Here is a 113,691-nt window from a genome sequence, read left to right as displayed (position 1 = left end):
CGGCCCTCGATACGGTGACGCAGAACGTCTACGAGGAGATGTCGGCGATCACCCTGCTGTCGATCCCGCTCTTCATCCTCAAGGGCGCCGCGATCGGCCGTTCGCCGGCGGGACGCGATCTCTATTCGGCCCTGCATGTCTGGATGAGCCGCATCCCCGGCGGTCTCGGCATCGCCAACATCTTCGCCTGCGCGCTGTTTGCTGCCATGGCGGGCTCCAGCCCCGCCACCTGCTCGGCGATCGGCTCGGCCGGCATTCCCGAGATGCGCAAGCGCGGCTATCCGGGCGGCTTCGCGGCCGGCCTGATCGCCGCCGGCGGCACCCTCGGCATCCTGCTGCCGCCCTCGATCACCATGATCCTGTACGCGGTGGCGTCGGAGCAATCGCTGGGCAAGCTGTTCCTGGCCGGCATCGGCCCGGCACTGCTACTGGTCGTGCTGTTCGCGCTCTACGCCGCCTGGCGCTATTCCAGCGAGGCGCGCAAGGCCCATGCCACCCATGCGAAAGGCGGCGCACACTCGGTTCTGTTGGACAAGGAGCGCTATACACTCAGCCAGAAGTTCGGCGCCCTGCCCCGCGTCCTGCCGTTCGTGATCCTGCTGACCGGCGTGATGATCGCGCTCTATGGCGGCTTCGCCACGCCGTCGGAAACGGCCGGCCTCGGCGCCATCCTGGCGCTGCTGCTGATCGCCGCGATCTACAACACCTGGCGTCCGCGGCAGCTCGAGCCGATCTTCGTCAACACGATCCGCGAATCGACCATGCTGATGATGATCATCGGCATGTCGCTCTTCTATTCCTACGTGATGAGCTACCTGCACATCAGCCAGTCGGTGGCCGAGTGGATCGTCGCCCAGCACCTGTCGCGCTGGGTGCTGCTGGCGGCCATCCTGGTGCTGGTCGTGGTGCTGGGCTTCTTCCTGCCGCCGGTATCGATCATCCTGATGACGGCGCCGATCATCCTGCCGCCGCTGCGCGCCGCGGGCTTCGATCTGGTGTGGTTCGGCGTCGTCATGACCATCGTCATGGAGATGGGGCTGATCCATCCGCCGGTCGGGCTCAACATCTTCGTCATCAAGAACATCGCCCCCGACATCCCGCTCGGGGACGTGATCTGGGGCGTGATGCCGTTCGTCGTGCTGATGGCGCTGGCGATCGTGGTGCTGTGCTTCGCCCCCGGCATCGCCCTGTGGCTGCCGGATGCGGTGATTACGACGACGCGCTGACCGTGCGGCGGTAGCGGACGCGCTCGCGGTAGCCGATATAGAGGCCGGAGCCGATGATCACGGCCGCTCCGACCCAGGTCCAGAGGTCCGGGCTCTCGTGGAAGACCAGGAAGCCCAGGATCGCCGCGCCGATCAGCTGTGTGTAGTTGAAGGGCGAGACCACGGCGGCCGGTGCCTGGCTGTAGGCGATGGTCAGGAAATAGTGGCCGGTCCCGGCCATGATGCCCCATGCCGATGAACAGGCCGAGATCCCACAGCGAGGTCGGCGCCACCCAGTCGAACGGCACGAACGGCGTGGCCGCGACCGTGCCGACGATGGTCGCCACCGTCGCCGAGGCGTCCGGTCGCTCGGTCTGGCCATAGCGGCGCGAAAAGATCTGGTAGAAGGCGCTGCAACCCGTGCTGGCCACGATCCACAGCACATGCCAGTCGAAGTCGGCGTGGCCCGGCCGCACGACGATGAGGGCGCCGACGAAGCCCACGCACACCGCTGCCCAGCGCCGCCCGCCCACCGGCTCGCCCAGCAGCCGGGACGACAGGGCGGTGACGATGATCGGGCTGGAGAGCGAGATCGAGGCGGCCGTGGCCAGCGGCAGATAGACCACGCCGTGGAAATAGAAGTACGAGGAGAAGAACAGCAGCAGGCCGCGCACGATCTGCGTCTCCAGACGCCGGATGGTGAACAGCCCCATGCCGTTGCGCGGCAGGAACATCGCCAGCATGAAGACGAAGGCGAACAGGTAACGCGCCCAGATCACCTCGATCACCGGATAGCCGGAGGTCGACAGCGTCTTGGACATGGAATTCAGGATCGCGAAGCAGGTCATCGCCACGATCGTGGAGAGGATCGCCCGCAGGATGCGATCCGTCGGTGGCGGCGAGGCAGTCATCGCCTGCAAATTAGCTTGCGGTGGCGTCAGGGCAAGCGCGATACCGCCGCAATTCCGCTCAGAAGCCCATGCTCCTGATCTTGGCCGCCAAGGCGGCGACGGAGAATGGCTTGCCGATGAAATTGACGCCGGCATCGAGCACGCCGTGATGCACGATAGCATTGGCGGTGTATCCGGTCGTGTACAGCACCTTGAGCGTCGGCCGGCGCTCGATCGCATGCTCCGCCATCTGGCGCCCGTTCATCTCGCCCGGCAGGCCGATGTCGGTGAACAGCAGGTCGATCTCCTGGCGCACTGCCAGAACCGCCAGCGCTTCCTCGCCATTCGCGGCCTGGTAGACCGTGCAACCCACCTCGCGGCAGGCGGCGACCGCGAAATCGCGCACCGCCGGATCGTCCTCGACCACCAGAACGACAGGGCCGCCGCCGACAGCGGTGGCCGGTTGGGCAACCGGCTCGATCGCGGCCTGCATCTCGGCCATGGCGCGCGGCAGGTAGAGCTTCACCGTCGTGCCGTGTCCGATCTCGCTGTAGATCTTGAGATGGCCGCCCACCTGCTTGATGTAACCGAAGGTCATGCTGAGCCCCAGGCCCGTGCCCTGCCCACGCTGCTTGGTGGTGAAGAACGGCTCGAAGGCCCGCGTGATGGTGTCGCCGTCCATGCCGCTGCCGGTGTCGGACACGGCGATCAGCACATACTGGCCAGGTGACACTTCGACATTGGCGGCGGCATAGCCGTCGTCGAGATGCGCATTGGCGGTCTCGATGGTCAGGGTCCCACCATCGGGCATCGCATCGCGGCCATTGATGGCCAGGTTCAGGATCGCCGCCTCGAGCTGCGCCGCGTCGGCCTTCGCCCGCCATAGCCCGCCGGCCAGGATGGTCTCGATGCTGATTTTCTCGCCCAGTGTCCGGCGCAGCAGCTCCGACATGCCGGACACCACGCGGTTGGCGTCGATGGCCTCGATCTGCAGCGGCTGCTGGCGGGAAAAGGCGAGAAGCCGCTGCGTCAATGTCGCGGCCCGCATCACGCCGCTGCGCGCCAACTCGAGGAAGCGCGCGATCTCCGGCGCCGGATCGGGCAGGCGACGGCCGATCATTTCCAGGGCACCGCCGATGCCGGTGAGGAGATTGTTGAAATCGTGAGCGATACCCGCCGTGAGCTGTCCGACGGCGTTCATCTTCTGAGACTGGCGCAGGCTTTCCTCGGCGAGCTGCCGGCGCGCCTGCTCCTCGTGCAACTGGTCGAGCGTCTGGCTTTGCTGCACGGCGCGGCGCGAAGCGAGCAGCGCCAGGAAGAAAAGAGCCAAGGTCGCCGGCACGCCGAAGATCAGATGCAGGCCCATGCGCCCGATCCAGGTCGCACGGATCGTCTCCAAGGCATAGCCGTGCAGGACATAGAGCGGCAGATCGGGCAAGCGCCGATAGACGAAAAACCGCGCGACGCTGTCCGAGCCGGAGCTCTGCGTCGTGTAGCGCCCCTGCTCCGGATGCCTCTGGATCTCCTGCATGAAACCGCTATCCGGCCCGAGCTGTCGTATCAGCGGGGGATCGGGATAGCGGGCCAGGAACGTGCCATCGTCACGCACCAGGGACGCCGTCGACAACGGGGAATCGGATGCGCGCTTGAACTGGTCCACGAAGTAGGACAGCCGGATCGACACGGCGATCACGCCATCGAAATGGCCGTCGGGACTCCGCCACCGCTGGGCCACATCGAAATAGTCGATGTCCTTCAGGCGGCCGCGCAGGACCTGGCTGATCGTGCGCGTCGAGGAGCCATCGCGCAGCGTCCTGAAGTACGCGCGGTCCGCGAAGTTGAGTCCCGCCGGCAGCGGATAGATCTTCGCGGATACCAGGGCGTTGCCGGCCGCATCCAGGACCCAGACATTCTCGACCTGAGGCAGGCTCTCGACCAGGCGGTTCATCCTTTCATGGATTTTTTCCGCATTGCTCCTGATGTCGGCCTCGGACGCGTAATCGTCGAGCTGGCCGATCACGTTGGCGATCACCAGCTGATTGCTGTCGAAGGTGGCGCGAACGTTGTTGTAGAGGAGATCGAGCGTGCGCGTCATGCGCTCGTCCGCTTCGCGCTGATTGTCGCCGTAGGCGATCCAGCTGGCGCCGACAAACAGGAGCAACGGCACCGCCAGCGCGGCCACGGCGACGATCATGGACGTCTCGGCGGCATTGTTGCCGCCGCGCCGCCAGGTGCTCCACTTCAAGAGCCGACGCATACGGTCAGCTGGTGCGGCCTGAGACGAGAGAAGCGACGAATCTCGACAGCTCGTCGACGCTGTAGGGTTTGGCGAAAACGTGGATGTTGCCGTTCGCCGCCGGCGCCGTGGCCGGCGCCCCCGAACAACGGATCACCGGAATCTGCGGACGATGCCGCATGGCAGCCTCGATCACCTTCTCGCCCGACATGTCCGGCAGGCCGATATCGACGATGATGGCCGACAGCGGCGCTTCCCCGCGCAGGATATCCAGCGCCGCCTGTCCGGTCGGCGCCTCGATGCAGGAAAGCCCCAAGGCCTCGAGCGCGTCGGCCAAGACCACGCGGATCAGGAATTCGTCCTCAGCCAACAACACGCACGACATGCACCGATCCTACTCGGCCACTCCGTTTATTCGGCCGCTCTGGCCAGATTGGGCTGAGGCTTGAACGGCAGGATAGTTGTCGCCCGGATGGCCGGCAGGGGCAAGGGCGGTGTTTCGACACCAAGCGCACGGGCGGCATTCCAGCCCCAGCGCGGGTCGAGCAGGAAAGCCCGAGCATGTGCCGTACAATCGGCTTCGCCGGAGGCGATGATGCGCTCGGCCTGCTCCGGCTCGGTGATCACGCCCACCGCCCACGTCTTGATCCCGACCTCGTGACGGATGCGCGCCGCAAACGGCACCTGGTAGCCCGGCGCCACCGAGATCTTCTGCGCATGCGAGTTGCCGCCGGAGCTGACATCGATGAAATCGCAGCCCAGGGCCTTGAGCTGATGCGCGGTCTCGACCGTGTCGTCGAGTGTCAGGCCGCCCTCCACCCAGTCCGTCGCCGACAGGCGGATGCCCAGCGCCTTGTCCGCCGGCACCAGCCGGCGGCAGGCCTCGAACACCTCGAGCGGAAAGTGGCGGCGCTTCTCCATCGTGCCGCCATAGGCATCGCTGCGCCGATTGCTGAGCGGCGACAGGAACTGGTGCAGGCAATAGCCGTGCGCACCGTGCAACTCGATCAGGTCGAAGCCCAAGCGCAGGCTGCGCTCGACCGCCGAGACGAAAGCCTGCTTCACCCGCTCGAGGCCGACCTCGTCCAGGGCGACGGGCGTGTGCCAGTTGGTGTCGTATGGAATCGCCGAGGCGGAGAACGTCGTCCAGGGCAGATCCGGCGCGTCGGCGCCGGTGAGCGGCCCGCCGCCCTTCCAAGGCCGCTGCGCCGACGCCTTGCGACCGGCATGCGCAAGCTGAACGCCGAGCTTCACGTGCGGCATCCATCCGCGGATCCATTCGACGACCGGCCTGAGCGCCGCTTCGTTGTCGTCGCTGTAGAGGCCGAGGCAGCCTTGGGTGATGCGGCCCGCGCGTTCGACATGCGTCGCTTCCAGGCACAGCAGCCCCGCGCCCGACATGGACAGCATGCCGTAATGCACCTGATGCCAGGGCTGCGCGCTGCCGTCGACGGCCGAATACTGGCACATCGGCGACACGACGATCCGGTTCGGCAGCGCGATGCCGCCAAGTTCGACAGGCGTGAAAAGCTTGGCGGTCATCGGATGCTTCCTTGGAAAACTGTCAGCCGGAAATCGACGGGCCTGCCTCGTGCCCCAGCCACTCCTCGATCAGACGTCGAGCGATCGAGTCGCGCCGCGGCATGAAGAACGAGCCGTCCGTGGGCAAGTTCTCCGGCCGCAACTCCTCGCGGCTCATCCACCGCGCCGAGGCAAGCTCTTCCTCGTTGACCTCGAAGTCCAGCGACTCCGCCTCGGCATGGAAGCCGATCATCACGGATGCCGGGAACGGCCAGGGTTGGGAGGAGCGGTAGACGACGTTCCTCACCCGTACCTTGACCTCTTCGTAGACCTCGCGCGCCACGGCGTCCTCGAAGCTCTCGCCCGGTTCGACGAAGCCGGCCAAGGTCGAATGCATGCCGCGCGGGAACTGCTTGCCGCGCCCCAGCAGGCACTTGTCGCCATGATGCACCAGCATGATGACGGCCGGATCGGTGCGCGGGAAATGCTCGGCGCGACAGCCGTCGTTGGTGCAGATGCGGACGTGGCCCGCGCGCGCCACACGGGTGCTCGCGCCGCAGACACCGCAATAGCGATGACGGCGATGCCAGTAGGTCATGCCGCGGGCATAGGCCAGGATCGACCCTTCGCGGGCGAACAGAAGCGCGCCGACCTGGCGCAGATCGACGAACTCGCCGAGCTCGTTGAGGGGCGCATCCTTGCCGGTCACGTCGACGGCGAAATAAGGCGTGCCTTCGACATACCCCAGGAAGATGTGATGGTCGGCGACCTGGGCGATCGCCCGTCCCATCATTCCGTGCAGGAACACGGCTTCGGGATTGCCGCCGGCCTTGCTGACCAGGTTCCTTTCGGTATCGATCGGCACGAACCGCGCCTCGCCGGACGAGACCAGTTCGATGATCCTCTCTTCGTTCTCACGTTCATGGCTGGCGCGGTCGATCTCCGCGCTGGAGTAGGGATTTCGCGGGTTCTGCATCGCGCCGGACCGTGCCATAGCGCTGACGGGGCTGCAATGCTTTCACCTCCCCTCCCCAGCAACGCCGGGGAGGTGCCCCGGAGGGGCGGAGGGGTCAGAGACTCCAATCGAAGCGACCATCCATTTTCGCATCCCGAAGCGCTTCGCGGATTGTCTCGAGGACGCTGCCGGTGCGAAAGATCACATCCGGATTCCAGAATCTAAAGACACGGAAGCCATTTGATCTCAGAAACGCGTCGCGCTTTTCGTCATACCGCATTTGATCGGCATGCTGGCTGCCATCGAGCTCGATAGCGACTCCGGCCTCGAGACAAACAAAGTCGCAGATGAACGGTTTGATCTGATGCTGGCGACGGAACTTGAAGCCAGCCAACTGGCGTTTGCGGAGATGACGCCAGAGAATTCGCTCGGCCTCCGTGGCGTTGCTTCGGAGATGACGTGCAAAGTGCAGCACGCGGACATGTTAGCCTATTTATGAGAGTCTGTTCTCACGTAACTTCTACTAAAAATTGTGCATGGCACTTCCGACCCCTCCGGCCCTTCGGGCCACCTCCCCGCGCTGTGCGCAGGGAGGTAATGCCAACGATCGCTCGGGATGACGGAAGAAGCTTTGTTGGATTTGTTGGCGAAATTTCGACTGAAATACTACCTATAGTTGTTTTTTGAGGAGCGTCTGACCCCTCCGGCCCTACGGGCCACCTCCCCGCGCTGCGCGCAGGGAGGTGAAGAACAGGACGTTAGGCCAGCGCCTTCTCCAGGACCTGGGCGACGTGCAGGGCGTGGCGGGTGGTGCCGTCGGCGATCTGGTGGCGGCAGGAGGTGCCGTCGGCGACGATCAGCGTGTCGGCACCAGCCTTGCGGATTGTCGGCAGCAGCGACAGTTCGGCCATCGCGATCGAGGTATCGTAGTGCTCGGCCTCGTAGCCGAAGCTGCCGGCCATGCCGCAGCAGCTCGACTCGATCGGTTTGACGGCGAGATCGGGCACCAGCGTCAGCACCTCCTGCACCGCGCTCAGGACGCCGAAGGCCTTCTGATGGCAGTGACCATGCAGCAGCGCGGTCTTTTCCGGCAGCGGCTTCAGAGCGAGCGACAGGCGCCCCGCTTTCTTCTCGCGAGCCAGGAATTCCTCGAACAGGAAGGCGTTTTCGGCCGCCCGGCGCGCCGCCTCGCCCAATCCCAGCCCCTGCATCTCGTCGCGCAGGGTGAAGAGACATGACGGCTCGAGCCCGATCACCGGCAAGCCGCGGGCCACGAACGGAGCCAGCGCTTCCAGGAGACGCTCGGCTTCGTCGCGGGCCTTGTCGACCTGCCCGGTGGCCAGATAGGTACGGCCGCAGCAGAGGGCGCGTGCGCCGAGTTCAGGCCAGGCCACGGCGACGCGATGCCCGGCCGCCTCCAGCACACGGCGCGCGGCATGCAGGATCTCAGGCTCGAAATTGTTCGAGAAAGTGTCGGCGAAGATCACGACCGTCGCGTTCTCGGCATCGACAGCGGTGGTCGACAGGAAGGTATCGCCGCGCCAGCGCGGCAAGCGGCGTTCTTTGGCAAAGCCGATCAACGGCTGGATCAGTGAAGCGAGATTGAACAGCCATGGCAGGCGCCGCGCCCACGGCGCGATCGCCGGGAGATCGCCAATCACGCGGTCGCGCAGCGAGAGCCCCTTGCTCATGCGGCGTGCCGACTTCACCTCGATCTTCATGCGCGCCATGTCGACGCCCGTCGGGCAATCGCGCTTGCAGCCCTTGCAGCTGACGCAGAGATCCATGGCGGCGGCAACGGCATCCGAAAGAAGCGCATCGGATCCGAGCTGTCCCGACAGCGCGAGGCGCAACGTGTTGGCGCGGCCGCGGGTCAGATGCACCTCGTCGCGGGTGACGCGGAAGGACGGGCACATCGTGCCGGCGTCGAATTTCCGGCAGTGGCCGTTGTTGTTGCACATCTCGACGGCCTTGGCGAAGCCTCCGCTCGCATCGCCGCCCGTCCCCGCTGCCGTGAGATTTTCGGTGCGCGCATCGTTCTGCACGTTCCACGCCGACCAATCGAGCGCAGGCTTGTAGTCGATGTTCTTGTAGTCCGGCTTGAAGCGGAACAAAGAGCGATCGTCCATGCGCGTCGGCCGCACGATCTTGCCGGGATTCAGCCGGTTGTCGGGATCGAACAGTTCCTTGATCGACTCGAATGCCTTGGTGAGGCGCGGGCCGAACTGCCACGCCACCCATTCGGACCGGACGAGGCCGTCGCCATGCTCGCCGGAATAGGCGCCCTTGTATTCGCGCACGAGGGCGGAGGCTTCCTCGGCGATCGCGCGCATCTTGGCCGCGCCGTCGCGCCGCATGTCGAGGATGGGCCGCACATGCAGCGTGCCAACGCTCGCATGCGCATACCACGTGCCGCGCGTGCCGTGCTTCTCGAACACCTCGGTCAGGCGCTGGGTGTAGTTCGCGAGATGCTCGAGCGGCACCGCGCAATCCTCGATGAAGGAGACGGGTTTGCCGTCGCCCTTCATCGACATCATGATGTTGAGGCCGGCCTTGCGGACTTCCCACAGCGCCGCCTGCGGCCCGGGATCGGGCATCTCGACCACGCTGCCGGGCAGGCCGAGATCGGCCATCAGCTCGACCAGCCGCTTGAGGTCGCGCACCTGCGCCTCGCGCTCCTCGCCGGCGAACTCGACCAGCAGGATCGCCTCGGGCTTGCCGATCAGGGCGCGGTCGATCACCGGCCGGAAGGCAGGATTGGCGCGCGCCAGATCGATCATGGTGCGATCGACCAGTTCCACGGCCGTCGGCTTCAGCTTGACGATGTGCTGGGCGCTATCCATCGCCTTGTAGAAGCTCGGGAAGTTCACGACGCCGAGCGTCTTGTGCCGGGGCAGCGGCGAGAGCTTCAGCGTCAGTCGCTCAGTGACGGCCAGCGTACCTTCGCTGCCGACCAGCAAATGCGCCAGATTGACCGAATTGTCGGTCGTGTAGGGCCGCTCCGACTGCGGGAAGAAGATATCGAGATTGTAGCCGCCGACGCGCCGCAGCACCTTCGGATACATCCGCGCGATCTCGTCCTGCTCGGCGACGGCGAGGGCCGCGACCCTGTCGGCGATCGCGCGCACCGCCGGCTGCATGTCCTCCGGTCGCCGCGCATCGAAGCGCGCCCGCTTTCCGTCGGCCAGGATGGCGTCGAGGGCAGCGACGTTGTGCACCATGTTGCCGTAGCGGATCGAGCGGCTGCCGCAGGAATTGTTGCCGGCCATGCCGCCCAGCGTGCACTGCGCCGAGGTCGAGACGTCGACCGGATACCAGAGTCCGTGCGGCTTCAGCCAGGCATTGAGCTGGTCGAGCACGACGCCCGGCTGCACCGTCACCTCGGCGCGGTCCTTGTCGAAGCCGACGACGTTGCGCAGATGCTTCGAGAAATCGATCACCAGCGCCTCGCCGACCGTTTGGCCGCACTGGGAGGTGCCGGCGCCGCGCGGCAGGATCGCCGCCTTGGCGTCGCGCGCCACGTCCAGCGCGAGCGCCAGATCGGTCTCGTCCGTGGGGATGACGATGCCCACCGGCTCGATCTGATAGATCGAGGCATCGGTGGCATAGCGGCCGCGCGATGCGCGGTCGAACAGGACCTCGCCTTTGACGGTCCGGCGCAGGGTTTGTTCGAGGGACATCAGGCACACTCTGAATGAACGACAAGGAGGATGCGTCGAGTTGGGAACTGGTGTCAGGCGTTCGGGACGGCAGCGTCGCCGGACCCGGCGATCATGCTTTCCAGTACCGCCTGCCGCTTCGCTTTCAGATGGCGGATGAGGATGTCGCGCAGCCCCGCCCCATCGCGGACGGCCAGCGCCTCGATCATCTGGCGATGCTCGGCCACGGCCTGGTCCCACTTGGCGCGCACCAGGTTCGAGCGGAAGCGCAAGGCATGCAGGCGCGTGTTCAAGGTCTTGAAGGTCTGGGTCAGGATCGGGTTGCCGGCAATGCCGTTGATCCGCTCGTGGATCGCGCGGTTGACGCGATAATAGGTCGGCAGGTCGTGACGCTCATGCGCCTGCTCCATCTCCGCCTGCAGGGTCTGCAGCTCTTCGACGTCCTGGCCCGTCACACGGGCGGCGGCCAGTTCGCCCGACAGGCCCTCCAGCGCTGCCATCACCTCGAAGGCGTGCCTGACATCGTCCCGCGACAGGGCCACGACCTGGGCGCCGCGATTGGGGAGCTGCACGAGCAGCCCGTCCGCTGCCAGCATCCGGAAAGCTTCGCGCAGCGGCGTCCGGGAGACGCCCAGCCGCTCGCTCAGCTCCCGCTCGTTCAGGCGTGCCCCCGGCGCCAGTTCCCCCTCGATGATCAGGGTGCGCAGACGCTCCGCCGCCGCCTCGGGCAGGGTCAGACGCGCGATGGCAAAGGTCGATCCGTCCATGACTGGACTCAGTTTGGCATGTTGTATACAAAATGCAACCCAGCTCGGACGGAGGCCAGACAGCATGCGGCTCAATTCACATCCCAGTGGACGGCATTTCCTGCAAATTCCCGGCCCCACCAATGTTCCGGACCGCATTCTTCGCGCGATGGATCATCCGACGATCGATCACCGTGGCCCCGAGTTCAATGCCTTGGCCAAGAAAATCCTCCGCAGCGTTCGCCAAATATTCCAGACAAAACAGCCGGTTATCGTATTTCCTGCATCTGGTACGGGAGCTTGGGAAGCGGCCCTGGTCAATACCCTGTCGCCGGGCGACACGGTGCTGATGTGGGAGACCGGCCACTTCGCGTCTCTCTGGAAGAAGATGGCCGACAAGATTGGAATAAAAGCAGAATTCATGGGCGGCGACTGGCGTAAGCCAGCCGACCCGGCAGCCATCGAGGCCCGGCTCAAGGAAGATACGGGCCATACCATCAAGGCTGTCTGCATCGTCCACAACGAGACTTCGACCGGCGTCGTGAGCGACGTCAATGCCATCCGCCGAGCCATCGATTCGGCCCGGCATCCGGCCCTGCTGCTGGTCGACACGATCTCGTCGCTCGGCTCGATCGACTATCGTCACGATGCCTGGGGCGTGGATGTCACCGTCGCTGGCTCGCAGAAGGGCCTGATGCTGCCGCCGGGCCTCTCCTTCAATGCCGTCAGCGAGAAGGCTGTCGCCGCCTCCAAGACATCGAAGATGACCCGGTCGTTCTGGAGCTGGGACGAGATGCTGGCGAGCAACGCCAACGGCTGGTTCCCCTACACGCCCGCCACCAACATGCTCTATGGCCTCAACGAGGCCTGCGACATGCTGCTGGAGGAAGGGCTCGATGCCGTGTTCGCACGCCACGCCCGGCATGCCGAAGCGACCCGAGCCGCGGTGAAGGCCTGGGATCTCGAGATCCTGTGCAGCGACCCCAAGGCCTATTCCGGCTCGCTGACCGCGATCGTCCTACCCGAAGGGCACGACGCCGATGCCCTCCGCAAGGTGGCGCTGGAGAACTTCAACCTGTCGCTCGGACAGGGCCTCAGCAAGGTCGCCGGCAAGGTCTTCCGCATCGGCCATCTCGGCGACTTCAACGACCTGATGCTGATGGGCACGCTCTCGGGCGTCGAGATGGCGCTCGGCCTCGCCAAGGTGCCGCACAAGTCCGGCGGCGCGCAGGCCGCCCTCACCTACCTGCGCGATACCGCGCCGGGCGCAGCGCATTAGCAAGACGGTCAGGATCCGCCAGACTTCGAGTTCCACAAGCGGCTCCGGACAGCCGAGCCCGCCGCGACGGGCAGATCGACGATCCTGCGCCACAACGCCTTGCGCCACGGCCTGGGCACATCGTTCGTCTTCGGAGTTGCCCCAATAGGGACCGCCCCCGCCGCCTGCCGATTCGTAGGCACTCCCAACGAGCGGGCGGGCCGCTGATGAGAAGCGGCTCGCGACGATCGAGATGTGTGTTCCGCGCCCAGCTCAACGTTGCCCAATTCACGCCACTCCGCGACGCCACGCCCGCCCGCCACGACGCAGACCCACCCCATCGGGTCCGCTCGGCCCATCCTTGGAAAGAAGAAGACGTCTCCGACCGAACCGGCCGCGGCTGGTTTACGATCTGCGGTTCCCCGGATATTCCAGAACGCCTCCACGGTAGACGCGGCGCCCTCCTCGACAACTGCCCCAAGACCAACTTCCATCTGGATGTGGTTGTCCAGGACCGTCCATTTTCCAGTTTGGATCCTTACAGGTTCCAGCTTACTTGCCATGAAGTTGCTCAGGATCGCGCCGCCCACAAGGGGGAAGCCGCAGTCATGAACAAACACGGCATGTCCGCCGGCCGCATCCAACCTGTTGCCGAATATCCGCACGCCCTGGGCATTCTTGACATAGAGAGCCGCCAGAGTAGTCGATGTATCTCGCCCGTATTGTCGTATTCGGTTCTGCGAGATGTCACACCCTCGGACATGCGCGTCGGATAGCGCTATACCGAGAGCCTCCGCCTGAATATCGTTGTTGATGACGGCTATGTCCTCGAGGTTTCCGGACATGCCGTACAAGCCCTGATGCACGGACCGCATGTGGTTGCCGGAAATCATGACGGATTTGAGCGTATCGTCCGACGCGCCGTATCCGTTCAGAGCGATGCCGGTGTGGGAACCCTCGATGAAGTTGTTCGAAAGAATCACATCGGACCATGCATTGACGAGGATGCCCGCTGCAAGGCCCTTGCCGTTGGTGTGCCGGATAATGTTTCCGGTGACGACCGTACGCCTCCCGCGCTTGTCGGAATTGGTCTTTCCGCCGGTCCAGTTGAAGACGATGCCAGAATGGTTGCCGTCGGTATTTATAACGACATTCGAAATGATCATGTCCTCGTAAGTCTCGTCGAGGTCCTGCTGAATGCCGCCAGTCTTCAGCTCTATGCCGCCATTTCCACATCTCGATATGACGCCATTTGAGACGATGAATTCGCGAGCCCAGCCGCAGATCAGATCTATTCCTTCCTGCCAGTTGAAGGGGTCTGGATGCAGGCTCGCGCAATCCTCAATGAGGAACTCCGTGATGATGAACTTCTCGGTGGGACGGGTCGCCTCGGAATACAGTGCCGTCTTCACGCCCCCATAGAGCCCGATCCCTTTGGCAATCAAGCCGCGGACAACGACTCTTTGCACTTCCTTATAGACGGCGAGCGCGTGGAACCGACACTTGTGGAAGCGCACCCGGTCAATAAAGACATCGGTGACCATGCCGATCACGCAACCGTGCTGGCCTCCGACAAAGTCCACGTCGGTAATGGTAAGCCGATCCACCAGCTCATCCGCGCTGCCACCAGCGCGAAGGAGGCATTCCGGGCCCACCGAGGTATGAAAATCCTGGTAGATTCGACCGCGAAACGTGATGTCGCGGATCTCGATCCTGGGCGCACTGGCAAAGAGCAAATCCTGCAGGATGTGCTCTCGGTCATATACAATCTCGGCATGATGCCCCCGCAACAGGCAAGACCGCCGCAGCCGCAGCCCGATCGCGCTGTAGGATCCCGGCGGAAAGATTACCTCGTCGGCAAAGGGAGCGTCGAAAGCCGCTTGGATTGCAGCGCTATCGTCAGTCAAGCCATCGCCGACGGCGCCGAACTGCTTCACGTTTACTGAGCGTGACGCGATCTCCCACCATGATCCATCGTGACTTCTAAAACTGCCGCCATGGTTCGGCTCATCCTTGCAACGTCGATAGGTGGCACCACCACCGTCGCCGGGCGAGCCAAAACCCTTGGTCTCGATACAAAGCAACTGATCCGGAAATGTCCGTCGCTGAGCGGCATTCAGTGTGGATACGAACTCAAAATCCTCCATGAAAGGCCCCCCTGTTCGCTAGGCGTGAGCTTTCAACAGGTTGTCCATCCGGCGCCGGCCGAGAAAGCTGGTATCATCAACATTGTCCTCGGGGGGGGGCCGAACGGACATCCGCAAGAATGCCCGCCTGACAGCGCTCGGTCGAGACCGCCCGATCGGCGCCGTTCTCGGTGAGCAAACGCCGAATGCCGTTGGTGATTCCATAGGCGTTTGCCCTCACCCCCTCCAAAAGGAAATAGGTCAAATGCCTTGAGTTGGAGGCTTGGCCGGCATGCAGGACCGCAGCCGCCATCGTCCCATGATGGGGTCCGGAACCTAAGGCACGATCCCTGCCGGCAACGCCTCGCAGTGGCGGGCGATGGCGCCCGGCGTGGTCAGCCAGATCGAGTCCTGGCGCGTCAGGATGTGCTGCAGGGCTCGCCGCAGATGCTTCAACCGATGCGGCTGGCCGACGATGTAGGCGTGGAGCGCCACGCCCATCACCAGCGGGCGCTCGCGGGACAGCTGCAGCATCTCGTCGAACTGGTCGACGATCGTGTCGGCGAAATCGGCGGCGCCCATCTTGCGGCCGACGATGGCCGGAATGTCGTTCAGTTCCTGCGGATAGGGCACCGCCATGATCCGCTTGCCACCGCGGCATCTGAACCAGATCGGCTGGTCATCCATGCACCAGTCGAGGAGATAGCGGTACCCGGCCTCGGCCAGCAGGTCCGGCGTGAGATGGCTGTGCGAGATCCACGGGCCGAGCCAGCCGTCGGGGCGTCGCCCCTCCTCCTTGGCCAGGCGCTCCGTCGCCTCGGCGATCAAGGCGCGTTCCTCGCCTTCCGTAAGCGTGCCCTGACGCTCCGCATTGGTGCGGCCATGGCCCACGATCTCGTCGCCACGGGCGCGATGGGCCGCCACGAGGGCCGGCGCATAATCGTACATCGCGCTGTTCACCAGCGCCGCCATCGGCAGCTTCAGGGCATCGAAGGCGTCGTGCAGATACCAGGCGCCGACCCGGTTGCCGTAATCCCGCCAGGCGAAGTTCAGGACGTCCGGCTGCGGCCCGCCCGGAGCCAACTCGGCCCCCAGCCCCTCGCCGAAGGAGAAGTGCTCCAGGTTGAGCGCGAAGTAGACGGCGAGTCGCTGTCCATTGGGCCAGGCGTAGGGTGTGCGGCCGCGCAGCGGGACATAGTCATAGCGATCGTGGTGTCGAAGTTTCATCACCGGAACGTAGCCTCGGCGATCATGATCGGCTACGGTGCAGTCCAAATGAACAAGCGCCGGCCCGGCAAAAAGAGGCTGGCCCGCATGGGAGGACTTCGTGACGGCGACGCAGGCGGCTGCCCTGCCCGACTCCGTGGAGACCGTGCGCCCGCCACGTAGGCTGGCGGCGCCGCTCTGGGTCGGTGCGCTTCTTCTGATCCTGACCTTCCTCGTTGCCTATCCGTTGCTGATGCTGATCTTCGGCGCGCTGAGCGATTCCAATCCGGTGGTCGACGGCTTCGGCGCCTTCCGGCCGTCGATCGCGCATTTCGTCGAGGTGCTGGAGAACGAGAACGTCCATCTCGCCTTCGTCAACGCCCTCGCCGCCTGCGGTGGCGGCACTGCCCTGGCGGTGGTGATCGGACTCTTCTTCTCCTGGATCGTCGTGCGCACCAACACGCCCTTCAAGGGCTTCATCGCCGGCGCCAGCATGATCCCGCTGTTCGTGCCGCCGCTTGTCGCGGGCGTCGCCTGGGGCATCCTGGGCTCGCCGAAGACCGGCCTGCTCAACACCGCGCTGAAGTGGCTGGGTATCGACTTCCGCTTCGACTTCTATTCCATGACCGGCCTGATCGCCGTGTTCGGGATGTATTATGCGCCGTACGTCTACATGTTCACGGCCTCGGCGCTGCGCAACATGGATCCGAGCCTCGAGGAGGCATCCGAGGTATCCGGCGCCTCGGCCTTCACGACGCTCTTCACCGTCACCTTCCCGCTGATCGCGCCTGCCATCCTGGCCGGCTCGCTGCTCTCCTTCGTCGTCATGCTGGGCATCTACGGCATTCCCGCCGCACTCGGCGCGCCAGCCAACATAAACGTGCTGACGACCTACATCTTCAAGCTCACGGCCTGGAGCCCGCCGCTCTACAACACCGCCGCGGCGGTCGCGATCCTGCTGATGATCGTCACGGCGATCCTGGTCTGGGCGCAGCAGCGCGTGCTGAGCGGACGCAGCTTCGCCACCGTGGCCGGCAAGGCATTCCGGCCGCGCAGCCTCAATCTCGGCAGCTGGCGTTGGTTCACCTTCGGGCTGGCGCTGGTCTATCTCGTCATCGTCGTCGTGCTGCCGACGCTCGCGCTGGTGATCGCTGCCTTCCGCAAGTTCCTGTTCATCAAGGACTTCGACGCGCTGTTCGATATGCGCGCCTACAGCCTCACCCATTTCAACGCCGTGTTCGACAATCCGCTGACGATGCTGTCGATCTGGAACACGCTCAAGGTCGGCGTCATCACCGCCGTGCTGGGCGGCGCGCTCGCCTTCGCCATCGGTTACACGGTGAACCGCACGCATGTGGCGGGGCGCCGCGTCATCGACCTGCTCGCCACCGTGCCCGTCGCCATTCCTGGCCTGGTCGTGGGCGTGGCCTATCTGTGGGCCTGGATCGGCCTGCCAGGAGGTCTCTACGGCACGATCTGGATCCTGGCGCTCGCCTTCATCGCCCGCTTCATGCCGGACACGGTCAAGGCGCTCTCGACGTCGTTCCTGCAGATCCACAAGGAGCTCGAGGAGGCGGCCTGGATCTGCGGCCGCGGCATCCTGAGCACCATTGCCACGATCGTGCTGCCGCTGGCACGACCCGGCGTGGTCGCGGCAATGACGCTGCTGTTCGTGCTGGCGATCCGCGAGCTCGGCTCGTCGCTGTTCCTCTACACCAGCGACACCACCGTGATGGCCGTGCTGCTGCTCGACTATTACGAGGGCGGCAATACCGGCAAGACCGCCGCCTTCAGCCTGGTGCAGACCCTGATTCTCGCGGTGCTGCTCGGCCTCACCCATTGGCTATCGCGCGGTGCCGCCCAGGGCGGCGGCCGCGTCGGCTGACCAAACAACAAATCGAAAGCAGGAGGGAACGGATCATGAAGCGCAGAACCCTGATGGCCGGCCTTGCCGGCGCGGCGGCAAGCTGGACCTTGCCGGCACGCGCCGCTGACGAGGATTTCGGCGGCAAGGAGTTGATCGCGGCGGCGGAGAAGGAAGGCGCGATCACCTACTACACGGCCAACTTCGCCGAGGTCGAGCAGGAGGTCATCAAGGCCTTCAACAAGCGCTTCCCCAAGATCAAGGTGGCGATGGTGCGGGCCCCGGGCGGTCAGCTCATCACGCGGATCAAGACCGAGGCGGCAGCCGGCAAGCTCGCCGCCGACGTCATCAACCATTCGGACCGCGGGCTGATGCTGGAGCTGGTCGATCTGTTCCAGGATTACGCGCCGCCCAATGCCGTCGATTACCGGCCCGACGCCATGGTCTCGCCCAAGCTATGGCCTGGCGCGACGCTCGGCTGGTGTATCGCCTACAACACGCAGCTTGTGAAGAACGCGCCCAAGACCTGGATGGATCTCACCAAGCCGGAATACAAGGGCAAGCAGATCGGCCAGGTGGTGGGGCCATCGGGCGGCACCACCTGGACCCGCGTCATGTTCGAGCGCCAGGTGCTGGGCGACGATTACTGGAAGAAGCAGGCCGAGCTCGGCATCGCGCTCTATCCGTCCGGCGCCCCGACCTCGGACGCGCTGGTGCGCGGCGAGATCTCGATCGCGCCGCTGCTCTACAACATCATCTACACCAAGATCGTCGAAGGCGCGCCGGCCGAGGCGATCTTCGCGCCCGAGGGTGTGCCGATCGTGCCCTATTCCGACGGCATTCCCAAGACCTCCAGGAGTCCCAACGCCGCCAAGCTGTTCATGAACTGGCGCCTGTCCCGGGAAGGCCAGAAGTTCCAGATCGAGAAACTCGGCAACATCACCTCCATGAAGGATCCGCCGGCGCTGCCCAAGGGCTGGGACCCCAAGGTCATCAAGGTGTGGGTGCCGAAGTTCGACGAGTTCGAGAAGCTGCGCGATGCGTGGCTGGACGAATGGAACAAGACCTACGGGTATCGCCAGTGAGTGCAGCGCTGCTCATCGAGGATCTGGTCAAGAAGTTCGGTACTGGCCGACCGGCCGTCGACGGCGTGAGCTTCGACGTGCCGGCCGGCGAGATCGTCGTGCTGCTGGGGCCGTCGGGCTGTGGCAAGACCACGACCCTGCGCTGCGTCGCGGGGCTCGAGCATCCGACCGGCGGGCGCATCTCGATCGCCGGCCGCGTGGTGTCGGAGCCGGAACGCGGGCTGCTGGTCAGTCCGCGCGAACGCGACATCGGCATGGTGTTCCAGTCCTACGCCGTGTGGCCGCACATGACGGTGCGGCAGAACGTGGCCTATCCGCTCAAGCACCGTCGCAAGGCGAACGGCGACATCAACGCCAAGGTCAGGGAGACGCTCGAGCTGGTCGGGCTCGGCGACTATGCCGAACGTCCCGTGACCTCCCTGTCCGGCGGGCAGATGCAGCGCGTGGCGCTGGCCCGCAGCCTGGTCTATCGCCCGCAACTGCTGCTGCTCGACGAGCCGCTGTCGAACCTCGATGCCAAGCTGCGCGTCCATCTGCGCGACGAACTGCGCCGCATCCTGAAGCAGACCGGTATGACCGGCCTCTATGTCACGCACGATCAGACCGAGGCCGTCGTTCTGGGGGACCGCATCGGCGTGATGCGCAACGGCAAGCTGCTGCAGATGGCGCCACCCGGCGAGATCTACAACCGGCCCGCGGATGCCTTCGTCGCCAACTTCACCGGCGCCTCCAACGTGCTGCTGGGCAAGGTGTTGGGCCGCACGGGCGAGACGGCGACGATCGATCTCGGTGCTGCCGGGCGTATCGAGGCCTGGACGCCGCAGCCCCTCTCGGCTGGCGATACGGCACGCGTCGCGTTGCGGGCCGAGAACGTGCGGCTCGGCGAGCGCGGCGACCGCAACGTCTTCTCCGGCCGCGTCCTGGAGTGCCGCTACCAGGGTATGCAGACCGTCTACGATCTCGACCTCGGCGGCCAGCGCCTCGAGGCGCTCGAACTCGGCACCGCCGCGCGCCACCACGCCAACGGTGACATCGCCCTCACCCTGCCCCCCGAAACCTGCTGGGCCTACCGCGACGACGGTCACGCCGCGGATTGACGGCTCCTTCCGGCATCGCGGGCGTGGCCGATGATCGCGACCGGGCCGCCGCCGGCCGGGCCCTGGTGCTCGGCGCCGCCGGAGACGTAGAGCATGGTGTCGCCGATCACGCCGGCCAGAACGCCGCCCACCAGAGCGCGGGCATGGCGGGTCGAATGGATATCGCTGTCGTCGAGCATGGTGTGACGCCGGCCGCGGATAGTGCCGGATGGTGCGGCTTCCGCCTTGGCGAGGACCGCAACGATGCCGTCCTCGCCGATCCCCAAGCGCTGCAGGGTGCGCCGGACGGCATGCGCGTCGATGGCATCGGTCATGACGTCGTGATCGATCACGAGGTCGCCGCCCCAGCCTGGCGCGTTGCCCAGCACGACGATTTCATTGCGCAGCAGTTCGACGCCGGCCGACGCGCTGGCCACGCGCGAGAACAGCGACCAGTCGCGACAGACGGCGGCCTCCGGCGCGGTGTCGATCTCGCCGAGGGCGCGGGCGACGCCCAGCGCCGACGCGCCGCGCGACAAGGCCATCGAATGATAGGTGTCGGCGGTCGTCGTCACGGCTCCCCGGCCCGCCGCCTCCTCGATGCGCTCCTTGGTCAGCAGCGGACACTTGATCTGCACGAAGTGCACGTCGGCCGCCGAAGCGATGCCGGCATCGGCCATCGCCTCGCGCACCGCCTCGGCGGTGGCCTCGATCTGTCCGGCGCGGCCGATCTCCTCGGGGCGGAACGCGCGCGTGAGGCCGATGCCGATGGCGAGCCGCGGCGCTGCGGCCGCTTCACCCGTTGTCTCGCGACAAAAAACCAGCATGTGCGGCGACAGCCCGCCCTCGGTGCCGCCCGACATCACGATCGCGACGCGACGCTCGATGTCCGACAAGGGGCAGCTCAATCGCTCGGCCAGCAGCAGCTTAAGCGCCAGCGTGGCATAGCCGCGGGTGAAATCGTTGACGCAGCCATTGCCTTCAGTCTTGCCGACGATGGCCACGACGGTCGCGGGATCGATATCGCCGCGATCGATAGCCTCCGCCAGCGGCGCGGTATCCTGTGGTCCGGCCGTCGCCAGCCGCAGCACCCCCGCCCGCCGTGTCATGCCGCCTTGCCGGCGTCGCTGCCGTGCCGCTCCCTGCGCCGCCGCATCCAGGTGAAGGAAACGAGCGCGATGGCGATGACCAGGAACGACAGGCCCGTGGTCACGCTGCCGAGCGCGTAGAGCACCGGCGTCGTGACGTTGGTGGTCATGCCGTAGATCTCGAGGGGCAGGGTGTTGAAGTTGCCGGCCGTGTAGAGGCTGCGCGCATACTCGTCATAGGACAGGGTGAAGCCAAACAGCCCGACGCCGATCAGGCTCGGCGCGACGATCGGAATGATGACATGCCGCACGGTCTGCCATGGCGTGGCGCCGAGATCGCGCGCCGCCTCCTCGTAGCGCCGATCGAAGCGATTGAAGACCGCGAACATGATCAGCAGGCCGAACGGCAAGGTCCAGGTGAGATGGGCGCCGAAGGCGGAGCTGTACCAGGCCGGATCGATCTCCAGCACGCGGAACAGCAGGCCGATGCCGAGGCTGATCAGGATCGACGGCACGATCAGGCTGGCGATCGCCAGGTAGAAGATCAGGTTCGAGCCGAGGAAGCGACGCCGGAACGCCAGGCCGGCCGAGAAGGAGAACACCACGGTGACGATCATCACTGCGACGCCGAGGATCAGCGAGCGCCGTAGCGCACCGCCGAAGTCGCCCACCATCTGCGGCTCGAACAGGTTCGCGAACCAGTGCAGCGAGAAGCCGTTCATCGGAAAGGTCAGCTGCCCCGCGGGCCCCTGGAACGACAGAATCAGGATGGTGATGGTCGGCCCATAGAGGAACAGCACGAACAGCGTGAAGAACGCCGCCAGCAGCCAGAATACGGGACCGCGCTTGCCGTGGGTCACGTCACAGCTCCTTGCGGATATCGACCAGCCGCATCATCGCCGCCACGATCATCAGCACGACGATCAGCAGGATCACCGCATTGGCGGCGGCGGCAGGGTACTGCAGCAGCGACATCGCATTGGCCATCATCAGCGCCACCGAGGCGCTGAGGCCGCCGCTCATCATGCGCACCGTCACGAAGTCGCCCATGACGATGGTGACGACGAAGATCGAACCGATGGCGATGCCGGGCTTGCACAGCGGCAGGATGACATTGACCAGCGTCTGCCAGCCCGTCGCGCCGGCATCGAGCGCGGCTTCCAGCAGACTGCGGTCGATGCGCATCATCGAGTTGAAGATCGGCACCACCATGAACAGCGTGTAGAGGTGCACATAGACCAGCACGACCGAGAAGTTCGAGTAGAGCAGGAACTCGAGCGGCTCATGGATCAGCCCGAGTTGCATCAGCGTCATGTTGGCGAGTCCGTTGCGTCCCAGGAACGGGATCCACGAGATCATGCGGATGACGTTGGAGGTCCAGAACGGGATGGTGCAGACCAGGAACAGCACCGTCTGCAAGGTCGTCGACCGGACGTAGAAGGCGAGGAAATAGGCGATCGTGAAGCCGATCAGGAAGGTGATCAGCCAGGTGATGGCGGCGAACTCGATGGTCTGGAGATAGGTCTGCCAGGTGACCGGCGAGGTCAGCAGCTCCTCGTAGTTCTGGCGCAGGAAGGCCGGAATGATCTGCGTGGTGTTGTAGTCGAAGAAGCTCACCACCACGATCGTGGCGATGGGAATCACCAGGAACACCAGGAACACCAGCGCCAGCGGCGTAACCTGCAGATAGGGGGCCCAGTAAGCTGCGCGTTTCATCTCGTTTCATGCCCCCTCTCCCCCGCCAGGGGGAGAGGTTGGGTGAGGGGGAAGCACTGATCTCTCCCCCTCACCTAGCCTCTCCCCCAAGGGGGAGAGGAACATGAGAAGGTGAGAAACGACATCAAGCCGCGATGAACTGATTCCACTTCTGGACCATGTAGCGGTCCTCATCCATCACGGCGTTCCAGCAGGCCACATGGCCCATGCGCTCGTAGAAGGAGCCGCCGTCGCGCACGGCGCCGGCCTTCTCGATCACCTTGCCCTGCGGGCTCTTGATGTCGCCCTTGGCCGGCTTGCCTTCCATCCAGAAGCCCCATTCGTCTTCCGTCATGTACTTCTTGGCGGTATCGAGCACCGCCGAGTAGTAGCCCTGGCGATTGAGGAAGGCGCCGGCCCAGCCCGACAGATACCAGTTGATGTACTCGTAGGCGGCGTCGAGCTGCGGGCCCGACAGGTGCTTGGCGAGCGCCAGCCCGCCGCCCCAGGCGCGGTAGCCTTCCTTGAGCGGCTGGTACACGCACGGCACGCCCTTGGCCCGCACCGCCGTGACCGCCGGCGACCACATCGACTGGATCACCACCTCGCCCGAGGTCATGAGGTTCACCGACTCGTCGAAGGTCTTCCAGAAGGCGCGGAACTGGCCTTCCTTCTTGGTCTTGATCAGGAAGTCGATCGTCTTGTCGATCTCGGGCTTGGTCATGTTGCCCTTGTCGCCGTACTTCATGATGCCGGCGGCCTCGCAGATCATCGCCGCGTCCATGATGCCGATCGACGGAATGTTCAGGATCGAGGTCTTGCCCTTGAACTTCGGATCGAGGATGTCCTTCCACGAATCGATCTTGCGGCCCACGAGATCGGGCCGGATGCCGAGCGTGTCGGCGTTGTAGATCGTCGGGATGGCGGTGAACCACTCGGTCTGGCCCTTGGCGAACTTGGTCGATCCCGCCCCTTCGACGAAGCTTACCGTGTTTGGCGCCGTGCCCTGCGCGATGACGCTGTCGGGCGTCAGCTTGCCTGACGTGAAGATCGGCACGATCTGGTCGAAGTACTTGATCTTCTTGACGTTCATCGCCTGCAGGACGTTGGCCGGATAGACCTTCTTCACGATCCAGTATTCGATGTCGGCGATATCGTAGGAATTGGGCTGCGTGATCGCGCGCTGCACGACGGCATCGGAGTCGAGCGCGGTCATCTGCAGCGTGATGCCGGTGTCGGCTTTGCACTTCTCGGCGATCTCGTTCATGTTCGAAACGCCGGTGCCGAACTGGCGCAGCACGATGTTCTTGTTGTTCTGGGCCCAGATCGTCGGCGCTCCGACGATGCCGCTGCCGATCGCAGCGCCCGCCAGGCCCGCAGCCCCCTTCAGGACCTTGCGGCGGCCGACGCCATTGCTGTTGTTCCGAGCCATCTCTCCACTCCTTCTTTCCTGACGGCGCGGGGCCGCCTCCCTTTATCGTCCGAGGACGTGCACGTCCTTGGGCGTCCATGACAGAACCACCGGCTGACCGGGCGCGACCGGATTGGCGTCGAAGCGGGCCTCCGGGACCACGGCCGACAGAGGCTCGAGCCCAGCCACATCGATTCCGACCTGCACCGTGGCACCGAGATATTCGACCGAGCGCGTCACGCCGGAGATCGAGGTCGCATCGACCGGCGCCGGCCCCGGCTGCAGCGTGATGCGATCGGCGCGGATGGCGACGAACTCGCCCTCGCCTTTTGCCCGCGCCACTGCCGCCGGAAGGACATTATGACCGCCGATGAACCGGGCAACGAAGGCGGACGCCGGCTTGTTGAACACCTCGCGCGGTGCCGCCGCCTGCTCGATCCGGCCGCCGTTCATCACCACGATGATATCGGCCAGCGCCATCGCCTCGTCCTGGCTATGCGTCACATGAATGAAACTGATGCCGAGTCGCGTCTGCAGGCTCTTCAGCTCTTCCCGCATCTTGACGCGCAGGAAGGGATCGAGCGCCGACAGGGGTTCATCGAGCAGCAGCACCTGCGGATCGGTGATCAAGGCGCGGGCAAGGGCGACACGCTGTTGCTGCCCGCCCGACAGTTGCGCCGGCAGGCGCTTGGCATAGGGCTCCATCTGCACACGCTTGAGCAGATCGAGCGCGCGTCCACGCCGCGTTTCCTTGTCGACGCCGCGCATCTTGAGGCTGAAGGCGACGTTGTCGGTGCAATCGAGATGGGGAAACAGCGCGTAGCTCTGGAACATCATCGCGGTCCCGCGCGCCGCCGGCGGCAGGCGCGTGATGTTCTCCGCGCCGAGAATGACATCGCCGTCACTCACTTCCTCGTGGCCCGCGATCATGCGTAGCGTCGTCGTCTTGCCGCAGCCCGAGGGCCCGAGCAGGCAGCAGTAGGAGCCGGCGGGAATGCGCAGATTGATGCGATCGACGGCGAGCGTTTCGCCGTAGCGCTTGGTGAGGGCGACGAGTTCGATATCGGGCTTTGTGGCCATGCCCGTCCGAAAGCAAGCCCCGTGCCAGAACTGTAAAATTGCTCTGCGGCACCTGGGGATGGACAGGGCGATTGGCCCACGTCTTGCTCGCTCAAAGTCCTCCCCCGCTTCGGGGGAGGTGGCCGAAGGCCGGAGGGGGTCACAGGGCGCAGTCGTGTTGCTCATGACCCCTCCGCCCCGATGACGGGGCACCTCCCCATCCGAATGGGGAGGGAGACTGAATAAGGGAGCGGGACGATGCGTTTGATCGGCGTGGATGTGGGCGGGACGTTCACGGATCTGGTCTATGCCGATACCGAGGCCGGCGAGACTCGCGTGCACAAGACCTCGACCACGCCCGACGACCCGTCGCGTGGCGTCGTCGCCGGCCTGATGGCGTTGTGCGACAAGTACGGCATCCCGCGCGAGACCATCGACGTGGTGTTCCACGGCACCACCATCGCCACCAACGCCATCCTCGAGCATGACGGCGCCGTCACCGGCATGATCACGACCGGCGGCTACCGCGACATCCTGCATATCGGCCGCCACCAGCGGCCGCAGCATTACTCGATCATGCAGGACATCCCCTGGCAGAGCCGCCCGCTGGTGAAGCGCCGCCATCGCAAGACGGTGACGGAACGGCTGGTGCCGCCCAGGGGCGAGGAACTGCAGCCGCTCGACGAAGCGGGCGTGCGCGAGGCCGTGCGCGAACTGAAGGAGGCCGGCGTCGAGGCGATCGCCATCTGCTTCCTGTTCTCCTATCTCGATCCGGCGCACGAGGCGCGGGCCATGGAGATCGTGCGCGAGGAATATCCGGGCTGCTTCGCCACCACCTCGTCGTCGGTGTCGCCGCAGTTCCGCGAGTTCGAGCGCTTCACGACAACGGCGATGAACGCTTTCGTCGGACCGAAGGTGCGCAATTACGTGACGCGGCTCGAAGCCGAGATCGAGCAATCGGGCTTCAAGGCCGATCTGCGCATCATGGCTTCCAATGGCGGCGTGGCGACACCCGCCATGGTCGCCGACCGGCCCGTGCTCACCCTGCTGTCCGGTCCGGCGGCCGGCGTGATCGGCGGCGACTGGGCCGGCGCGCTCTCCGGCAAGCGCAACCTCATCACCTTCGATGTCGGCGGCACCTCGGCCGATATCGGGATCGTCACGGAAGGCGGCTTCGGCGAGGCGACGGCCCGCGACACCTGGATCGCCGGCTTCCCGGTGCTGGTGCCGATGATCGACGTTCATACGATCGGCGCCGGTGGCGGCTCGATCGCCTATGTCGACCAGGCCGGCGCCTTCAAGGTCGGACCGCGCTCGGCCGGTGCGGTGCCCGGCCCCGCCGCCTACGGCCGTGGCGGCACGCGCGCCACCGTCACCGACGCCAACGTCGTGCTGGGTCGTCTCGACAGCAAGAATTTCCTGGGCGGCGGCATGTCGCTCGACGAGGTGGCGGCGCGGCGCGTGATCGGCGAGCTGGCACGCGAGGTTGGATTGTCCGAGCGCGAGACGGCCGAAGGCGTGATCACGCTCATCAACGCCAACATGGCCAACGCCATCCGTTCTCGCACGGTTCAGAAGGGCATCGATCCGCGCGACTACGCGCTGGTGGCCTTCGGCGGCGCGGGCCCGCTGCACGGCGCGGAAGTGGCGGACATGCTGGGCATTCCCGAGGTGATCGTGCCACCGCATCCGGGCATCACCTCCGCGGTAGGGCTGCTGATCTCCGACCTGCGCTACGACGCCATTCGCACCTCGTTCCAGGTCTCGGGCGCCGTCGATCTCGCCCGCATCAATGCCGACTTCGCAGCCATGCAGAAGGAGCTGGAGGCACGCTTCAGCGCCGACGGCATCGATCTCGCCAAGGTCACGTTCGAGCGCCGTGGCGACCTGCGCTATGTCGGCCAGGGCTACGAGCTGCGCGTCCCCTTCCCCGACGGCACGCTCGACGCGGCGGCCCTGGCCACCGCCTTCGAGGCCTTCCACGAGATCCATCGCCGCGAGTACGGCCATCACTTCGCCGACTCGGCGATCGAGATCGTGAACCTGCGGCTGGTGGGCGCTGCCAGTGCCGCCGAGATCGCCAAGCCGACACCGGGCACGGCGAAGTCGCTCGACGCGGCGCGCGTACGCTCGGGAAGCTGCACCTTCCGCGTCGAGGGCAAGCTCGCCGACTACCCGACCGACTTCTATCGCCGCGACCTGCTGCCGGTCGGCGAGCGCATCCCTGGCCCGGCCATCGTCCTGCAGATGGACACCACCACCGTGGTCCCCCCGCAGCACACATTCGAAGCCGACACTGCCGGCAACCTGATCGTGAGACGGTCGGATGCGTAAGGTCTCACTCCTCCTCCCCACGCCACCCGCGGGGAGGTGCCCGCAGGGCGGTGGGGTCATAGGCACCCACCCCCACCCGCGGCTTCGGACCCCTCCGGCCTTCGGCCACCTCCCCAGCGAAGCTGGGGAGGCAGATGAAACGAGGACCACGACATCATGACCACTGTGATGCTGCCGCAGCACAGCGTCGAAGCCGACACTGTCGGCAACCTGATCGTGAGGCCGGCGGATGCGTAAGGTCTCACTCCTCCTCCCCACGCCGCGCGTGGGGAGGTGCCCGCAGGGCGGCGGGGTCATAGGCACCCACCCCAATCCGCGGCTTCGGACCCCTCCGGCCTTCGGCCATCTCCCCAGCGAAGCTGGGGAGGCAGATGAAACGAGGACCACGACACCATGACCACTGTGATGCTGCCGCAGCACAGCGTCGAAGCCGACACTGCCGGCAACCTGATCGTGAGACGGTCGGATGCGTAGCGCCATCCGTCGTCGGCCCACCCTTCGAGACGGCGCTGTGCGCCTCCTCAGGGTGAGGGCTCTTCGGTCGTTCAGTCTTGACCTCATCCTGAGGAGCGACGCGCAGGGTCGCGTCTCGAAGGATGGGCCACAGGGAGAATTCGCATGACCACCGCTCCGCGCCGCCAGCCCTCGCCCAAGCCGGACCGCATCGATCCGATCACGACCTCGGTGATCCAGGGCGCGCTCGAGAACATCGCCATCGAGATGGGCTACAAGCTCATGCGCATGAGCTACTCGTCGATCATCCGCGAGTCGGAGGATTTCGGCGCCGCGCTCGTCGATGCCGAGGGACGCGGATTGGCCGAATCGGCGCAATCGACCCCGCTGCAGTCGGGTCCGATCCCGGGCTATGTGCGTGGCGTGCTGCGCATCCTGAAGGAGCGCGGCGACACGATCCGGCCCGGCGACGTCATCATGCACAACGACGCCTATTCCGGCGCCAGCCATGGGCCGGATGTCGCCTTCCTGGTGCCGGTGTTCGTGGGCAGCCGCCTGATCGCCTTCGCCGCCACGACTGCTCACCATCTCGACATCGGGGCGCTGTCGCCAGGCTCGTGCGGCATCGTCGAGGCCATCGACGCCTATGCCGAAGGCCTGCAGTTCAAGGCCATCAAGGTCTATGACCGCGGCGTGCGCAACGAGGCCGTGTGGCAGATCGTGCGCGACAACATCCGCGCCTCCGACCTCGTGGTCGGCGACATGGATGCCCAGGTCGCCGCCGCCCGTATCGGCGCCGAGCGCCTGGTCGAGCTGGTGGAACGCTACGGCATCGAGACCTTCGACCTCGCCTGCACCGCTTTGATGGATCATGCCGAGCGGCTGATGCGGCAAGCGATCGCCAAGCTCCCCGACGGCGTCTATCGCGCCGAGACGGCGATCGACGGCTATCTCGACAGCGACGATCCTGCGAAGAAGGAACTGCCGATCGTCGTCACCATCACCAAGAAGGACGACAGCCTCACCGTCGATCTGACCGGCACGGCGCCGCAGGTGCCGGACCGGCCGATCAACATGCCACTCGAAGGCACCGCCGACATCGCGATCTGGCTCACCATCCGCTCGGTGCTGCTCGATACCGAGGTGCATGGCCATATCCCGGTCAATGCCGGGCTGATCCGTCCCATCACCATCGTCGCGCCTAAGGGATGCCTGGCGAACCCGACCTTCCCGGCGCCGACCATCGCCCGCTTCTGCCCCGGCAACCAGCTGGCCGACACGGTCATGAAGGCGCTGTCGGCGGCCATGCCGGGCAACGTCTCGGCCGGCATCGGCAACCTCAAGGTGATCGCCTTCTCCGGCCTGAAGAACGAGACGCACTGGGTGCACATGGAGATCTTCGAGGGCTCCTATGGCGGCCGGCTGGGCAAGGACGGCATGGATGCCGTCGACACGCTCTACGCCAACACCCGCAACAACCCGATCGAGGATATCGAGACCCACCTGCCGCTGCGCGTGATGCGCTACGAGCTGCGCGAGGACGTGGCCGGCGCCGGCAAGTGGCGCGGCGGCTTGGGCTCGGTACGCGAATTCACCTTCCTCGACGACGGCGGCGCCTCGGTCGAGGGCGAAGGCCATCGCTATCGCCCCTGGGGGTTCCTGGGCGGTGGCGAAGGCATGCCCGCCAAGCTCGACCTGGTGACCGACGGCACGAGCCGCGCCCTGCCCTCCAAAGTCCCGCATATGAACATCCCCAAGGGCGGCCATTTCATCTGCTACGGGCCGGCCGGCGGCGGCTACGGCAACCCGCTGGAACGCGATCCCGCCAAGGTCTCGGACGACGTGCTGGATGGCGTGATCTCGGTCGAGACGGCGCTGAAGGATTACGGCGTCGTCGTGTCGCCCAAAGGCGTCGTCGACGAGGCCGAGACGGCGAAAGCGCGCGCGGCACGATAAGGAGAACGCCTGCACCTGACGGGTGACGCTGGTCGCTTCGTCAGTTCGCTACAGCGCGATGACTTTTCATGGAATCAAGCCGTCGCCCGGACGCATGCGCTGCCATGCTACGAACGTCAGGGCGACGGCCGAAGCAAAAGTCATCGCGCTTTAGTCCTCGTCGAACTCGGCGAAAGGATCGTACTCCTCGTCCTCGGGCTTCCGCGGTGGATCGTCGCCCGCGTAGCGTTCGTCCATCGGCACCCAGCGGATGGCGCGGACCATATGAGGATCCTCGTTATCGAACGGCAACCAGGCTCGCGGCGGTCCGGGCGCCACCGCCTCCCCGTTGCGCTCGGGCTCGATGGCCGTGTCGGAGGCCGGCACAGGCTGCGGCTCCGCCGGCGGCGCGTGCGCCGGAGCCTCCATGACGGCCGATGTGCTTTCCGCCACCACTCGAACGGGCGGCGACAGTGGTGGTGGTGGCACCTGCGGCGTTGCCTTGGCCGCCTCGCGCCGCTGTCGCTCCAGCACCTGCAGGGCGCGCTGTGCCTGCGCCAGGCGCGCCAGCAGGCGCCGCATCACCAGCGCCCGCTCGAGGCGTGCGATGCGGCGCTCCAGCCTCCTCATTGCGGCGGCCGCGCCATCTCGGCTTCGAGCGCCTGCACACGCTGCTCCAGCGCCACCACCTCGATGGCACGCCGCTGCGCTTCCAGGATGGTCGTCAGCGACGAGCCCTCTTCGGGCGTGAGGGTGCCGGCGCCGACCGCAGCGACGACAGCGGCGTGAGCCGGCACGAGATCGGCCGCTTCCGTCACGGGTGGCAGATCGAACTCGACGGTGCGCCCGCGCGGCTGCGTCCAGGCGCGCTTCAGCAGCATTTCGGCGGCGCGCACGTCGCCCGCCAGGGCGGTCTCGATCATCTTCCTGACCACCGCCTCGGCACCCTCGGCAGCAAGCTGGTCGAGCAGACGGTTGGCGGCGTTGCGACCACCGCGCGGACGACCCGGACCGCCGGGATGGCCTTTCTTGAACTTGGACATGACAGTGTCTCCGTGAGGGGATCGGGAGGATTCCCATTAAATAAATGGACGATAAATGGCCCATGCCGCCCGACAGGGTCCGGTGCGCCTCCGGATCGATCGCGCGACACAGGTCATCGCCGGCCATCCTAAGGCCGCCCGTTGCGAACGACCGATTCTGGTCGCCAACGGGCGCCAGCCTCTCGCCTTCACCTGCAAATTCAGGAACACTGCCGATGATGATCCGGATCGGCATCCTCGGCGCCGGCGCGATGGCCTCCGCCCACATGGCCGCCTACGCAGGATGTTCCGGCGCGAAGGTCGTGGCCGTGTTCTCGCCCACGCCGGGACGCGCGGAAGCGATCGCTACTGCCGGCAACGCCGTCGCGACGGTGGATGCGAGACGGCTGATCGAGACTTCCGACATCGATGCCATCGACGTATGCGTGCCGACGCCAGCGCATTGTCCTTTCGTCCTGTCCGCCCTCGATCACGGAAAGCACATCTTCTGCGAAACGCCGCTAACCCCTGCGATGGAGGAAGCGCTTGCAATGCGGGCGGCCGCGCGCCGAGCCGATCGCCTTCTCCAGGTTGGGCTCCTGATGCGATCGGTGAGTGCCTACCAGCATCTCAAGACGGCCGTCGAGAGCGGCCAGCACGGACGTCTTCTCGATCTCTCGACATGGCGCCTAGGATCGTATCTGCGGCCCGAATCGGCCCATCATAAGCCGCACTACGGCCATCCCGCCGTTGAACTGATGACCTTCGATTTCGATGTCGTGAACTGGCTGCTCGGCATGCCGGATCGCCTGAACGCGGAAGAAATAGACGGCGATGTCGTCGCACGCCTCGGCTACGGCGATGGACGCTGCGCCACCGTCACGGCCAGCGGCATGAGGTCCCCCGAGACACCGTTCACGGTCGGCTTTCGCGCCCGCTTCGACGATGCCGTCTTCGAACTGGAGACGATGTTCGAAGGTGGATATCCACGCAGCACATTCACAATGAGCAAAGGCTCCGACGCTTCCCAGCCGGTCGCGACGCCCAACCGGAATCCCTACGAAGTCGAGTTACGCCACTTCCTGGCCTGTATCGACGGCCAGGGCGATCCGTCCCTGCTCGATGTCGAACGGGCAATCGAGGCGCTCACACTCTCTCTGGCCACACAGAACACAACAGCAGACCCGCCTTCGGCAAATGTCGTTCCGCCTTAGTCACGAAGAGCGCTCGCGGACGTTGCGACCGCTGCAAAGGCAACAAGCGTCGGCAGTTTAGCTGGACACACGTTCCAGTTGTATTTATTTGTTCGTCCGCATGTCTGTACGCGCCGTTTCCGCTCTCGGCTTTGTTCTTGCGGCAATCTCCATCGCCTGGGCCGCGGATGACTGGCCGGCGCTTCCGACGCACGGCTTCATATCGGGACGGGCGGCCACAGCCTCAGACCTTAGAAAAGGCGACGCCGTCTTCGTCGCGGCGGTCCAAGCCCCAGGCCAGCCTGCACAACCTGTCGGCAAGCCCATGGCCATACCGGTCCCGCAATATGGCTATCTGCGCGACAGCAACGAGCGGGTCATCGTGGTGCAGGCCGAAGAAGCGAATGGCATGAAGATGTTCGGCGTTCGCGCTCTCGATGGCCAGGAGTCCGTGGTTACCGAAGAAGACATCGAATTGCTTGGCGTCACCAAGCCGTCAGATCGTTAGCCGGCAAACCAGCGACGCGCGCCGGCTTTTCATACGGTCGAACGAGAGCACCCGCGACTAGTCGCCCAGCCGCACGAAGACCTCCACGGCCGGGACCGGCGGGACGATGTTGAAGGTCTCTTCCAGGACCTGGCGCAGTTCCTCTGGACTGTCGAGCAAGCGTTCTGAGGCAAGTTCGCCATCACGCGCCTCGATGGCGAAGCGGCGATTGATGAGCTTGTAGCGCTTGTCACGCGCAAGACGTTCCATGATCAGCACGCTGCCAAAGGGCACGAGCGGGCTGGTGGAAGTGTACCAGTTGCCCAGTTCGTAGTCGGCCTGGATCTGCGGCTGGAGATCGAAGGCATATTTGACCCGCCAGCCATCGGGTTGCCTGGCGCTCAGCCAATAGAGTCCCTCCGCTTCGCTCAACCGGAAGGTGCCCATCGCCGTGCGCTGCTCGATGTCGGTCCTGAGCTGCAGGGGCGTATCGAGCAGGCAGGCACCGAAGCCGACATCGGCGAGATACGATCCTTCCGGCAGGTCCACCTTGAGCAGCATGTGCTCGCGCGGCCCGAGCGGACTGTCGGGCGGCGACATCCAGCGCACGCGGCCCGCCAGCCCTGTCACGGCAAAGCCGATCGCCTCCAGCGCCGCCTTGAACAGCGCGTTCTGTTCGAAGCAGTAACCGCCGCGCCGACCATCGACGAGCTTGTCCTGCAGCGTCTCGAGATCGAGCTTCACGGGACGGCGCAGCAGCGGATCGAGCCCTTCGAAGGGAATTGCATCGACATGGGCAGCATGGATCGCCGCAAGCGTTGTGAAGTCGGCCGCCACCGTGCCGGCATAGCCGATGCGCGCCAGATACTTGTTCAGCCGAAATCCAGAAGCCATAGCCGCCCTCTCCCCCGCTACAGACCGCTCGATATAAAGAGAGATGTCCGTTCCGTGATCGACATCTTGCGGCGAGTCGGGAACTTGCGCAAAGTTGTCCGGGATGACACGCGCCCGATCGACGAGTCCGGACCGATGATGGCCGGCATCTTTGCGGCCCTGACGGCGGCCTTCCTGCTGAACGTCGCCGGTTGGGGACGCCTCGCGGTCTTCTGCCTCCTCGCCTGCCTTGCGCTCAGCGTCGGACTCTTCCTCTGGGAGATCTACAGCCCGGAATACGGCTTCCGCATGCCGTGGCTGCAGGTCGAGCGGGAACGCACCGTCCTGCCGATCTGGCGCGGCTGACCGTGCGCCAATGACCTCTTCGCCGCTCCCGATCGTCCTGGATCGCCTGATCCTGCTGCTCATGCTGCTGGCCCTGGCAGGCACGCTCACGGCCGCGATGGTGCTGCAGGTTGCGTTCGGGGAGATCCCCTGTCCGCTCTGCCTGCTGCAACGCGTCGCCATGTTCGGCTGCTGCTTCGGCCTCATCCAACAGTTGCACGCGGGCGAGTCCGCTCATGGATTGGAATGGGGATTGGAACGGGGATCGGAACGGGGTTCCGGTCTCGCCCTCGTCTTCGCGCTGTTGCTGCTGGTGATCTCAGGCCGGCAGACCCTGCTCGATATCGTGCCGCGTCCCGGTCACGCCTATGTCGGCTCGGCCGTGCTCGGTCTGCACATGCCGGTCTGGTCGGTCGTGATCGCGCTGGCCTTGCTGCTGGGCTTCGCCGTCCGGTTCGCGCTATTCGGCGCGCCGCGGACCGCCGGAGGGGCCGGCGGCGCGGTGCTGCACCGATGGGTGCGTGGATTGGAGTTCTATGTCGTCTTGCTGTGCGCCTTGAACTTCGTGGCCGTCATCCTCCAGTGCGGGCTCGACCAATGCCATACCTCTGGCTATCGCCTGCTCTGACGGCGAAGGTCGCGCACGACGTTCTTTGAAGGCTGGAACGAGGCTTTCGCGCTCCACTTCACCGTCCTGCGCCGGCCGGGCACGAAGGCGAGGTCGAGAGTCGCGCCGGCCACCGCGATGGAGGAGAGATCTCCCCTATTGAGATCCCTGCTTCCGCAGGGCCGCAACATCGTCGGCGGTGATGGCCGAGCCTTTGCTGCCGAAGCGCGCCGTCACATAGTTGGCGACGGCGGCGATCTCGACGTCGGAGTAGATGTTGCCGAACGCCGGCATCGAGAGCGCATCGGCCGGTGTATGCCGGCGCGTGCCGGAGATCACGATCTGCGCCACGTTGATGGCGGACGAATCGTTGCCGGCGCGCGCGCCAGTGAGCGTCGCGAACGGCGTCAGCGGGCTCTGTCCGGTCCAGCTGTGGCAACTGGCACAAGCTCCCTCGAAGACGCGGCGGCCGCGTATGTCGGCGAGGTTGCCCCCCTGCCGATAGGAAGCCGGCGCCGGCGGGGCGAGCGTTGCCGGCAGGTCCGGCGAGGCGACCGGCGGCACGCTGCGCAGATAGACGACCAGGGCCCGGATATCCTCCGGCACCAGGCGGCCGAGGCTGTGATCGACCGCCTCGCCCATCGGCCCCGAGGCGGTGCCGTGGCCGGGCGCATGACCACGGGTCAGATAGGAGACGAGGTCGTCGTCGGACCACGCGCCGACGCCGGTGGCCTTGTCCGACGTGATGTTGTAGGCGCGCCAGCCTGCGGTCACGGCGCCGGCGAACTTGTCGTAGTTGTCGAGCGCGAAGGCCGGGTTGCGCGGCGTGTGGCATTCGCCGCAATGGGCCAGCGCCTCGGCCAGATAAGCGCCGCGATTCCATTCCGGACTCTGCGCCGGATCGGGCCTGAAGCGTTCATCGGAATTGAACAGCACCGACCAGAACGTCATGGCCCAGCGCTGGTCGAACGGAAAGGCGAGCGTGTTTCGGGGCGGTGTCGCGCGGACCGGCGGCAGACTGAAAAGGTAGGCCTTGATCGCCAGCGCATCGGCGTCGGTGATGTAGGTGTAGGAGGTAAACGGCATCGCCGGATAAAGCCGCGCGCCGTCCCGCCGCACGCCGCGATGCAGGGCATCGAGGAACTGCTGGTCGGTGTAGTCGCCGATGCCGGTTTCCCGGTCCGGCGTGATGTTGGTCGAATAGAGCGTTCCGAACGGCAGCTTGAACGCGAAGCCCCCGGCATATTCCTTTCCGCCGGGCGCGGTGTGGCAGACCATGCAGTCGGCGGCGCGCGCAAGATATTCACCGCGCTCGACCAGGCTCGCCTTGGCGAGCGCCGGCGGAACCCCGGTCGGGTCGGCGGCGCGATAATCCGCAAGCGCCACCTTCGCGCCAGCGGCGAAAGTCATTGGCCCGGGGCCGCGCAAGATGAGGATACCGGCCACCACGACAATGACCGCGACGCCGGCAAGGCCGAGGAGAATGCGGCGGGATTTCCGGCTCATGTCTTGCTCCGCACGGCGATAGCCTCCTTATCGATGGGCAGGCGGCGCAACGCGACACCGGTCGCGGCATAGATCGCGTTACGCAGCGCCGGCGGTCCGGCCGTCACACCCGTCTCGCCGATGCCTCCAGGCGCCTCGCCGCTCTTGATCACGTGAACCTCGATCGGCGGCACCTCGTCGATGCGCAGCATGCGATAGTCGTTGAAGTTGGATTGCTCGACGCGGCCGTTGGCGATGGTGATCTCGCCGTAGAGCGCCGCTGTCAGACCGAAGATCAGTCCGCCCTGCAACTGCGCGACGATGGTGTCGGGATTGACCGCAATGCCGGTATCGACGGCCGAGGTGACGCGCCGCAGCCGAACCTCGCCCCTCTCATCGACTTCCGCCTCCACCACCGTGGCGATGAAGCTGCCGAACGCCGGCTGCACGCTGACGCCGCGGCCGGCGCGGGCCGGCAGCGTGTCACTCCAGTTCGACTTCCGGGCGACGAGATCGAGCGCGGCCTGCAGGCGAGGCTGCTTGCCGAGCATGTCGCGGCGGAAGGCGATCGGATCCTTGCCGGCCTTGCGCGCCAGCTCGTCCATGAAGCATTCGATGGCGAAGACATTGTTGTTGGGGCCGACACCACGCCAGAACCCGGTCGGTACGGGCGGCTCGGCACGCACATACTCGACGTGGAAGTTCGGGATGTCGTAGGGCATGTCGACGGCGCAATCGACGGCATCGATGTCGATGCCCTTCTGGAACGCAGGCGGAAACCAGCGCGCCAGGACCGACGAACCGGTCACCTTGTACTTCCAGGCCGCGATCCTGCCATTCAGCAGGCTGGCGGAGATCGTGTCGCGATAGGCCGGACGATAGACGTCGTGCTGCGTGTCCTCCTCACGGGTCCACACGACCTTCAACGGCGTATCGACCTGGCGCGCGATGCGGACTGCCGCCGCCACCATGTCCGCCTCGAGTCGACGACCGAAGCCGCCGCCCAGCAGATGATTGTTCACGGTCACCTTCTCCAGCGGAAGACCAGCCGCCTTCGCCGCTTCCGACTGCACCCGCGTCATCACCTGCGTGCCGATCCAGATCTCGCACGCGTCGGGAGTGAGGCGGACCGTGCAGTTCAGCGGCTCCATCATCGCATGGGCGAGGAACGGCAGCTCATAGGCCGCCTCGATCGTGTCGCCGCCGGCCAGCGCCTTGGCGACATCACCGGTGGACTTGGCCACCACGCCATCTCCGGCGCTGGCCTTGCGCAACGCGTCCCAGATCGCCGCCGAGTTGACGCCCGCGTTGGCGCCCTCGTCCCAGGTGATGTTCAGGGCCTCCAGCCCCTTGCGGGCCGCCCACATGTGATCGCCCACCACCGCGACCAGATCGTCTAGCACCACCACCTGGCGCACGCCTGGCACCTTCTTCGCCGCGGTATCGTCGACCTTGCCGACCTTGCCACCGAAGACGGAGCAGGACGCCACGGTCGCGAACTTCATGCCGGGCAGCATGACGTCGATGCCATAGATGGCCTTGCCGTCGGTCTTCGCGGGCGTGTCGAAGCGCTTCAGCGGCTTGCCAATCAAGGTGAAGTCCTTGGGGTCCTTGAGCGGCACGTCGGCCGGCGGCGTCTGCCGGCCCGCCGCCTCGGCGAGGGCGCCATAGGACAGCCGGCGGCCGCTCGCTGCGTGGATCACTTCACCGCTGGCCGCGCTGCACGCCGATGGCTCGACCTTCCATTGCACCGCCGCCGCCTGGATCAGCATGGCGCGCGCGCTGGCACCGGCCTTGCGCAGCGGCATCCAGAAGGCACGGACGGAGTTGGAGTTCCCGGTCGCCTGGATGCCGAAGGCGGGGTTGCCGTAAAGCTTGTCGCTGGGCGGCGCCGCCTCCAGTGCGACCGTGGTGTAATCGGCGTCGAGCTCCTCGGCGAGGATCATCGCGATGGCGGTATAGATGCCCTGCCCCATCTCCACCTGCGGCATGACGAGCGTGGTCTTGCCCGTGACATCGATGCGGATAAAGGCGTTGGGGGCAAACGGGCCCGTCGACACGTCGGACACTTTCAGAGGCTTGTCCTGCCCGCGAACCGGAAGGTGGAAGGCGAACAGCAGTCCGCCGGCGATGCCGGCTCCCAGCAGCTTGCGACGCGACGAGACGAGCGGTGACTGGTGCGTGAACGACATGGCGTGCCCTCCCGGTCAGGCTTCGGAGGCGGCGCGCTTGATCGCGGCGCGGATGCGGACATAGGTTCCGCAGCGACAGATGTTCCCTGCCATGGCGGCATCGATATCGGCATCGTCGGGATTCGGCGTGGCCGCCAGGAGCGCCGCCGCCGACATGATCTGCCCCGACTGGCAATAGCCGCATTGGATGACTTCGAGATCGAGCCAGGCTTTCTGCACCTTCGCGCCGGCCGCCGTGGCACCAACGCCTTCGATGGTGGTGATGGCGCGGTCCCGCACTTCGCCGACGGGAAGCAGGCAGGAGCGCACCGGCTGGCCGTCGAGATGGACCGTGCAGGCCCCGCACTGCGCGATGCCGCATCCATACTTGGTGCCAGTCATGCCCAGCACATCGCGCAGCACCCAGAGTAGCGGCATGTCGTCGGGAGCGTCGAAGTCTTTCGTCTCGCCGTTGATCTTCAGTGTCGCCATGGAAACTCCGGCACCGCTTGGTCAGTGGATATCGATTGCACGAGCCATCGCGCCGGCATCGGGTCTCGATCGCGAAGGCGGTTGTAAAAACCGCCGGGAGACGGCGGTCGGAATTAGGCAAGGGTCGTCAAGAAGCGAAGGCCGGCGCAGGCAGGAAGCCAAGACACCGATATCCGCATGGTCTTTCTGCAGCACGTCCGGCAGCAACCGAGGCCGCTGTTGAGCTTCAGTCTTGTCGCTTATGCAAAATGTCCCGGCACCGGCTCCCAAGTCAATGGGCCAGTGCATCACCTGTGATGCCGTCGCTTCCGACACACGCGGGAAGAGCTCGCGCGGCCACGAGATAATCTTCCTTGCGTCGCCTTTCGCGCCATGACCGCCAAGGGGCTGTCGCGCGACGTCGACGGCGGCATGCATTACTTCGCGCATCAGAGTCGAGCTTGAGCACAGCCTCGAATTGGCTTGTCGGCGACGATTCGAGGTCAAGAGCGACGGGACTTGATAGATGGCGCTGGTCCCTTCGTAGTCGGTTCGGAATGCGGCGTCTCAAGCTCGGCCTTCAGGGCATCACCGAGACATCCTATCGGCTTCATGAGCCGCCCAGCAGGGGAGCGGTGAACGAGCCACACCCTGACCTTTGGCTTGAAGTCGCACACGTTAACGATTTTGAGCTTCTTATGCAGAGGACTACCTTCAATCGCCGCCTCGGTTGCCAACGTAATACCGACCCCACGTGCAACAAGGGAAAGTCGGAGGTCTGAACTGAGTGCTTCGACGCCCACGCGCAAAGGCAGATGCTCCTGCTCGAAACGACGGCGAAGGGCGCTGCGAAAGCCACACCCATCCTGGTTGATGATCCAGGGCAGGCGCGAGAGGTCTTTCAGTGTCGCGGGAGACATCAAAGCAGATGTCCGCGCAGCCACGACGAAGAGCGGCTGAAGATCGAATGAGTAGCCTTCGACTCCGTGGGGTGGATCAAGCTCACTTGGGAGGCAGAATGCTGCTACGTCGATTTCGCCGCGACGTAGCTGCTCCAGGAGCTGTTCTGGCCACCCCGTCGTGATGCACAGAGTGAGGTCGGGGAAGGCACCACGAAGCCGATCGAGCGGCGCCGTCATTGCGACCTCCGACAGATAGGGCGTGATACCCAGCCGAAATTCTCCGCGGACGGCTCCATCGGGCGATAGTCCGGTCCTGAGATCGTCGAGCGCACGCAACATGCGCCGCCCGTGTTCGTAAGCTTCTCGCCCGGCTGCCGTCGGTTTGAGCGGCTTCGACTGGCGATCGAGCAAGGCGACGCCCAGCAATCCCTCCAAGGTTTGAATGCGGCGGCTCACGCCAGGCTGCGTCAGGTGGAGTCGCGCGGACGCCCCGACGATGGAGCCAGTTTCAACGACGGCGAGGAAGGCCTCGAGATCCCGCATGTTCATGCGACACTCGCATATTCTAAATAATAATTACTGAATTGAGTCATATCACCGAATCCGCGTATTGCCACCCAGCGAGACGCGATTCCGATGATTTATGGGTGCCGAAATTAATCTCACGAGCGCAACAGTCGATCAGGCGACTCCCTACCGGTCCCTGTGGGCCGCTTGCTTCCTCGGCTATGCGGCGATCGGCATGACGATTCAGGTCATGCCCTCCTATGCCCATGACCGCCTGGGAGCCGGTGACGTCGCCGCCGGCATGGCGGTGACGATCGGCTCCTTCGCCACCATGCTCACTCGTCCGCTCGCCGGTCGCTTGGCGGATCGGCACGGTGGGCGAGGCGTAGTCATGGCGGGGTCAATCCTCGGCATGCTTGGTGGGCTGGGACATCTAATAGCAACCACACTGCCGGTATTGATTGCCGCTCGCCTCGCCCTGGGAGCGGGCGAAGGTGCGCTCTTCACGGCGTCCATCGGTTGGGTTCTGCAGCAGGCAGAACCTTCCCAGCGTGGAAGGGTAGTCGGACATTTTGGCTTGTCGATGTGGACCGGGCTTGCTGCCGGACCAGTGCTCGGAGCAGCCATATTGGCGATTGGTACCTATCGCAGCGTATGGATTGCCGCGAGCGCATTCCCAATAATTGCCTGGATGCTGATCGCGCAGACGCGGCGTTCAGCCTCAGCTCCGCCCACGAGCTCCAACATTCGTCGCGCGTTGCTGCCAAGGGCGGCGTGGATACCCGGCGCTTCAAATGTCTTCGCCAGCATGGGCTATGGGGTCGTCGCGGCCTTCCTCGTTCCTCGCTTCGCGGTTCTCCACCTGATGGGGCAGGATCTCGCGCTCGCCATCTTCGGCATTACCTTCATGGTCACGCGGTTCGTTGGCAGCGCATCGGTCGATCGCTTCGGGCCGCGCCGCGTGATCCTGGTCGTTTTCCTTGTCGAAGCCGCCGGACTCGGCGGCCTGTATTTCGCGGAAACGGCGTGGTCTGCATTCGCCTGTACGGCTTTGGCTGGTGCGGGACTTTCCATGTTGTATCCGTGCTTGGCGAGTCTCGTGACGGAAGCGGCTGATCCACGCGAACGCAGTGCCGCCTTGGGCGCCGTCACATCCGGATGGGACCTGGGGCTTGCCGCTGGCGGTCCGCTCGGCGGACTGGTCGCCGGAACCTCGAATGCCGGTCCGTTTGCCCTCGGCGCCGTGGCAGCGCTCATGGCCGCACTGCCACTTGTTCTTGCTCCCAAGCATCTCATTGCGCCGCTTCACCAGAAAGGATGATCTCCGTATGTCGCACACCCTCACGCAAGAATTGGCTGAGCAGTTCGCTCGGATCGCGCTTCGTAACGTCAGGCGCGAGTATCCAAACAATCTCGACCACGCTCTTGCCGGAGCGGCGGACGCTCGCACGCCCGGTGATCTACATCCGGTCTTCTATGGCAGCTACGATTGGCACTCCTGCGTACACAACTATTGGCTGTTGTCCTATTTGCTACGTCGTTTTCCCGACTTCGCGCCTGGCGCAGACATCCGCATCTTATTCGATTCACAGTTCGTCCCGGGGAAGGTTGCCAAGGAGAGCGCCTATTTCGCCACACCTACTACACGTAAATTCAAACGTCCTTATGGTTGGGCATGGCTGCTCAAGTTGGCAGCTGAACTGAGTGGCCATCATCGCAATCCTTGGGCGCGCAATCTCGCGCCATTGACAGACACTATCGTACAGCTTCTGCGAGATTTTCTACCGCTGGCCACCTATCCCATCCGCGTCGGAACACATTTCAATACGGCCTTCTCTTTGCGTATGGCGGCCGATTATGCCGACGTCGCCCAAGATCGTGGGTTGGGCGCGCTATTGCTGGACACCGCTCGTCGTTGGTATGGCGCGGATGCGGATTGCCCAGCTTGGGGTGAACCGAGTCTAGACGACTTTCAATCCTCGGCGCTGATCGAAGCCGAGTGCATGCGACGCCTTTTGTCCGCAGACGAATTCCTTCCGTGGTTCAATCGCTTTCTCCCCCACATCGCGGAGGGCGAACCAGCGACGCTGTTTCGGCCAGCAACGGTCAGCGACCGCACTGACGGCAAGATCGCGCATCTCGATGGCTTGAATCTGAGCCGCGCCTGGTGCTGGCGGTCGATTGCGCTCGAACTGTCGCTGACCGATCCACGCCGAAGCATCGCGGAGGAAGCTGCGGACCGCCACCTAAAGGAGGGCCTGCCGCATATCGTGGGCGACTACGCGGGCGAACACTGGCTCGCAACTTTCGCCGTACTCGCGCTCGACGTGAGGGCTTGATATTGCTCCGGTGAGCCATAATGCAGCGATGCACGGCAGTGGCACGATCAGCGCGGGAACCGTTTCCAGGAACCGCGCGAGCGGCGCTGATCCATTATGGCACCGATTGCCCCGGATTCAGACGCCCTCGACCGCCCAGACATTGAAGCTCGCGGCATGCTCGCGCAGCTTTTTCACCGGCAGGTAATCGGGCGAGTCCCAGAAGGCGTGCAACGCCGCCATCGAGGGGAACTCGAAGATCACCGGCCGGCGGTCGTCGGGCGCGCCCTCGAGGACCTCGACCTTGCCGCCGCGGACCAGGAACCGGCCGCCGTTCTTGGTGATGAGAGGCACGACCGCCTCACGGTACTTCTGGTACTGCACTTCGTCGGTGATCGATCCCTGCACGATGAGATAGGCAACCATCCTGCGCTCCCCTTGCGACTGCCCTATGGGACTGACGAGGAACCATAGCGGATTCCGAGCCCGCCGCTGGGGACAAGGCGGCAAATTCGTCCCGAATCGGGCCCGATCTAACCCTTGCGCCAGGCGCCCCGAGTCCTGATATAACGCCCTCGAGGGGCCGGTGTGGGCGAGGCCGTCGCCAACCCGGTCAGATCCGGAAGGAAGCAGCCGTAACGAATTCGCTTCGGGTCATGCCGGTCCCTCACCCGAGCCTCGCGCGAGCCGTCGCGATGGACGGGCCGCCGGGCGCGACGACCGCCGGGCGTTAAGGGGCCACGGCGTATCGGGCGGACGATCGCCATGGCGGAAGCCACCACCAGTACAGGCGACAAGGCGGATGCGAAGAGCGCCGCCGCGCAGGCCCTTCCCTACCGCGTTCTCGCCCGCAAATACCGCCCCGTCGACTTCACCACCCTGGTCGGCCAGGAAGCCATGGTGCGCACCCTGCGCAACGCCATCGCCACCGGCCGCATCGCCCACGCCTTCATGCTCACCGGCGTGCGCGGCGTCGGCAAGACCACCACCGCCCGCATCATCGCCCGCGCCTTGAATTGCATCGGCGCCGACGGCAAGGGCGGCCCGACCGTCGATCCCTGCGGCGTCTGCGACAACTGCAAGGCCATCACCGAGGACCGCCATGTCGACGTGATCGAGATGGACGCGGCCTCGCGCACCGGCATCGACGACGTGCGCGAACTGATCGAGGGCGTGCGCTACCGCCCGGTTTCGGCGCGCTACAAGGTCTACATCATCGACGAAGTGCACATGCTGTCGGAGAAGGCCTTCAACGCCCTGCTCAAGACGCTGGAAGAGCCGCCGCCGCATGTGAAGTTCCTGTTCGCGACCACCGAGATCCGCAAGGTTCCGGTGACGGTGCTGTCGCGCTGCCAGCGCTTCGACCTCAAGCGCGTGCCGCAGGAGACGCTGGTCGCCCATTTCGGCAAGATCGCCGAGGCGGAGAAGGTCGAGATCTCGCCCGAGGCGCTGGCCCTTCTCGCCCGGGCGGCCGACGGCTCGGTGCGCGACGGTCTGTCCATGCTCGACCAGGCGATCGCCCATGGCGGCGGCGTGGTGGATGCGGCGCAGGTACGCGACATGCTGGGGCTGGCTGACCGCGGCCGCGTGCTCGACCTGTTCGAAAAGACCATGCGTGGCGATGCCGCCTCGGTGGTAGCCGCCCTGGGCGAGATGCACGATTCGGGCGCCGATCCGGTCGTGGTCCTGCAGGACCTGCTGGAACTCACCCACTGGGTGACGCGCCTCAAGGTGGCGCCCGAGGCCGGCGCCAACACTGCCGACAGCGAGCGCGCCCAGGGGCTCGCCATGGCGCAGAAACTGTCGATGGCATCGCTAACGCGGGCCTGGACCCTGCTGATGAAGGGCCTGCAGGAAACCCTGGCCGCGCCTTCCCCTGTCCGTGCGGCCGAGATGGCGCTGATCCGGCTATGCTACGTGGCCGACCTGCCGTCACCGTCCGATGCCATCAAGGCCCTGCAATCCGGTGCCGCGCCCGCCGCCGCGCCGGTCGGCAACGGCAGTGGCGCGCCGTCTCGTCCCGGCGGCGGTGGCGGAGGTGCTGCCACGGCGCGTCTTGCCGCCCAGCCGGCGACCGCGGTCGCGCCGCAACCGGCCCCGGCCGCGCCGTCACCTCGTACCTTCACCGACGTGGTGGCGCTGCTCGAGAGCAAGCGCGAGGCGCGGCTGGTCCACCACCTCATGCATCACGTGCACGAGGTACGCTGCGAACCCGGCCTGATCGAGTTCCGCCCCGAACCGCAGGCGCCCAAGGATCTCGCCGCCAAGCTCTCGGAATCGCTCAGCACCCTCACCGGCCGGCGCTGGATCGCCTCGATCTCGCGCGACGAGGGCAAGCCGACCCTGTCGGCGCAGAAGGCGCTCAAGGGCGACGAACTGCGTACCCAGGCCGAGAACCATCCGACGGTCCAGGCGATCCTGAAGACATTTCCCGGCGCCAAGCTCGATGCCGTCCGCCGCAAGGGCGACGAGACGTCGTTGCTGGCCGGGCTCGACGCCCCTATCTCCTCCGACGAGGAACCGCCGCCGGCCGACGACTACCCCGCCGACGACGACATTCCGGAAAGCGAGTACTGATGTTCGACAAGCTCAAGGATCTGGGTGGCCTGATGCAGCAGGCCCAGCAGATGCAGCAGAAGGTGCAGGAATTGCAGGCGCAGCTCGAGCGCCTAGAGGTCGTCGGCTCCTCGGGCGCCGGCCTGGTCAAGGTCACCGTCAACGGCAAGAACGAGACCCGCCGGGTCGAGATCGATGCCTCGCTGTTCAAGCCGGAGGAGAAGGGCGTGGTCGAGGATCTGATCGTCGCCGCCGCCAACGATGCGCGTGGCAAGGTCGAGCAGACCGTGCAGGAGCAGATGCGCTCCATCACCGGCGGCCTGCCCCTGCCTCCGGGGTTCAAGCTTTAGGGACGGCGACACCGGCAGGGTATCCGCATGAATGGCCCCGAGATCGAGCGGCTGATCCAGCTCCTGGGGCGATTGCCGGGATTGGGGCCGCGATCGGCGCGGCGCGTGGCGCTGCATCTGCTCAAGAAGCGCGAGGTGCTGATGCAGCCGCTGAGCGCGGCGCTGGCGGACGCGGCACGGGCGATCCGCCCCTGTTCGATCTGCGGCAACCTCGATACCGTCGATCCCTGCTCCATCTGTGCCGATCCGCGGCGCGATACCGGCCTGATCTGCATCGTCGAGGATATCGGCGACCTGTGGGCCATGGAGCGCGGCAAGGTATTCAACGGCCGCTATCACGTGCTGGGCGGCAGCCTGTCGGCGCTGGACGGGATCGGGCCAGACGAGCTCAACATCGGAAGCCTGCTGCGGCGCGTCCAGGAAGGCGACGTGCGGGAAATCATCGTCGCCACCAACGCCACGGTCGACGGTCAGACCACGGCCCACTACCTCGCCGACCGCCTCGCCGACACCAAGGTGCCGCTGACGCGACTGGCACATGGCGTGCCGGTCGGCGGCGAACTCGACTGGCTGGACGAGGGCACGCTGGCCACGGCCTTCAAGGCGCGCCGCGCCCTTTAAGGCAAGCGTGCGGCGGACAACACGCTGGAGCCGCTGCGCGCAACGCTTTTTTGCGCAACCTTAGACCAACGGCTGCTTTCCTTCGCGGCCATTCGCGCTACACTCCGTTCGGTAGTCATGTTCATCCGTCAGAACATCCAGACCCTGCGCTTCTTCCGAACGACACCCGCGATGCGGTGTCCGTATCTGCCGCACCGTCTGGAAACCAAGCTGGTCACCGAGCTCAGCGGGCCGGATGCGATTTCCCAGCACGATACGCTGACCGATGCCGGGTTCCGCCGGTCGCATCACTTCGTCTACAAGCCGCTGTGCGACGGCTGCCGCTCCTGCGTGCCTGTGCGCATCCGCGTCCGCGACTTCGAGCCGACCAAGGCCCAGCGCCGGACCTGGCGCCGCAACGAGCATATCCATGCGGCGGAGACACAGGCGCTGGCGACGGGCGAGCAGTACGCCCTCTTCTCCCGTTACGTGATGGCCCGGCATCGCGATGGCGACATGGCCGACATGGATTTCGACGACTACCGGGCCATGGTCGAGGAAAGTCCGGTCGATACGGCGATCGTGGAGTTCCGCGACCATTCCGCGGACGGCCGGCTGGTGGGCGGCTGCCTGGTGGACTGGCTGTCGAGCGGCGTGTCGGCGGTGTACAGCTATTTCGATCCCCAGGATCCGAAGCGGGGCCTCGGCACCTACATGATCCTGTGGCTGGCCGAGGCGGCGGCGCGGCGCGGGCTGCCCTACGTCTATCTGGGTTACTGGATCGCCGATTCGAACAAGATGGCCTACAAGCGCGCCTTCCGGCCGCTGGAGTATTTCGGCCCGGAGGGCTGGACCGAATTGCCTAACGCGTAGGCAAATTCCGCGCGGTGGAGCGACTTGACGCACCCCCGCCGCCCTCACAAGCTTGCGAGAGGCTAGCATCGTCGGAAACGGCACGTTATGAAGCGTGGCCCAAGCAAATTGGGCTCAAAACAACGAATAATGTCCTCGGGGAGATGAATGCGCGTCTTATTGAAGTTCAGCGCAGTTATCGACGCAATCAACGAAAAGATCGGGGTCGTCTGTAACTGGCTGGTGCTGCTGTCCTGTCTGGTCAGCGGCGGAAACGCCATGGTCCGCTATGCCTACGACCAGAGTTCGAACGCCTGGCTCGAGGTGCAGTGGTACATGTTCGCCGTCATCGTCATGTTCGGCGCCTCCTATACGCTCAAGCGCAACGAGCATGTGCGGGTCGACCTGTTCTACATGACGCTGGGTCGCCGCGGTCAGCTGTGGATCGACATCCTGGGTACCCTGGTCTTCCTGCTGCCCACCTGCCTGATCCTGGCCTGGCTGAGCTGGCCGTTCTTCATGCAGTCCTACGCGGTGAGCGAGCACTCCTCGAACGCCGGCGGCCTTGTCCGCTGGCCGATCAAGCTGGTGCTACCTGTAGGCTTCCTCCTGGTGGCGCTCCAGGGCTTTTCCGAACTCATCAAACGCGTGGCCTTCCTGAACGGCATTCCCGTCGAGAGCCTCGAAGCCCATTACGAGAGGCCGACGCAATGATCATTCCTCTCGAGTGGATGCCGCCGCTGATGTTCGGCGGCCTCGTCGTGTTCATGATCATCGGTTACCCGGTCGCCTTCTCGCTGGCGGCGGTCGGCTTCTTCTTCGGCTTCCTGTCGATCGATTTCGGGTACTTCACCCTGCCCTTCATGCAGGCCATTCCCGGCCGCGTGTTCGGCTCGATCCTGTCGAACGAGCTGCTGCTCGCCATCCCGTTCTTCACCTTCATGGGCGCAATCCTGGAGAAATGCGGGCTGGCCGAGGACATGCTGGAATCGATGGGACAGCTGTTCGGCCCCATCCGCGGCGGCCTGGGTTACTCGACCATCATCGTCGGCTTCATCCTCGGCGCCATTACCGGCACCGTAGCGGCGCAGGTCATCGCCATGGCGCTGATCACCCTGCCGATCATGATGCGCTACAAGTACGACATGCGCTACGCCACCGGCGTGCTGGCAGCCTCCGGCACCATCACCCAGCTGGTGCCGCCGTCGCTGGTGCTGGTCGTGCTGGCCGACCAGCTCGGCCGCTCGGTCGGCGACATGTATGCCGGTGCCTGGGGCCCGTCGCTGCTGCAGATCGTGCTGTTCGCGGCCTACACGTTCTATCTCTCGATCGTGAAGCCGGAAGCGGTGCCGCCGGTGCCGCGCACGCTGTTCGGCAAGGCGCTGCTGATCAAGTGCGCCTGGGGCATCATCCCGGCAGCGGTGCTGATCTTCCTGGTCCTCGGCACCATCATGATGGGCCTTGCCACGCCCACCGAGGCGGGCGCCATGGGCACGATCGGCGCGATCGTGCTGGCGGTGGTGCGCAACGCGCCGCTGACGCGGTTCGACAAGATCGCCTTCTATGGCGGCTGCGCCGCAGCCATCGTCGGTTTCCTGATCGGCCTCGTCGCCTTCAAGTCGCTGGCCTTCCAGGCCGCCTTCACGGTCATGTTCGCGGGCATCGTCTGGCTGTGCTGGCGGGCCTGGCAGGTGAAGGAGCTGCGCGAGCTGATCGTGCAGGCCTTCCAGGCGACCATGCGCATCACCGCCATGGTGGCCTTCATCCTGGTGGGCGCGACCTGCTTCTCCATCACCTTCCAGGGCGTGGACGGCAACCGCTGGGTCGAGCACATGATGTCGAGCCTGCCGGGCGGCGTCTGGGGCTTCCTGGTCGTCGTCAACCTGTTCGTCTTCTTCCTCGCCTTCTTCCTCGACTTCTTCGAGATCGCCTTCATCATCATCCCGATGCTGGCACCGGTGGCGCAGAAGATCCTCGAACCGGTGGTCGGTCACGATGCGGCGCTGATCTGGTTCGGCGTCATGATCTGCGTCAACGTGCAGACGTCGTTCATGCACCCGCCCTTCGGCTTCGCGCTGTTCTATCTGCGCAGCGTGGCGCCCAAGGAAGTGAAGAGCAGCGACATCTACTGGGGCTCCATCCCCTGGGTCCTGCTGCAGCTCATCATGGTGATCATCGTGATCGCGCTGCCGCAGTCGGTGACCTACTTCCTGGAGCCGCCCTCGACCATCGATCCGAGCAAGGTCAAGATCGATATCCAGGCGCCACCCAGCGACGACGCCGCACCGCCGGTCTTCAAATAGGCAAACGAAAAGCCCCGCTGTCACCAGCGGGGCTTTCTTCTCGAGGATGGAGCGGCCGTCAGCGTCCCTGGGCCGACATCGCGAAATTGAAGTTGTCGAAGGTGTTCTCGGCGACGCGGAACCACAGGTTCTCGTCGGTGCGGAAGGCCTTGAGGCTGTCATAGATCTTCTTGAACTTCGGATCCTTGGCCGACAGTTCGTCGTAGAACTTGTAGCATTCGTTGAAGCAGGTCTCGAGCACCGGCCGCGGGAAGGGCCGCAGTTCCGTGCCCTGCGCCACCAGCCGCCGCAAGGCCGCCGGGTTGACGGCGTCGTACTTCGGCACCATCCACGAGGTCACCAAGCCGGCCGCGGTGTCGATCATGGCCTGGTAGTTCTTGGGCAGCTTCTCCCAGGCGGCGTTATTGACGTAGAGGGAGCCGACGGAGGTGCCCTCCCACCAGCCCGGATAGTAGTAATACTTGGCCACCTTGGCGAAGCCGAGCTTCTCGTCGTCGTAGGGACCGACCCATTCGCAGGCGTCGATCGTGCCCTTTTCCAGCGCCGGATAGATGTCGCCGCCGGCAATCTGCTGCGGCACCACGCCGAGGCGCTGGAGGATCAGGCCGGCGAAGCCGCCGACGCGGAACTTCAGCCCCTTCATGTCGTCCATCGACTTGATTTCCTTGCGGAACCAGCCGCCCATCTGGCAGCCCGTGCCGCCGAAGATGAAGGAGCGGAAATTGTACTCCTTGTAGAAGTCGTTGATGAGATCGTGTCCGCCGCCCTCACCCAGCCAGGCGTAGTATTGACGCTGGTTCATGGTGAACGGCAGGCCGGTCTCGAACACGAAGTTGGGATGCTTGCCGAAGAAGTAGTAGGCGGCGGTCTGCCCGCATTCCACCGTGCCGTTCTGTACCGCGTCGGCGACCTGCAGGCCCGGCACGATCTCGCCGGCGGCGAAGGGACGGATCTGGAACTTGTTGTCCGACATCTCGGCCACGGCCTTGCAGAACACTTCCGAGCCGCCGTAGAGCGTGTCCAGAGACTTGGGGAAGCTCGACGTCAGGCGCCATTTGATCTCCGGCATGCCCTGCGCGATCGCCGGCGCCGCCAGCGCCGTGGTGGCGGCGACGCCAGCCGCACCGATTCCCCCTGTCTTGATGAAACGCCGTCTCTGCATTGTCTCTCCTCCCGAACGGGCTTTGCTTATGGGCCCTTTTCACTGCGGCGACATTGACACGCGGAATTCGATTTGAAAAGTCTCGGCATAGCCACTGCGCAAATAAAAAAGCCCCGCGATGCGGGGCTTTTTCGAAGCAGGCTGACACCCTCAGATCTTGTTGGCGGCCGACTGGCGGGCCATGAAGGTGTCGAAGGTATTCTCGGCCACGCGGAACCACAGCACCTCTTCCTTGCGGAAGGCCGCCATCGATTCGTAGATCTTCTTGAACCTGGCGTTGCTGGCCATCGTCTCGGCATAGACGTCGTTCGCGGCCTTGAACGACGCTTCCATGATCGGCGCCGAGAACGGCAACAGCTTCACGCCGCTCGCGACCAGTTCGCGCAAGGCCTTCGGGTTGTCGGCATCGTACTTGCCCACCATCCAGGCATTGGTATCGGCGCAAGCCGCGCGCAGGATCGCCTGGTACGGCTTCGGCAGCATGTTCCACTTGTCCAGGCCGATGAAGGTGTGGAGCGTGGCGCAGCCTTCCCACCAGCCCGGATAGTAATAATTCGGCGCAATTTTCGCGAAGCCCAGCTTCTGGTCGTCGTAGGGGCCGACCCACTCGGCGGCATCGATCGTGCCCTTCTCCAGGGCCGGATAGATGTCGCCGCCGGCCAGCTGCTGCGGGATCACGCCGAGCCTCGCCATGACCTGGCCGGCGAAACCGCCGATGCGCATCTTTAGGCCCTTCATGTCGTCGAGCGTGTTGATCTCCTTGCGGAACCAGCCGCCCATCTGACAGCCCGTGTTGCCGCAGGCGATGCCGTAGATGTTGTAGTCCTTGTAGAAGTCGTTGAGCAGCTGCTCGCCGCCGCCGTTGGTGAGCCAGGCATCCATCTGGCGCGTGTTGAGGCCGAACGGCACGGCCGTGCCGAGTGCGAACGTCGGGTCTTTGCCGAAATAGTAGTACGAGGCGTTGTGCCCCATCTCGACCGTGCCGTTCTGGATGGCGTCGGCGACCTGCAGGCCCGGCACGATCTCGCCCGCCGAGAAAACCCGGATCTGGAACTTGTTGTCGGTCGCCTCGGCCACGATCCTGGAGAGACGCTCGGAGCCGCCATAGAGCGTGTCGAGCGACTTCGGGAAGCTCGATGTCAGGCGCCACTTGAGCTCAGGCATGGATTGGGCGATCGCCGGCGCAGCCAGGGTTGCGCTCGCGGCGACGGCCGCACTGCCGAGGCCGGCCGTGCGCACGAATTTGCGACGTTGCATGAAGGTCGTTCTCCCAGAGACTTTTTCTACTTATACGCATCCGCATTCTGCGATGCGGACGTCGCTTATGGCACAGCGCTGAGGGCTTGAGAAGCTGCCGCTACCGGCACCCGCAAATGAAAAAGCCCCGCCGAAGCGGGGCTTTTGAAACGGGACGGAATGTACCGTCCTAGAGCTTCCCGGCCGCCGACTGGCGCGCCATGAAGTTGTCGAAGGTGTTCTCGGCCACGCGGAACCACAGAACCTCGTCCTTGCGGAAGGCCATCATCGAGTCGAAGACCTTCTTGAAGTTCGCGTTCTTGGCCGTGATCTCGGCATAGACCTCGTTGGTGGCCTTGAACGCCGCTTCCATGATCGGCTGCGAGAACGGCAGCAGCTTGGCACCGCTCGCGATCAGCACGCGCAGAGCCTTCGGGTTGTCAGCGTCGTACTTGGCAGCCGTCCAGTTGTTGGTATCGGCGCAGGCTGCCCGCAGGATGGCCTGATAGTTCTTCGGCAGCGCGTTCCACTTATCCAGTCCGATGAAGACATGGAACGCGGCGTTCCCTTCCCACCAGCCGGGATAATAATAATTCGGCGCGATTTTCGCGAAGCCCAGCTTCTGGTCGTCGTAGGGGCCGACCCACTCGGCCGCGTCGACGGTGCCCTTTTCCAGCGCCGGATAGATGTCGCCGCCAGCGAGCTGCTGCGGGATCACGCCCAGCTTCGACATCACGTCGCCCGCGAGACCGGCGATGCGCATCTTGAGGCCCTTCAGGTCCTCGACGGTGTTGATTTCCTTGCGGAACCAGCCACCCATCTGCGCCGTCGTGTTGCCGCAGACGATGCCGTAGATGTTGTAGTTCTTGTAGAAGTCGTTGAGCAGCTGCTCACCGCCGCCCTGGGTCACCCAGGCATTCATCTGCCGGGTATTCAAGCCGAACGGCACCACTGTCCCCAGCGCGAAGGTCGGGTCCTTGCCGAAGAAGTAGTACGACGCGGTGTGGCCCATCTCGACCGTGCCGTTCTGGACGGCGTCGACGACCTGCAGGCCAGGGACGATCTCGCCCGCGGCGAAGGTGCGGATCTGGAACTTGTTGTCCGTCGCCTCGGCCACGATCTTGGCGATCCGCTCGGCGCCGCCATAGAGCGTATCGAGCGACTTGGGGAAGCTCGACGTCATGCGCCAGTTGATCTCGGGCGCCGACTGGGCGATGGCCGGTGCTGCCACCAGACCCGTCGTCGCCACTGCGGCCGTCCCCACGCCCGCATTCCGAAGAAATTTACGCCGTTGCATGTCCGTCACTCCCGGTCGCTCCAGAATAATTTCCGGCTTATGACATACGCCCTGTAGCGTCGGGAAGCGCTATCGCATGAGGAGCAGCACGAGCGCCAAGCCGCCGATTGCAATGCGGTACCAGGCGAACAGCGCGAAACCGTATCGGCTGATGAAGCGAATGAAAGGCGCTACCACGACGAGAGCGGAAAAGAAGGCGGCGGTGAAGCCCAAGGCAATGGTGGCACTGCCGCTCCAGCTCAGGTCCGACCAGTTCTTGTAGAGGTCATAGACCGATGCCCCAAGCATAGTGGGCATGGCGAGGAAAAACGAGAACTCGGCAGCAGTTGCACGCTCCACGCGGAAAGCACGTGCTCCCATGATGGTCGCGCCGGCGCGCGACACGCCGGGGATCATGGCCAGACACTGGCAAAGACCGATGTAGAAGGCTGTCTTGAGATCGATATCGTCCACCGACTTGACCCGCGGTCGCTGCGCCAAGCGCTCGATCACGAGGATGGCGACGCCGCCGACGATCAGGGCGATAGCGACCACCATCGGACTCATCAGGAACTGCTTGATCACCTTGTAGGCGATCACCCCGACCACGGCGGCCGGCAGGAACGCCACGATCACCGAACCGGCAAAGCGCACGGCGCGCGGGTCGCGCTGCAGCACGCCGGTCACGGTCGACCAGATCTTGGCGCGATACAGCACGCAGATCGCCAGGATGGCGCCGAGCTGGATGACAATGTCGAACACCTTGCCGGGTGGGCCGGTGAAGTCCAGCACCTCCTCGGCGAGGATGATGTGCCCGGTCGAGGAGACGGGCAGGAACTCGGTCAACCCCTCGACGACGCCGATCACCAGCGTCTTCCAGATCAGCGTCAGGTCCATCGCTCAGCCCTTGAAACGCTTGGCCCGCGGCCAGCCCTTTTCGGGCAAGCGCCCGGCCTGGGCGCGCTCGCCGCGCCAGAATTTGAGTTCGGACGCCGCGATGACCCGATTGCCCCATGGCAAGCCATCGCCCAGCACGAAGGCCTGCGCATCCGAAAGCTGGTCGGCCTTGGACTTCTGCAACAGGACACCACGGCCGCGTCCCATCTCGGGCACCTGCTCGAGGGGGAAAATCAGCAGCTTGCGACCTTCGCTCAGGGCCGCGACCGAATCGGCGCCCTCGGGCACGATCGACAAGGCAACCGCCCTCTCCTTGTCGGCGAGGTTCAGTATCTGCTTGCCGTTCTTGGTCTGGGCCACGACCTCGTCTTCCGGCACGACGAAGCCACGGCCGGCATCCGAGGCGACCAGAAACTTGCGACCGCCTTTCAGCACCTCGAGCTGCACGATGTCCTGTTCGTTGCCCAGCTCGATCATCAGGCGAATCGGCTCACCATGACCGCGCGCGCTCGGCAGCCGATCACAGCCGAGCGTGTAGAACCGACCGTTGGTGCCGAACACGAGGATCTTGTCGGTGGACTGGGCGTGCAGCGTGAACTTCGGTCCGTCGCCTTCCTTGTACTTGAGCTCGCCGGTGGCCTTCTCGTCGAGATGCCCCTTGGCGGCGCGGATCCATCCCTTCTCGGACAGGATCACCGTGACAGGCTCGCGCTCGACGAAGTCCTCGACCGAATGCTCGATCTCCGCCGGCGCGTCGGCGAGTTCGGTACGGCGCTTGCCGATCTTGGTCTTCTGACCGAACTTCGCCTTGATCTCCTGGATCTCGGCCGAGATCGCCTGCCATTGCAGCTTCTCTTCCTTGAGAAGGGCCTTCAGCTCCTTGCGCTCCGCGCTCAGCTTCTTGTGCTCGCCCTTGATCTCGAATTCCTCGAGCCGACGCAGGGCGCGCAACCGCATGTTCAGGATCGCCTCGGCCTGCAGATCGGTCAGGCCGAAGGTCCGGATCATCACCGGCTTGGGCTCATCCTCCTCGCGGATGATCTTGATCAGCTCGTCGAGGTTCAGATAGGCGATCAGGTAGCCGTCGAGAATCTCGAGGCGCCGCTCGATCTCGGCCAGGCGGAAGGTCGAGCGACGGATCAGCACCTCGCGGCGATGGTCGAGGAAAGCCTGCAGCGCCTGGCGCAGGTCCATCACGCGCGGCGTGTTGTCCTTGTCGAGGACGTTGAGATTCAGGGGAAAGCGGATCTCGAGGTCGGTCAGCTTGAAGAGCTGTTCCATGAGCAGCTCGGCCGGCACGTTGCCGGTGCGCGGCTCGAGCACGACGCGCACATCGTCCGCCGACTCGTCACGCACATCCTCGAGGATCGGCAGCTTCTTGGCGTTGATGATCTCCGCGATGCGCTCGATCAGCTTGCCCTTCTGGACCTGATAGGGGATCTCCGTGACGATGATGCGATACTGGCCGCGCGGCAGATCCTCCTTGATCCAGCGCGCGCGCAACCGGAAGGCGCCGCGACCGGTCTTGTAGGCCTCGACGATCGACTCGCGCGGCTCGACCAGCAGGCCACCGGTCGGGAAATCCGGCCCCTTCACCAGATCGACCAGGGTCTCGATGCGGGCATTGGGCGTACGGATCAGATGCTGCAGGGCATCGCACAGCTCGCCCGCATTGTGCGGCGGGATCGAAGTCGCCATGCCGACCGCGATGCCCGCGGCGCCATTGGCAAGAAGATTGGGAAAGCCGCCCGGCAGGACGATCGGCTCCTCGGTCGAGCCGTCATAGTTGGGCCGGAAGTCGACGGCGTTCTCGTCGATGCCAGCCAGCAACGCCTCTGCTACCTCGGTGAGGCGTGCCTCGGTGTAACGCATCGCGGCCGGGTTATCGCCGTCGATGTTGCCGAAGTTCCCCTGCCCTTCGATCAGCGGATAGCGGACCGAAAATTCCTGAGCCAGCCGGACCAGGGCATCATAAATCGATTGGTCGCCGTGCGGATGATACTGGCCGATCACATCGCCGACCACGCGCGCGCTCTTCTTGAACGCGCTGTTCGGATCGAGCCGCAACTGCCGCATCGCGTAGAGCAAGCGACGATGCACGGGTTTGAGACCGTCCCGCACATCGGGCAGCGAGCGCGACATGATGGTCGACAGGGCATAGGACAGATAGCGCTCCGAGAGCGCTTGTCCGAATTGCACCGGCTTTACGGCGGCGAGCGGAACGACGTTTGTGCTGCGTTTGGCCATCGATCAGGACATAGAGGGGCGGCCGCGTTCGACGCTGCAGCCATCGTTGTTTTTAGCGGTGCAGCGTTTCCTTAAATCTCGACCGGGCCGGAGGCAAGGGCTTGTTCTGTGGCCAGAACACGTGCCGCTCGAGAAAATAGCCTGTCAAATCAAGCCCCTGATGCAGCTCGTCGTCATCGGCCGGCAATCCGCCGGTGGACAGAAAGGCCGGCAAGGGCAGCAGCTTCTCCTTGTAGGGGCCGGCCGCGGCCCGGGAAACCGCCCGGCCTGTCCGGGGTGAGACGAAGGCCAGATCCTCGGTGTCACCTGAAACCGCGCATTTCTCGAGATCGAGGCCGAAGCCGAGCTCCTGCAGCAGACCGAGTTCCAGCCTCACATAGATCATGGGCCAGCCGGCATGGCCCAAGGCGGCGAGGAAGGCGTGAAACCCCTCGAACACGGCCGGATGCGGTTCGCGCTCGGGCAAGGCCGTGTCGATGGTGGCACAGGCGGCAGCCAGACCAGCCAGTTCCGAGGCGTCGTCGAGCGCGCGGGCAGCATAGGCCTCCCGTAACTCGCCGGAGTAGTTCCCGAGCTGCTCGGCAAGCCGGGCCCGCCAAACGACGTCGACAAGATTGCCGGGTTGCCAGATCGGCCGAGCGCGGCGCGAACCACCGCCCGGAACGAAGCCGGCATGCCGGCCATGGTCACGCGTCAGCAACGAGGCGACGAGCCCACCCTCCCCGTGGGGGCGCCCCGTCAACACGATGCCGCGGTCGGTCCATTCCATCAGCGCGATATGCCGCGTTTCGGTCGGGGACACCAGCGCGCGGTACCCGCGCGCCCCAGGTAGCGTGTCGATCTAGGACTTGGGCTCGAAATCAAGGCCGATGGATCGGTAATGGGCCGGATCCTCCGCCCAGCGCTCGCTCACCTTCACATGCAGGAAGAGATGAACGGGACGCTCGAGGAGCTGCGTCAGCTCATGCCGAGCCCGCGCACCGATCTGCTTGATGCGGGCGCCGCCCTTGCCAAGGACGATGGCGCGTTGGCCGTCACGCTGGACATGGATCGTCTGTTCGATGCGGACCGATCCGTCGCCGCGCTCTTCCCACTTGTCCGTCTCGACGGCGGTTTCGTAGGGAAGCTCCTGATGGAGCTGCAGGAACACCTGCTCCCGGGTGACCTCGGCCGCCAGGAGCCGCAGCGGCAGATCGGCCGCCTGATCCTCCGGGTAGAGGAACGGTCCAGCGGGCACTGCCGAGGCGAACGCCGCCAGGACATCGGCAACATGGTCATTGCGCAGGGCGCTCACCATGAAGGTCCGTTCGAACGGCACCAGGGCATTGAGCTCCGCTGTGAGCGCCAGCAGCCTGTCCCGCGGCACCAGGTCGATCTTGTTCAGGATCAGGTAGCGCGTGCTACGCGTCTCCTTCAGCTTCTCCACGATCGCCCGGGTTTCCTCACCCAGTCCGCGCTCGACATCGACCACCAGCGCCACGACATCGGCATCCTCGGCGCCCTGCCATGCAGCCGCCACCATGGCGCGCTCCAGGCGGCGCTTGGCGACGCGGAAGATACCCGGCGTATCGACCAGCACGACCTGGGCCCGCGTGCCGTCCGGCAGATCGCTCATGGCGATGCCGATCACGCGCATGCGCGTCGTCTGCACCTTGGGCGAGACGATGCTCACCTTCGAGCCGACAAGGGCGTTGACGAGGGTGGACTTGCCGGCATTCGGGGCGCCGACAATGGCGACGAATCCGGCACGGGTAGTGGGTGTGTTCATATCCGTTCAAGCCGCTCGAGAAGTGCCGCGGCGGCAATCCGCTCCGCCTCGCGTTTGTTGCCGCCCCGGCCGTGACCGGGCTCGTGTCCCTTGATCGTGACATCGACGACGAAGACCGGCGCGTGCGGTGGCCCTTCTCGTCCAACTTCGCGATATTCGGGCAGCGGCAGACGTCGCGCCTGAGCCCATTCCTGCAGCGCCGTCTTGGCGTCGCGTGGCGCGGTCGCATGCGTGGCGACGCGATCGCCCCACAAGGTCTCGATGCTGGCCGCCGCGGCGGCGAAGCCCGCATCCAGGAACACCGCCCCCAGCAGGGCTTCGAGCGCATCGGCCAGGATGTTCGGCTTTATCCCGCCTTTCTGTCCCCGCTCGGGGTCGCTCAGCCGGATGTGTCGGCCGAGATCGATCGCCTCCGCGATCTCGGCCAGGGCCGCCGCACGCACCAGAGAGGCGTGGCGTCGTGCCAGTTCGCCCTCTCGCTCGCGCGGATAGCGCCGCAACAGGAGGTCGGCCATCGCCAGCGACAGGACGCGATCGCCCAGGAATTCCAGCCGCTCGTTGCCGTTGGGAAAAGCGAGCTTCAGTTCCGGCCGGCGGTCGAGGGCGCTGCGATGGGTGAGCGCCTCGGCTGCGAGTTCAGGATTGCCGAACGCATGACCGAGCCCCTTGGTCAGCGCCTCGAAATCGATGTCGCCGAGCTTCAGTGGATCGCCATGAAGAAGCGGCTGAAACGAATTGCCTCGGGCCATTTCCAGGGTTCCAGCCACCCCGCTTCCGACGGGTCGTGCGAGAAGAAAATGAACTCGGCCTTGCCGACAAGGTTCTCCGCCGGGACATACCAGCCGAGCTGATCGCGATCGCGCTGCGCGCCCGTAATGTCGCGCAGCATCAGCCGCGTGCGGCTGTCGAGCGAGTCGTCGCGATTATCGCCCATCACGAAGTAGCTGTTCGCCGGCACCAGGAACTCGGGCGTGTTGTCCGACGCGCCGTTGTCGCTGTATTCGAGCACCGTGTAGCTGGGGCCGCCGTCAGGCAATGTCTCACGGTAGAGGACGCCCTTCTGGTAGCCGCCATAGCCGCCCTTCACGTAATCGCCGATGCGCACGCGCTGTACCGGCGTGCCATTGATATGCAGCACGCCATTGGTCACCTGGATGCGGTCGCCCGGCAGACCGACGATGCGCTTGATGTAGTCGGTACGGTTGAGGCCCTGGCCCTGGTCGCCCGGATACTTGAAGACCGCGACATCGCCGCGATGCGGCGGATGGAAGAAGATGCGGCCCGAGAAGAAGCCCAGCGAGAACGGGAACGAGTGCTTGCTGTAGCCGTATGAGAATTTGGAGACGAACAGATAGTCGCCGACCAGAAGAGTCGGAATCATCGATCCCGACGGGATATTGAACGGCTCGATGACGAACGTGCGAACCACGATCGCGATCACCACCGCATAGACGACCGTGCGGATCGTTTCCGCCCAGCCACCGGCCTTCTCTTGTCGCTTGCGCCGTTCCGCCACGTCGGTCATCGCCATTCCAGTGTAAACGAGCCGCGCCTATAGCAGGGCCGCCGGGCGCTGTCTGCGCCCATAGTCGCCGCATGGGAGCGGTGCAATTTGGTCATTTCAAGGCCAGGCCGATGCGGTCGAGCCGATCGAAGCCCGACCAATATACATAATTTGCCCGCCCCCAGACGTCACCCAGCGGCACAGACCACCAGCGTGACGAGGCGGACGCACCTCGACTATCGATGGAGTCGTCGCGATTGTCACCGAGCACGAAGTACGAACCCGGCGGCACCAGGAACGGGCCTCCCTCGTCCAGATCCCCGCGCTTGTTCAACTTCAGGATCTCGTAACTGGCCCCACCCGGCAGATGCTCCCGAAAGCGCTTGCCCTGCCTGACACCTGATGGATACCGGTAGTCCGAGAGAAACTCCCAAGTGGCGGGAACGCCATTGATCGTGGGAACGCCCTGGCTCATCTCGACCCGATCCCCCGGCAGCCCGACGATGCGCTTGAAGAAGAGGACGCGTTGCCCAAAAGAGGCGCTGGCGGGGGCCAGGAACACGATCAGGTCGCCACGGCGGGGCAGTTCGCTACCCCTGTAGGCCTTGGCATCAAACAGGAAGCGATCACTTTCCAGCGAGGTCGGAAGCATTGCCATGCCGGCATTCTGGAACGGCATCCATTTCTTGAGGTACAGGAACGCGCCGCTTACCGCGACAACAGAGGCGATCGGAATCGAGATCGCCAACACGATAAGCAGAAGAGCCCTGCGCCGACGCGATGGGCGGGGCCGGATGGCCAAAGGGGGCGGCGGCGCTTGCCGCCCGGGCATCGAACTCATGTCTTCGCCACCGCCGAAATGATCACGAAAGCCTGCGCCAAGGGAAATTCGTCCGTTAGGGTGAGATCGATCTGCGCCGACATGCCGGCCGGGGTGATCTCCTCCAGTCGGGCGAGCGCCCCACCGGTGAGAGCGACGGTCGGCTTGCCGCTCTTGAGATTTACAACCCCCATGTCCCGCCAGAACACGCCGCGCCGGAATCCGGTGCCCAGGGCCTTCGAGCAGGCTTCCTTGGCCGCAAAGCGCTTGGCGTAGCTGGCCGCGCGAGTGGCGCGGCCCTCGGACCGCTTCTGCTCGATCTCGGTGAAGATGCGCTGCACGAAGCGGTCCCCGAACCGCTCCAGCGACTTTTCGATCCGGCGGATGTCGACGAGGTCGTTGCCGATGCCGATGATCACGCCGCGATCCCCGCGCGGGCCTGGTCCATGAGGCGGCGCATCTCGCGGATCGCGGCATCGAGCCCGACGAAGATCGCCTCGCCGATCAGGAAATGACCGATATTCAGCTCCCGCACCTGCGGGATCGCCGCGACCGGTCCGACATCGGCGTAGCTGAGGCCATGCCCGGCATGGCATTCGAGACCAAACTTGGCGCAGAGCGCAGCCGCCTTCTGCAGGCGCAGAAGTTCGGCCTTCTGGGCCTCGCCCTCTGCCTCGCAGTAGCTACCGGTGTGAAGCTCGACGACAGGAGCTCCCAGCGCAACCGCCGCTTCGAGCTGACGCGAATCGGCCTCGATGAAGAGCGACACACGGATGCCGGCGTCGCGCAGACGCGCCACCAGCGGCTTCAGCTGGTTGTGCTGCCCGGCGGCATCGAGACCGCCCTCGGTCGTCCGTTCCTCCCGCTTCTCGGGCACGATGCAGGCTGCATGCGGCTGATGACGCAAGGCGATGGCCAGCATCTCCGGCGTCGCCGCCATTTCCAGATTGAGGGGAATCTTGAGCTCCCGCATCAGCCCGTCGATATCCGCATCGACGATGTGACGGCGATCCTCGCGCAAATGCGCCGTGATGCCATCCGCACCGGCAGCCGCGGCGATGGCAGCGGCCCGCAGCGGGTCGGGCAGCGCGCCGCCGCGGGCGTTACGCACCGTGGCGACGTGGTCGATGTTCACTCCGAGACGCAGGGGCGGAAGCGCGGACATTGGCAGCTTTCGTTCGATGGAGGGGAGGTCAGTTGCGGGCGCGCTCGACGGCGTTGATCGCCGGTGTCGCGCGCAAGGCGGCGGTGATGTCGGCCAGGTGTTTCACGTCGGCGACCTCGACATCGATCACCATGTCGAAGAAGTCCATCGACCGATTGACGATGCGGAGATTGGAGATGTTGCCTTCGTGGCGGGCTATGACGGTCGACAGGCTCGACAGGCTGCCGGGCTGATTGGCCACGGTGATCTTCAGGCGGCCGGTATAGGCGGCCTCGCTTTCCGACACCGTATCCCAGCCGACATCGATCCAGCGCTCCGGCGCATCCGAGAAGCTTTCGAGGGTGGAGCAGTCGATCGTATGGATGGTGACGCCCTTGCCCGTGGTGATGATGCCGACGATGCGATCACCCGGCAACGGATGACAACAGCGGGCGAAATGCACGGCCATGCCGGGAATGAGTCCGGTGATGGCGATCTGATGCGGTTCCTTCTTGGCGCCGGCTCCGTCCCGGCTCTTCGCGGTCTTGTTGCGGGCGCGCGAGATCGGCACCACATCGGCGCCGCCCTTGCGCTGCTGCTTCTGCTTCAGGCCCGGATAGACGGCGGTGAGCACCTCCCGCGCCCCGACCAGCCCCGCCCCGACCGCGGCGACCAGATCGTCGGTCGTGCCTTGCTTGAAGTTGGCCTTCACGTCGGCGAGGCCTTTTTCGGTAACCTCATAGCCTTCTTCGTGGAAGGCCTTGTCGAGCAGCGAGCGTCCGAGCTGCAGATACTGCTCGCGCTGCCGGATCCGGATGAAACGGCGGATCGCCGCCTTCGCCTTGCCGGTGACGGCGAAACGTTCCCAAGTCGGTGACGGCGTCTGCGCCTTCGACGTCACGATCTCGATCTGGTCGCCATTGGACAGCTGCGTCCGCAACGGCAGCATGCGGCCGTTGATCTTGGCACCCACGCAGGTGTCGCCGACCTGGCTGTGCACCGCATAGGCGAAGTCGATCGGCGTGGCGCCACGCGGCAGCGAAATCAGCTTGCCCTTCGGCGTAAAGCAGAAGACCTGGTCCTGGAACATCTCGAGCTTGGTGTGCTCGAGGAATTCCTCGGCGTTGGGCGCCTTGTCGAGAATCTCGATCAGGCTGCGCAGCCAGGCGTATTGCGGAGCGTCGGTCGATGGACCGCCCTGCTTGTAGATCCAGTGGGCAGCGACGCCGCGCTCCGCCTGGTCCTGCATCTCCTGGGTGCGAATCTGGATCTCGATCCGCTGCCCGAACGGACCGATCACGCCGGTATGCAGCGAGCGATAGCCGTTTGGCTTGGGGACGGAGATGTAATCCTTGAAGCGCTGGGGGATGACCTGGTAGCGGCCATGCAGCAGCCCGAGCGCCTGATAGCACTGCGCCACGTCGGCGACGATGATGCGGAAGGCCATGATGTCCGAGAGCTGCTCGAACGACACGTTCTTCTGCTGCATCTTGCGCCAAATCGAATAGGGCGTCTTCTCACGACCGGATACCTGGGCCTCCAGCCCGCCCTCCTTCAGGGTCTCCACCAGCTCCGCTTCGATCTGCGGGACGATCTGCTCGCCCTTCTCCTTCAGATAGCCCAGCCGGGCCAGGACCGAAGCGCGGCCATCGGGATTGAGCTCGGCGAAGGCCAGTTCCTCGAGCTCGCGCTTGATGTTTTCCATGCCGATGCGCGAGGCGAGCGGCCCGTAGAGCTCCATGGTCTCTCGGGCAATCCGCCGGCGACGCGCCGGCTCCTTGATGTATTTCAGCGTCCGCATGTTGTGCAGACGATCGGCCAGCTTCACCAGCAGCACGCGGATGTCCGACGACATGGCAAGCACGAGCTTGCGCAGATTCTCGGCTTCCTTGGTGCTCTCCGACTGGACCTCGAGGCGGGACAGCTTGGTGACGCCATCCACCAGACGGGCAATGTCCTCGCCGAACATGCGCGAGATCTCGTCGCGCGTGGCGTCGGTATCCTCAAGCGTGTCGTGCAGCAGGCCGGTGACGATCGACGACGTGTCCAGCCGCATCTCGGCCAGGATGCCCGCGACCTCGACCGGATGGGAAAAATAGGGATCGCCCGAAGCCCGGAGCTGCGTGCCGTGCTTCTTCAGGCCATACACATAGGCACGATTCAGCATGTCCTCGTCCGCATCGGGATCGTAGGACTGCACACGTTCAACGAGTTCGAACTGCCGGATCATCGCAATCCCCTATTATATGGTGAGGATTGCGCCTTCTCCACGATGTTTGCGCGAATAGCAGGGCCGAGCCCTGCTAGGGTCGGCTACTCCGTGACTTCGTCTTCCTCGGCCATCGGCAGAGCCTTGGGCTGCGCCGCCTCGGCACCACCCTGCGCAAGAGCCGCCGCCAGCTCCTGCTCGAGTTCGGCCATCTCGTTGACCTCCTCGGGCTTGTCGATGTCGGCATGCTTCTGCATGCCGGAGATCAGCTCGTCCTTGAGCTGGTCATGGTCGAGCTTGTTTTCGCCGATCTCGCGCAGCGCCACGACGGGGTTCTTGTCGCGGTCGCGGTCGAGCGTGATCTGGGCGCCCGCCGAGATATCGCGCGCACGCTGGGCGGCGTACATGACGAGCTCGAAACGGTTGGGCACCTGCAGAATGCAGTCTTCGACGGTGACACGCGCCATGGAGACCTCTGAATTTCCGGAAGCGGCGGGTTATACGCGCCCTAGCCCAAAAGGCAAGCCAGAGGGCTCAAACCCTCTCTATGATCTGGTCGGGCGGCAGGGCCGCGACAAGGGCCTGGATCGAAGCCCCCGTAACCGGATGCCGCCAATGCGGGGCGAGGTCGGCCAATGGCCGGACGACAAAGGCCCGGCCTTCCAGGCGAGGATGCGGCAGAACCGGCCTTCCATCGCCGCCGACAGACGTTTTCCCTTTGAAATCAATGAGATCCAGGTCGATCAACCGGGCGGCATTGGGAACGGACCGAACGCGGCCGAAGTCGGCCTCGACCGCGTGCATTTCCGCCAGCAGCCGCTCCGCCGGCAGATCGGTGGCCACCTCGGCCACGGCATTCATGAACCACGGCTGGTCCGAGGCAGGTATCGGGGCGGTCCGATACCAGGGCGACAATCGAACGAGGCCGACGCCGCGGCGGCCAAGCTCCCCGAGAGCGGCCTCCAGGGTCTGGCGCGGTGGGCCATACGATGGATGCGGAAGATTCGCTCCCAGCGCGATGTAGATCCTGCCGCTCTCGCCGCTCACAAAAAACTCCCTCAACTCCTTGTGAATAATAGCATATTGTCATATACTTCAATCGCCGTGGGAGGGGTGTTACGTACTGGGCTCCCTTGGCTACATAATTTTTTCGTTCCCTCTGCGCATATTCGCGAAAAAGGATATTCGCCATGAAAGGCAATTTTTACGAGAACGAGCGCGTCGCGCTCTTCATCGACGGCGCCAATCTCTATTCGGCTGCGCGTGCCCTCGGCTTCGATATCGACTACCGCCGCCTCCTGAAGGTGTTCCGCGAGAAGGGTCGGCTGGTTCGGGCCTACTACTACACGGCCCTGGTCGAGGATCAGGAATATTCGCCGATCCGGCCGCTGATCGATTGGCTGGACTATAACGGCTATACCATGGTCACGAAGCCGACGAAGGAATTCACCGATGCCATGGGCCGCCGGAAGATCAAGGGCAACATGGACATCGAACTGGCCATCGACGTGTTGGAGATGGCCGAGCATCTCGATCATGTGATCCTGTTCTCCGGCGACGGCGACTTCCGCCGCCTCGTCGAAGCTGTGCAGCGCAAGGGCCTGCGCGTGTCCGTGGTCAGCACCATCAAATCCGCACCGCCGATGGTCGCGGACGAGCTGCGCCGCCAGGCTGACGACTTCATCGAGCTGTCGGAACTGGCTCCGCTGATCGCCCGCAATCCGTCGGAGCGGACAGCGCGGCCGGCCCTGCCGGCCAACGGCCAGGGCGACGTGCTCGACGATGAAGCCACGCCGCAACCCCTGATGCGCACGGCCTAACTCGGAAGCTGTGGCTGCCCCTGCTTTCGACGAGCCGCCGCTCGATTGCCCGCGTTGCCCGAGGCTCGTGGCTTTCCGCCACGAGCTACAGGCGAAGTATCCCGACTGGGGGAATGCGCCAGTGCGGTCGTTCGGCAATCTCGATGCGGGACTTCTGATCGTCGGCCTCGCGCCGGGAATGAAGGGCGCCAACCGGACCGGACGTCCCTTCACCGGCGACTATGCGGGCGATCTTCTCTATTCGACCCTGCTGAAGTTCGGCTTCGCCCAGGGTACCTATCGGGCCGATCCCAATGACGGGCTGCACCTGGTCGGCTGCCGCATCGCCAACGCGGTGCGCTGCCTGCCGCCGGAGAACAAGCCGCTGCCGATCGAATTCACTGCCTGCCGCCCTTTCCTGCAGGCCGAACTGGCCATGATGCCCAACCTCAAGGTGATCCTGGCTTTGGGCAAGGGCGCCCATGATCAGATACTGCGCGCTCTGACCGTGCGGCCTGCGGGCAGCTATCCCTTCATTCACAGCCGATTGCACGCCCTGCCTACGGGCCTTCACCTCGCCGACAGCTATCACTGCTCGCGCTACAACACGAACACCGGCCGGCTGACGACCGAGATGTTCCACGACGTCTTCGAAAAGATCCGCCACGTCCTGAAATAGCTACAGCGCCGCCTCGATCGCCTGGACCATTTCGGGTGCGGTCGGCGTCACGCGGCTCGGCCAGCCGCCAAGCAGCTGACCGTCCTTGCCGATCAGATACTTGTGGAAGTTCCAGCGCGGCGCCGCCCCCTCGCCCGCCTGCTCGACGATCCATCGATAGAAGGCATGCGCATCGCCGCCGATGACCTTCTGCTTGGACGTCAGGGGAAAGGTAACGCCGTAGCCCGTCTCGCAGAATTGCGCGATCTCGGGCTCGGTCTTGGGTTCCTGGGCACCGAAATCGTTGCAGGGCACGCCGAGCACGACCAGGCCGCGCGGGCCGTAGGTCTCGTGCAGCTTCTGCAACTCCGTATATTGCGGCGTAAACCCACAGAAGGACGCCACGTTCACGAGCAACACCGGTCGACCGGCGAAGTCCTTCAGGTCCAGCGGCTTGTTGTCGATGGTCGTGAAGGTGAAATCGTGCGCCGAGGCCATTCACGCCTCCTCGTCGTAGCGCTGCTCGCGCCATGGATCGCCGTAATTGTGATAGCCGCGCACCTCCCAGAAGCCAGGCTTGTCCAGCACGGAGAATTCGATGCGCTTGATCCACTTGGCGCTCTTCCAGAAATAGAGCTTGGGGATCACGATGCGCAGCGGCCCGCCATGCTCGCGGCTGATCGGCTCGTCGTTCCAGCTCCAGGCCAGCAGCACGTCCTCGCCGGCGAAATCCGCCAGCGGCACGTTGGTCGTGTAGGTGTCGTAGGAATGGAAGATCACGTGCTGCGCCTCGGCCTTGGGCCTGACCAGCGCAATCAGGTCGCGGGCAGACACGCCTTCCCAGCGGTTGTCGTAGCGCGACCATGCCGTCACGCAATGAATGTCGGTCGTGAGGGTGGTCTTGGGCAGATCGGTGAACTCGCCCCATTTCCAGCTGGTCGGTTCCTCGACCTCGCCGTCCACGAACAGCCGCCAGGCATGAAGCGGAATCTCCGGCTGGACGCCGAGGTCGAGGACCGGCCAGTTCTCGACCTGGCGCTGGCCGGGCGGCAGGCGCTCGGTCGGTGGCGCGTCGTGGCCCGTCAGCAGCCGGCCGTCCTGGGCCCATTTCTGCTTGCTGTCGATCAGCTTGTTCTTGAGCTTGCCGAAAAGGGTGACGTCGTCGTCCGCCATGCACGCCTCGCCTGTCCGTTCCGCGCTAACATGGGGCCGACAGGCTGAGAATTTAAGCTCTTTTCTGTGCCCGCTTCCGCTCCGGGGCCGCTCCCTTCCTCATCAAGGCGGCGTGAAAGGCGCTGAGCGCCTTGTAGTCGGGTCCATGCTTGAGCATGCCCGACTGACGCAACATCACGATTCCATGTAAGGCGGCCCAGGTAGCCCAGCCGAACAGCTGGGGATCGACGTCGATCAGGCCTGCCGCCGCCATCTGCTCGGCCCCGCGGGTGATGTAGGTCGCGGCCCGATCACATGCCTCCAGAAGTTCCGGATGGCTGTCGTCGATCGGCGTGTCGAGATCGAACATGATCCGATAGGCATGCGGGTTCTTCAGCGCGAAGTCGAGATAGGCCTCCGTCGTGCGCCGGCCGCGCTCACCCGGCGGTGCCTTGGCGGCCCCCTCCAGAGCTCGAGCAAACCGATCGAACGCCTGCGCCCGCACCGTCGCCAGGATGTCGGCCTTGTCCTTGAAATATCGATAGGGCGTCTTCGGGCTGCAGCCGAGGGCTTCGGCGAGCTGCCGCATCGTGACGCCCTCGTAACCAAGCTTGGCAAATCGCTCGGTCGCGACCTCGCACAGCCGAGCCCGGAAGTCGGCGATGTCCTGTTCGGTGAGATAGCGCGGCATCGGTCTTTTCTACACGGCGTGTAAAAACAAGCAAATGCCGTCAATCCTAGTTTAAGCCAATTTCCTTGGGCTTGCGAAAGCCCACGAACAGATAGGCGATCAACACCCAAGCTGGGATCAGCACGTAGTGAACAGGCTGGATGGCCATGAGCTTGATAAAATTGGCAGTGGAACAAACGAGCGCCACGATGCAGAGCAACGCAACGGCTTCGCAAATCCGGCGCAGCGTTGTTGATGGAACCTGCCCCAACATTCTCTTTTTCGCCGATCTGTATGCCAAAGCGCCCAGCAGAACTATCGGTGCACTGACAATCAGATCGCCATCACCGGTGCCGCGACCGCGACCGACATATGCGGCGCCGAAAGCCCCCAGCAATCCGAGCCCCCCTAGAAGCAGCGCAGTTGTCGAACCGATATGCGTCCACAACTTTTTAAGAAGTTTCACATGCTCTCCGCAAACAGCTCGCGGCCGATCAACATGCGGCGGATCTCGCTGGTGCCGGCGCCGATCTCGTACAACTTGGCATCGCGCAGCAGCCGGCCGGTCGGATAGTCGTTGATGTAGCCGTTTCCGCCCAGGAGCTGGATAGCGTCGAGCGCTACCTGGGTTGCTTTCTCCGCCGCGTAGAGGATCGCGCCGGCAGAATCCTTGCGCGTGGTCTGGCCGCGGTCGCAGGCCTTGGCGACCGCGTACACATAGGCCTTGCAGGCATTCATGGTCGTGTACATGTCGGCGAGCTTACCCTGGACGAGCTGGAACTCGCCGATCGCCTGCCCGAACTGTTTGCGCTCGTGCACATAAGGCACGACGATATCCATGGCGGCCTGCATGATGCCGATCGGTCCCGCCGCCAGCACCGCGCGCTCGTAGTCGAGGCCGCTCATCAGCACGTTCACGCCCTTGCCGATGGCGCCCAGGACGTTTTCCTCCGGGATTTCGCAATCCTCGAAGACCAGCTCACCGGTCGAGGAGCCGCGCATCCCCATCTTGTCGAGCTTCTGGGCAACCTTGAAGCCCTTGCGATCAGTCTCGACGATAAAGGCGGTAATGCCACGCGAGCCGGCATTGGGATCGGTCTTGGCGTAGACCACGATCACCTGCGCATCGGGGCTGTTGGTGATCCACATCTTGGTGCCGTTCAGCACGTAGCGGTCGCCCTTCTTCTCCGCCCGCAGCTTCATGGATACGACGTCGGAGCCGGCCCCGGACTCGCTCATGGCCAGGCTGCCGACATGCTCGCCGGAAATCAGCTTGGGCAGGAAGCGGCGCTTCTGCTCGTCGCTGCCATTGCGGCGGATCTGGTTGACGCAGAGGTTCGAATGGGCGCCATAGCTCAGGCCGACGGCGGCCGACGCGCGGCTGACCTCCTCGACGGCGATGACGTGCTCGAGATAGCCGAGCCCCGTCCCGCCATATTCTTCCTCGACGGTGATGCCGTGCAGCCCCAGCTCGCCCATCTTGGGCCACAGCTCGCGCGGAAAGCGGTCCGTCTTGTCGATCTCGGCCGCGATCGGCGCGACCTGATCGGTGGCGAAGCGCTGGACCTGCTCGCGCAACGCATCGGCTGTCTCGCCGAGGCCGAAATCGAAGGGCGGCATGGCGTTGGGGATCATGTTGCTTCTACCTTCTCGTGTCCGTCTGTTTGCGCGGGCGTGTCCTTGTCCTGACGGACAACCTACCCTGCTGTCGCGATGATGCGAAGCCGCGACGTCAAGCCGGCCGGCGCAATGCGGCGGACGCAGCGCGCCGCGTCTCCTCGCCCAGCCATTCCTCGAGGCGAGGCTCTCCGTCGCCGGCGCGGGCCGCGGCGATCCGGGCCAACGACGTTGCCCTCAATTCTCGCTTGATGGTGGCGAAGGCCTTCGAGGGCAGTTCGGCATGGCGGCGTGCCTGCCCGACCGCCTCCAGCAAAAGGGAGCGCGGCGGCACGCAGCGGTCGAACACGCCCAGCGAAAGCGCCTGCTGCATATCGAGGCTTTCGCCGAGCAGGATCAGACGGCGTGCCGCTGCCGGAACCAGCTCAGCACGCGCCACCTCCAGCGCGGCGACAGGATAGGTCACCGCGACCTTCACCTCGGCAAGGCTCACCTGTAACGCCACATCGGCCGCAATCCTGCAGTCGGCGCAGAGTGCGAGCACCAATCCACCGGCGATCGCATGTCCGTTGACGGCCGCCACGAGCGGCTTGGGCCAGGCATAGAGCGCGCCGAAAGCGTCGTTCAACGCCATGATAAGACGGCGCTGCTCCGACGGCCCGAGGCGCGGAACGACCTTGAGATCAAGCCCGGCCGAAAACGCCGGTCCCTGGCCCGTGATCACCGCGGCGCGCACGGACTCCTGCGCTGCCAGCTCGCCGAAGACGGAAGACGCCTCTTCGAGAAGCTCTGTTGTCATCGCGTTCATCGGCGGCCGGGCCAGAGTGACGATCGCGATCTCGTCCTGCCGCTCAATTTCCAAGGCGCTCATGCCCCTCCCATAAGGCCGCCCATCGAATAGAGGAAATCGATTGTTCCTGTCATAATGATAGTCAAAATCTATTCATGAACCTCGTCTTCGTTCGTTACTTCCTGGCTGTCGCCGAGACGTCGAATTTCACCTCGGCAGCGGATCGCTGCCATGTCACCCAGCCCACCCTGTCCGCCGGCATTGCGCGACTGGAGGACGAGCTCGGCACACGGCTGTTCGACCGCGGACGACGGGTGGCTCTGACGATGGCGGGCCAGCGCTTCCTGCCTCATGCGCGCTCGATGATCGAGGCCTGGAAGCTGGCTCGGAGCGAATCGCGATCGGCTGGTCGGCAGCGAACGCTACGGGTGGCCATTGCGTCGACGGTCGCCATCGACGCTGCGATGCAGTGGCTTGCCGCGGTCAAGGGCCGCGAGCAATTCGCTATCGAGATCTCAGAAGGCAGCGCCGAGGCGGTCCAGGAACGCTGGCGGCGCGGCCGATGCGACATTGGCCTGTTTCCGGTCCGCCATCCCATAAGCGGCGATCGCCTCATCTCACTCTTCCGTGAACCCTACGTGCTGGCTGCCGCCACCACGCATCGCATCGCCACACGCGACCGTTGGTCCGCCAGGGAACTCGCCGACACGCCTTTCGTGCTGCGCGCCGGCTGCGAGGCCCATCAAGATGCGCAAAAGGCTTTCGCGTCCGAAGGCGCCCGTCCGCCCGTCGTTCTGCGCTCCAGCGACGAGGGCCGATGTGCCGCCGCGGTGCTGGCCGGCTTCGGCGGCTGCTTCATGCCGCGCTCGCTGTTGCGCGCCGGCATGACCGCTGCGTCAATCCGGGAGCTGACGCTGGAGCGACGCGTGATGCTCGCTTGGCGGAGCGACGAGGAGACGGAAATCGCTACCGCAATTCGCGCAGAGGCCACGAACAGCGGGCCCCTCGCCTTTGCACGTTAGAGCAAAAAGAGCGTCGCCAGGCCGAGAAAGGCGAGGAAACCGGTGACGTCCGTCACCGTGGTCAGGAACACCGTCGAGGAAACCGCCGGATCGACACCGAACTTCTGCAATCCGAGCGGTATAAGGGTTCCGCTGAGGGCCGCGGCCACAAGATTGCAAACGAGCGCCGCAGCGATCACGGCCCCCAGCCGCCAGTCCTGATACCAGACCACCACTGCGGTCCCCATCAGCGCCGCGAAGATGATTCCATTCAGCCCTCCGACGGCGACCTCCTTGGCAATGAAGCGCAGAGCGTTCGCCGCCGTCAGCTCGCCCATCGCCAGAGCACGCACGGCGACCGTGACTGTCTGTGTCCCGGCATTGCCACCCATCGAGGCCACGATCGGCATGAGCACGGCAAGCGCCACGATCTTCTCGATGGCATTCTCGAACTGGCCGATGACCACGGACGCGATGACTGCCGTCAGGAGATTGACGGCAAGCCAGAGCCCACGCAGGCGAACGGTGCGGATGGTCCCGGCATGCATGTCGGCGACACCGACACCGCCCATGTTGAGCAGTTCGGCTTCGGCCTCCTCGTCGATCACGTCCACCACGTCGTCGACCATGATCACGCCGAGCAATCTGCCTTCGGCATCTACCACAGGGCAGGAGACGAGATTCTGGTCGCGGAAGAGATGGGCCACCTCGGTCTGGTCGGCCGTGACGGGAACGGAGGGAATGTCGGGATCGACCAGGTCGAGGATCGGAACCGGGCGCTTGGTGCGCAGCATGCGGCCAAGCGGCACCGAGCCCCGGAGCCGGCCGGCCGCATCGACGACGAAAAGGTCATAGACGTCGTCCGGGAGGTCGTCCGCCTCGCGGCAATGGTCGATTACCTGTCCAATGGTCCAGTTGTCCGGAACCTTGACCAGTGACCGCTGCATGAGGCGGCCCGCAGATTCGTCCGGATAGGCAAGCGTCGATTCGATCTCGATGCGATCCGCCGGAGACAACTCCGAAAGAACCTCCCGGCGCTCCTCCTCCGGCAAATCCTCGAGCAGATTGGCGGCATCATCGGTCTCCAGCTCCCGCGCCGCCGCCGCGATATCCTTGCTGTCGAACTGCTCCAGAACCTCGTCCCGGACCTCCGCGTCGAGTTCGGTCAGGACCTCGGGATCGAGTTCCCGTTTGAGCAGACCCACCAGCACTTCGCGCTGCGAGTCGGGCAGCTGCTCGAGAACGGCGGCCTGCCCCGAAGGGCTGAGATCGGCAACCAGCCCCCTGACCTGATCGGTCCTGCCTTCGTCGAGCGCCGCCTCGATTCGCCGGACCAGTTCCGGCGTCACCTCATCGAGCAGGTCGCCCTGCGGGTTCATCCCCGCGCCTCGGCCTGACGTTGGGCTTCCACGACAGACAGTGCGGTCATGTTGAGGATGCCTCTTGCCGTGACCGACGGCGTGAGCACGTGCGCCGGTTGCTTCGTCCCCAGCAGCATCGGACCGATATGCAGGCCGTCGGCCGCCGTCTTGAGAAGGTTGAACGAAATGTTGGCGGCGTCGAGCGACGGGCAGATCACCAGGTTGGCCGCGCCCTTGAGGCGCGCGTTCGGGAACACGCTCTGACGGATATCGACGTCCAGCGCGGCATCGCCATGCATCTCGCCCTCGACCTCCAGCGACGGTGCCCGCTTGTGCAGGAGCTGGACGGCTGCCGCCATCTTGCGGGCCGACGGGCTGTCCGAGCTGCCGAACAACGAATGCGAGAGTAGCGCCACCCGAGGCTGGACGCCGAAGCGCAGGACCTCGTCGGCCGCCAGCAAGGTGATGTCCGCCAACGTCTCGGCGTCGGGATCGTCGTTCACGTAGGTGTCGGCGATGAACAGGGATCGCGTCGGCATGACGAGCAGGCTGAGCGCCGCCATGTGACGCACGCCGTCGCGGACACCGATCACATCCCGCACATGGCGGAGATGCGTCTGGAAGCGGCCGTAGGCGCCCGCGATCATCGCATCGGCATCGCCCAGATGCACGGCAAGGGCGGCGATCAGCGTCGGGCTCGACCGGACAAGATTGCGCGCCGTCGGTTCGGTCACGCCGCGCCGCTCCATCAGCGCATGATAGGCGCCCCAGTAACGGTCGTAGCGCGGGTCGCTGGACGGATCGACCAGCTCGACGTCAACGCCCGGCTTGAACCGCAGGCCCAGCCGCTCCGTACGGCGGCGGATGATGTCCGGTCGGCCGATCAGAATCGGAATGGCGATCCGCTCGTCCAGAATGATCTGGGTCGCCCGCAGCACGCGATCGTCCTCGCCGGCGCTGAAGATGACGCGCTTGGGGGCGGTCCGGGCCTGCTCGAAGACAGGCCGCATCACCAGGCCCGACTTGAAGACGAACTGGCTGAGCTGCTGGCGGTAGGTCTCGAGATCCGCGATCGGCCGGGTGGCGACACCTGAATCGATGGCTGCCTTGGCGACAGCGGGCGCCAGCTCCACGATCAGGCGGGGATCGAACGGCTTGGGAATGATCTGATCGGGGCCGAAACCGCCAACGACTTCGCCAAAGGCCCGCGCGACGACCTCGGACGGCTCCTTGCGCGCCAGTTCGGCAAGAGCACGCACGCAGGCGATCTTCATCTCGTCGTTGACCGTCGTCGCTCCCACATCGAGGGCGCCGCGGAAAATGTAGGGAAAGCAGAGGACGTTGTTGACCTGGTTGGGATAATCGCTGCGACCGGTCGCCATGATGGCGTCGTCCCGGACAGCGGCGACCGCTTCCGGCCGGATCTCGGGATTGGGATTGGCGAGCGCGAAGATCAGCGGCTTTGCCGCCATCTTGGCTACCATCTCGGGCTTGAGCACATCGGCGGCGGAAAGCCCCAGGAAGACGTCGGCTCCCTCAATGACTTCGCCCAGGGTCCGCGCCGCCGTGTCGCGCGCGTACCGCTCCTTCCAAGGGTCCATCAGTTCATTGCGGCCCTTCCAGACCACGCCGGCGATGTCCGTGACCCACATATTCTCGCGCGGCAGACCCAGCTTCTCGAGGACGCCGAGACAGGACAGCGCGGCCGCGCCCGCCCCCGACACGACAAGCTTCACCTTGGCGATATCCTTGCCGACCAGCGACAGGCCATTCAGCATCGCTGCCCCGACGATGATCGCAGTGCCGTGCTGATCGTCGTGGAAAACCGGAATCGACATGCGCTCGCGCAGCTTCTGCTCGACGTAGAAGCACTCCGGCGCCTTGATGTCCTCGAGATTGATGCCGCCGAAAGTCGGTTCCAGCGCGGCAACGATGTCCACCAGCTTTTCCTGGTCGAGCTCCGCCAGTTCGATGTCGAACACGTCGATGCCGGCGAACTTCTTGAACAGGACCCCCTTGCCTTCCATGACCGGCTTGGCGGCGAGCGGGCCGATCGCGCCCAGGCCAAGGACCGCGGTGCCGTTGGTCACTACGGCGACCAGGTTGGCGCGCGCCGTCAGCTCCGCCGCAGTGGCCGGATCGCGCACGATCTCGTTGCAAGCCTCGGCTACGCCGGGGGAATAGGCCAGCGACAGATCGCGCTGCGTCGCCAGTGGCTTGGTCGGAACGACCTCGATTTTCCCGGGCCGGGGGATGCGGTGGTAACGGAGCGCGCCGTCGGTTGATTTGTCCGCCAAGCTCGTCTCCTGCCTCGCATAACAAAAAGGGCCGCCCGAAGGCGGCTACTCAGGATTCACCTTTTCGATCGAACCGGCGAGTGGTGCGGCCAAGAAGACTCGAACTTCCACGCCTCGCGGCACTAGCACCTCAAGCTAGCGCGTCTACCAATTCCGCCATGGCCGCGCCGATTCGATGGGGCGGGGGATACCAAATAGCCTCCCCAGTGGCAAGGCACGCCCGAAAACCTTTCTGTGCGACCGCGGGCAGACTTGCACCGCGGACCGGAAGTGCCGATTTTACCGGCATGATCCAGCCCGAATGGCGCCTATCCGACAGCCCTGTCCCATATGGGGAGGCCCTGGCCGCTATGGAAGCCCGCGTCGCCGATATCCATAACGGCCGCGCCAGCGAACTCCTGTGGCTGTTGGAGCACCCGCCCCTCTATACGGCGGGAACGAGCGCCAAAACGGCCGATTTGCTGGAACCGTCGCGTTTTCCGGTCCATGTCGCCGGCCGTGGCGGCCAATACACCTATCACGGGCCGGGACAACGCGTGGTCTATACGATGCTCGACCTTCGGGCCCGCCAGCGGGACGTCAGGCGCTTCGTGTTCGACCTCGAAGAATGGACGATCCGCACGATCGCCCGGTTCGGCATCACGGCCGAACGCCGGCAGGGACGGGTTGGCGTCTGGGTGGCCCGGCCCGACAAGCCTCCTCTGCCCGATGGCTCGACGCGCGAAGACAAGATTGCCGCAATAGGCGTGCGTATCCGCCATTGGGTCTCGTTCCACGGAATCTCCATAAACGTCGAGCCGGACCTGTCGCATTACGACGGCATCGTGCCATGCGGCATTTCCGGCCATGGCGTGACGTCGTTGGTGGATCTCGGCCTTCCGGTGACGATGGCCGATCTCGATGCCGCGCTGGCGGACACCTTTCCGGAAGTGTTCGACGCCGCCGTTACTCGGTCGGCCGCCGCGTAAATCCTTCCGGAAGGATGTCGAGGTCGACGGGCTCCACGTCGATCGCCTCGACCAAGGCCAACGTCGGACCGCGGCGGCAGGCCTCGATCATGATCCCCACAGCGCCGTCATCGCCAACGATCAGCGCCTCGACCGACCCGTCGATGCGATTGCGCACCCAGCCGGACAGGCCGAGGCGTAGGCCGGTCGCGATGGCCCAATCGCGATAGCCGACGCCCTGCACCCGTCCCGTAATGGTCAATCGGGCCTGCAACGGCATCCTTGCCTCAAGCGAACTCGATGATCTTCTGGTCGACCTTCAGGCTGTCGCCGGCTTTGGCGTGGAGCGTCTTGACGGTGCCGTCCTGCACGGCGCGCAGCACATTCTCCATCTTCATGGCCTCGACAACGGCCAACGCATCGCCCGCCTTGACTTCCTGCCCTTCGGCCACAGCCACAGAGGCCAGCAGGCCTGGCATGGGCGACAGCAGGAACTTGGAGGTGTCGGGCGCGGCCTTGACCGGCATCAGGCCATAAAGCTCGGCCTGCCGCGGTGTCAGGACCAGAGCCTCGGCGTGGCCGCCGCCATGGAACAGGCGCCAGCCCGATCCTGCGGGATCGACCTGGGCCGCGATGGTCTCACCATCGACCTTGGCGTGGACGAGTGGCTCGCCCGGCGCCCAATTGGTCTCCACAGTGATGCGGCGGTCCTCCACCTGGATGGTGTAGCCGTAGCTGTCGCGGCTGACCGAAAGAGCGATCGGCTGGCGGTTGAGCAGCACGACACGCTTGTCCTGGACCTTGCCATGACGCTCGGCGCGGACCAGGTCGACGACGGCGGCGACGGCCGCGAGCACCTGCGGGTCGCGCGGCGGCAGATGGGCCGCCGTGAAACCGCCCTTGAATTCCTCGGCGATGAAGTTGGTGGTGAGCTTCCCGGCGACGAAGCGCGGATGCGCCATCAACGCCGCCAGGAACGGCACGTTGTGCGATACGCCACGGACATAGAATTCGTCGAGTGCGCGGCGCATGCGGTCGATGGCGGCGTTTCGGTTCTTTCCGTACGTGCAGAGCTTGGCGATCATCGGATCGTAGAACATCGAGATCTCGCCGCCTTCGTAGACGCCGGTATCGACGCGCACGTCCGGGCCGGGCACCGGCTCGCGGTACTTCACGAGGCGGCCGGTGGAGGGCAGGAAGTTCCGGAACGGATCCTCGGCATAAAGGCGCGCCTCGACGGCCCAGCCTTCGAGCTTCACGTCCTTCTGCTGGAACGGCAACTTCTCGCCGGCAGCCACCCGGATCATGAGCTCCACAAGATCGAGGCCGGTGATCAGCTCGGTCACCGGATGCTCGACCTGCAGGCGCGTGTTCATCTCGAGGAAGTAGAACTTGCGGTTCTTGTCGACGATGAACTCGACAGTTCCGGCGCTCTTGTATTTCACGGCCTTCGCGAGCGCGACGGCCTGCTCGCCCATGGCCTTGCGCGTCTTGGCATCGAGGAACGGGCTCGGCGCCTCCTCGATCACCTTCTGATGGCGACGCTGGATCGAGCACTCGCGCTCCCACAGATAGACGCAGTTGCCATGGCCGTCGGCCAGGAGCTGGATCTCGATGTGGCGCGGCTCCTCGACGTACTTCTCGATGAAAACGCGATCATCGGCGAACGAGGACTTGGCCTCGTTAGTCGCCGACACGAACCCTTCCTTGGCCTCGGCATCGTTGTAGGCGATGCGCATGCCCTTGCCGCCGCCTCCGGCAGAGGCCTTGATCATCACCGGGTAGCCGATCTTCTGCGCGATCTTCACGGCTTCGTCGGCATTGGGAATGGCGGCCAGATATCCCGGCACCGTGCTGACGCCCGCCTTCTGGGCGAGCTTCTTCGACTCGATCTTGTCGCCCATCGCGTAGATGGCGTGCGCGTCGGGGCCGATGAAGGTGATTCCGGCCTCGGCCAGGGCCTTCTGGAAGGCCTCCTTCTCGGACAGAAAGCCATAGCCCGGGTGAACCGCCTGGGCGCCGGTCTGCTTGCAGGCGTCGATGATCTTGTCCGCTAGCAGATAGGATTGCGTCGCCGGCGGCGGACCGATGAACACCTTCTCGTCGGCCTCGCGAACGTGAAGCGCATCGGCATCGGCCTCCGAGTAGACGGCGACCGTCTTGATTCCCAGCCGCTTGCAGGTGCGGATGACGCGGCAGGCGATTTCGCCGCGATTGGCGATCAAGATCTTGTCGAACAGCTTGCCCGATGGCGCCACCTTCGCTGAGGCTGCGCCGGTTGCTACCTTCGCCTTAGCCGCCGGTTTCTTCGCGACCTTCTTCTTGGCAGCCATACTCACGATCCTTCTTTATTTCGGTCGAACAGGCCCATTGACCAGGCGGTATGCCCAGCGATCAGCGGCATCCACACCATCAGCACCCACAACCACCAGGGATAATGGCTGCTCAAGACCGCGTTCAGCGCAATCAGCGCAAGAAGGCTGAACAGGGCGATGATCACGTGCAGCCGCACGGATCGCGCCCTGCGCATACGCTCCTCGCGGGAGATGCTCATAGCGGCACGTTTCCATGCTTACGCCAGGGATTTTCCAGACGCTTGGTCTCGAGCGTCGCCAGCGCCCGGCAGATCCGCCGCCGCGTGCCATGCGGCATGATCACGTCGTCGATGAAACCGCGATTGGCGGCGACGAACGGATTGGCGAACTTCTCGCGATACTCTTCGGTCCGGGCGGCGATCTTCTGGGCATCGCCGATATCGGAGCGGAAGATGATCTCCACCGCGCCCTTGGCTCCCATGACGGCGATCTCCGCTCCTGGCCAGGCATAGTTCACGTCGCCGCGCAGGTGCTTGGATGACATCACGTCATAGGCGCCGCCATAGGCCTTGCGTGTGATGACCGTCACTTTGGGGACAGTCGCCTCGGCATAGGCATAGAGCAGCTTGGCGCCGTGCTTGATGATGCCGCCGTATTCCTGCGCCGTGCCCGGCAGGAAGCCCGGAACGTCGACGAAGGTAACGATCGGAATGTTGAAGGCGTCGCAGAAGCGCACGAAACGCGCGCCCTTGCGCGAGGAATCGATATCGAGGCATCCCGCCAGCACCATCGGCTGATTGGCGACGAAGCCCACCGTGCGACCGGCCATGCGACCGAAGCCGACAACGATATTGCCGGCCCACTCGGGCGACAGCTCGAAGAAGTCGCCCTCGTCCACGACCTTCAGGATCAGTTCCTTGATGTCGTAGGGCTTGTTGGGATTGTCCGGCACCAACGTGTCGAGCGAGAAGTCCTCGCGGTCGGACGGATCCTGCGTTGGCCGTTCCGGCGGCTTCTCGCGATTGTTGGACGGCAGGAAGTCGACGAAACGGCGCAGTTGCAGCAGCGCCTCGACGTCGTTCTCGAAGGCCAGATCCGCCACGCCGGATTTCTGGGTATGAGTGAGCGCACCGCCCAGCTCTTCCTGCGTCACCGTTTCGTGGGTGACCGTCTTCACCACGTCCGGCCCGGTGACGAACATGTACGAACTGTCCTTCACCATGAAGATGAAGTCGGTCATAGCCGGCGAATAGACCGCGCCGCCAGCGCAAGGTCCCATCACCATCGAGATCTGGGGAATCACACCGGAAGCCAGAACGTTCCTCTGGAACACGTCGGCGTAGCCGGCCAGCGAATCGACGCCTTCCTGGATGCGCGCACCGCCCGAATCGTTGAGGCCCAGCACCGGCGCCCCGACCTTCATGGCGGTGTCCATGATCTTGCAGATCTTGGCGGCATGCATGCCGGAAAGCGCCCCGCCAAAAACCGTGAAATCCTGGCTGAAGACGTAGACCAGACGGCCACCGATCGTGCCGTGCCCCGTGACCACGCCGTCGCCGGGAATCTTCTGGCCTTCCATGCCGAAGTCGATCGAGCGGTGCTCGACGAACATGTCGTATTCTTCGAAGGAGCCGGGATCGAGCAACACATCGATGCGCTCGCGTGCCGTCAACTTTCCCTTGGCATGCTGCGCATCGATACGGCGCTGACCGCCGCCCAGCCGTGCCGCGGCCCGGCGCCGCTCAAGCTCATCCAACATCTTCTGCATCAAGAAACTCCGGCCTTCACCATGGGGCCCGACAAATCGTTTTCGGCCAAAACGGCCGGTAGGTCTAGCGCAGGAATCGCTTCTCGTCGTCCTTCACTTTGCCCATGCCCTGCAATTGGAACACGTCTTCGACGGTGGCAATCTCCGCCTCGACACTGTGGATGCCCCCATCCCTGCGGATCTGCGCAAAGGTACGGCGCATCGCACCGACGGCAGCCCGGATGGCGTGATTGCCCCAGATCAGCAAGCCGACCTTCTTGAGCTCGCGGACACGCGCCACCGTCATCTGCGGATAGGCCGTGGGCACCAGGGCGATCGGCACGCGGCCATCCCAGGCCTTCACGAAGGCCTCGATCTCGTCCGGCGTCTTCTGCTTGGAGTGCACCAGGATCATGTCGGCGCCAGCGGCCTCGTAGGCGCGCGCACGCTTCAGCGCCTCCTCCTGGCCCAAGCCGGCAATCAACGCTTCGGTGCGCGCGACGATCACCAGATCCTTGTCGCGTCGCGCTGCACGTGCGGCCTCGATCTTGCCCTGGAACTCCTCGATGCGGACCATGTCCTGGCGGCCACCGGCAATAAGGCTGGTCACCTTCGGGAAGCTCTTGTCCTCCATGACGATCGCGGCCGCGCCGGCGCGCTCGTACTGCTCCACGGCGTAGAGAACGTTGATGGCATTGCCGAAGCCCGTATCGATATCCGCAACCACTGGCAGGCCCGATCGCTCGGCCATGGCGCGTGTCATATCGAGATGCTGGGTCATCGATACGATGCTGACGTCCGGCACGCCGTACAGCGCCGAAAGCTCGAAGCCCGAGGCCCAGACCGCGTCGAAGCCGGCCTCGGCAGCCAGCATGGCGGAAAGCGGGCTGTGCCCGGCCATCGCCTCGACCAGGCCTTTTCGGCTCAGGATCTCCCGAAATATCGTACCTGCACCCATCAACTGCCTCCCAGCCGCTTGTCCTCGAGCAGCGCCAGGAAACGGGCGCAAGCATCGATATCGTTCCTGATGTTGGCGAGACGCTGCGCGGCGAGCGGATCCTCGCCCCACCGCTCGATCTGAAACAGTTCGTCGAGTTCGGCGGCCGAGAAGGCGTCTTCGGCCGAGAGCCGTCGCTCGGCCACCGCGAGCGCGATAACCAGCGAACCGGCAACATGGGTGAGGTTGTACAGCGCCGACAGCGCGATATCGCTGTGGGCCGCCACTGCCTCGCGGAGCGCCAGCAGTGCCGCCGGCGACTGGGTGACGAAGCTCGTGCCCGAAGCCAGCGACAGTCGCGCGTCATAGCGCTCGGCAACCCAGTCGAGCAGCGGCTGCCAGATCTCGTGCTGCCGCTGGACCAAGCTGGAGGGATCGGTGGCCCGATAGCAGAGCAGGTCGGACGCAGCGTACTTCGCGATGTCGTCGACCACCTGCGCGCGCTGTGATGTCACGCGGTCGAGGCCCGTCGCGGCCAACCGCGTCAGCGGCAGATGCGCAACCTTGATCTCCGCCTTTTCGGGAACCGCGCGCCATTCTTCAGCAATCGCCTCGGCCAAGGCCTGCGTGGGAACAGTGAGAATTGCCTTGGCTGGCGTCCGCATCGCCCGGCCGTCCAGCAGCACCTGCCATCCGCCATCGCCAGGCGCGATACTCGTTTCCTTGTAGAACCGCTTCATTGGAGAGGGCTTACACGCCGGCTGGCCCCGGCGACAAGAGCGCTAACGGCTGGGTGTGGGCCGCCCGGGCTGGTGCTGAGGCCGCCCCGGCCGGTCACGCTGATCCGTCGTCGGAGTTGGAAGCTGGGCGCGCAGACCAGGCCGCAGCGCGTCCAGACGCGTCGCCAGCATGGCGCAGGCATTGACATTGGGCATGCGCGATATCTGGGCGAAAGTGCCTGTCAGGCTGGGGATCGGCCCCGCCCCTACAAGCAGCTTGGCCAGACCGGGGTCGAGGGCCCCGGCGGTCTGGCGGCCCATACCGCCCTTGATCCGGATCGGCGACGCCAATGCGGCGCCCTGCGGATCGCGCGCCTCGGGCGCCAGGATGAAGTCCCAGGCTTCGCTGCGCAGCGATACGTAGCCTCCGCCAATTAACAGGGCACGCGGCGTGTCGACGACCACCCTGCGCAGATTGGCGATCCCGTTCCTGACCTCGAAGCTTCCCGCGAAGCAATTGAACGGCACGCCGCTATCGGTGCCCCCCAGCAAGCGTTGCGTCTCGATCGGCCATCCTGCCAGCGAGTCGCGCGGCCACAGGCCCTTGGCGGCCGAGATCTCGATCGTACCATTGGCTACATTGAGGGCATCATGAGCGGCCCGACCGCCGCCGCGCAGCTTGAGATCGATATCGCCGACGGCATCCTTGAGACCGAGGTCCAGTCCGAACAACGTCGCAAGATCCTCGAACGGGACTCGGCTCGCCGTGCCGGTAAGCGTCGTCTGGCCGACGCGACCCGCCGGATCGTAGATCAGATCGAATCCCATCGAACCGTTCCCGATCGACGCCGCGCCCCTCAACGTGAAGCGCTTCTCGCCAGAACTCAGGCTCAACGAGCCGTTCTGCACCTTGCTCGTCAGGCCCGTGATCTCGCCGACCCGGGCCGTGACCGACAGTTCCGAACGGCCGAGCCAACGGGCCGAAAAGGGCGCCGTCGGAAAGAAGCGTGGCGTCGCGCCCGGCTGCGGGTCGGCCGCCGAAGCTGGCGCCGCATGCAAGCCGTCGAGATCGATCCTGCTGGCATCGATATTCACGGTGGCGATGGGCGTCCCATTGCGATCCGCCCGGAACAGCGCTTCGCCGGTGAGGTCGCTGTTGCCGACCTTCAACGACGGGACTTCCACCTTGAGGCCATTGCGCTGAGTCACGGCTTTCGCCGTGAAGCTGTAAGGGCCGCCGCTTGGCAAGGGCAGCCGCAAATAGGGACCGTAGGTCCCGAAATCGGCTCCTTCCCCCGTGATCTGCAGATTGGTGCCTTTGGCCGCCCCGACCGTGCCTTTGATCGTGACCCGGCCCTCGCCAAAGCTCCCTTGCACGTCGATAGTGCCTGGCAGACCGCGCAGCCAGCCATCGAATGTGCCGATTCCCCCGGAGAGGTCGAACGGCGTCGCGTGCGGCGCCGCCAGTCGCGCCTGCATCTGCATCGGCTGGCCCGATGCCGTCGACTTGAACGTGGCGCTCTGCACATTCAGAACGACGGGCGGCCGCCCTGCCCCGTCGGCGATGGTAAGGGCCGAATCCCGCACATCGATGGTCTCGATCCATGGAAAGGCGGGATTGGTCTTGATCCGCAGCGATCGGTTGTCCGCCGGACGCGGTCCCGAACCGTCGGGCGGCGGCAGCATTTCGAGGTTGGTATCGCCAACCTCGTTGCGTTCCACCAGGATGTCCGCCCCTTCGATCAGCAAGCGGCCGACCCGGACCTCGCCGAGCAACAGCGACGGCAGATCGAGATAAAGGGTGAGCTTGCGCACTCGCGCCAATTCGGGCCGAGAGCCCCAGGGCGCATTGCTCAGCGTGACGCCTTCCGCAACCAATGCCGGGTGACGACCGATGTGGATCGAGAGTGGGACGCGACTCGTGATTTCGCGACCGGTAACCTTGCGGACGTGATCGGCCAATCGCGCTTCGTAGCGTGAAAGATCCCGTGTGCTGCCCCATACCACGGCTGCGATGGCAATAGCCGGCGCGCTGATGAGGCTTATCCAGACAACCTGCTTCCAGGGAATGCGGATGCGTAGGGCCAAGGTGCGCTCAATCAACCGAGCCGGAAGACCCGGTCGAGAAGCCCAATGCCTCGACCGTGCGGCGGAAGTGAGGCGGCAGCTCGGCCTCCAGGACGAGTTCACCCTTGCCCGATGGATGGGGCAAGGCGATCCGACGCGCATGCAGATGAAGCCGCCGGGCGTCGGCGACCGCCGAAAGCAGGGCTTCCTCGCCGCCATATTTGCGATCTCCGAGGATCGGACAACCGATGGCGGCGCAGTGGACGCGCAGTTGATGGGTCCTGCCGGTGCGAGGCCACAGCGCCAGCAGGGCCGCACGCTTGCCGGCCCGATCGAGTTCCCGGAAATGCGTCAAGGCTTTCTGACCCTGCTCGTGATCGACCTGCATCGTCTCGCGATCGCGTGCCCCCGGCCGCTTCGCCAGAGGCAGGTCGATCGTTCCCTCGCGACGAGGCGGGACGCCCACCACGATTGCCCAGTAAAGCTTTTCGGTCTCCCGATCCCTGAAGGCTTCGGCAAGCCGCTTGGCGGCCTGACCGGTTCTCGCAATCAGCAGAAGGCCCGACGTGTCCTTGTCCAGCCGATGGACCAGGCGCGGTCGTTCCTCGTAGCCGAAGCGCAGCGCGTCCAGCATGCCGTCGACATGCTTGTCCGTGCCCGTCCCTCCCTGCACGGCAAGGCCGGGCGGCTTGTTCAGCGCGATGACCTCGGCATCCCGATGGATCACCAGCCGCTGGATCTCGGCCGCGTCCTTGTCCGAAAGGCGGGGCTGGGCTTTCGGCTGAGGCGCCGGCGAGGCCGTCACTCCCGGCGGCAGGCGAACAGTCTGGCCGGGCTCGACCCGATCCCTGGCTTCGACACGCTTGCCGTCCAGCCGTACCTGTCCCGTGCGCAGCAGCTTCTGCAGGGCGCCGTGGCCCAGTTCCGGAAAATGTCGCTGAAACCAGCGATCCACTCGCAGCCCCGCCTCATCTGCCGTAACGGCGCGAACCTGCACCTGCCCTCGCTGGGCGGCCGCAGATGCGTTTCGGGCTGGACTGTCGCTCATGGCGCGCAACCTAGGCGACAAGCTAAACACGGTCCATGGAATCGGTATCGTTCGATACGCTGACTTTCGATCATCCCGCCGCCTGCCGTCCAGCACGGGTATCGGCGTCCCTTCATCTGCCATCCACAGGCACCGCGCCCTTTCCCTGCATGGTCCTCCTGACCAGCAGCGCCGGCGTGCAGCGGCATCGCGAGCACTATTATGCACAGGCCCTCACCGAAGCGGGAGCGGCCGCGCTGATCATCGACAGCTTCAGTGGCCGCGGCGTCCGACGGACGGTCGCCGATCAGTCTCTCGTTTCGGCCGCCCAAATGGAGGGCGATGCGTTCGCCGCTCTCGCCCTGCTGCGTGCCGACCCGCGAATAGATCCAGATCGGATCGGAGTGATGGGCGTCTCCAAGGGCGGTGTGGCGACGTTGAATACCGCCATCGCCGTGCGCCAGCGTTGGCGGGCCGGCTTTCCTCACCTGTTCGACCTGCATGTTGCCATCTGCCCGGGAGCGACCGCGCAGCACCGCGACGCCACAACCCATGGCCGGCCCATGTACTTCATGCTGGCGGGACGGGACGACTATACGCCGGCGCCGCTCGCCATCGAATACGCGGAGCGCATGCGGGCCGCGGGGAACCGACGCATCAAGGTCAAGGTCTATAGCGGCGCGCATCACGGCTGGGAGTCACTGGGTGGCGTGTTCGATATCCGGGACGCGGAGAACTGGTCATGCTGCCGCAACCTCATCGAGGACGATGGCCGGCACTTCGTCCCCGCCGCCGGTCGAGCCTTCAGTGAGCCCGAGTATCAGGCCTGGGCGCGCTCGAACTGCGTCACGTGGGGGGCTCGGGCCGGCGGCGGGACGGCCGAATTGAAGCAGCGGGCCACGGCTGACCTGTTGGATTTTCTGTCAGTCCATGGCTTCGCGCCTCAATGGACGAATCTGCGTCCCGCGAGTATAAATTGCGTGTGAAACGCGTTCATTTTCTCGTCGGTTTGCTGGCGCTCATCGCGCCTGTTCTCGGGTCGGACCCCTCGTTGGCCGCCGACCACCTCTGGACCGGATCGCGGGCCGCCGAGGCCCGTGCCGCGGCCCTGCTCGGAGCGATCCGAGCCGCCGGCGATCATGGACTGGATCCTGACTGGTATCGCCTGGCTGATCTGGAAAAAGCCGTATCGCCCGGCGGCGACCAGGATCGGGCGGAGCAGCTCCTGACAGACGCCTTTGTCGCCTACGCCAGCGATGTCTCCACCGGCCGCGTCCGCGCCAACAGCGTGGACAAGGATATCGACATCCAACAGCGCAAGGCCGACCGGTCGGAACTCCTCAAGCAGGCTGCCGACGCGACCGACTTTCCCGCCTGGCTCGCCTCGTTGCCACCGAAAGGGGACTACCCTCTCCTGCAGAAAACGCTGGCGACGCTGCGGCTCAAGCGCAAGACCGCGACCTTTACCGCCGTGCCCAGCGGAGACGCGCTGAAACCCGGCATGATCGACTCGCGCGTCCCGCTTCTGCGCAAGCGCCTGGCCGAGCTCGATATGGCGGTCCCGGTCGCCGGTCCCGTATCCGACCTGTATGACGAGCCGCTGGCTGCTGTCATAAAGACCTATCAGGCCACCAAGGGCCTCACCGTCGATGGCGTTATCGGGGCCAAGACGACGCAGTCGCTCAACACCGGCCTCGATGAGCGCATCGATCAGGTGGTCGCCAATCTCGAGCGCCGGCGCTGGCTGCCGGAGGATCTCGGTTCACGCTATGTGTTCGTGAATGCCGGCGACTACTCCATGGTGTTCGTCAATGGCGGCCGACCCGTGTTCCACAGCCTGGTCATCGTCGGCACCGCCAAGAACCCGACGCCCGAAATCGCATCGGTGATGCACGGCTTCCAGATCAATCCTTACTGGACCGTTCCGCAGTCGATTTCCGGCGAAGAATATCTTCCCATGCTGCGCCGCGATCCCAATGCGCTCGCCGCCAGCGGCTTCAGGATTTTCTCGAGCTGGAGCGACAACGACAGCGAGATCGATCCATCGACGGTCGATTGGAACGCCATCAATCCCAAAGCCTTTCCGTTTCGTATTCGCCAGGATCCTGGTGCCAACAATGCGCTGGGCTATATCTTCTTCCCGTTCGCCAACAAGTACGGCATCTACATGCACGATACGGCGACACGCTGGCTGTTCACCGAGGGAAGCCGCAATTTCAGCCATGGTTGCATCCGGCTGCAGAACCCCCTCGATTTCGTGGAGAAGGTCTATGGCAGTCGCGGCTTCGACAAGGACAAGGTCCGCGCCGCCATCGATGACGGCCAGCAGGTCGGTTACGGCTTTCCCGAACCGGTCAGGCTCTACGTCACCTACCGCACGGTGACCGCCAACGCGGAAGGCTCGGTCTCCTTCCGCGACGACGTCTATGGCCGCGACCGGCGAGTGGTGCAGGCAATGGGCCGGCCGCGCAGCTGAGGGCCCAGACGTTAGAACGTCAGAGCGCTCGTGAGGTCACCCATCGGCGGAAGGCCGTGAGCACGGAGAGCGGCATCGCGTGCGGCCAGGCCCGGCAGGATCGGCAGTTCGAAGCGCTTGGTGATGAAGCGCAGGATCGACGTCGTATCGTATTGGGTGTGATCGACATAGCCTTTCTTGGCGAACGGCGAGACGATGAAGGCTGGAATGCGCGAGCCCGGGCCCCAGCGATCGGCCTGGGGTGGCGCGACGTGATCCCAGAAGCCGCCATTCTCATCGTAGGTGACGACGACGAGCATGTGGCTCCATTGCGGGCTCTTCTCCAGATGAGCGACGACATCGGCAATATGCCGGTCGCCTGACATGACGGCGGCATAGCCCGCATGCTCGTTCAGATTGCCTTGCGGCTTGTAGAACGTGACCTGGGGCAGCGCGCCGGCGTCGATTGCCTTGATGAATTCTTCACCGTTCAAGCCGCCATCCTTGAGATGCTCGGCGCGCGCGGCGGTGCCGGGCGCATAATTGACGAAGTAGTTGAACGGCTGGTGATGGTACTGAAAGTTCGGCACCGGCGCGGCATTCTTGCCGTCGAGCGCGACCTGCCAGGCGCCGGCATACCAGGCCCAGCCGATCCCTTTCAGACTGAGGAGATCGCCGATCGTCACTTCCTTCTGCGGTGGCAGCGTGTTGGGTGCACTCGGGTCGGCCAGCTTCGGGTCTCCGCCTGGCACCGGCTTGATGTTGCTCGGCTGATAGGGCGGCTGCATCGTATTGACGGCATAGAAATCGGGGCTGAGCAGGCCGTTCATCGCGAATTTCGGAATCCCCTCCGTCGCCGAGGCCGGCGAATTGGCTGCGGGTTTCAGGGTCACACCGTCCGCCTCGACCGCGGCGATCATGCTCTTGGCCGGGCTGGTATCCGCATTCGGGTAGAAGGGCGTGCAGGCGCAGACCAGCCAGAAGTGATTGAGGAACGAGCCGCCGAAAGCGGCCTGGAAGAAATTGTCGGCGAGGACGTATTTGCGCGCGATGTTCCATAGCGGCAGCTTCGAGCCGTCGTAGTAGCCCATCACAAGCGCACCGGAATCGCCGTAGGCGACAAAGCGATCGTTCTTGCCGCCGTCGATCTGCATCTGGTTCTGGTAGAAAAGATGCCACAAGTCGTGAGTGACGACATCCAGCGACGTGTTCAGGCCGGCCGGATCGTCAATGGCGAAAGGCTTGTTGGCCAGATGCGCGGTCTGCGCCTCGGTGACTGCAGGAGTAACACCCTTCCCCGTAAGCCCGCCCCAGACCGGTGGAAGCTCTTTCAGCACCGATCCGTCGCGATCCAGTTGGCGGGAACTTTCTTCCGTTACGTTCTGCAGACCATTGGCTCCGGGAAAAAGCCCGTAGAGATTATCGAAGCTGCGATTCTCCGCATAAATGACGACAACGGTCTGGATGTCATTGATTCCGCCCGATCGGCCCTGGGCTTGCGCCCCACCGGCGGACAATGCCGCAGCCAATGCAACCAACGAGACAAGCGAACGACGATCCATCATCACCCCCTGACACGGACGCAGTACCGACAATCTATCGGCAACTCGGCATCATGTTTCTCTCTCCTCCATGACAGATTTGTGAAGGCGGCGGGAATCGAATGTACGCATCAGCGTCGCCTCTCAATAGGCTTTCAGTTAGAAGCCTCACATGAAGTCCGGCCGGGCAAGCGCATGCCTTCTGGTCATTGCCGTTTTGATCTCAGGCGCGGCCTCGGCCCAGGATGCTGTGCGGGGCATGAGCCGCGCAATGGCGTATGCGCGCGCCGAAGCCTTGACGCGGCTGGGCCAGAGACTGTTCTTCGATCCTGCGCTATCGGCCTCCGGAAAATTGGCCTGCGCCACCTGTCACGATCCGAAGGTTGGATTTGGACCGCCGAACGCGCTCGCGGTTCAGGCCGGCGGCAAGGATCTGCAGCAATTAGGGCTGCGCGCGGTCCCTTCCCTCAAGTACCTGCAAACCGTGCCGCAATTCTCCGAGCACTACTTCGAGTCGGATGACGAAGGCGACGCCAGCATCGACAACGGTCCAACCGGCGGCCTTACCTGGGATGGCCGGGTCGATCGCCATCGCGACCAGGCGGCGGTGCCCCTTCTGTCACCATTCGAGATGGCAAATGCGACGCCCGGCGATGTCGTGAAACGGCTGCGAGAGCGTGAATACACAGAGGCCTTCGAAGCGATCTTCGGTGCAGCCGTCCTGGCGGACGACAGCAAAGCGTTCGCAGCCTTGGGCGAAGCGCTCGCCGTCTACCAGGAAGACAGCCGCACCTTCTATCCCTACAGCAGCAAGTACGATGCCTATCTTGCGGGCCGTGCCCGGCTCACGCCGCAGGAAGCCAGAGGCCTTGCCCTCTTCGAGGATCCGAACAAAGGCAACTGCGCAAGTTGCCACCGAAGCCGCGTGGGAAATGACGGCACGCCACCGCAATTCACCGACTATGGCCTCATCGCCCTTGGCCTTCCCAGAAACCCTGTGATCGCCGCCAACGCCGATTCGGCTTTTTTCGATCTCGGCTTATGCGGGCCGCTGCGCTCGGATCTGGCGGATCGTGCGGAGTATTGCGGACTCTTCCGCACCCCCAGCCTTCGGAATGTCGCCCTGCGCCGGACCTTCTTCCACAACGGGCTCGTGCATGATCTCCGACGAGCCGTTGCATTCTATGTCGAGCGCGATACCGAGCCGGAGAAGTGGTATCCGCGCAATGCCGATGGAACGGTGCGCAAGTTCGATGATCTGCCGCGGCCGTATCAAACCAACGTAAATCAAAATCCGCCGTTAGGACCACGCCCCGATAATCGTCCCGTCCTGACGGCAGCGGAGATCGACGACATCGTTGCCTTCCTGGGGACTCTGACGGATGGCTTTCCTCAGAATCCGTAGCTATTCCTCAGTTAGCGCTTCTTCTCGCGCAGCTTCTTCCAATAATCGAGGCGCTTGAGGATCTCGCGTTCGAAGCCACGCTCCACCGGATGATAGAACTCCTCGCGCGCCATGCCGTCGGGGAAGTAATTCTGCCCCGAGAATCCGTCGGCTGTATGATGATCGTATTCGTAGCCCTTGCCGTAGCCGATGTCCTTCATGAGCCTGGTCGGCGCGTTGAGGATATGCATCGGCGGGGTCAACGAACCGTGCTGCTTGGCAGCCCTCTTGGCGGCGCCGAAGGCCGCGTAACCGGCATTCGATTTGGGAGCCGTCCCGAGATAGATGACAGCCTGAGCGATCGCCAGTTCTCCTTCGGGCGAGCCCAGGCGATCGTAGGTATCCCAGGCTGCCAGTGTCTGAGTCAGGGCGTCCGGATCGGCCATGCCCACGTCTTCGACCGCGAAGCGCACCAGCCGGCGGGCGATGTATTTGGGGTCCTCGCCGCCATCGAGCATGCGGGCGAACCAGTAGAGAGCGGCATCCACGTCCGAGCCGCGCAACGACTTATGCAGCGCACTGATCAGATTGTAGTGCGCTTCCTGCGCCTTGTCGTAGAGCGGTGCACGCTTCTGCAGCAGCGTCGCGAGTCGCTCCGGCGGCACCGGCCCCGTCTCCTTGAGCTGGGCAAGCTGCTCGGCAAGGCCGATGAGATAGCGCCCGTCTCCATCGGCCATGGCGAACAGGGCCTGGCGGCCATTCTCGTCTATCGGCAGCTTGCGGCCGAGCGCTTCCTCCACCCGCGCCAGCAAGGTCGAGAGCGCTGAGTCGTCCAGGCGGCGCAGCACCAGGACCTGGCAGCGAGACAGCAGCGCGGCATTCAGTTCGAACGACGGATTCTCCGTCGTTGCGCCGATCAGGGTCACGGTGCCGTCCTCGACATAAGGCAGGAAGCCGTCCTGCTGGGCGCGGTTGAAGCGATGAATCTCGTCGACGAACAGCAGGGTGCCCCTGCCGTCCTTGCGACGCTGGCGCGCGCCCTCGAAGATCTTGCGCAGATCAGCGACGCCGGAGAAGACCGCCGACAACGGTTCGAAGTGAAGATCGGCCGCCTCGGCCAACAGACGGGCGATGGTGGTCTTGCCGCAGCCCGGCGGTCCCCACAGGATCAGCGACGACAGCTTCTTCGCGGCCAGCATGCGGCCAAGCGGCCCCTCTGGGCCCAGGAGATGATCCTGGCCAAGGATGTCGCCCAGCACCTTAGGCCGCAGGCGTTCGGCCAACGGCATCGGGGCAAGGGAAGCAAAGAGTTCCGGCATGGCTCGCGCGGGCATATTGCCTATATGGGCATCGCTTGCGCCACTGCCGAGGCTGCTGGCCTAGCGAAATTGGATGGTCGAGACCATGCCCTCGCGGCCGATGCTGAGGCTGGAAACGCCCGACGCGATCCGCGACTTGAGTTCGGAGACGCTGTGCACTTCCTTGCCATTCACGGCGATGACCATGTCTCCGGGCCGGATGAAGCGGGCGGCGTACGAACCCGGCTGGATCTCGACCACGGCCACGCCGGGCCGCCATTCGATCAGCCCCATTTCCTCCGCCACTGCCGGCGAAAGATTGACCACTGTTGCGCCGCTCAGCGGCTGGCGGCCGTCCAGGACCGAGCGATCCCGCGGAGGATCCTCCGGTGGTGCCATGAGCGGCACCTGGAGCGTCATTTCCTTGCCAGCGCGAATGATCTGCAACGGCACGCTCTCTCCGACATTCAGGGTCGCGAGGCGGAAGCGCAGGCTGGCCTCGTCATCGATCGGCAGGTCGCGCAGACCGACAATCACGTCGTTGCGCTTGAGCCCCGCCTTCTCTCCGGGCCCCTTGGGAAAGACGTCCTTCACGACGAGGCCCGCCGGCCGCGGTAAGTTGAGCCCCGACGCAAGGTCCGGCGTCACCCGCTGCATGGATATTCCAAGCCAGGGACGGACAATGCGGCCGCCCTTCTCGCCCGTCGCCACGACCCGCGCCACGATGTTCGACGGGGTGGCGAAACCGATCCCGACCGATCCGCCGCTTTGCGAGAAGATCGCGGTATTGATCCCGATCAGACGGCCGTCGAGCGAGACGAGCGCTCCTCCGGAATTGCCGGGATTGATCGCCGCATCCGTCTGGATGAAGAAGCTGGAGTCGTTGACGCCGCCCGTGGAGCGGGCCACGGCCGAGATGATGCCGCCGGTCACGGTCTGGTTCAGGCCGAACGGATTGCCGATCGCCAGCACGACATCGCCCACTTCGATCGAATCGGAATCGCGCATTTCCAGGAACGGGAACTTCTCGCCGTCGCCATTGATTCGCAGCAAGGCGAGATCGTAGCGGTCATCCTGCGTCAGGAGCTTGGCGTCGAATTCCCGCCGATCGGACAGTACGACCCGGATCTCGTCGGCGCCTCGTACCACATGGGCGTTGGTCACGATCAGACCGTCCGGCTTCACCAGGACCCCGGAACCCAGCGAATTCTGGACCCGCGACCCCTCCTGGGGCATCGACGGAAAGGGGAATGGCAGGCGACGCTGCGGCGTGCGCAAGGTGGTCGCCGTGTAGATGTTCACCACGGCCGGCGAGACCCGCTTGACCAGGGGAGCATAGGAAAACGGCAGATCGTCGCGGTTGCTGGGCAGCGGCTGCGCGTCGGCAACGCCCGCCATCGAGCACACCGCCATGAGGCCGGCCGCGAGGATCGTGCGCCGAAACATCTGCCTGATCTCCTTGCTTGCGGGGAGGTCTGTATCCTCCCGGGACTTTAGCCGCAGCGCGAATAGCCGCAATTGAGGCAGATGTCACAACCTTCTTGATGGGTAAGCGCCGCAGCCCCGCAGTTCGGACACTGGCCCATCTTGGAGGCCCCCTCGCCCGCACCCTCGCCCGGCGGGCGAGCCCCGGCCGCCGCCTTGAGCCGCTGCTCCACCGCCTCGGCGATCCGTGGCGATTCCGCCGCACTCAAGAAACCGATCTCGATCAGATGCCGCTCGATAACATTACCGATCGCCGCCAGCAGGGACGGTACGTAACGCCCCTCCATCCATTGACCGCCGCGGGGGTCGAAGACAGCCTTCAACTCCTCCACCACGAAGGAAACGTCACCGCCGCGCCGGAACACCGCCGAGATCATGCGCGTGAGCGCGACGGTCCAGGCGTAATGCTCCATGTTCTTTGAATTGATGAAGATCTCGAACGGCCGGCGACGCCCCTCCTGCACCAGATCATTGATCGTGATGTAGATCGCATGATCGCTGCCGGGCCATTTGATCTTGTAAGTCCTGCCAGGCAGATCCTCCGGCCGGTCGAGGGGCTGAGCGATGTAGACGACGTCGCCATCTCGCTCGGCTGGGACCGGAATCGCCACCGGCGCCCGGCCCACCTCCGGCCTCACTTCGAGAACGGCTCCCGTCACCTCGTTCGGCCGATACGTCGTGCAGCCCTTGCAGCCTTCGGCATAAGCCTCCTCATAGACATGCTTGAAGGCCTCGAAGGAAATATCACGCGGCAGGTTGATGGTCTTGGAAATCGAGCTGTCGACGAATTCCTGTGCCGCGGCCTGCATTGCCAGATGGTCCCCGGGAGACAGCGTCTGGGCATCGACAAAAATCTCCGGCGGCGGCTCCGCATCCCCATTCAGGGCACGCCAGCGCCGCAGCGCATGGTCGTCCACGCTTTCCTCGCGGCGCGAACCGTCCGGCTGAAGCACATGGCGGATATGGCTGAAGGCGAACACTGGCTCGATGCCGGAAGAGATGTTGTCTGCCAGCAGCGAGATCGTGCCGGTTGGCGCAATGGAATTGAGCAGCGCGTTGCGGATGCCGTAGCGGCCGATGGCGGCCCGCACTTCTTCCGGCAATCCCTTGACCGTCTCGCCGGCGAGATAGCGAGTACGATCGAAGAGGGGAAAACTGCCCTTCTCCGCCGCAAGATCGGCGGATGCGAGATAGGAGAAGCGCTGGACAGCCGCCAGCCACTCCCGCGTCAGCGCGATCGCCTTCTTGGAGCCGTAGCGCACGCCGCAGAAAATCAAGGCATCGGCCAACCCCGTTACGCCAAGGCCGATGCGCCTTTTCGCCTTTGCTTCCTTCTCCTGCTCCGCCAGCGGAAAGCGCGATACATCGATCACGTTGTCGAGCAGGCGCACGGCGACCGGCACCAGCCGCTCCAACGCATCGAGATCGAGATGAGCCGACGACGTGAACGGCTCCTTCACCAGCGTCGCGAGATTGATCGAGCCGAGCAGGCACGCCCCATAAGGTGGCAGGGGTTGCTCGCCGCACGGATTCGTCGCCTGGATGGTTTCGCAATAGTGGAGATTGTTTCGCCGGTTGACGCGGTCGATGAAGATCACGCCCGGCTCGGCACAGTCATACGTGGCGCGCATGATGCGCTCCCACAGGGCGCGTGCCTTTACGGTCCTGAAGACCTTGCCGCCAAAGACGAGATCCCAATCGGCATCGTCCTTCACCGCCGCCATGAAGGCGTCCGTGATCAGCACGGAGACATTGAACATCCGCAGCCGTGCCGGATTGCGCTTGGCGTCGACGAACGCCTCGATATCCGGATGATCGCAGCGCAGGGTCGCCATCATTGCCCCACGCCGCGAACCGGCGCTCATGATGGTGCGGCACATCGAATCCCAGACATCCATGAAGGACAGCGGGCCGGAGGCATCGGCACCGACGCCCTTCACCGGCGCCCCCATGGGCCGCAAGGTCGAGAAATCGTGCCCGATCCCGCCGCCTTGCTGCATGGTCAGGGCGGCTTCCTTAACGCCCTCGAAGATCCCGGCCATGTTGTCGGGGATCGTTCCCATGACGAAGCAATTGAACAGGGTGACGCTGCGGCCTGTCCCGGCACCGGCGATGACCCGGCCGGCCGGCAGGACCTTGAAATCGGTCAGTGCTTCGTGAAAGCGATTTGCCCACAGCTCGGGGTCCCGCTCCGGCACCGCCAGCGCTCGGGCGATCCGCCACCATGTCGCCTCCACATCGGCATCGACCGCGCCGGAAGCATCGCGAAATCGGTACTTCATGTCCCAGATGCGCTGGGAAACCGGTGCCCAATCCATGTATTGACCCTATGTCTGGCGGCTCACGATATCAACAGGAATGTTCCTTTTTCGTTCCATCCGCCGCAAGCTGTTCCGGCTATGGAGCGTGGCTCCGGCGGGCCTCCTCGACCAGCCGATCGGTCGCCGTTTCGATCCGCTCGCGCAGCGTCTTCATGAAGGCGTCCCGGCCGAGGCCGGGCGCAATCGGCGGCAGGATCTGCATGGTGATCGTGCCTGGCTGCTTGATGAATTTCCGGCGCCCCCAGAAGACTCCCGAGTTCAAGGCCACCGGCACGACCGGAATGCCGAGCTGTCGATAAAGCGCGGCGACACCAACCTGATAGGGCTTCTCTGCATCGGGGGCGACCCGGGTGCCCTCGGGAAAGATCACGATCGACTGCCCCTGCGCGATTGCCGCCTTCGCCTGCTTCACGAGGCCGCGCAGGGCGCTCGCTCCTTCTCCTCGTGAGACGGCGATGTTCCCCGCCCGCGCCATCGCCCAGCCGACGATGGGGATGAATAGCAGTTCGCGTTTGAGGACGATGGCAATGTTGGGGAAGAGCAAGGTGAAGGACAGCGTTTCCCAGGACGACTGATGCTTGCAGGCGATGAGGACGGGGCCCTTCGGCAGATTCTCGAGCCCAACCAGGCGATGGTCGAGACGGCAGGTAACGCGCAGCCACCAGAGAACGAAGACGATCCACAGTCGCGCCCATGCCACCACGGCCCGCCGCGGCAGGAGCAAGATGGGCATCCCCACCAATGCGATCACGATGCTGCCGACATACCAGCCGACATTGAAACAGAGCGAGCGAATCGAGAGGCCGAAGTCGTACATGCTTGTAAGCGCACTTTTAGTGGCATAGTGTCTGCCCGCAAGCACATCTGGTGCGGATAAACCGCTCTCGTCATGATCGTCACCTGTTCCCAATGCGAGGCGCGGTACGCCGTTGATCCCCTGGCCATCGGCCCCAACGGCCGAACCGTGCAATGCGCACGGTGCAGTCATCGCTGGTTCCAGCGCGTCGAAGGCCCGAAGCCAGTCCCCGATCTGGTCATCCGTCCGACCACACCTGGCGCCTCCCTTCCGGTGCCCGTGGTCGCGCCCGCCAAGCCCCGCTGGGGCAAGCGCTTCGCGATCGCAGGCGTTCTCGTTGTCATTGCGGCCGCAGGCGTCGGCGCATTTCTCTATCGCGACAAACTCCTTGCCCTGCGTCCGTTCGGACTAGGGTTCGACATGTCCACACGGAGCGCGGGTTCGGTCGCCCGGGCGCCGGCCCCTGCGGCTCGCGCGACTGCCACCGCAAGCGAGGCGAAGGCCGACGCGGTGGCATCCACGCCGAGCGTCGCCGCGCCAGGCCCTGCTCAGCTCGAAATCGATCTTGCCGCCAGTCGGATCGAGCTGGTCGACGGCCGATACGTGGTCCATGGCGAAATCACCAATCGCGGCGGCAGCGCCGGATCGGTCAGCAAGCTGGTCGTTACCTTCAAGAAAGGCAGCGAGATCCTGGATACCAGGACCTATCCTCTGGCCCTTGGCCCGATAGCCGCCGGCGACCGGCAGAGCTTCAGCCAGGCGCTGGACAATCCACCCGCCGGCGCCACCGACGTGGTGCCGTCACTGGAATAACGATCCCCACTCACGAGACCGGCATGGCCAATCGCACGACCGTCAGCATCCGCTTCTCTGCGGCCGAAATAGCCACGCGTGTCGAAGACATGGCGGCCGACCTTTCCCAGAAGCTTCCGCCGGATACGCTCGTGGTCTCCGTGCTCAAAGGAAGCTTCGTCTTCGCCGCCGACCTGATCAGAGCGCTCAGCCGCGCCGGGGCCGACTGGGCCATGGATTTCATCACGCTCTCGAGCTACGGCGCGGGCACCCAAAGCAGCGGGCAGGTGCGCGTGGTGCGCGACATCGTCGACGATGTCCGCGACCGGGACGTGCTGCTCGTCGACGACATCCTGGAATCGGGGCTGACGCTCAGCTTCGCCAGGAATCTCCTCAAGGAACGCGGCGCGCGCCGGGTATGGATCTGCACTCTCCTCGACAAGCCGCACAAGCGGCGCGCCGATCTGAAGGCGGATTTCGTCGGCTTCGAAGCCGGAGACGAGTTCCTCGTTGGTTATGGGCTCGACTGGGCCCATCGCTTCCGCGGCTTGCCCTATATCGGCGTCGTCGAAGCGGCGGCTTAGAGCGACACACACAAAAATGGCCGTGGACCTAGCCACGGCCATCTTCGTCACCTGTCGCTGTCCGTCAGTGGGACATCGTGCCCGTGCTGGTATTGGGCGTCGTGCCGGTTGTCCCGCCGGTGGTGCCGCCTCCGATGCCGGGCGCAGCCGGGTTGTTGCCGGGACTGTTGGCGATGTTGGGGTTGGTGGTGGTGCCAAGGCTGCCCGAGGTCGAGCCCGAGCCGGATCCGGTCGTGCCGGCTCCCGCGCCTGTCCCGCCCATCGTGCCAGTGCCCATGCCAGTCCCACCAGTGCCGCCGACGGACCCGCCGGTTCCGGCCGCGCCGCCGCCAGCGCTGCCACCCGCCGAACCACCACCGCCAGCGCCACCGCCGGCTTGAGCGAAGGCAACAGAGGTGCAGGCAAGCAGTGCCACGGCCGCCAAGGTCGTTACTTTCATCTCCGTCCTCCTGTTGTTGGTCGCAGCAAATCAACGTCGTCCGGCGGAGCGACGTTGCTGGCAACAACGCGGTTTCAAACGAGGAGGAATCAGTACGTCTTCAGCAGACGATCGATGTAATCCAGCTCTTCCTTCGGACGGCCCATTTCGCCCGCGCGTCGACGCAGCTCGTCCAGGATCTCGCGGCTCTTCTGGCGATCGAGTTCGAGCGGCACCTTGTCCTGCCCCGCATCGACGGAGTCGCCGTAATTGCCGTCCGACCGGCCAAGCGGATCGCGGTCCTCGCTCCGCTTCTCACGATCCTCGATCTCGGCCCGATCCTGGCCGTTGCCGGGACCGCGCTGCCGCATCTGCTCGGCGAGATCGCCCATCCCCTGCTGCAGATTGTCGAGCGCGCGCCGTTGCGCGCGTGAGGCCTCGCGCGGATCGCCACGACGCAAGGCGTCCTCCGCTTCGCGCATCGACCGTTCCGCCCGCCCCAGCGACTCCGGCATGGGCATGCCGTTCTCGTCCAGCCGCCGCATATAGTCGCCGAGCTGGTTGCGCAGGTTCTCCTGGTCCCGCCCCTGCTGGTCGCCCCATTGACCCTGGCCCTGCTGGCCCTGGCCCTGCTGGCCTTGGCCTTGCCCCTGCTGGCCGGGCGGCTGGCCGCGCTGACCTTGCTGACCGCGCTGGCCTTGCTGTTGCTGCTGCCGGCCCTCACGCTCCGATTCGCCTAGCAGCTGGTTCTGGCGCCGCGACAGCCGATCGAGCTGGTTCATCATCTCGCGGCCCTGCTGATTGCCCTGACCCTGCTGCCCTTGCTGCTGGCCCGGTCGCCGCTGCTGATTGGGGTTGGCGAGCATCGGGGTGGCGTTCTGCATCATCTTGCGCAGCTCTTCGAGCAGGCGCTTGGCTTCCTCGCGCTGCCCGTTCTGGGCCAGCTCGCGGATCTTATCGAGCATGCGCTGAAGGTCGTCGCCGGTGATGACGTTGTTGGGGTCGACCTTCTCGGCCTCCTCCATCATCTTCCGGCGCTCCTCCGGATCCTGCATCTTGTCGGCAAGCTCCTTCTGCCAACGCGCCATCGAATCGTAGAGCTGCTGGATCAGCCGCTCGATCTCCTCGTCGCCGGCCTGGCGCTGGATGGCGTCGCGCAGGTTCTGCCGCGCCTGCTCGAGCTGACGCTGGGCATCGGACATCGAGCCTTCTTCCAGCCGCAACGCCAGATCCCACAGGAGCTTCTGAGTGTCGACGATGACCGGCTTGTCGCCGCTCTCGGCCAGCCGCACCGCGCCGAGCCGCAACCCGAGCTGCACGATCGGATCGTTGCGGTAGCTCTCAGGATGGCTCTGGATGATCCGCATGCCGTCGGCGACGTCGAGACGCAAGGCCTTCGGATCGCGCGTGAGCTGCTTGCGCAAGACGATGAGCGCCCGCGCCGTCGGATCGTTGAACACCCGCTCGGGCAGCAGGAAGCTCTGGACCGAGCTGCTGCCCTTCTGGCCGAGCGCGTCCGTCGCGAACAGCATGACGCGGACCTTGAGCCCGGCCCAGGGGCTGCTGGTGAGATCGCGCACGAAGCTGTCGCTCAGCTTCTTCGGGCTGCCGCCGACCGGCAGATCGATCCGCATGACCTCCGGCTCATCATTGTCCGTCAGCATGTCGGCACCCAACACACTGCCATCGAGCCGAATCTGCAGCTGGACGCCGGTAATGCCGAAGTCGTCGCCGGCAATGTAGTCGACCTTGGTCGACCATTTGTCGACACCGATCGGCTGGCTGAATTCGATGGTCGGCGCCAGATCCGGGATCACGTGCAACTTCCAGTGCGCCTGCTCGTCGCCGCGCGCCTGCAGCGTGATGTCCTTGCCACCCGTGATGGTCTCTTCGACCTGGTACTTGCCCTGGCTGACCGTCTTGAACTCGGTGGCCTTGCCGTCGATCACGAGTTGCGGCGCGTGACGACCGCGGACATCGTCGACGAACCCAGCCAGCTTGCTTCCCACCGGTACACGCAGCAGCTTGTCCCGCTCCGCCATGTCGAGATAGATCGGCGGCTTGCCGGTATAGGCCGGCGGCGCAATCCAGAGATTGGCGACGACAGGCGGTGGCGGCGGAAAGGCCGGCGTAAAGGCGGTCGCCATGCGGTCATTGCGCCAGCCGCCCGCGAACACCAGCGCGACGATCAGGGCCAGAGCGGGCACCAGACGCAGGGCCCAGCGATCGATGCGGGCGATCCCGGGGTGCGCCGCCTTATTGCGCAAGCTGGCAAGGCGATCCGCCTCGCGGCGGCGATGGGCCTGCCATAGCGCGGCCGCCATCGGATCGGCCTGCCCGGTGGCAAGCTGATCCTGAATGGCGACCAGGGGACGATGCGGCACGCCGCTATCGAGTTCGAGCCGGCGGATGGCGGCATCGCGATCGGGCCAGCGGAATTTCCGGAACTGCCACCAGTTCATGCCGCCAAAGGCGACAGCCAGTGCGGCCAGGACACCCGTATGGACCCACGGGTCGAGGCCGCTGAAAAGGTCGAAATGGGCGGCCGCCACGAACAGGATGACGAAGGCGAGCGACGGCATCAGCCGTGGCCACAGGCTTTCCCAAGCCAAGGCAGCCCAGGCCAGACCGATCTTTCGGCCAACGCCGGGCGCAGCGATCGGTGGAGTCTGGGTCGCGTCCATCGAGTCCTTTCGGTTCAGCCTTTCGTCGCCTGCCCCGCCTGCACCATCCACGGCGGAATCCGCTCCGTGGAGATCATCTCGTCAATCGTCGGCCTTGGCCGCGTAACCGCAAACCTCGTGCCATCGACAATAACCTCGGGCGCCAGCGGCCGGCTGTTGTAGCTCGAAGCCATCACCGCTCCGTAGGCGCCTGCCGAGCGTACCATGATGAGCTCGCCGGCCGAAAGCGGCGGCAGATCACGGTTTTGTGCCAGATAGTCACCCGACTCGCAGATCGGCCCAACTATGTCGCAGCAGATCGTGGCCGCATCGGGGCGCGGTTCCCGGACCGGAACGATGTCATGCCAGGCATCGTACAGCGTCGGCCGGATCAGGTCGTTCATTGCCGCATCGACGATGACAAAGGTCTTGGACACACCCGGCTTCACGAGAATGACCTCGCTCACCAGAACGCCCGCCTCGCCGACCAGGCGCCGTCCGGGCTCGAACGTCAGTTCGCAGCCAAGACCCGCCGTCTCCTTGCCCACGACCTGCATGAAGTCGGAGATCGAGGGCGGCTGCTCGTCCGCATAGACGATGCCCAGGCCGCCGCCGATATCGAATCGATCGATCCGGTGGCCCGCCGTCCGGAGCTCCTGGATCAGGCTTCGCACGCGGACGATGGCGTCACGATAGGGCGAGAGCGACGTCAGCTGCGAGCCGATATGCATGGCCACACCGACGACCCTGAGGTTCGGCAGGGATGCCGCCTTGGCGAAGGCCTCGGTCGCGAGATCGATGTCGATCCCGAACTTGTTCTCCTTGCGCCCGGTCGTGATCTTTTCGTGCGTCCCGGCATCGATATCCGGATTCACCCGAATGGTGATATCGGCCTTCTTGCCCAACTGGCCGGCGACGGCATTGAGCACTTCGAGTTCGGCCGAACTCTCCACATTGATCTGGCCGATGCCGGCCTCGAGGGCCGCCATCAGCTCGGACGCCTTCTTGCCGACACCCGAATAGACGATCCGGTCGGCCCGAATGCCGGCAGCCAGCGCGCGACGCATCTCGCCCACGGACACGATATCGGCGCCGGCGCCGAGATCACCGAACAACTTGATGACCGCCAGATTGCTGTTGGCCTTCAGCGCATAGCAAATGCGCGCATTCGTTCCCTTGATGGCGTCGGCGAACTCCTGCCAGGAGGCGCGCAGAGCCGCCGCGGAATAGCAGTAAAACGGCGTGCCCACCTGTCGGGCTATGGTCGCGAGCGCCACGCCCTCCGCATGCATCTCACCGTTCTTGTAAGCAAAGAAGCTCATCGCGCCGGCCCCAGGAAACGACGGCGCGCTTCCTTGACGGCCCGCGCCACGTTCGCCGGGGCCGTTCCGCCGATACTCTTGCGCGCCGCAACGGAAGCCTCGACGGTCAACACGCCGTACACCGCCGCGGTGATGCGCGGCTCGACCGCCTGCATCTCGTCGAGCGACAGCTTGTCGAGGTCGATGCCCTTGGCCGCCGCCTTGCCGACCAGAACGCCCGTCACGTGATGGGCCTGGCGGAACGGCAGGCCGATCTCGCGCACCAGCCAATCGGCCAAGTCCGTAGCGACGGAATAGTCCGCCGAAGCCACCGCGCGCATCCGTTCCGGATTGGCCTTCAGGTCGCGGATCATGCCGGTCATTGCCCCGATGCAAAGCTCCAGCGCGTCCGCCGCGTCGAACAGCGGCTCCTTGTCCTCCTGCATGTCCTTGCCATAGGTCAGCGGCAGGCCCTTCATGATGGTGCAGAGCGCGACGAAGGCGCCGACGATGCGGCCGACCTTGCCGCGAATCAGCTCGGCTGCATCCGGATTGCGCTTCTGCGGCATGATCGAGCTGCCGGTCGTGAAAGCATCGGACAAAGCGATGAAGCGGAATGGCGCGGAGCACCAGATGACGATCTCCTCCGCCAGGCGCGACAGATGGACCGCCGCAAGCGACGCCGCTCCGAGGAACTCCACTACGTAATCGCGATCCGACACCGCATCGAGCGAATTCGCCATCGGACCATCGAAGCCCAGCGCCTTGGCTGTCTTGCGCGGATCGATCGGGTGCGGTGAGCCCGCCAGCGCCGCGGCGCCGAGGGGCGACACGTTCATGCGCGCCCGACAATCGCGTAGCCGGCCGCGATCGCGGCCCACCATCTCGACATAGGCCAGCAGATGATGCCCGAACGTGATCGGCTGCGCCGTCTGCAGGTGGGTAAATCCCGGCATGATGGTCGCGGCATATTCCTCGGCCCGATCGATCAGGGCCGACTGAAGGTCGCGCAGCATGTTTTCCAGGCGATCGATCGTGTCGCGCACCCACAGGCGCACATCGAGCGCAACCTGGTCGTTGCGCGACCGAGCCGTATGCAGCCGGCCGCCGGCCGGGCCGATCAGGTCGGTGAGGCGAGCCTCCACGTTGAAGTGGATGTCCTCGAGCTTGGTCGAGAACCTGAACTTGCCGCTTTCGATCTCGGCCCGAATCTGGGCCAGCCCACGCTTGATGGCACGGCCATCCTTTGCCGTGAGAATGCCCTGCGCCACCAGCATGTCGGCGTGCGCCATGGAGCCTGCAATATCCTGGGCATAAAGCCGGCGGTCGAAATCAATGGAGGCGTTGATCTTCTCCATGATTTCCGCCGGACCCAGCGCATATCGCCCGCCCCACATCCTGTTGGGATTGGTCTTTTGCGCCGCTTTGCCGGCTCGCGCCTTTGTGTCGTTCCGTGCCATGAATAAGTGCCAATAGTCCTGTAGGAGAGCGGCTTATGGCATATTCCCCGTCCGATTTCCTCCTCGGTCGCAGGCTGCTTCTGGCTGGCGCCCTGAGTTCTTTTGCATTGCCGGCATTAGCCGACGTAAGAGCGGGCGCCCCCAAGGGCTCCCTGTCGCGTTTCGACCTCGCCAAGGCCCCCAAGCCGCTGCTGGATTTTCCCTTCGTCGATGCCGAGGACGAGCCTCATAAGCTCTCCGACTTCGCCGGCAAGGTGCTGCTGGTGAATTTCTGGGCGACCTGGTGCGCTCCCTGCGTCAAGGAAATGCCCAGTCTCGACCGTCTCCAGGCCCAGATGAGCAAGGAGAAATTCCTCATCCTCCCCCTGTCGCTGGACGGACCGACCCGAGCCAAGGTGGCGCCGTTCTACAGCGAGAACAAACTCGATCATCTCGGCGTCTATTTCGACAAGGGCAAAAAGGCCATGCAGGCGCTTCAGGTGTCGGTCCTGCCGACCAGCATCCTGATCGACCATATCGGCCGCGAGATCGGCCGTCTCGAGGGTGAGGCCGACTGGTCCACCCCCGAGGCCGCAGCCTTCATGAAGGCTGCGGTGGGCTGACGCCATAGGCTGAGCCGCGAGCTACGCGTAAACGAAAGCCTTGTCGTCGAGATCGATCGTCGGGAACTCTTTCTTTTCGTTCCAGTAGTCCTGCGTATGCTGCCACTCGCGCTTCTCGCCGCGCTTGGGCAGCAGATGCATACCGCGCAGGATGTAGCCCGGATTGAAATTCTCCGTGTCGATCCACGGCAGCAGCTTCATGTCCTTGTCCTCCGGCCGCAAAGCGACCTCGACCTTGCGGGCCTGCTTGGCCTTCATCTGGGTGAGCAGACGACAGACGAAGTCGGCCACCAGGTCGGCACGCAAGGTCCAGCTGGCACGGAAGTAACCGAAAACCCAAACCATGTTCGGTATGCCCGTGAACATCATGCCGCGATAGGTGACCGTATCCGCGAAGTTGAGCGGCTTGCCGTCGATCTCGAAGGCGATGTCGCCCAGTATGTTGAGATTGAAGCCCGTGGCCGTGATGATGATATCGGCTTCGAGCTCGCGTCCGGACTTGAGCTTCAGACCCTTTTCCGTGAAACGGTCGATCTCGTCGGTGACGACCGAGGCCTTGCCCGCGCGGATGCCTTGAAACAGATCCCCATTGGGGACGAAGGCGATGCGCTGACGCCACGGCCGATAGTTCGGCGTGAAGTGGGTGGCGATATCGTAGTCGGGGCCGAGATAGGCCCGGACGCCGGCCAGCAACTCGTCCTTGACCTTCTCCGGCTCCTCGAACGAGCGGCGCGTGAACACCGCCTGATCGTGGAGAATCTTGCGGCGCACGATCTCGTGGATCCAGCTCTCGTCGATCTCCAGCTGGCGCAGCGTGTCGGCCAGATCGTTGGCGTTGCGGGCGGGAATGAAATAGGTCGGCGACCGCTGCAGGAGCGTCACGTGCTCGCAGTCGTTGGCGATCGCCGGAACGACCGTCGCCGCGGTGGCGCCCGAGCCGATCACGATCACCTTCTTGCCGCGGTAATCGAGATCCGTCGGCCAGGTCTGCGGATGAACGACACAGCCTTTGTAATCGGCCATGCCGGGCCATTCCGGCGTGTAGCCTTCGGAGTGGCGATAGTATCCCTGGCACATCCACAGGAAATTCGCCGTGATATGGAAGGATTCGCCCGTGTCGGTACGCTTGCCCTCGATGGTCCAGCGATTGTCCGCGCTCGACCAGCGGGCTGACGTGATGACGTGACGGTAGCGAATGTGCCGCGCGAGATCGTTCTCGTCGATCACTTCGCCCATGTAGGTGAGGATCTCCTCGGCCGAGGCAATTGGAGCGCCTTTCCACGGCTTGAAGCGATAGCCGAAGGTATAGAGGTCGCTGTCGGAGCGAATGCCAGGATAGCGATGCGTGATCCAGGTGCCGCCGAAGCTCTGCTGCGATTCGAGCACGACGAAGCTCGTTCCGGGCAGCTGCTTGGTCAGGTGATAGGCGCCGCCGACGCCGGAAATGCCGGCTCCGACGATCAGGACATCGAAATGCTCGGTCGTGGTCTGTGCGACCGGCTTGGATGCGGTGAGGGTGTCGGGCATGGGCGTTTCGTCTCGGTTCGATGATGTTGTTGAAGTGTTGATCGCATTCCGACAGGTGCCTTGATCGAAATCAAGCCGGCCGATGTCGCGGATTTCTGCGACTGGAAATCGGCCTCACGGAAAGTCGGGATTGCCGTAGGGATAGAACTGCTTCAGGTCGACGTTCGTGTAGGGTAGTCCGTCCAACCGTACTGTGCCCAGGAAGGGCTGTTCCGGTTCGACGAGCAGAATCGTCTTGGCGAAACCACTGTCGTCGAAGCCGCGCCGAAAATGCACACGCGACTTGATCGCGATCACCTTGAACGTCGCAAGATCGAAGCCTGGCCCCTTGAGCTCGGATGGCTCGATGATCTGGGTGAGGTAGCGACTGAGCAGCAGCACATTGCCTCGCCCGAAACCGACGCTGACCCACAGGGTGCCATGGGCCTCGGCGACGCCGACCACCTTCCCTGCCACGCGCACCGGCTGGCCCGCCGATTCATCGGCGAGCCCGCCGACCTCCATGTCGAACGGATCACCCACCTTCACGCCCTTGGCCGCGAGCGCATCAATCGCCTTGGCATCGGCAATGGTGGCGATCAGCACATCGGACAGATCCTGGGCGATCACCTCCTTCAAGATCCAGGTGGCGTAGCCTGAGCGGTCGCTATGGTCCGCCAGCACGACGGGTGTCGCGCCGCGCGCGGCCGCTTCCTTGGCGAGAGCGACGCCTTCAGCAATCTTGTAGACCCTGGTCGACGTCAGAAGAGCTTCGCGGCGCCGCCACGCCCAGTTCGACATGTCGTCGGCAACCTTCTTGGCGAGGGCCGGCTGACCGTTGGTCGTTACCTGAATGGTCATTCCGACATCCGGCACATCCGCAAAGGGGAAACCGAAGAAGACGTTGACATAGACGTCGGGCTCGCGGGCTTCCCAGACGAGCGCGCGCTGCACCAGGTCCATCCACGGCGACGCGCCCGTCCATTGCAGAACGGTCGGCGAGATGATCGGAACCTTGATCGTAACGGTACTGGGCTTGTAGTCGCCGCGAATGGCGCGGACCAGCATCCGCGCGGCGCGTTGCCCCTGCAGATGACTGTCGTAATGCGGAAAGTATTTGACTGTGAAGGCCATGTCGGCCTGCTGCAAGAAGGCAGCGTCCTCGTTGCCGTGAGGGTCGAAGGTCCCGACGATGAAGGCATTGCGGCCCACCACCTCTCGGACCCGCCGTGCAATGTCGGCTTCGGGTCTGGCGATGCCGCGTACGCCCATGGCGCCATGCAGGCTGAGATAGACGCCGTCGAACGGGCCCTCCGCCCTGAGGTCGGCGATCATGCGGCCCAGGAACGTCTCGTAGGCCTCGGCCGTGATCCAGCCGGAGCCCGTGCCCGTGCGCGGCCATAGCGGCGACTCGATGCCGAGCAGTTCGACGCCCTCGTACTCCCGAGCGACCTGCACGAACCCGCCCATGTAGGATTTGGGATCGTGCCCCAGCAGCGCTTCACCCTTTGCCGGCGAACCGGGATAGGTGAAGTCTTCCAGGGTCGTGTCGTTTCGGAGGAAGGTGACGGTTTCGTGGGCGAACTGAAGGACGGCGATACGCATAGGTTTCCGAGTCATAGCGAGCAGTTTGGTGCATAATGCCTCGGAAATGAAGTCGCCTAGCGTCAGCGCCACCGCCGTCACGATCGAGCTCAATGCCGTGCTTGTCGCGCTGACTGCCAACGAACCCCAGGTTCTGACGCTCGAGGATGGCGGCTTGCTGCCGTCAGGGCCATTCGAATCGGAACACCCGACGCTGCAGAGCGGTCTGCGCGCCTGGGTCGAGCAGCAAACGCACCATCCGCTCGGCTATGTAGAGCAGCTCTATACCTTCGCCGATCGCAATCGCGCCCAGGAGAACGGCCGGCGGATCGTATCGATCAGCTATCTCGGCCTGACCCGTGAGCGGCTGTCGCGCGGCGTGCGCGATCCCGAGTGGCGCAACTGGTACCGTTATTTTCCCTGGGAGGATTGGCGCGCCGGCCCGTCGCCGCTCATCGCCAAGGAAATCCTGCCGCGACTGCGCAAATGGAGCGACGCAGCGGGAGATCCGGCTTTGAAGCGCGAGCGGCGGCAACGGATCGACATCAACTTCGGTGACGGCAAGGACCATTGGAACGAAGAATTGGTCCTGCAGCGCTACGAGTTGCTCTACGAGCTCGGGCTCGTTCCCGAAGCCAGTTCGAGGGCGGGGTCCGTCAGCTCTCCTCTTCCCGGCATGCCGATGCGTCATGATCATCGTCGCATCCTCGCCACCGGAATTGCCAGACTGCGGGCCAAGATCAAGTACCGTCCTGTCGTCTTCGAATTGATGCCCGACACCTTCACCCTGCTGCAGCTGCAACGGGCGATCGAGGCCTTGGCCGGACGGACGCTGCACAAGCAGAACTTTCGCCGCCTCATCGATCAGCAGGGTTTGGTCGAGGAGACCGGAGCGCTCACCTCACAGAGCGCTGGCCGCCCCGCGAAGCTCTATCGCTTTCGCCGAGAAGTGATGCTCGAGCGCGCCGTCGGCGGCAGCAAGCTTCCACTTTCACGCCCAGCCTGACGCATCCGCACATCAAAACGGCCCCCGACACAGGGCCTTGACAGCCTTAATGCTCATCTTCAGCATAATTAATACTCCGATTGAGCATATAGGTGCCGCATGTCCCTCCCCGCCTTCTCCCCCGACCTGATGACCCGCACTGCACCGCTCTACGACCGCGTGAAGTCTGTAATTCCGGTGATCGAATGGCCGGCCTTTGCCGATGACGTCGAAGCCATCCTGCGCCTGAAGCGCGAACGCGACGCGGTTATCCTCGCCCACAACTATCAGACACCGGAGATCTTCCATTGTGTCGCCGACATCGTCGGCGACAGCCTCGCTCTCGCGCGCCAGGCCATGACCGTGGAGGCCCAAACGATCGTCCTGGCGGGCGTTCACTTCATGGCCGAAACGGCGAAGCTCCTGAATCCGAGCAAACGTGTTCTGATTCCCGACCTCCGGGCGGGGTGCTCACTGGCGGAATCCATCACCGCGGCCGATGTAAGGCTGCTGCGGCAACGCTATCCAGGCGTGCCGATCGTCACCTACGTCAACACGTCCGCCGCCGTGAAAGCCGAGAGCGACATCTGCTGCACGTCGGGCAACGCCCGCAAAATCGTTGAAAGCCTCGGTGCGCCGCGCGTCATCATGCTTCCCGACGAATATCTCGCACAGAACGTCAGCCGCGATACCGGCATCGAGATCATCACCTGGGCCGGGCACTGCGAAGTGCATGAGCGTTTCAGCCCGAAGGACATCCGTCAGCTCCGGGCCGGCCATCCTGGTCTGGTCGTGCTTGCCCATCCCGAATGCGCCCCCGAAGTGGTCGCCGAGGCGGACTTCGCCGGGTCGACGGCCGCAATGATCGACTATGTCGGCACGCACCGGCCGGCACGCGTCGTCCTCGTCACCGAATGTTCGATGAGCGACAACGTCGCCGTCCAGCATCCGGAGGTCGAGTTCGTCCGGCCCTGCAACCTTTGCCCGCACATGAAGCGCATCAGCCTGGCCAAGATCCGGCGCTCGCTCGAAACCCTGACTCATGAAGTGACGATCAACGCGGCAATCGCGGCCCCGGCGCGACGCGCTGTCGAGCGCATGCTTGCCGTGTGAGGAGGACAAGATGGAAGACGTCCCTGTCGTCGTCGGCGCCGGCCTGGCCGGCCTGATGACCGCGCTGCAACTCGCCCCTCAGCGAGTGATCGTCCTTGCCAAGACGCCCCTGGGCGAAGGTGCCGCCTCCGCCTGGTCGCAAGGCGGCATTGCCGCTGCCTTGAGCGATGACGACAGCCCCGAACTGCACGCCAACGACACGATGGCCGTCGCCGATGGCCTTGGCGATCCCATGGTCGCCGCACGCATTACGTCCGCCGGCCCCGGCGCCGTGGCCATGCTGCAACGGCTGGGCGTGCCATTCGATCTCGACGTTCGCGGGCGGCCCGCCCTCGGTCTCGAAGCTGCCCATAGCCGTCGCCGCATCGCCCATGTCACCGGCGACGGCACCGGCGCGGCGATCATGCGCGCCGTGATCGCCGCCGTGCGCGCGACACCATCCATCATCGTGCTCGAAGGATTTGAGGCGCGCCGTCTTCTGGTCGACGATGGCCGCATTGCCGGCGTGCTTGCCGTCGGGCCTGCCGGGGCGCGCCTGTTGCCGGCACGGCGGATCGTGCTGGCGACCGGTGGGCTCGGCGGACTGTTCGCACAGACAACCAATCCGCTCGGATCGATCGGCCAAGGCATCGCCCTTGCGGCACGCGCCGGTGCGGTGCTGGCCGACATGGAGTTCGTCCAATTCCATCCGACCGCGCTCGATGTCGCACACGATCCGATGCCGCTGGTGAGCGAAGCCGTTCGCGGCGAAGGCGCGGTCTTGATCGATGAGACCGGTACACGGTTCATGCAGGGCCAAGGCCGGGCCGAACTCGAGCCGCGCGATGTCGTTTCTCGTGCCGTGGCGAAGCATCGCGCGAACGGCCATCGAGTGTTCCTCGATACGCGCCCCAGCCTGGGCGTGGACTTCGGCAAACGCTTTCCGACAATCGCCGCGCACTGCCGTGCTGGGGATATCGATCCGGCAACGATGCCGATCCCCGTGGCGCCCGCCGCCCACTTCCATATGGGTGGCATTGCCGTCGATCTCGATGGCCGCACGACCGTCGAAGGGTTGTGGGCCTGCGGAGAGACAGCGGCGACCGGCCTGCATGGCGCTAATCGTCTGGCCAGCAACTCCCTGCTCGAGGCTGCCGTCATGGCCAGTCGGGTGGCCCGGAGCGTTGCAACGACCGCCGCGCGATCAACGCCGTCGCCTCGTCCCGTCGCGCTCCCGCCGACTCCCGACGCCAGCGCCATCCGCAGGCTCGTTGGCGAGACGCTAGGAATCGTCAGGGACGGAAACGGCCTGTTGAAGGCAATCGATCGTCTCGAACCCCTGGCCTTTTCCAGCGATCCCACCGCCGATCCGGCGCTGGTGGCGCTGTTCATCGCGCGCGCGGCGCTGCAGCGCGAGGAAAGCCGTGGCGGCCACTGGCGCAGCGACTTTCCACAACGGTCCGCACGCTGGGCGCGACATCAGATGCAGCGCCTCGATCCTTCCCGAACATCCGTCGTTTCCACCTGGAGCACCGATCATGACAGCCTCTCCCCTGCCCACGCTCATGCTTGAGCCCGTCGTGCGCGCCGCACTGCTCGAGGATCTCGGCCGTGCGGGCGACATCACCACTGATGCCGTCGTACCGGTCCATGCCCGGGCAGAGACCGCGCTCGTCGCCCGCCAGCCGGGCGTGGTCGCCGGCCTCGATCTCGCCGCTCTCGCCTTCCGCCTCGTCGATCCGGGAATCACGGTCGCGATCGATCGACCGGATGGCACGCGCCTGGAACCCGGCGACCGTGTGGCGACCATCAAAGGGCCGGCGCGCGGCGTGCTCACCGCCGAACGCGTGGCGCTGAATTTCCTGGGACATCTGAGTGGTGTCGCCAGCGCCACGGCAACCCTGGTCAAGGCAGTGGCCGGTCACAAGGCCCGCATCTGCTGCACGCGCAAGACCATGCCGGGCCTCCGTGCCTTGCAGAAATACGCCGTGCGGGTCGGCGGCGGCGTCAATCACCGCCTGGGTCTGGATGACGCCGTCCTGATCAAGGACAATCACATCGCGGCCGCGGGCGGCGTGGTGCCGGTGATCCAGGCGGCGCGGCGGTCGATCGGCCATCTCGTGAAGATCGAGGTCGAAGTCGACACGCTCGATCAGCTCGAGGAAGCGCTGACCGTCGGTATCGATGCCGTTCTGCTCGACAACATGACACCTGAGACGCTGGCCGAAGCCGTCCGCCTGATCGACGGGCGCGCCATCGCCGAAGCGTCAGGACGCATCACTCCAGCGACAGCGCCCGCCATCGCGGCGGCGGGCGTGGATCTGATCTCGGCCGGCTGGCTGACCCACAGCGCCAGCGTTCTCGACATCGGCCTCGACTGGCAACAGTGACAGCGTCTGCCATCAACGCCGCCTCGATCGCGCTCTCAGTCCGCCAGGGAGCACTCCTTCTTCATCTCGGCGCAGATGCGCAGGACGGCGCCGACGACGCGGGAGGCGGTCGGCGTCTCGTTCGGCCCCGCGCTGCCGGCGATCAGGAGTTGGGAAACCTCGGGACTCAGCTCGACGACGTTCAACGTCGCCACCCGGTCACCTTGCGCCAGTTGGAGCCGGCGCGCACCCGGATCGGTCATCAGGATTCGGACTTCGCTGTTCTTGCGTGCAAGGTCGAGGGCGGTGGCGAATACGCGGTCGGCCGGCGCCTCGAGAATGACGGTGGCGAAGTCCTGCCGCGGCTGGCTGGGATCCTGCGGTGGCACTTCCATGCGCTGGATGCGCTGGGCGGCCTTGCGCGCGATCAGGACCCAGGGCATCTGCGCGTAGGCAGTCGACGCCGTCCCAGCAAGAACGGTGACGGCAATCACCGTCGCGGCCACAAATCGAGCCGGCTTGGATATCATGGTAGAGGCTCCCCGCTTCAAACGGCGGGGAGACTAGCAATTTTTCAACGCGTCGGGACGGGGCGCTCGCCGGAATAATCGTAGAAGCCGCGCTTGACCTTGCGGCCGACCCAGCCCGCCTCGACGTACTTCACGAGCAGCGGACAGGGCCGATACTTCGAATCGGCCAGCCCTTCGTGCAGGACCTGCATCACGGACAGGCAGGTATCGAGGCCGATGAAGTCGGCCAGTTCCAGCGGGCCCATCGGATGGTTGGCGCCGAGCCTCATGCCGGTATCGATCGCATCGACGTTGCCGACGCCCTCGTACAGGGCATAGACCGCCTCGTTGATCATCGGCAGCAGGATGCGATTGACGATGAAGGCCGGGAAGTCCTCGGCGTTCACGGGCTTCTTGTCGAGCTTGATCACCACGTCACGAACGGTGCGGAAGGTCTCCTCCTCCGTCGCGATACCGCGGATCAGCTCGACCAGCGCCATCATCGGCACCGGGTTCATGAAGTGCATGCCCATGAACTTGCCGGGACGGTCGGTCACCGAGGCGAGGCGCGTCACCGAGATCGACGAGGTGTTGGTCGCCAGCAGCACGTTGGGCGGCAGGCCGACGCAGACCTTCTTGAAGATCTCGCGCTTGATCGCCTCGTTCTCGGTCGCCGCTTCGACGATCAGGTCGCAATCAGCGAGTGCGCCGTAGTCGGTCGCCGTCGCGATGCGCTTGAGGCTGGACTCCTTTTCCTCTGGCCGGATCATGCCGCGACCGATCTGACGGTCCATGTTGCGGCCGATGGCGTCCAGCCCGGAATCGAGATGCGGCTGATCGACGTCGATCAGCCGGATGTCGTAGCCCTTGAGCGCGCAGACATGGGCAATACCACTGCCCATTTGACCGGCACCGATGACGCCGATGCGCTTAATCATGACTTCCCCCGCGGTTACTTCTTCTCGACCGCGGCCGTGAGCTCGGGGACGATCTGGAACAGGTCGCCGACGATGCCGTAGTCCGCCACCTGAAAGATGGGTGCTTCCTCGTCCTTGTTGATCGCGACGATGGTCTTGCTGTCCTTCATGCCGGCGAGATGCTGGATCGCGCCGGAGATGCCGATGGCGATGTACAGATCGGGCGCCACGACCTTGCCGGTCTGGCCGACCTGGTAGTCGTTCGGCACGTAGCCCGCGTCGACCGCAGCACGGCTGGCGCCGAGACCGGCCCCCAGCTTGTCCGCCAGCGTCTCGAGGATCTTGAAGTTCTCGCCGCTGCCGAGGCCACGGCCGCCGGAAACGACGATCTTGGCCGAGGTCAGTTCCGGACGCTCGCTCTTGGACAGCTCGGCGCCGACATAGGACGAGAGGCCCTTGGCGCCTTCGCCGCCGATCTGCTCGATCGGGGCCGAACCGCCGGCGGGCGCCGCCTTGAAGTTGGTCGGACGGATGGTGACGACCTTGATCTTGTCCGAGGTCTGCACCGTCGCCAGCGCGTTGCCGGCATAGATCGGACGGACGAAGGTATCCGGCGACACGACCTGGATCGCTTCGGAAATCTGCGCCACGTCGAGCAGCGCCGCGACGCGCGGGGCGAGGTTCTTGCCGACCGAATCGGCGGCCATCACGACATGGCTGTAGGCCGGCGCCAGCTTCGCCACCAGCGGCGCGATATCCTCGGCCAGCCAGTTGGCGTAGGCGGCATCCTCCGCCTGCAGGACCTTGGCAACGCCCTGGATCGCGGCGGCCGACTTGGCCGCCTCACCGCAATTGCTGCCGGCCACCAGCACCGCCACGTCCGAGCCCATCTGGCCGGCCGCCGCCACGGCATTGGCGACATTGGCGCGAACCGCTGTGCCGTCGTGTGCGGCAACGACGAGAATCGCCATGATCAGATCACTCCCGCTTCGTTACGCAGCTTGTCGACCAGTTCGGCCACGGTCTTCACCTTGATGCCGGCCTTGCGCTTGGGCGGCTCCTCGACCTTCAGCACCTTCAGGCGCGGCGCGACGTCGACGCCGAGCGCATCCGGCGCCAGCGTTTCGATCGGCTTCTTCTTGGCCTTCATGATGTTGGGGAGCGAGGCGTAGCGCGGCTCGTTGAGGCGCAGGTCGGTCGTGATCACGGCCGGCAGCTTGATCTTGATGTTCTCGAGGCCGCCATCGACCTCGCGCTTCACCTCGGCGGTGCCGTCGGCGAGGTTGAGCTTGTTGGCGAAGGTGCCTTGCGACCAGCCCAGCAGCGCCGCGGCCATCTGGCCGGTCTGGTTGGAGTCGTCGTCGATCGCCTGCTTGCCGACGATGACCAGGCCCGGCTGCTCCTTGTCGACCACGGCC

Annotated in this window: 103 protein-coding genes, 1 tRNA gene, 1 other RNA gene and 1 pseudogene (2 of these 106 running past the window's edge); 35 read left to right on the top strand and 71 right to left on the bottom strand. The window is 64.8% G+C overall.

All coding sequences use genetic code 11. From position 1 onward, the window contains the following. Positions 1-1,226 carry the 3' portion of a TRAP transporter large permease gene (locus B5D62_RS03170; RefSeq protein WP_085932354.1) on the top strand. The gene continues 127 nt to the left of window position 1, outside the view, so only the last 1,226 of its 1,353 coding nucleotides appear in the window; its start codon lies off the left edge, out of view; its stop codon occupies positions 1,224-1,226. On the opposite strand, the gene B5D62_RS33270 is transcribed toward B5D62_RS03170, so the two are convergent. After that, positions 1,210-1,446: a DMT family transporter gene (locus B5D62_RS33270; protein ID WP_170920762.1), complete on the bottom strand. Its 237-nt coding sequence runs from the start codon at positions 1,444-1,446 to the stop codon at positions 1,210-1,212. The two genes, B5D62_RS03170 and B5D62_RS33270, sit on opposite strands and share 17 nt — an antisense overlap. A gap of 14 nt (positions 1,447-1,460) precedes the next feature. Between B5D62_RS33270 and B5D62_RS34170 the strand changes: the two genes are divergently transcribed. After that, entirely contained in the window at positions 1,461-1,589 is a 129-nt protein-coding gene (locus B5D62_RS34170; protein WP_269435075.1) for a hypothetical protein, read from the top strand. 101 nt (positions 1,590-1,690) lie between these two features. Here the strand turns inward: B5D62_RS34170 and B5D62_RS34330 are convergent. The 8 genes and pseudogenes from B5D62_RS34330 to B5D62_RS03125 form a co-directional block, all read right to left on the bottom strand. Then, positions 1,691-2,116, bottom strand: a pseudogene (locus B5D62_RS34330) (DMT family transporter); the annotation flags it as partial. A gap of 58 nt (positions 2,117-2,174) precedes the next feature. After that, positions 2,175-4,352 (bottom strand): hybrid sensor histidine kinase/response regulator, encoded by a 2,178-nt coding sequence (locus B5D62_RS03155; RefSeq protein ID WP_085932352.1) that lies wholly within the window; start codon positions 4,350-4,352, stop codon positions 2,175-2,177. A gap of 4 nt (positions 4,353-4,356) precedes the next feature. Continuing rightward, on the bottom strand, positions 4,357-4,716 hold the full coding sequence (locus B5D62_RS03150) for a response regulator (protein WP_085932351.1): 360 nt from the start codon (positions 4,714-4,716) through the stop codon (positions 4,357-4,359). 26 nt (positions 4,717-4,742) lie between these two features. Continuing rightward, the gene (locus B5D62_RS03145) at positions 4,743-5,873 is read right to left on the bottom strand and encodes an NADH:flavin oxidoreductase/NADH oxidase (RefSeq protein ID WP_085932350.1); all 1,131 of its coding nucleotides are present in this window, start codon (positions 5,871-5,873) and stop codon (positions 4,743-4,745) included. Between the two features lie 22 nt (positions 5,874-5,895). Continuing rightward, positions 5,896-6,828: an NAD(+) diphosphatase gene (gene nudC, locus B5D62_RS03140; RefSeq protein WP_085933498.1), complete on the bottom strand. Its 933-nt coding sequence runs from the start codon at positions 6,826-6,828 to the stop codon at positions 5,896-5,898. A 94-nt stretch (positions 6,829-6,922) separates the two neighbouring features. Then, positions 6,923-7,282 carry an endonuclease domain-containing protein gene (locus B5D62_RS03135; protein WP_085932349.1) on the bottom strand — a complete coding sequence of 120 codons (360 nt, stop codon included), beginning with the start codon at positions 7,280-7,282 and terminating at the stop codon, positions 6,923-6,925. A 283-nt stretch (positions 7,283-7,565) separates the two neighbouring features. Beyond that, positions 7,566-10,487 carry an FAD-binding and (Fe-S)-binding domain-containing protein gene (locus tag B5D62_RS03130; protein ID WP_085932348.1) on the bottom strand — a complete coding sequence of 974 codons (2,922 nt, stop codon included), beginning with the start codon at positions 10,485-10,487 and terminating at the stop codon, positions 7,566-7,568. Positions 10,488-10,540: 53 nt separating this feature from the next. Further along, the gene (locus B5D62_RS03125) at positions 10,541-11,233 is read right to left on the bottom strand and encodes a GntR family transcriptional regulator (RefSeq protein WP_085932347.1); all 693 of its coding nucleotides are present in this window, start codon (positions 11,231-11,233) and stop codon (positions 10,541-10,543) included. A 64-nt stretch (positions 11,234-11,297) separates the two neighbouring features. On the opposite strand from B5D62_RS03125, the gene B5D62_RS03120 reads away from it, so the two are divergent. After that, positions 11,298-12,491: a pyridoxal-phosphate-dependent aminotransferase family protein gene (locus tag B5D62_RS03120; RefSeq protein ID WP_085932346.1), complete on the top strand. Its 1,194-nt coding sequence runs from the start codon at positions 11,298-11,300 to the stop codon at positions 12,489-12,491. An 8-nt stretch (positions 12,492-12,499) separates the two neighbouring features. Here the strand turns inward: B5D62_RS03120 and B5D62_RS03115 are convergent, their stop codons facing one another. Together B5D62_RS03115 and B5D62_RS03110 are read right to left on the bottom strand one after the other, a co-directional pair. Next, complete coding sequence (locus tag B5D62_RS03115) at positions 12,500-14,617, bottom strand: glycosyl hydrolase family 28-related protein (protein ID WP_085932345.1); 2,118 nt, start codon at positions 14,615-14,617, stop codon at positions 12,500-12,502. Positions 14,618-14,932: 315 nt separating this feature from the next. Continuing rightward, complete coding sequence (locus tag B5D62_RS03110) at positions 14,933-15,823, bottom strand: polysaccharide deacetylase family protein (protein ID WP_085932344.1); 891 nt, start codon at positions 15,821-15,823, stop codon at positions 14,933-14,935. A 100-nt stretch (positions 15,824-15,923) separates the two neighbouring features. Here B5D62_RS03110 and B5D62_RS03105 point away from each other — a divergent pair, with 100 nt between their 5' ends. From B5D62_RS03105 to B5D62_RS03095, 3 genes are read left to right on the top strand one after another with little or no spacing between them, the layout of a single operon-like run. Then, positions 15,924-17,687 (top strand): ABC transporter permease, encoded by a 1,764-nt coding sequence (locus B5D62_RS03105; RefSeq protein ID WP_218190920.1) that lies wholly within the window; start codon positions 15,924-15,926, stop codon positions 17,685-17,687. A gap of 35 nt (positions 17,688-17,722) precedes the next feature. Then, positions 17,723-18,751, top strand: a complete 1,029-nt coding sequence (locus B5D62_RS03100) for an extracellular solute-binding protein (RefSeq protein ID WP_218190919.1) — start codon at positions 17,723-17,725, stop codon at positions 18,749-18,751. Next, positions 18,748-19,848, top strand: a complete 1,101-nt coding sequence (locus B5D62_RS03095; RefSeq protein ID WP_085932343.1) for an ABC transporter ATP-binding protein — start codon at positions 18,748-18,750, stop codon at positions 19,846-19,848. The genes B5D62_RS03100 and B5D62_RS03095 overlap by 4 nt, the downstream gene beginning before the upstream one ends. On the opposite strand, the gene atzD is transcribed toward B5D62_RS03095, so the two are convergent. The 5 genes from atzD to B5D62_RS03070 form a co-directional block, all read right to left on the bottom strand. Beyond that, positions 19,833-20,936 carry a cyanuric acid amidohydrolase gene (gene atzD, locus B5D62_RS03090; RefSeq protein WP_085932342.1) on the bottom strand — a complete coding sequence of 368 codons (1,104 nt, stop codon included), beginning with the start codon at positions 20,934-20,936 and terminating at the stop codon, positions 19,833-19,835. The two genes, B5D62_RS03095 and atzD, sit on opposite strands and share 16 nt — an antisense overlap. Next, a complete protein-coding gene (locus B5D62_RS03085; protein ID WP_085932341.1) occupies positions 20,933-21,775 on the bottom strand; it encodes an ABC transporter permease in 843 nt (280 codons plus the stop codon). Before B5D62_RS03085 ends, atzD begins: the two co-directional genes overlap by 4 nt. Position 21,776: 1 nt before the next feature. Next, positions 21,777-22,631, bottom strand: a complete 855-nt coding sequence (locus tag B5D62_RS03080; protein ID WP_085932340.1) for an ABC transporter permease — start codon at positions 22,629-22,631, stop codon at positions 21,777-21,779. 124 nt (positions 22,632-22,755) lie between these two features. Beyond that, on the bottom strand, positions 22,756-24,042 hold the full coding sequence (locus B5D62_RS03075) for an ABC transporter substrate-binding protein (RefSeq protein ID WP_085932339.1): 1,287 nt from the start codon (positions 24,040-24,042) through the stop codon (positions 22,756-22,758). Positions 24,043-24,084: 42 nt separating this feature from the next. Continuing rightward, positions 24,085-25,101, bottom strand: coding sequence for an ABC transporter ATP-binding protein (locus B5D62_RS03070; RefSeq protein ID WP_085932338.1), 1,017 nt, complete (start codon positions 25,099-25,101; stop codon positions 24,085-24,087). 237 nt (positions 25,102-25,338) lie between these two features. Here B5D62_RS03070 and B5D62_RS03065 point away from each other — a divergent pair, with 237 nt between their 5' ends. Beyond that, positions 25,339-27,414: a hydantoinase/oxoprolinase family protein gene (locus B5D62_RS03065; protein ID WP_085932337.1), complete on the top strand. Its 2,076-nt coding sequence runs from the start codon at positions 25,339-25,341 to the stop codon at positions 27,412-27,414. Positions 27,415-28,032: 618 nt separating this feature from the next. After that, complete coding sequence (locus tag B5D62_RS03060; RefSeq protein WP_085932336.1) at positions 28,033-29,823, top strand: hydantoinase B/oxoprolinase family protein; 1,791 nt, start codon at positions 28,033-28,035, stop codon at positions 29,821-29,823. A gap of 150 nt (positions 29,824-29,973) precedes the next feature. Here the strand turns inward: B5D62_RS03060 and B5D62_RS33265 are convergent, their stop codons facing one another. Both B5D62_RS33265 and B5D62_RS33260 read right to left on the bottom strand, forming a co-directional pair. Next, on the bottom strand, positions 29,974-30,432 hold the full coding sequence (locus B5D62_RS33265) for a hypothetical protein (protein ID WP_170920761.1): 459 nt from the start codon (positions 30,430-30,432) through the stop codon (positions 29,974-29,976). Then, positions 30,429-30,845: a DUF5681 domain-containing protein gene (locus B5D62_RS33260; RefSeq protein ID WP_085932334.1), complete on the bottom strand. Its 417-nt coding sequence runs from the start codon at positions 30,843-30,845 to the stop codon at positions 30,429-30,431. Before B5D62_RS33260 ends, B5D62_RS33265 begins: the two co-directional genes overlap by 4 nt. 215 nt (positions 30,846-31,060) lie before the next feature. Here B5D62_RS33260 and B5D62_RS03045 point away from each other — a divergent pair, with 215 nt between their 5' ends. Together B5D62_RS03045 and B5D62_RS03040 are read left to right on the top strand one after the other, a co-directional pair. Beyond that, positions 31,061-32,038, top strand: a complete 978-nt coding sequence (locus tag B5D62_RS03045) for a Gfo/Idh/MocA family protein (protein ID WP_170920760.1) — start codon at positions 31,061-31,063, stop codon at positions 32,036-32,038. Positions 32,039-32,342: 304 nt separating this feature from the next. Continuing rightward, positions 32,343-32,525 (top strand): hypothetical protein, encoded by a 183-nt coding sequence (locus B5D62_RS03040; protein ID WP_085932332.1) that lies wholly within the window; start codon positions 32,343-32,345, stop codon positions 32,523-32,525. A 57-nt stretch (positions 32,526-32,582) separates the two neighbouring features. Here the strand turns inward: B5D62_RS03040 and B5D62_RS03035 are convergent, their stop codons facing one another. Continuing rightward, positions 32,583-33,398: an arylamine N-acetyltransferase family protein gene (locus B5D62_RS03035; protein ID WP_085932331.1), complete on the bottom strand. Its 816-nt coding sequence runs from the start codon at positions 33,396-33,398 to the stop codon at positions 32,583-32,585. Positions 33,399-33,482: 84 nt separating this feature from the next. Here B5D62_RS03035 and B5D62_RS03030 point away from each other — a divergent pair, with 84 nt between their 5' ends. Continuing rightward, positions 33,483-33,743 (top strand): hypothetical protein, encoded by a 261-nt coding sequence (locus B5D62_RS03030; protein ID WP_218190918.1) that lies wholly within the window; start codon positions 33,483-33,485, stop codon positions 33,741-33,743. 10 nt (positions 33,744-33,753) lie between these two features. Then, the gene (locus B5D62_RS03025) at positions 33,754-34,350 is read left to right on the top strand and encodes a disulfide bond formation protein B (protein ID WP_085932329.1); all 597 of its coding nucleotides are present in this window, start codon (positions 33,754-33,756) and stop codon (positions 34,348-34,350) included. Positions 34,351-34,485: 135 nt separating this feature from the next. Here B5D62_RS03025 and B5D62_RS03020 read toward each other — a convergent pair whose 3' ends face one another. The 4 genes from B5D62_RS03020 to B5D62_RS03005 form a co-directional block, all read right to left on the bottom strand. Continuing rightward, the gene (locus B5D62_RS03020) at positions 34,486-35,835 is read right to left on the bottom strand and encodes a c-type cytochrome (RefSeq protein WP_085932328.1); all 1,350 of its coding nucleotides are present in this window, start codon (positions 35,833-35,835) and stop codon (positions 34,486-34,488) included. Then, positions 35,832-38,006 (bottom strand): xanthine dehydrogenase family protein molybdopterin-binding subunit, encoded by a 2,175-nt coding sequence (locus tag B5D62_RS03015; RefSeq protein ID WP_085932327.1) that lies wholly within the window; start codon positions 38,004-38,006, stop codon positions 35,832-35,834. Before B5D62_RS03015 ends, B5D62_RS03020 begins: the two co-directional genes overlap by 4 nt. 15 nt (positions 38,007-38,021) lie before the next feature. Beyond that, positions 38,022-38,477 carry a (2Fe-2S)-binding protein gene (locus tag B5D62_RS03010; protein ID WP_085932326.1) on the bottom strand — a complete coding sequence of 152 codons (456 nt, stop codon included), beginning with the start codon at positions 38,475-38,477 and terminating at the stop codon, positions 38,022-38,024. Between the two features lie 482 nt (positions 38,478-38,959). Continuing rightward, complete coding sequence (locus B5D62_RS03005; protein ID WP_085932325.1) at positions 38,960-39,907, bottom strand: LysR family transcriptional regulator; 948 nt, start codon at positions 39,905-39,907, stop codon at positions 38,960-38,962. A gap of 94 nt (positions 39,908-40,001) precedes the next feature. Here B5D62_RS03005 and B5D62_RS03000 point away from each other — a divergent pair, with 94 nt between their 5' ends. Next, positions 40,002-41,186, top strand: a complete 1,185-nt coding sequence (locus B5D62_RS03000; RefSeq protein WP_085932324.1) for an MFS transporter — start codon at positions 40,002-40,004, stop codon at positions 41,184-41,186. 7 nt (positions 41,187-41,193) lie between these two features. Then, positions 41,194-42,204: a DUF2891 domain-containing protein gene (locus tag B5D62_RS02995; protein WP_085932323.1), complete on the top strand. Its 1,011-nt coding sequence runs from the start codon at positions 41,194-41,196 to the stop codon at positions 42,202-42,204. Between the two features lie 117 nt (positions 42,205-42,321). Here B5D62_RS02995 and B5D62_RS02990 read toward each other — a convergent pair whose 3' ends face one another. Next, complete coding sequence (locus B5D62_RS02990; protein ID WP_085932322.1) at positions 42,322-42,609, bottom strand: DUF1330 domain-containing protein; 288 nt, start codon at positions 42,607-42,609, stop codon at positions 42,322-42,324. A gap of 151 nt (positions 42,610-42,760) precedes the next feature. On the opposite strand from B5D62_RS02990, the gene ffs reads away from it, so the two are divergent. The 7 genes from ffs to B5D62_RS02955 all read left to right on the top strand — a co-directional run bounded on the left by ffs (position 42,761) and on the right by B5D62_RS02955 (position 48,844). Then, an RNA gene (ffs, locus tag B5D62_RS02985) (signal recognition particle sRNA small type) lies at positions 42,761-42,855 on the top strand. A 93-nt stretch (positions 42,856-42,948) separates the two neighbouring features. Beyond that, positions 42,949-44,760, top strand: a complete 1,812-nt coding sequence (locus B5D62_RS02980) for a DNA polymerase III subunit gamma/tau (protein WP_085932321.1) — start codon at positions 42,949-42,951, stop codon at positions 44,758-44,760. Continuing rightward, complete coding sequence (locus B5D62_RS02975) at positions 44,760-45,089, top strand: YbaB/EbfC family nucleoid-associated protein (RefSeq protein WP_085932320.1); 330 nt, start codon at positions 44,760-44,762, stop codon at positions 45,087-45,089. The genes B5D62_RS02980 and B5D62_RS02975 overlap by 1 nt, the downstream gene beginning before the upstream one ends. Positions 45,090-45,116: 27 nt before the next feature. After that, positions 45,117-45,710 (top strand): recombination mediator RecR, encoded by a 594-nt coding sequence (gene recR / locus B5D62_RS02970; protein ID WP_085932319.1) that lies wholly within the window; start codon positions 45,117-45,119, stop codon positions 45,708-45,710. Positions 45,711-45,827: 117 nt separating this feature from the next. Beyond that, entirely contained in the window at positions 45,828-46,562 is a 735-nt protein-coding gene (locus B5D62_RS02965; protein ID WP_085932318.1) for an arginyltransferase, read from the top strand. Positions 46,563-46,709: 147 nt separating this feature from the next. Next, the gene (locus B5D62_RS02960) at positions 46,710-47,255 is read left to right on the top strand and encodes a TRAP transporter small permease subunit (protein WP_085932317.1); all 546 of its coding nucleotides are present in this window, start codon (positions 46,710-46,712) and stop codon (positions 47,253-47,255) included. Continuing rightward, positions 47,255-48,844 (top strand): TRAP transporter large permease, encoded by a 1,590-nt coding sequence (locus B5D62_RS02955; protein ID WP_085933495.1) that lies wholly within the window; start codon positions 47,255-47,257, stop codon positions 48,842-48,844. The genes B5D62_RS02960 and B5D62_RS02955 overlap by 1 nt, the downstream gene beginning before the upstream one ends. Before the next feature lie 58 nt (positions 48,845-48,902). Here the strand turns inward: B5D62_RS02955 and B5D62_RS02950 are convergent, their stop codons facing one another. From B5D62_RS02950 to folK, 15 genes are all read right to left on the bottom strand, one after another. Next, positions 48,903-50,006, bottom strand: a complete 1,104-nt coding sequence (locus tag B5D62_RS02950; protein ID WP_085932316.1) for a TRAP transporter substrate-binding protein — start codon at positions 50,004-50,006, stop codon at positions 48,903-48,905. Positions 50,007-50,156: 150 nt separating this feature from the next. Continuing rightward, positions 50,157-51,263 (bottom strand): TRAP transporter substrate-binding protein, encoded by a 1,107-nt coding sequence (locus tag B5D62_RS02945; protein ID WP_085932315.1) that lies wholly within the window; start codon positions 51,261-51,263, stop codon positions 50,157-50,159. Between the two features lie 169 nt (positions 51,264-51,432). Further along, on the bottom strand, positions 51,433-52,539 hold the full coding sequence (locus B5D62_RS02940; protein ID WP_085932314.1) for a TRAP transporter substrate-binding protein: 1,107 nt from the start codon (positions 52,537-52,539) through the stop codon (positions 51,433-51,435). Positions 52,540-52,608: 69 nt separating this feature from the next. Then, complete coding sequence (locus B5D62_RS02935; RefSeq protein ID WP_085932313.1) at positions 52,609-53,415, bottom strand: undecaprenyl-diphosphate phosphatase; 807 nt, start codon at positions 53,413-53,415, stop codon at positions 52,609-52,611. A gap of 3 nt (positions 53,416-53,418) precedes the next feature. Continuing rightward, a complete protein-coding gene (gene parC, locus B5D62_RS02930; protein WP_085932312.1) occupies positions 53,419-55,662 on the bottom strand; it encodes a DNA topoisomerase IV subunit A in 2,244 nt (747 codons plus the stop codon). Between the two features lie 52 nt (positions 55,663-55,714). After that, on the bottom strand, positions 55,715-56,464 hold the full coding sequence (recO, locus tag B5D62_RS02925) for a DNA repair protein RecO (protein ID WP_336470143.1): 750 nt from the start codon (positions 56,462-56,464) through the stop codon (positions 55,715-55,717). A gap of 39 nt (positions 56,465-56,503) precedes the next feature. Beyond that, a complete protein-coding gene (gene era / locus B5D62_RS02920) occupies positions 56,504-57,430 on the bottom strand; it encodes a GTPase Era (protein ID WP_085932311.1) in 927 nt (308 codons plus the stop codon). Continuing rightward, positions 57,427-58,179 (bottom strand): ribonuclease III, encoded by a 753-nt coding sequence (gene rnc / locus B5D62_RS02915; RefSeq protein ID WP_085932310.1) that lies wholly within the window; start codon positions 58,177-58,179, stop codon positions 57,427-57,429. The genes era and rnc overlap by 4 nt, the downstream gene beginning before the upstream one ends. Further along, positions 58,131-58,955 carry a signal peptidase I gene (lepB, locus tag B5D62_RS02910; RefSeq protein ID WP_085933493.1) on the bottom strand — a complete coding sequence of 275 codons (825 nt, stop codon included), beginning with the start codon at positions 58,953-58,955 and terminating at the stop codon, positions 58,131-58,133. The genes rnc and lepB (B5D62_RS02910) overlap by 49 nt, the downstream gene beginning before the upstream one ends. Before the next feature lie 91 nt (positions 58,956-59,046). Beyond that, positions 59,047-59,682 carry a signal peptidase I gene (gene lepB / locus B5D62_RS02905; RefSeq protein ID WP_170920759.1) on the bottom strand — a complete coding sequence of 212 codons (636 nt, stop codon included), beginning with the start codon at positions 59,680-59,682 and terminating at the stop codon, positions 59,047-59,049. 89 nt (positions 59,683-59,771) lie between these two features. Continuing rightward, positions 59,772-60,173, bottom strand: a complete 402-nt coding sequence (gene acpS, locus B5D62_RS02900) for a holo-ACP synthase (RefSeq protein WP_085932308.1) — start codon at positions 60,171-60,173, stop codon at positions 59,772-59,774. Continuing rightward, entirely contained in the window at positions 60,170-60,919 is a 750-nt protein-coding gene (locus B5D62_RS02895) for a pyridoxine 5'-phosphate synthase (RefSeq protein WP_085932307.1), read from the bottom strand. Before B5D62_RS02895 ends, acpS begins: the two co-directional genes overlap by 4 nt. 28 nt (positions 60,920-60,947) lie before the next feature. Further along, on the bottom strand, positions 60,948-63,128 hold the full coding sequence (locus tag B5D62_RS02890) for a RelA/SpoT family protein (RefSeq protein ID WP_085932306.1): 2,181 nt from the start codon (positions 63,126-63,128) through the stop codon (positions 60,948-60,950). A gap of 83 nt (positions 63,129-63,211) precedes the next feature. Continuing rightward, positions 63,212-63,574 (bottom strand): DNA-directed RNA polymerase subunit omega, encoded by a 363-nt coding sequence (rpoZ, locus tag B5D62_RS02885; RefSeq protein WP_085932305.1) that lies wholly within the window; start codon positions 63,572-63,574, stop codon positions 63,212-63,214. A 67-nt stretch (positions 63,575-63,641) separates the two neighbouring features. Then, positions 63,642-64,154 carry a 2-amino-4-hydroxy-6-hydroxymethyldihydropteridine diphosphokinase gene (gene folK, locus B5D62_RS02880; protein WP_139373701.1) on the bottom strand — a complete coding sequence of 171 codons (513 nt, stop codon included), beginning with the start codon at positions 64,152-64,154 and terminating at the stop codon, positions 63,642-63,644. A 143-nt stretch (positions 64,155-64,297) separates the two neighbouring features. Here folK and B5D62_RS02875 point away from each other — a divergent pair, with 143 nt between their 5' ends. Then, positions 64,298-64,927 carry a LabA-like NYN domain-containing protein gene (locus B5D62_RS02875; protein WP_085932304.1) on the top strand — a complete coding sequence of 210 codons (630 nt, stop codon included), beginning with the start codon at positions 64,298-64,300 and terminating at the stop codon, positions 64,925-64,927. Between the two features lie 10 nt (positions 64,928-64,937). After that, on the top strand, positions 64,938-65,585 hold the full coding sequence (locus tag B5D62_RS02870) for a uracil-DNA glycosylase (RefSeq protein ID WP_085932303.1): 648 nt from the start codon (positions 64,938-64,940) through the stop codon (positions 65,583-65,585). On the opposite strand, the gene B5D62_RS02865 is transcribed toward B5D62_RS02870, so the two are convergent. The 6 genes from B5D62_RS02865 to B5D62_RS02840 all read right to left on the bottom strand — a co-directional run bounded on the left by B5D62_RS02865 (position 65,586) and on the right by B5D62_RS02840 (position 69,874). Next, positions 65,586-66,062: a glutathione peroxidase gene (locus tag B5D62_RS02865; protein WP_085932302.1), complete on the bottom strand. Its 477-nt coding sequence runs from the start codon at positions 66,060-66,062 to the stop codon at positions 65,586-65,588. It lies immediately after the preceding gene. Then, positions 66,063-66,737 carry a sulfite oxidase-like oxidoreductase gene (locus B5D62_RS02860; RefSeq protein ID WP_085932301.1) on the bottom strand — a complete coding sequence of 225 codons (675 nt, stop codon included), beginning with the start codon at positions 66,735-66,737 and terminating at the stop codon, positions 66,063-66,065. It lies immediately after the preceding gene. Between the two features lie 52 nt (positions 66,738-66,789). Further along, positions 66,790-67,407, bottom strand: a complete 618-nt coding sequence (locus B5D62_RS02855) for a TetR/AcrR family transcriptional regulator (protein WP_085932300.1) — start codon at positions 67,405-67,407, stop codon at positions 66,790-66,792. A 46-nt stretch (positions 67,408-67,453) separates the two neighbouring features. Next, on the bottom strand, positions 67,454-67,852 hold the full coding sequence (locus B5D62_RS02850; protein WP_085932299.1) for a hypothetical protein: 399 nt from the start codon (positions 67,850-67,852) through the stop codon (positions 67,454-67,456). Next, positions 67,849-69,021, bottom strand: coding sequence for an isovaleryl-CoA dehydrogenase (locus B5D62_RS02845; protein WP_085932298.1), 1,173 nt, complete (start codon positions 69,019-69,021; stop codon positions 67,849-67,851). The genes B5D62_RS02850 and B5D62_RS02845 overlap by 4 nt, the downstream gene beginning before the upstream one ends. A gap of 97 nt (positions 69,022-69,118) precedes the next feature. Further along, positions 69,119-69,874: an enoyl-CoA hydratase/isomerase family protein gene (locus B5D62_RS02840; RefSeq protein WP_085932297.1), complete on the bottom strand. Its 756-nt coding sequence runs from the start codon at positions 69,872-69,874 to the stop codon at positions 69,119-69,121. 74 nt (positions 69,875-69,948) lie between these two features. On the opposite strand from B5D62_RS02840, the gene B5D62_RS02835 reads away from it, so the two are divergent. Then, the gene (locus B5D62_RS02835) at positions 69,949-70,815 is read left to right on the top strand and encodes a LysR family transcriptional regulator (RefSeq protein WP_085932296.1); all 867 of its coding nucleotides are present in this window, start codon (positions 69,949-69,951) and stop codon (positions 70,813-70,815) included. On the opposite strand, the gene mgtE is transcribed toward B5D62_RS02835, so the two are convergent. From mgtE to B5D62_RS02820, 3 genes are all read right to left on the bottom strand, one after another. Beyond that, positions 70,812-72,173: a magnesium transporter gene (mgtE, locus tag B5D62_RS02830; RefSeq protein ID WP_085932295.1), complete on the bottom strand. Its 1,362-nt coding sequence runs from the start codon at positions 72,171-72,173 to the stop codon at positions 70,812-70,814. The genes B5D62_RS02835 and mgtE overlap by 4 nt on opposite strands. Then, positions 72,170-74,452, bottom strand: a complete 2,283-nt coding sequence (locus B5D62_RS02825) for an NADP-dependent malic enzyme (protein ID WP_085932294.1) — start codon at positions 74,450-74,452, stop codon at positions 72,170-72,172. Before B5D62_RS02825 ends, mgtE begins: the two co-directional genes overlap by 4 nt. 81 nt (positions 74,453-74,533) lie before the next feature. Next, positions 74,534-74,618 (bottom strand) — tRNA-Leu (locus B5D62_RS02820). 121 nt (positions 74,619-74,739) lie between these two features. Here B5D62_RS02820 and lipB point away from each other — a divergent pair. After that, entirely contained in the window at positions 74,740-75,420 is a 681-nt protein-coding gene (gene lipB / locus B5D62_RS02815) for a lipoyl(octanoyl) transferase LipB (protein WP_085932293.1), read from the top strand. Here the strand turns inward: lipB and B5D62_RS02810 are convergent. The 8 genes from B5D62_RS02810 to B5D62_RS02775 form a co-directional block, all read right to left on the bottom strand. Beyond that, positions 75,398-75,679 carry an acylphosphatase gene (locus tag B5D62_RS02810; protein ID WP_085932292.1) on the bottom strand — a complete coding sequence of 94 codons (282 nt, stop codon included), beginning with the start codon at positions 75,677-75,679 and terminating at the stop codon, positions 75,398-75,400. The genes lipB and B5D62_RS02810 overlap by 23 nt on opposite strands. Before the next feature lie 7 nt (positions 75,680-75,686). Then, positions 75,687-77,639 (bottom strand): acetyl-CoA carboxylase biotin carboxylase subunit, encoded by a 1,953-nt coding sequence (locus tag B5D62_RS02805; protein WP_085933491.1) that lies wholly within the window; start codon positions 77,637-77,639, stop codon positions 75,687-75,689. Positions 77,640-77,734: 95 nt separating this feature from the next. Beyond that, the gene (locus B5D62_RS02800; RefSeq protein ID WP_085932291.1) at positions 77,735-77,953 is read right to left on the bottom strand and encodes a 2TM domain-containing protein; all 219 of its coding nucleotides are present in this window, start codon (positions 77,951-77,953) and stop codon (positions 77,735-77,737) included. Beyond that, complete coding sequence (locus tag B5D62_RS02795; protein WP_085932290.1) at positions 77,950-79,482, bottom strand: acyl-CoA carboxylase subunit beta; 1,533 nt, start codon at positions 79,480-79,482, stop codon at positions 77,950-77,952. Before B5D62_RS02795 ends, B5D62_RS02800 begins: the two co-directional genes overlap by 4 nt. A gap of 64 nt (positions 79,483-79,546) precedes the next feature. After that, entirely contained in the window at positions 79,547-80,419 is an 873-nt protein-coding gene (locus tag B5D62_RS02790) for a phosphonopyruvate hydrolase (protein WP_085932289.1), read from the bottom strand. Continuing rightward, positions 80,419-81,138 (bottom strand): ATP12 family chaperone protein, encoded by a 720-nt coding sequence (locus tag B5D62_RS02785; RefSeq protein ID WP_085932288.1) that lies wholly within the window; start codon positions 81,136-81,138, stop codon positions 80,419-80,421. Before B5D62_RS02785 ends, B5D62_RS02790 begins: the two co-directional genes overlap by 1 nt. Positions 81,139-81,180: 42 nt before the next feature. Next, positions 81,181-83,205 (bottom strand): AsmA family protein, encoded by a 2,025-nt coding sequence (locus B5D62_RS02780; RefSeq protein ID WP_170920758.1) that lies wholly within the window; start codon positions 83,203-83,205, stop codon positions 81,181-81,183. A gap of 7 nt (positions 83,206-83,212) precedes the next feature. Beyond that, positions 83,213-84,232, bottom strand: coding sequence for an RluA family pseudouridine synthase (locus tag B5D62_RS02775; RefSeq protein WP_085932286.1), 1,020 nt, complete (start codon positions 84,230-84,232; stop codon positions 83,213-83,215). Positions 84,233-84,267: 35 nt separating this feature from the next. Here B5D62_RS02775 and B5D62_RS02770 point away from each other — a divergent pair, with 35 nt between their 5' ends. Both B5D62_RS02770 and B5D62_RS02765 read left to right on the top strand, forming a co-directional pair. Then, positions 84,268-85,197 carry a dienelactone hydrolase family protein gene (locus tag B5D62_RS02770; RefSeq protein ID WP_085932285.1) on the top strand — a complete coding sequence of 310 codons (930 nt, stop codon included), beginning with the start codon at positions 84,268-84,270 and terminating at the stop codon, positions 85,195-85,197. Beyond that, positions 85,194-86,687 carry a L,D-transpeptidase family protein gene (locus B5D62_RS02765; RefSeq protein WP_170920757.1) on the top strand — a complete coding sequence of 498 codons (1,494 nt, stop codon included), beginning with the start codon at positions 85,194-85,196 and terminating at the stop codon, positions 86,685-86,687. Before B5D62_RS02770 ends, B5D62_RS02765 begins: the two co-directional genes overlap by 4 nt. 11 nt (positions 86,688-86,698) lie before the next feature. Here the strand turns inward: B5D62_RS02765 and B5D62_RS02760 are convergent, their stop codons facing one another. After that, the gene (locus B5D62_RS02760) at positions 86,699-88,228 is read right to left on the bottom strand and encodes an acid phosphatase (RefSeq protein ID WP_085933490.1); all 1,530 of its coding nucleotides are present in this window, start codon (positions 88,226-88,228) and stop codon (positions 86,699-86,701) included. 250 nt (positions 88,229-88,478) lie between these two features. Here B5D62_RS02760 and B5D62_RS02755 point away from each other — a divergent pair, with 250 nt between their 5' ends. Continuing rightward, complete coding sequence (locus tag B5D62_RS02755) at positions 88,479-89,612, top strand: cytochrome-c peroxidase (RefSeq protein WP_231714704.1); 1,134 nt, start codon at positions 88,479-88,481, stop codon at positions 89,610-89,612. Positions 89,613-89,623: 11 nt separating this feature from the next. Here the strand turns inward: B5D62_RS02755 and B5D62_RS02750 are convergent, their stop codons facing one another. The 4 genes from B5D62_RS02750 to B5D62_RS02735 all read right to left on the bottom strand — a co-directional run bounded on the left by B5D62_RS02750 (position 89,624) and on the right by B5D62_RS02735 (position 95,512). Continuing rightward, on the bottom strand, positions 89,624-90,925 hold the full coding sequence (locus B5D62_RS02750) for a replication-associated recombination protein A (protein ID WP_231714703.1): 1,302 nt from the start codon (positions 90,923-90,925) through the stop codon (positions 89,624-89,626). A 45-nt stretch (positions 90,926-90,970) separates the two neighbouring features. Further along, positions 90,971-92,335: a Do family serine endopeptidase gene (locus tag B5D62_RS02745; protein ID WP_085932281.1), complete on the bottom strand. Its 1,365-nt coding sequence runs from the start codon at positions 92,333-92,335 to the stop codon at positions 90,971-90,973. Between the two features lie 47 nt (positions 92,336-92,382). Further along, the gene (locus B5D62_RS02740) at positions 92,383-94,692 is read right to left on the bottom strand and encodes an adenosylcobalamin-dependent ribonucleoside-diphosphate reductase (protein ID WP_085932280.1); all 2,310 of its coding nucleotides are present in this window, start codon (positions 94,690-94,692) and stop codon (positions 92,383-92,385) included. Positions 94,693-94,771: 79 nt separating this feature from the next. Next, positions 94,772-95,512, bottom strand: a complete 741-nt coding sequence (locus B5D62_RS02735; protein ID WP_085932279.1) for a lysophospholipid acyltransferase family protein — start codon at positions 95,510-95,512, stop codon at positions 94,772-94,774. Positions 95,513-95,584: 72 nt separating this feature from the next. On the opposite strand from B5D62_RS02735, the gene B5D62_RS02730 reads away from it, so the two are divergent. Together B5D62_RS02730 and hpt are read left to right on the top strand one after the other, a co-directional pair. Continuing rightward, the gene (locus tag B5D62_RS02730; protein ID WP_085932278.1) at positions 95,585-96,304 is read left to right on the top strand and encodes a zinc-ribbon domain-containing protein; all 720 of its coding nucleotides are present in this window, start codon (positions 95,585-95,587) and stop codon (positions 96,302-96,304) included. 23 nt (positions 96,305-96,327) lie between these two features. After that, positions 96,328-96,867, top strand: a complete 540-nt coding sequence (gene hpt / locus B5D62_RS02725) for a hypoxanthine phosphoribosyltransferase (RefSeq protein ID WP_085932277.1) — start codon at positions 96,328-96,330, stop codon at positions 96,865-96,867. A gap of 64 nt (positions 96,868-96,931) precedes the next feature. Here hpt and B5D62_RS02720 read toward each other — a convergent pair whose 3' ends face one another. The 4 genes from B5D62_RS02720 to argH all read right to left on the bottom strand — a co-directional run bounded on the left by B5D62_RS02720 (position 96,932) and on the right by argH (position 102,709). Beyond that, positions 96,932-97,306, bottom strand: coding sequence for a hypothetical protein (locus B5D62_RS02720; protein WP_085932276.1), 375 nt, complete (start codon positions 97,304-97,306; stop codon positions 96,932-96,934). A gap of 89 nt (positions 97,307-97,395) precedes the next feature. Beyond that, positions 97,396-99,969: a TIGR02302 family protein gene (locus B5D62_RS02715; RefSeq protein WP_085932275.1), complete on the bottom strand. Its 2,574-nt coding sequence runs from the start codon at positions 99,967-99,969 to the stop codon at positions 97,396-97,398. Positions 99,970-99,983: 14 nt separating this feature from the next. After that, the gene (gene lysA, locus B5D62_RS02710) at positions 99,984-101,270 is read right to left on the bottom strand and encodes a diaminopimelate decarboxylase (protein WP_085932274.1); all 1,287 of its coding nucleotides are present in this window, start codon (positions 101,268-101,270) and stop codon (positions 99,984-99,986) included. Further along, positions 101,267-102,709: an argininosuccinate lyase gene (gene argH, locus B5D62_RS02705; protein ID WP_231714702.1), complete on the bottom strand. Its 1,443-nt coding sequence runs from the start codon at positions 102,707-102,709 to the stop codon at positions 101,267-101,269. The genes lysA and argH overlap by 4 nt, the downstream gene beginning before the upstream one ends. A gap of 35 nt (positions 102,710-102,744) precedes the next feature. Here argH and B5D62_RS02700 point away from each other — a divergent pair, with 35 nt between their 5' ends. After that, positions 102,745-103,311: a TlpA disulfide reductase family protein gene (locus tag B5D62_RS02700; RefSeq protein ID WP_085932273.1), complete on the top strand. Its 567-nt coding sequence runs from the start codon at positions 102,745-102,747 to the stop codon at positions 103,309-103,311. 21 nt (positions 103,312-103,332) lie between these two features. Here the strand turns inward: B5D62_RS02700 and B5D62_RS02695 are convergent, their stop codons facing one another. Together B5D62_RS02695 and B5D62_RS02690 are read right to left on the bottom strand one after the other, a co-directional pair. Next, entirely contained in the window at positions 103,333-104,838 is a 1,506-nt protein-coding gene (locus B5D62_RS02695; protein ID WP_085932272.1) for a flavin-containing monooxygenase, read from the bottom strand. Between the two features lie 114 nt (positions 104,839-104,952). Next, a complete protein-coding gene (locus B5D62_RS02690; protein WP_085932271.1) occupies positions 104,953-106,422 on the bottom strand; it encodes a M81 family metallopeptidase in 1,470 nt (489 codons plus the stop codon). Between the two features lie 46 nt (positions 106,423-106,468). Between B5D62_RS02690 and B5D62_RS02685 the strand changes: the two genes are divergently transcribed. The 4 genes from B5D62_RS02685 to nadC all read left to right on the top strand — a co-directional run bounded on the left by B5D62_RS02685 (position 106,469) and on the right by nadC (position 110,868). Further along, positions 106,469-107,407 (top strand): NUDIX hydrolase, encoded by a 939-nt coding sequence (locus B5D62_RS02685; RefSeq protein WP_085932270.1) that lies wholly within the window; start codon positions 106,469-106,471, stop codon positions 107,405-107,407. Positions 107,408-107,506: 99 nt separating this feature from the next. Next, complete coding sequence (nadA, locus tag B5D62_RS02680) at positions 107,507-108,499, top strand: quinolinate synthase NadA (protein ID WP_231714701.1); 993 nt, start codon at positions 107,507-107,509, stop codon at positions 108,497-108,499. Positions 108,500-108,509: 10 nt separating this feature from the next. Then, a complete protein-coding gene (locus B5D62_RS02675; RefSeq protein ID WP_085932269.1) occupies positions 108,510-110,051 on the top strand; it encodes an L-aspartate oxidase in 1,542 nt (513 codons plus the stop codon). Then, positions 110,017-110,868, top strand: coding sequence for a carboxylating nicotinate-nucleotide diphosphorylase (nadC, locus tag B5D62_RS02670; protein WP_085932268.1), 852 nt, complete (start codon positions 110,017-110,019; stop codon positions 110,866-110,868). Before B5D62_RS02675 ends, nadC begins: the two co-directional genes overlap by 35 nt. Positions 110,869-110,903: 35 nt before the next feature. Here nadC and B5D62_RS02665 read toward each other — a convergent pair whose 3' ends face one another. The 4 genes in view from B5D62_RS02665 to B5D62_RS02650 are tightly spaced (at most 44 nt apart) and all read right to left on the bottom strand, a layout consistent with a single transcriptional unit that may run on beyond the window. Then, positions 110,904-111,377, bottom strand: coding sequence for a hypothetical protein (locus tag B5D62_RS02665; RefSeq protein WP_085932267.1), 474 nt, complete (start codon positions 111,375-111,377; stop codon positions 110,904-110,906). A 44-nt stretch (positions 111,378-111,421) separates the two neighbouring features. After that, a complete protein-coding gene (locus B5D62_RS02660) occupies positions 111,422-112,294 on the bottom strand; it encodes a 3-hydroxybutyryl-CoA dehydrogenase (protein ID WP_085932266.1) in 873 nt (290 codons plus the stop codon). Positions 112,295-112,308: 14 nt separating this feature from the next. Next, positions 112,309-113,244, bottom strand: a complete 936-nt coding sequence (locus B5D62_RS02655; protein ID WP_085932265.1) for an electron transfer flavoprotein subunit alpha/FixB family protein — start codon at positions 113,242-113,244, stop codon at positions 112,309-112,311. A 2-nt stretch (positions 113,245-113,246) separates the two neighbouring features. Continuing rightward, positions 113,247-113,691: the 3' portion of an electron transfer flavoprotein subunit beta/FixA family protein gene (locus B5D62_RS02650; RefSeq protein WP_085932264.1), read on the bottom strand. 305 nt of this gene lie beyond the right edge of the window; only the last 445 of its 750 coding nucleotides appear in the window; its start codon lies off the right edge, out of view; its stop codon occupies positions 113,247-113,249.

This window comes from Enhydrobacter aerosaccus (assembly GCF_900167455.1).
Classification (GTDB): domain Bacteria; phylum Pseudomonadota; class Alphaproteobacteria; order Reyranellales; family Reyranellaceae; genus Reyranella; species Reyranella aerosaccus.
This window is presented reverse-complemented; position numbering and strand designations above follow the sequence as displayed.

Coding starts and splice junctions, on each gene's coding strand:
- B5D62_RS33270 (WP_170920762.1), bottom strand. CDS start 1,446: ATGGCCGGGACCGGCCACTATTTCCTGACCATCGCCTACAGCCAGGCA.
- B5D62_RS34170 (WP_269435075.1), top strand. CDS start 1,461: ATGAACAGGCCGAGATCCCACAGCGAGGTCGGCGCCACCCAGTCGAAC.
- B5D62_RS03155 (WP_085932352.1), bottom strand. CDS start 4,352: ATGCGTCGGCTCTTGAAGTGGAGCACCTGGCGGCGCGGCGGCAACAAT.
- B5D62_RS03150 (WP_085932351.1), bottom strand. CDS start 4,716: ATGTCGTGCGTGTTGTTGGCTGAGGACGAATTCCTGATCCGCGTGGTC.
- B5D62_RS03145 (WP_085932350.1), bottom strand. CDS start 5,873: ATGACCGCCAAGCTTTTCACGCCTGTCGAACTTGGCGGCATCGCGCTG.
- nudC (WP_085933498.1), bottom strand. CDS start 6,828: ATGCAGAACCCGCGAAATCCCTACTCCAGCGCGGAGATCGACCGCGCC.
- B5D62_RS03130 (WP_085932348.1), bottom strand. CDS start 10,487: ATGTCCCTCGAACAAACCCTGCGCCGGACCGTCAAAGGCGAGGTCCTG.
- B5D62_RS03125 (WP_085932347.1), bottom strand. CDS start 11,233: ATGGACGGATCGACCTTTGCCATCGCGCGTCTGACCCTGCCCGAGGCG.
- B5D62_RS03120 (WP_085932346.1), top strand. CDS start 11,298: ATGCGGCTCAATTCACATCCCAGTGGACGGCATTTCCTGCAAATTCCC.
- B5D62_RS03115 (WP_085932345.1), bottom strand. CDS start 14,617: ATGGAGGATTTTGAGTTCGTATCCACACTGAATGCCGCTCAGCGACGG.
- B5D62_RS03110 (WP_085932344.1), bottom strand. CDS start 15,823: ATGAAACTTCGACACCACGATCGCTATGACTATGTCCCGCTGCGCGGC.
- B5D62_RS03100 (WP_218190919.1), top strand. CDS start 17,723: ATGAAGCGCAGAACCCTGATGGCCGGCCTTGCCGGCGCGGCGGCAAGC.
- atzD (WP_085932342.1), bottom strand. CDS start 20,936: ATGACACGGCGGGCGGGGGTGCTGCGGCTGGCGACGGCCGGACCACAG.
- B5D62_RS03080 (WP_085932340.1), bottom strand. CDS start 22,631: ATGAAACGCGCAGCTTACTGGGCCCCCTATCTGCAGGTTACGCCGCTG.
- B5D62_RS03075 (WP_085932339.1), bottom strand. CDS start 24,042: ATGGCTCGGAACAACAGCAATGGCGTCGGCCGCCGCAAGGTCCTGAAG.
- B5D62_RS03070 (WP_085932338.1), bottom strand. CDS start 25,101: ATGGCCACAAAGCCCGATATCGAACTCGTCGCCCTCACCAAGCGCTAC.
- B5D62_RS03065 (WP_085932337.1), top strand. CDS start 25,339: ATGCGTTTGATCGGCGTGGATGTGGGCGGGACGTTCACGGATCTGGTC.
- B5D62_RS03060 (WP_085932336.1), top strand. CDS start 28,033: ATGACCACCGCTCCGCGCCGCCAGCCCTCGCCCAAGCCGGACCGCATC.
- B5D62_RS33265 (WP_170920761.1), bottom strand. CDS start 30,432: ATGAGGAGGCTGGAGCGCCGCATCGCACGCCTCGAGCGGGCGCTGGTG.
- B5D62_RS33260 (WP_085932334.1), bottom strand. CDS start 30,845: ATGTCCAAGTTCAAGAAAGGCCATCCCGGCGGTCCGGGTCGTCCGCGC.
- B5D62_RS03045 (WP_170920760.1), top strand. CDS start 31,061: ATGATGATCCGGATCGGCATCCTCGGCGCCGGCGCGATGGCCTCCGCC.
- B5D62_RS03040 (WP_085932332.1), top strand. CDS start 32,343: ATGGCCATACCGGTCCCGCAATATGGCTATCTGCGCGACAGCAACGAG.
- B5D62_RS03035 (WP_085932331.1), bottom strand. CDS start 33,398: ATGGCTTCTGGATTTCGGCTGAACAAGTATCTGGCGCGCATCGGCTAT.
- B5D62_RS03025 (WP_085932329.1), top strand. CDS start 33,754: ATGACCTCTTCGCCGCTCCCGATCGTCCTGGATCGCCTGATCCTGCTG.
- B5D62_RS03020 (WP_085932328.1), bottom strand. CDS start 35,835: ATGAGCCGGAAATCCCGCCGCATTCTCCTCGGCCTTGCCGGCGTCGCG.
- B5D62_RS03015 (WP_085932327.1), bottom strand. CDS start 38,006: ATGTCGTTCACGCACCAGTCACCGCTCGTCTCGTCGCGTCGCAAGCTG.
- B5D62_RS03010 (WP_085932326.1), bottom strand. CDS start 38,477: ATGGCGACACTGAAGATCAACGGCGAGACGAAAGACTTCGACGCTCCC.
- B5D62_RS03005 (WP_085932325.1), bottom strand. CDS start 39,907: ATGAACATGCGGGATCTCGAGGCCTTCCTCGCCGTCGTTGAAACTGGC.
- B5D62_RS03000 (WP_085932324.1), top strand. CDS start 40,002: ATGGGTGCCGAAATTAATCTCACGAGCGCAACAGTCGATCAGGCGACT.
- B5D62_RS02995 (WP_085932323.1), top strand. CDS start 41,194: ATGTCGCACACCCTCACGCAAGAATTGGCTGAGCAGTTCGCTCGGATC.
- B5D62_RS02990 (WP_085932322.1), bottom strand. CDS start 42,609: ATGGTTGCCTATCTCATCGTGCAGGGATCGATCACCGACGAAGTGCAG.
- B5D62_RS02980 (WP_085932321.1), top strand. CDS start 42,949: ATGGCGGAAGCCACCACCAGTACAGGCGACAAGGCGGATGCGAAGAGC.
- B5D62_RS02975 (WP_085932320.1), top strand. CDS start 44,760: ATGTTCGACAAGCTCAAGGATCTGGGTGGCCTGATGCAGCAGGCCCAG.
- recR (WP_085932319.1), top strand. CDS start 45,117: ATGAATGGCCCCGAGATCGAGCGGCTGATCCAGCTCCTGGGGCGATTG.
- B5D62_RS02965 (WP_085932318.1), top strand. CDS start 45,828: ATGTTCATCCGTCAGAACATCCAGACCCTGCGCTTCTTCCGAACGACA.
- B5D62_RS02960 (WP_085932317.1), top strand. CDS start 46,710: ATGCGCGTCTTATTGAAGTTCAGCGCAGTTATCGACGCAATCAACGAA.
- B5D62_RS02950 (WP_085932316.1), bottom strand. CDS start 50,006: ATGCAGAGACGGCGTTTCATCAAGACAGGGGGAATCGGTGCGGCTGGC.
- B5D62_RS02945 (WP_085932315.1), bottom strand. CDS start 51,263: ATGCAACGTCGCAAATTCGTGCGCACGGCCGGCCTCGGCAGTGCGGCC.
- B5D62_RS02940 (WP_085932314.1), bottom strand. CDS start 52,539: ATGCAACGGCGTAAATTTCTTCGGAATGCGGGCGTGGGGACGGCCGCA.
- B5D62_RS02935 (WP_085932313.1), bottom strand. CDS start 53,415: ATGGACCTGACGCTGATCTGGAAGACGCTGGTGATCGGCGTCGTCGAG.
- parC (WP_085932312.1), bottom strand. CDS start 55,662: ATGGCCAAACGCAGCACAAACGTCGTTCCGCTCGCCGCCGTAAAGCCG.
- era (WP_085932311.1), bottom strand. CDS start 57,430: ATGAACACACCCACTACCCGTGCCGGATTCGTCGCCATTGTCGGCGCC.
- rnc (WP_085932310.1), bottom strand. CDS start 58,179: ATGGCCCGAGGCAATTCGTTTCAGCCGCTTCTTCATGGCGATCCACTG.
- lepB (WP_085933493.1), bottom strand. CDS start 58,955: ATGACCGACGTGGCGGAACGGCGCAAGCGACAAGAGAAGGCCGGTGGC.
- B5D62_RS02895 (WP_085932307.1), bottom strand. CDS start 60,919: ATGTCCGCGCTTCCGCCCCTGCGTCTCGGAGTGAACATCGACCACGTC.
- B5D62_RS02890 (WP_085932306.1), bottom strand. CDS start 63,128: ATGATCCGGCAGTTCGAACTCGTTGAACGTGTGCAGTCCTACGATCCC.
- rpoZ (WP_085932305.1), bottom strand. CDS start 63,574: ATGGCGCGTGTCACCGTCGAAGACTGCATTCTGCAGGTGCCCAACCGT.
- B5D62_RS02875 (WP_085932304.1), top strand. CDS start 64,298: ATGAAAGGCAATTTTTACGAGAACGAGCGCGTCGCGCTCTTCATCGAC.
- B5D62_RS02865 (WP_085932302.1), bottom strand. CDS start 66,062: ATGGCCTCGGCGCACGATTTCACCTTCACGACCATCGACAACAAGCCG.
- B5D62_RS02860 (WP_085932301.1), bottom strand. CDS start 66,737: ATGGCGGACGACGACGTCACCCTTTTCGGCAAGCTCAAGAACAAGCTG.
- B5D62_RS02855 (WP_085932300.1), bottom strand. CDS start 67,407: ATGCCGCGCTATCTCACCGAACAGGACATCGCCGACTTCCGGGCTCGG.
- B5D62_RS02845 (WP_085932298.1), bottom strand. CDS start 69,021: ATGATCCCCAACGCCATGCCGCCCTTCGATTTCGGCCTCGGCGAGACA.
- B5D62_RS02840 (WP_085932297.1), bottom strand. CDS start 69,874: ATGAGCGCCTTGGAAATTGAGCGGCAGGACGAGATCGCGATCGTCACT.
- B5D62_RS02835 (WP_085932296.1), top strand. CDS start 69,949: ATGAACCTCGTCTTCGTTCGTTACTTCCTGGCTGTCGCCGAGACGTCG.
- mgtE (WP_085932295.1), bottom strand. CDS start 72,173: ATGAACCCGCAGGGCGACCTGCTCGATGAGGTGACGCCGGAACTGGTC.
- lipB (WP_085932293.1), top strand. CDS start 74,740: ATGATCCAGCCCGAATGGCGCCTATCCGACAGCCCTGTCCCATATGGG.
- B5D62_RS02810 (WP_085932292.1), bottom strand. CDS start 75,679: ATGCCGTTGCAGGCCCGATTGACCATTACGGGACGGGTGCAGGGCGTC.
- B5D62_RS02800 (WP_085932291.1), bottom strand. CDS start 77,953: ATGAGCATCTCCCGCGAGGAGCGTATGCGCAGGGCGCGATCCGTGCGG.
- B5D62_RS02795 (WP_085932290.1), bottom strand. CDS start 79,482: ATGCAGAAGATGTTGGATGAGCTTGAGCGGCGCCGGGCCGCGGCACGG.
- B5D62_RS02790 (WP_085932289.1), bottom strand. CDS start 80,419: ATGGGTGCAGGTACGATATTTCGGGAGATCCTGAGCCGAAAAGGCCTG.
- B5D62_RS02785 (WP_085932288.1), bottom strand. CDS start 81,138: ATGAAGCGGTTCTACAAGGAAACGAGTATCGCGCCTGGCGATGGCGGA.
- B5D62_RS02775 (WP_085932286.1), bottom strand. CDS start 84,232: ATGAGCGACAGTCCAGCCCGAAACGCATCTGCGGCCGCCCAGCGAGGG.
- B5D62_RS02770 (WP_085932285.1), top strand. CDS start 84,268: ATGGAATCGGTATCGTTCGATACGCTGACTTTCGATCATCCCGCCGCC.
- B5D62_RS02760 (WP_085933490.1), bottom strand. CDS start 88,228: ATGGATCGTCGTTCGCTTGTCTCGTTGGTTGCATTGGCTGCGGCATTG.
- B5D62_RS02755 (WP_231714704.1), top strand. CDS start 88,479: ATGGCGTATGCGCGCGCCGAAGCCTTGACGCGGCTGGGCCAGAGACTG.
- B5D62_RS02750 (WP_231714703.1), bottom strand. CDS start 90,925: ATGCCCGCGCGAGCCATGCCGGAACTCTTTGCTTCCCTTGCCCCGATG.
- B5D62_RS02745 (WP_085932281.1), bottom strand. CDS start 92,335: ATGTTTCGGCGCACGATCCTCGCGGCCGGCCTCATGGCGGTGTGCTCG.
- B5D62_RS02740 (WP_085932280.1), bottom strand. CDS start 94,692: ATGGATTGGGCACCGGTTTCCCAGCGCATCTGGGACATGAAGTACCGA.
- B5D62_RS02735 (WP_085932279.1), bottom strand. CDS start 95,512: ATGTACGACTTCGGCCTCTCGATTCGCTCGCTCTGTTTCAATGTCGGC.
- B5D62_RS02730 (WP_085932278.1), top strand. CDS start 95,585: ATGATCGTCACCTGTTCCCAATGCGAGGCGCGGTACGCCGTTGATCCC.
- hpt (WP_085932277.1), top strand. CDS start 96,328: ATGGCCAATCGCACGACCGTCAGCATCCGCTTCTCTGCGGCCGAAATA.
- B5D62_RS02720 (WP_085932276.1), bottom strand. CDS start 97,306: ATGAAAGTAACGACCTTGGCGGCCGTGGCACTGCTTGCCTGCACCTCT.
- B5D62_RS02715 (WP_085932275.1), bottom strand. CDS start 99,969: ATGGACGCGACCCAGACTCCACCGATCGCTGCGCCCGGCGTTGGCCGA.
- lysA (WP_085932274.1), bottom strand. CDS start 101,270: ATGAGCTTCTTTGCTTACAAGAACGGTGAGATGCATGCGGAGGGCGTG.
- argH (WP_231714702.1), bottom strand. CDS start 102,709: ATGGCACGGAACGACACAAAGGCGCGAGCCGGCAAAGCGGCGCAAAAG.
- B5D62_RS02700 (WP_085932273.1), top strand. CDS start 102,745: ATGGCATATTCCCCGTCCGATTTCCTCCTCGGTCGCAGGCTGCTTCTG.
- B5D62_RS02695 (WP_085932272.1), bottom strand. CDS start 104,838: ATGCCCGACACCCTCACCGCATCCAAGCCGGTCGCACAGACCACGACC.
- B5D62_RS02690 (WP_085932271.1), bottom strand. CDS start 106,422: ATGCGTATCGCCGTCCTTCAGTTCGCCCACGAAACCGTCACCTTCCTC.
- B5D62_RS02685 (WP_085932270.1), top strand. CDS start 106,469: ATGAAGTCGCCTAGCGTCAGCGCCACCGCCGTCACGATCGAGCTCAAT.
- nadA (WP_231714701.1), top strand. CDS start 107,507: ATGTCCCTCCCCGCCTTCTCCCCCGACCTGATGACCCGCACTGCACCG.
- B5D62_RS02675 (WP_085932269.1), top strand. CDS start 108,510: ATGGAAGACGTCCCTGTCGTCGTCGGCGCCGGCCTGGCCGGCCTGATG.
- nadC (WP_085932268.1), top strand. CDS start 110,017: ATGACAGCCTCTCCCCTGCCCACGCTCATGCTTGAGCCCGTCGTGCGC.
- B5D62_RS02665 (WP_085932267.1), bottom strand. CDS start 111,377: ATGATATCCAAGCCGGCTCGATTTGTGGCCGCGACGGTGATTGCCGTC.
- B5D62_RS02660 (WP_085932266.1), bottom strand. CDS start 112,294: ATGATTAAGCGCATCGGCGTCATCGGTGCCGGTCAAATGGGCAGTGGT.
- B5D62_RS02655 (WP_085932265.1), bottom strand. CDS start 113,244: ATGGCGATTCTCGTCGTTGCCGCACACGACGGCACAGCGGTTCGCGCC.